At 54.6% G+C, this 115,343-nt stretch carries 100 protein-coding genes and 1 riboswitch; of the genes, 47 read left to right on the top strand and 53 right to left on the bottom strand.

Features of this window, described 5'->3' with window-relative positions; translation table 11 throughout:
- Window positions 1-28 precede the first annotated feature (28 nt).
- From trxA to tsaE, 6 genes are all read right to left on the bottom strand, one after another.
- The gene (trxA, locus tag TH19_RS18185; protein ID WP_101246499.1) at window positions 29-349 is read right to left on the bottom strand and encodes a thioredoxin TrxA; all 321 of its coding nucleotides are present in this window, start codon (window positions 347-349) and stop codon (window positions 29-31) included.
- Window positions 350-511: 162 nt separating this feature from the next.
- Window positions 512-3,976, bottom strand: coding sequence for a double-strand break repair helicase AddA (gene addA, locus TH19_RS18180; RefSeq protein ID WP_114103778.1), 3,465 nt, complete (start codon window positions 3,974-3,976; stop codon window positions 512-514).
- Window positions 3,973-7,173 carry a double-strand break repair protein AddB gene (gene addB, locus TH19_RS18175; protein ID WP_114103777.1) on the bottom strand — a complete coding sequence of 1,067 codons (3,201 nt, stop codon included), beginning with the start codon at window positions 7,171-7,173 and terminating at the stop codon, window positions 3,973-3,975. The genes addA and addB overlap by 4 nt, the downstream gene beginning before the upstream one ends.
- Window positions 7,173-7,934: a nucleotidyltransferase family protein gene (locus TH19_RS18170; RefSeq protein ID WP_114103776.1), complete on the bottom strand. Its 762-nt coding sequence runs from the start codon at window positions 7,932-7,934 to the stop codon at window positions 7,173-7,175. The genes addB and TH19_RS18170 overlap by 1 nt, the downstream gene beginning before the upstream one ends.
- Window positions 7,931-9,055 (bottom strand): aminoglycoside phosphotransferase family protein, encoded by a 1,125-nt coding sequence (locus TH19_RS18165; RefSeq protein ID WP_114103775.1) that lies wholly within the window; start codon window positions 9,053-9,055, stop codon window positions 7,931-7,933. The genes TH19_RS18170 and TH19_RS18165 overlap by 4 nt, the downstream gene beginning before the upstream one ends.
- The gene (gene tsaE / locus TH19_RS18160) at window positions 9,052-9,528 is read right to left on the bottom strand and encodes a tRNA (adenosine(37)-N6)-threonylcarbamoyltransferase complex ATPase subunit type 1 TsaE (protein ID WP_114103774.1); all 477 of its coding nucleotides are present in this window, start codon (window positions 9,526-9,528) and stop codon (window positions 9,052-9,054) included. The genes TH19_RS18165 and tsaE overlap by 4 nt, the downstream gene beginning before the upstream one ends.
- A 242-nt stretch (window positions 9,529-9,770) precedes the next feature.
- Here tsaE and TH19_RS18155 point away from each other — a divergent pair, with 242 nt between their 5' ends.
- Both TH19_RS18155 and TH19_RS18150 read left to right on the top strand, forming a co-directional pair.
- A complete protein-coding gene (locus TH19_RS18155; protein WP_181846470.1) occupies window positions 9,771-10,793 on the top strand; it encodes an NAD(P)/FAD-dependent oxidoreductase in 1,023 nt (340 codons plus the stop codon).
- 39 nt (window positions 10,794-10,832) lie between these two features.
- Complete coding sequence (locus tag TH19_RS18150) at window positions 10,833-11,231, top strand: GFA family protein (RefSeq protein WP_114103772.1); 399 nt, start codon at window positions 10,833-10,835, stop codon at window positions 11,229-11,231.
- 6 nt (window positions 11,232-11,237) lie between these two features.
- Here TH19_RS18150 and TH19_RS18145 read toward each other — a convergent pair whose 3' ends face one another.
- Together TH19_RS18145 and lepA are read right to left on the bottom strand one after the other, a co-directional pair.
- Window positions 11,238-11,696: a heme-degrading domain-containing protein gene (locus TH19_RS18145; protein WP_114103771.1), complete on the bottom strand. Its 459-nt coding sequence runs from the start codon at window positions 11,694-11,696 to the stop codon at window positions 11,238-11,240.
- 131 nt (window positions 11,697-11,827) lie between these two features.
- The gene (gene lepA, locus TH19_RS18140) at window positions 11,828-13,633 is read right to left on the bottom strand and encodes a translation elongation factor 4 (RefSeq protein WP_114103770.1); all 1,806 of its coding nucleotides are present in this window, start codon (window positions 13,631-13,633) and stop codon (window positions 11,828-11,830) included.
- A gap of 507 nt (window positions 13,634-14,140) precedes the next feature.
- Between lepA and TH19_RS18135 the strand changes: the two genes are divergently transcribed.
- Both TH19_RS18135 and TH19_RS18130 read left to right on the top strand, forming a co-directional pair.
- Window positions 14,141-16,189, top strand: a complete 2,049-nt coding sequence (locus tag TH19_RS18135; RefSeq protein WP_114103769.1) for a sensor histidine kinase — start codon at window positions 14,141-14,143, stop codon at window positions 16,187-16,189.
- 132 nt (window positions 16,190-16,321) lie between these two features.
- Window positions 16,322-16,795 (top strand): hypothetical protein, encoded by a 474-nt coding sequence (locus tag TH19_RS18130; protein WP_114103768.1) that lies wholly within the window; start codon window positions 16,322-16,324, stop codon window positions 16,793-16,795.
- A 105-nt stretch (window positions 16,796-16,900) separates the two neighbouring features.
- Here TH19_RS18130 and pheT read toward each other — a convergent pair whose 3' ends face one another.
- From pheT to rpmI, 4 genes are all read right to left on the bottom strand, one after another.
- A complete protein-coding gene (pheT, locus tag TH19_RS18125) occupies window positions 16,901-19,309 on the bottom strand; it encodes a phenylalanine--tRNA ligase subunit beta (protein WP_114103767.1) in 2,409 nt (802 codons plus the stop codon).
- Between the two features lie 4 nt (window positions 19,310-19,313).
- On the bottom strand, window positions 19,314-20,384 hold the full coding sequence (gene pheS, locus TH19_RS18120) for a phenylalanine--tRNA ligase subunit alpha (RefSeq protein ID WP_114103766.1): 1,071 nt from the start codon (window positions 20,382-20,384) through the stop codon (window positions 19,314-19,316).
- A gap of 121 nt (window positions 20,385-20,505) precedes the next feature.
- Window positions 20,506-20,862 (bottom strand): 50S ribosomal protein L20, encoded by a 357-nt coding sequence (gene rplT / locus TH19_RS18115; protein ID WP_114103765.1) that lies wholly within the window; start codon window positions 20,860-20,862, stop codon window positions 20,506-20,508.
- 17 nt (window positions 20,863-20,879) lie between these two features.
- Complete coding sequence (gene rpmI / locus TH19_RS18110) at window positions 20,880-21,077, bottom strand: 50S ribosomal protein L35 (protein ID WP_044829755.1); 198 nt, start codon at window positions 21,075-21,077, stop codon at window positions 20,880-20,882.
- A 253-nt stretch (window positions 21,078-21,330) separates the two neighbouring features.
- On the opposite strand from rpmI, the gene TH19_RS18105 reads away from it, so the two are divergent.
- The gene (locus TH19_RS18105) at window positions 21,331-22,278 is read left to right on the top strand and encodes an AEC family transporter (RefSeq protein ID WP_114103764.1); all 948 of its coding nucleotides are present in this window, start codon (window positions 21,331-21,333) and stop codon (window positions 22,276-22,278) included.
- Window positions 22,279-22,388: 110 nt separating this feature from the next.
- On the opposite strand, the gene TH19_RS18100 is transcribed toward TH19_RS18105, so the two are convergent.
- From TH19_RS18100 to TH19_RS18085, 4 genes are all read right to left on the bottom strand, one after another.
- Window positions 22,389-22,793 (bottom strand): response regulator, encoded by a 405-nt coding sequence (locus TH19_RS18100; RefSeq protein WP_114103763.1) that lies wholly within the window; start codon window positions 22,791-22,793, stop codon window positions 22,389-22,391.
- A gap of 52 nt (window positions 22,794-22,845) precedes the next feature.
- Window positions 22,846-23,361: a translation initiation factor IF-3 gene (infC, locus tag TH19_RS18095; RefSeq protein ID WP_114103762.1), complete on the bottom strand. Its 516-nt coding sequence runs from the start codon at window positions 23,359-23,361 to the stop codon at window positions 22,846-22,848.
- A gap of 230 nt (window positions 23,362-23,591) precedes the next feature.
- Complete coding sequence (locus tag TH19_RS18090) at window positions 23,592-24,623, bottom strand: glycosyltransferase family 9 protein (RefSeq protein WP_114103761.1); 1,032 nt, start codon at window positions 24,621-24,623, stop codon at window positions 23,592-23,594.
- Window positions 24,620-25,852 carry a glycosyltransferase family 4 protein gene (locus TH19_RS18085; protein ID WP_258548033.1) on the bottom strand — a complete coding sequence of 411 codons (1,233 nt, stop codon included), beginning with the start codon at window positions 25,850-25,852 and terminating at the stop codon, window positions 24,620-24,622. Before TH19_RS18085 ends, TH19_RS18090 begins: the two co-directional genes overlap by 4 nt.
- Window positions 25,853-26,036: 184 nt before the next feature.
- Here TH19_RS18085 and TH19_RS18080 point away from each other — a divergent pair, with 184 nt between their 5' ends.
- Complete coding sequence (locus TH19_RS18080; protein WP_278006997.1) at window positions 26,037-26,696, top strand: alpha/beta hydrolase; 660 nt, start codon at window positions 26,037-26,039, stop codon at window positions 26,694-26,696.
- A gap of 48 nt (window positions 26,697-26,744) precedes the next feature.
- On the opposite strand, the gene TH19_RS18075 is transcribed toward TH19_RS18080, so the two are convergent.
- The 5 genes from TH19_RS18075 to tsaD all read right to left on the bottom strand — a co-directional run bounded on the left by TH19_RS18075 (window position 26,745) and on the right by tsaD (window position 30,010).
- On the bottom strand, window positions 26,745-27,080 hold the full coding sequence (locus TH19_RS18075; RefSeq protein WP_114103759.1) for a Rieske (2Fe-2S) protein: 336 nt from the start codon (window positions 27,078-27,080) through the stop codon (window positions 26,745-26,747).
- The gene (locus tag TH19_RS18070; protein ID WP_114103758.1) at window positions 27,077-27,490 is read right to left on the bottom strand and encodes an EVE domain-containing protein; all 414 of its coding nucleotides are present in this window, start codon (window positions 27,488-27,490) and stop codon (window positions 27,077-27,079) included. The genes TH19_RS18075 and TH19_RS18070 overlap by 4 nt, the downstream gene beginning before the upstream one ends.
- Before the next feature lie 3 nt (window positions 27,491-27,493).
- On the bottom strand, window positions 27,494-27,772 hold the full coding sequence (locus TH19_RS18065) for a YciI family protein (protein ID WP_114096548.1): 279 nt from the start codon (window positions 27,770-27,772) through the stop codon (window positions 27,494-27,496).
- Between the two features lie 114 nt (window positions 27,773-27,886).
- Window positions 27,887-28,891 carry an NAD(P)H-dependent glycerol-3-phosphate dehydrogenase gene (locus TH19_RS18060; protein ID WP_114103800.1) on the bottom strand — a complete coding sequence of 335 codons (1,005 nt, stop codon included), beginning with the start codon at window positions 28,889-28,891 and terminating at the stop codon, window positions 27,887-27,889.
- Between the two features lie 60 nt (window positions 28,892-28,951).
- On the bottom strand, window positions 28,952-30,010 hold the full coding sequence (tsaD, locus tag TH19_RS18055) for a tRNA (adenosine(37)-N6)-threonylcarbamoyltransferase complex transferase subunit TsaD (RefSeq protein ID WP_114103799.1): 1,059 nt from the start codon (window positions 30,008-30,010) through the stop codon (window positions 28,952-28,954).
- Between the two features lie 312 nt (window positions 30,011-30,322).
- Between tsaD and hemC the strand changes: the two genes are divergently transcribed.
- The 4 genes from hemC to TH19_RS18035 are packed head-to-tail and all read left to right on the top strand — an operon-like array spanning window position 30,323 to window position 34,940.
- Window positions 30,323-31,267 carry a hydroxymethylbilane synthase gene (hemC, locus tag TH19_RS18050; RefSeq protein ID WP_114103757.1) on the top strand — a complete coding sequence of 315 codons (945 nt, stop codon included), beginning with the start codon at window positions 30,323-30,325 and terminating at the stop codon, window positions 31,265-31,267.
- Window positions 31,268-31,274: 7 nt separating this feature from the next.
- Window positions 31,275-32,024: a uroporphyrinogen-III synthase gene (locus tag TH19_RS18045; protein ID WP_258548032.1), complete on the top strand. Its 750-nt coding sequence runs from the start codon at window positions 31,275-31,277 to the stop codon at window positions 32,022-32,024.
- Between the two features lie 40 nt (window positions 32,025-32,064).
- On the top strand, window positions 32,065-33,507 hold the full coding sequence (locus TH19_RS18040) for a COG4223 family protein (RefSeq protein ID WP_114103756.1): 1,443 nt from the start codon (window positions 32,065-32,067) through the stop codon (window positions 33,505-33,507).
- On the top strand, window positions 33,504-34,940 hold the full coding sequence (locus TH19_RS18035) for a heme biosynthesis protein HemY (protein ID WP_114103755.1): 1,437 nt from the start codon (window positions 33,504-33,506) through the stop codon (window positions 34,938-34,940). The genes TH19_RS18040 and TH19_RS18035 overlap by 4 nt, the downstream gene beginning before the upstream one ends.
- 66 nt (window positions 34,941-35,006) lie before the next feature.
- On the opposite strand, the gene TH19_RS18030 is transcribed toward TH19_RS18035, so the two are convergent.
- The 4 genes from TH19_RS18030 to TH19_RS18015 are packed head-to-tail and all read right to left on the bottom strand — an operon-like array spanning window position 35,007 to window position 38,864.
- A complete protein-coding gene (locus tag TH19_RS18030) occupies window positions 35,007-35,981 on the bottom strand; it encodes an ABC transporter substrate-binding protein (protein WP_114103754.1) in 975 nt (324 codons plus the stop codon).
- A gap of 20 nt (window positions 35,982-36,001) precedes the next feature.
- Window positions 36,002-37,063 (bottom strand): FecCD family ABC transporter permease, encoded by a 1,062-nt coding sequence (locus TH19_RS18025; protein WP_114103753.1) that lies wholly within the window; start codon window positions 37,061-37,063, stop codon window positions 36,002-36,004.
- The gene (locus TH19_RS18020; protein ID WP_114103752.1) at window positions 37,063-38,076 is read right to left on the bottom strand and encodes a FecCD family ABC transporter permease; all 1,014 of its coding nucleotides are present in this window, start codon (window positions 38,074-38,076) and stop codon (window positions 37,063-37,065) included. Before TH19_RS18020 ends, TH19_RS18025 begins: the two co-directional genes overlap by 1 nt.
- Entirely contained in the window at window positions 38,073-38,864 is a 792-nt protein-coding gene (locus TH19_RS18015) for an ABC transporter ATP-binding protein (protein ID WP_114103751.1), read from the bottom strand. The genes TH19_RS18020 and TH19_RS18015 overlap by 4 nt, the downstream gene beginning before the upstream one ends.
- Before the next feature lie 122 nt (window positions 38,865-38,986).
- On the opposite strand from TH19_RS18015, the gene TH19_RS18010 reads away from it, so the two are divergent.
- A complete protein-coding gene (locus TH19_RS18010) occupies window positions 38,987-40,294 on the top strand; it encodes an NtaA/DmoA family FMN-dependent monooxygenase (RefSeq protein WP_114103750.1) in 1,308 nt (435 codons plus the stop codon).
- Between the two features lie 56 nt (window positions 40,295-40,350).
- Here the strand turns inward: TH19_RS18010 and purH are convergent, their stop codons facing one another.
- The 4 genes from purH to TH19_RS17990 all read right to left on the bottom strand — a co-directional run bounded on the left by purH (window position 40,351) and on the right by TH19_RS17990 (window position 46,985).
- Complete coding sequence (gene purH, locus TH19_RS18005) at window positions 40,351-41,928, bottom strand: bifunctional phosphoribosylaminoimidazolecarboxamide formyltransferase/IMP cyclohydrolase (protein WP_114103797.1); 1,578 nt, start codon at window positions 41,926-41,928, stop codon at window positions 40,351-40,353.
- Between the two features lie 347 nt (window positions 41,929-42,275).
- A complete protein-coding gene (hglS, locus tag TH19_RS18000; protein WP_114103749.1) occupies window positions 42,276-43,682 on the bottom strand; it encodes a 2-oxoadipate dioxygenase/decarboxylase HglS in 1,407 nt (468 codons plus the stop codon).
- A 201-nt stretch (window positions 43,683-43,883) separates the two neighbouring features.
- Complete coding sequence (locus tag TH19_RS17995) at window positions 43,884-45,845, bottom strand: polysaccharide biosynthesis protein (protein WP_114103748.1); 1,962 nt, start codon at window positions 45,843-45,845, stop codon at window positions 43,884-43,886.
- Window positions 45,846-45,971: 126 nt separating this feature from the next.
- The gene (locus TH19_RS17990) at window positions 45,972-46,985 is read right to left on the bottom strand and encodes an MraY family glycosyltransferase (protein WP_114103747.1); all 1,014 of its coding nucleotides are present in this window, start codon (window positions 46,983-46,985) and stop codon (window positions 45,972-45,974) included.
- 220 nt (window positions 46,986-47,205) lie between these two features.
- Between TH19_RS17990 and TH19_RS17985 the strand changes: the two genes are divergently transcribed.
- From TH19_RS17985 to TH19_RS17970, 4 genes are all read left to right on the top strand, one after another.
- Entirely contained in the window at window positions 47,206-48,552 is a 1,347-nt protein-coding gene (locus tag TH19_RS17985) for an RsmB/NOP family class I SAM-dependent RNA methyltransferase (RefSeq protein WP_114103746.1), read from the top strand.
- A 132-nt stretch (window positions 48,553-48,684) separates the two neighbouring features.
- Window positions 48,685-49,350, top strand: coding sequence for a ribulose-phosphate 3-epimerase (gene rpe / locus TH19_RS17980; protein WP_114103745.1), 666 nt, complete (start codon window positions 48,685-48,687; stop codon window positions 49,348-49,350).
- 177 nt (window positions 49,351-49,527) lie between these two features.
- Entirely contained in the window at window positions 49,528-51,840 is a 2,313-nt protein-coding gene (locus TH19_RS17975) for an FdhF/YdeP family oxidoreductase (RefSeq protein ID WP_114103744.1), read from the top strand.
- Complete coding sequence (locus TH19_RS17970; protein WP_220151756.1) at window positions 51,837-52,148, top strand: hypothetical protein; 312 nt, start codon at window positions 51,837-51,839, stop codon at window positions 52,146-52,148. The genes TH19_RS17975 and TH19_RS17970 overlap by 4 nt, the downstream gene beginning before the upstream one ends.
- Before the next feature lie 8 nt (window positions 52,149-52,156).
- Here TH19_RS17970 and TH19_RS23270 read toward each other — a convergent pair whose 3' ends face one another.
- Window positions 52,157-52,429 (bottom strand): DUF1674 domain-containing protein, encoded by a 273-nt coding sequence (locus tag TH19_RS23270; protein ID WP_114103743.1) that lies wholly within the window; start codon window positions 52,427-52,429, stop codon window positions 52,157-52,159.
- Window positions 52,430-52,675: 246 nt separating this feature from the next.
- Here TH19_RS23270 and TH19_RS17960 point away from each other — a divergent pair, with 246 nt between their 5' ends.
- The 8 genes from TH19_RS17960 to TH19_RS17930 all read left to right on the top strand — a co-directional run bounded on the left by TH19_RS17960 (window position 52,676) and on the right by TH19_RS17930 (window position 60,311).
- Complete coding sequence (locus TH19_RS17960) at window positions 52,676-55,036, top strand: Tex family protein (protein WP_114103742.1); 2,361 nt, start codon at window positions 52,676-52,678, stop codon at window positions 55,034-55,036.
- Window positions 55,037-55,165: 129 nt separating this feature from the next.
- Window positions 55,166-55,282, top strand: a riboswitch (TPP riboswitch).
- 75 nt (window positions 55,283-55,357) lie between these two features.
- A complete protein-coding gene (gene thiM, locus TH19_RS17955) occupies window positions 55,358-56,167 on the top strand; it encodes a hydroxyethylthiazole kinase (protein ID WP_114103741.1) in 810 nt (269 codons plus the stop codon).
- On the top strand, window positions 56,164-56,796 hold the full coding sequence (gene thiE / locus TH19_RS17950) for a thiamine phosphate synthase (protein ID WP_114103740.1): 633 nt from the start codon (window positions 56,164-56,166) through the stop codon (window positions 56,794-56,796). Before thiM ends, thiE begins: the two co-directional genes overlap by 4 nt.
- 212 nt (window positions 56,797-57,008) lie before the next feature.
- Window positions 57,009-57,314, top strand: coding sequence for a hypothetical protein (locus TH19_RS17945; protein ID WP_114103739.1), 306 nt, complete (start codon window positions 57,009-57,011; stop codon window positions 57,312-57,314).
- Between the two features lie 278 nt (window positions 57,315-57,592).
- Entirely contained in the window at window positions 57,593-58,198 is a 606-nt protein-coding gene (locus TH19_RS17940) for a superoxide dismutase (RefSeq protein ID WP_114103738.1), read from the top strand.
- 90 nt (window positions 58,199-58,288) lie between these two features.
- A complete protein-coding gene (locus tag TH19_RS23130) occupies window positions 58,289-58,420 on the top strand; it encodes a VOC family protein (RefSeq protein ID WP_258548031.1) in 132 nt (43 codons plus the stop codon).
- The gene (locus TH19_RS23125; RefSeq protein ID WP_404969492.1) at window positions 58,421-58,696 is read left to right on the top strand and encodes a VOC family protein; all 276 of its coding nucleotides are present in this window, start codon (window positions 58,421-58,423) and stop codon (window positions 58,694-58,696) included.
- A 166-nt stretch (window positions 58,697-58,862) separates the two neighbouring features.
- Window positions 58,863-60,311, top strand: coding sequence for a P-loop ATPase, Sll1717 family (locus tag TH19_RS17930; RefSeq protein ID WP_114103737.1), 1,449 nt, complete (start codon window positions 58,863-58,865; stop codon window positions 60,309-60,311).
- 47 nt (window positions 60,312-60,358) lie between these two features.
- On the opposite strand, the gene amaB is transcribed toward TH19_RS17930, so the two are convergent.
- From amaB to TH19_RS17915, 3 genes are all read right to left on the bottom strand, one after another.
- Window positions 60,359-61,858: an L-piperidine-6-carboxylate dehydrogenase gene (gene amaB / locus TH19_RS17925; RefSeq protein ID WP_114103736.1), complete on the bottom strand. Its 1,500-nt coding sequence runs from the start codon at window positions 61,856-61,858 to the stop codon at window positions 60,359-60,361.
- A gap of 82 nt (window positions 61,859-61,940) precedes the next feature.
- A complete protein-coding gene (locus tag TH19_RS17920; RefSeq protein WP_114103735.1) occupies window positions 61,941-63,257 on the bottom strand; it encodes an aspartate aminotransferase family protein in 1,317 nt (438 codons plus the stop codon).
- 61 nt (window positions 63,258-63,318) lie between these two features.
- On the bottom strand, window positions 63,319-64,506 hold the full coding sequence (locus TH19_RS17915) for an NAD(P)/FAD-dependent oxidoreductase (RefSeq protein ID WP_114103734.1): 1,188 nt from the start codon (window positions 64,504-64,506) through the stop codon (window positions 63,319-63,321).
- Between the two features lie 281 nt (window positions 64,507-64,787).
- On the opposite strand from TH19_RS17915, the gene gcvA reads away from it, so the two are divergent.
- Together gcvA and TH19_RS17905 are read left to right on the top strand one after the other, a co-directional pair.
- Window positions 64,788-65,702: a transcriptional regulator GcvA gene (gene gcvA, locus TH19_RS17910; protein WP_114103733.1), complete on the top strand. Its 915-nt coding sequence runs from the start codon at window positions 64,788-64,790 to the stop codon at window positions 65,700-65,702.
- Window positions 65,703-65,906: 204 nt separating this feature from the next.
- Window positions 65,907-67,613: a methyl-accepting chemotaxis protein gene (locus tag TH19_RS17905; protein WP_181846469.1), complete on the top strand. Its 1,707-nt coding sequence runs from the start codon at window positions 65,907-65,909 to the stop codon at window positions 67,611-67,613.
- A gap of 19 nt (window positions 67,614-67,632) precedes the next feature.
- Here TH19_RS17905 and TH19_RS17900 read toward each other — a convergent pair whose 3' ends face one another.
- The 8 genes from TH19_RS17900 to TH19_RS17865 all read right to left on the bottom strand — a co-directional run bounded on the left by TH19_RS17900 (window position 67,633) and on the right by TH19_RS17865 (window position 76,060).
- On the bottom strand, window positions 67,633-68,457 hold the full coding sequence (locus TH19_RS17900) for a heme ABC transporter ATP-binding protein (RefSeq protein ID WP_114103731.1): 825 nt from the start codon (window positions 68,455-68,457) through the stop codon (window positions 67,633-67,635).
- A complete protein-coding gene (locus TH19_RS17895; protein ID WP_258548029.1) occupies window positions 68,454-69,530 on the bottom strand; it encodes a FecCD family ABC transporter permease in 1,077 nt (358 codons plus the stop codon). The genes TH19_RS17900 and TH19_RS17895 overlap by 4 nt, the downstream gene beginning before the upstream one ends.
- 5 nt (window positions 69,531-69,535) lie before the next feature.
- On the bottom strand, window positions 69,536-70,393 hold the full coding sequence (locus TH19_RS17890; protein WP_181846468.1) for a heme/hemin ABC transporter substrate-binding protein: 858 nt from the start codon (window positions 70,391-70,393) through the stop codon (window positions 69,536-69,538).
- A 3-nt stretch (window positions 70,394-70,396) separates the two neighbouring features.
- Complete coding sequence (locus tag TH19_RS17885; RefSeq protein ID WP_114103794.1) at window positions 70,397-71,470, bottom strand: hemin-degrading factor; 1,074 nt, start codon at window positions 71,468-71,470, stop codon at window positions 70,397-70,399.
- A 62-nt stretch (window positions 71,471-71,532) separates the two neighbouring features.
- Complete coding sequence (locus TH19_RS17880) at window positions 71,533-73,602, bottom strand: TonB-dependent hemoglobin/transferrin/lactoferrin family receptor (protein ID WP_114103729.1); 2,070 nt, start codon at window positions 73,600-73,602, stop codon at window positions 71,533-71,535.
- Window positions 73,603-73,723: 121 nt separating this feature from the next.
- Window positions 73,724-73,891 carry a hemin uptake protein HemP gene (gene hemP, locus TH19_RS17875; RefSeq protein WP_114103793.1) on the bottom strand — a complete coding sequence of 56 codons (168 nt, stop codon included), beginning with the start codon at window positions 73,889-73,891 and terminating at the stop codon, window positions 73,724-73,726.
- Between the two features lie 209 nt (window positions 73,892-74,100).
- The gene (locus TH19_RS17870) at window positions 74,101-75,330 is read right to left on the bottom strand and encodes a CynX/NimT family MFS transporter (RefSeq protein ID WP_114103728.1); all 1,230 of its coding nucleotides are present in this window, start codon (window positions 75,328-75,330) and stop codon (window positions 74,101-74,103) included.
- A 94-nt stretch (window positions 75,331-75,424) separates the two neighbouring features.
- On the bottom strand, window positions 75,425-76,060 hold the full coding sequence (locus TH19_RS17865) for a LysE family translocator (RefSeq protein ID WP_114103727.1): 636 nt from the start codon (window positions 76,058-76,060) through the stop codon (window positions 75,425-75,427).
- A 27-nt stretch (window positions 76,061-76,087) separates the two neighbouring features.
- Between TH19_RS17865 and TH19_RS22805 the strand changes: the two genes are divergently transcribed.
- The 15 genes from TH19_RS22805 (at window position 76,088) to TH19_RS17795 (ending at window position 90,993) form a co-directional block, all read left to right on the top strand.
- Entirely contained in the window at window positions 76,088-76,237 is a 150-nt protein-coding gene (locus TH19_RS22805) for a hypothetical protein (protein ID WP_181846467.1), read from the top strand.
- Window positions 76,221-77,390 carry a beta-aspartyl-peptidase gene (iadA, locus tag TH19_RS17860; RefSeq protein WP_114103726.1) on the top strand — a complete coding sequence of 390 codons (1,170 nt, stop codon included), beginning with the start codon at window positions 76,221-76,223 and terminating at the stop codon, window positions 77,388-77,390. Before TH19_RS22805 ends, iadA begins: the two co-directional genes overlap by 17 nt.
- 199 nt (window positions 77,391-77,589) lie before the next feature.
- Window positions 77,590-77,823 (top strand): hypothetical protein, encoded by a 234-nt coding sequence (locus TH19_RS17855; RefSeq protein WP_114103725.1) that lies wholly within the window; start codon window positions 77,590-77,592, stop codon window positions 77,821-77,823.
- A complete protein-coding gene (locus TH19_RS17850) occupies window positions 77,820-78,416 on the top strand; it encodes an RT0821/Lpp0805 family surface protein (protein WP_114103724.1) in 597 nt (198 codons plus the stop codon). The genes TH19_RS17855 and TH19_RS17850 overlap by 4 nt, the downstream gene beginning before the upstream one ends.
- Before the next feature lie 233 nt (window positions 78,417-78,649).
- The gene (locus TH19_RS17845) at window positions 78,650-78,946 is read left to right on the top strand and encodes an SCP2 sterol-binding domain-containing protein (RefSeq protein ID WP_114103723.1); all 297 of its coding nucleotides are present in this window, start codon (window positions 78,650-78,652) and stop codon (window positions 78,944-78,946) included.
- A 33-nt stretch (window positions 78,947-78,979) separates the two neighbouring features.
- Window positions 78,980-79,648: a DUF6134 family protein gene (locus TH19_RS17840; protein ID WP_114103722.1), complete on the top strand. Its 669-nt coding sequence runs from the start codon at window positions 78,980-78,982 to the stop codon at window positions 79,646-79,648.
- A gap of 53 nt (window positions 79,649-79,701) precedes the next feature.
- Window positions 79,702-81,012, top strand: coding sequence for an OmpP1/FadL family transporter (locus TH19_RS17835; RefSeq protein WP_114103721.1), 1,311 nt, complete (start codon window positions 79,702-79,704; stop codon window positions 81,010-81,012).
- A gap of 97 nt (window positions 81,013-81,109) precedes the next feature.
- Window positions 81,110-82,801, top strand: a complete 1,692-nt coding sequence (locus tag TH19_RS17830) for a long-chain-fatty-acid--CoA ligase (RefSeq protein ID WP_114103792.1) — start codon at window positions 81,110-81,112, stop codon at window positions 82,799-82,801.
- A gap of 105 nt (window positions 82,802-82,906) precedes the next feature.
- Window positions 82,907-83,311, top strand: coding sequence for a MerR family transcriptional regulator (locus TH19_RS17825; protein ID WP_114103720.1), 405 nt, complete (start codon window positions 82,907-82,909; stop codon window positions 83,309-83,311).
- A 45-nt stretch (window positions 83,312-83,356) separates the two neighbouring features.
- Complete coding sequence (locus TH19_RS17820) at window positions 83,357-84,493, top strand: thiolase family protein (protein WP_114103719.1); 1,137 nt, start codon at window positions 83,357-83,359, stop codon at window positions 84,491-84,493.
- Window positions 84,493-86,817 (top strand): 3-hydroxyacyl-CoA dehydrogenase/enoyl-CoA hydratase family protein, encoded by a 2,325-nt coding sequence (locus TH19_RS17815; RefSeq protein WP_114103718.1) that lies wholly within the window; start codon window positions 84,493-84,495, stop codon window positions 86,815-86,817. Before TH19_RS17820 ends, TH19_RS17815 begins: the two co-directional genes overlap by 1 nt.
- A 22-nt stretch (window positions 86,818-86,839) precedes the next feature.
- Window positions 86,840-88,624 carry an acyl-CoA dehydrogenase C-terminal domain-containing protein gene (locus TH19_RS17810; protein ID WP_114103717.1) on the top strand — a complete coding sequence of 595 codons (1,785 nt, stop codon included), beginning with the start codon at window positions 86,840-86,842 and terminating at the stop codon, window positions 88,622-88,624.
- Between the two features lie 55 nt (window positions 88,625-88,679).
- Window positions 88,680-89,225, top strand: coding sequence for a thioesterase family protein (locus tag TH19_RS17805; RefSeq protein ID WP_114103716.1), 546 nt, complete (start codon window positions 88,680-88,682; stop codon window positions 89,223-89,225).
- A 44-nt stretch (window positions 89,226-89,269) separates the two neighbouring features.
- The gene (locus TH19_RS17800) at window positions 89,270-90,076 is read left to right on the top strand and encodes an enoyl-CoA hydratase/isomerase family protein (protein ID WP_114103715.1); all 807 of its coding nucleotides are present in this window, start codon (window positions 89,270-89,272) and stop codon (window positions 90,074-90,076) included.
- A 23-nt stretch (window positions 90,077-90,099) separates the two neighbouring features.
- Window positions 90,100-90,993 (top strand): SDR family oxidoreductase, encoded by an 894-nt coding sequence (locus tag TH19_RS17795; RefSeq protein ID WP_114103714.1) that lies wholly within the window; start codon window positions 90,100-90,102, stop codon window positions 90,991-90,993.
- Window positions 90,994-91,246: 253 nt separating this feature from the next.
- Here the strand turns inward: TH19_RS17795 and TH19_RS17790 are convergent, their stop codons facing one another.
- The 7 genes from TH19_RS17790 to TH19_RS17760 all read right to left on the bottom strand — a co-directional run bounded on the left by TH19_RS17790 (window position 91,247) and on the right by TH19_RS17760 (window position 100,790).
- Entirely contained in the window at window positions 91,247-91,726 is a 480-nt protein-coding gene (locus tag TH19_RS17790; RefSeq protein ID WP_114103713.1) for a hypothetical protein, read from the bottom strand.
- A gap of 158 nt (window positions 91,727-91,884) precedes the next feature.
- Window positions 91,885-93,963, bottom strand: coding sequence for a glucans biosynthesis glucosyltransferase MdoH (gene mdoH, locus TH19_RS17785; protein ID WP_258548028.1), 2,079 nt, complete (start codon window positions 93,961-93,963; stop codon window positions 91,885-91,887).
- A gap of 57 nt (window positions 93,964-94,020) precedes the next feature.
- Window positions 94,021-95,760, bottom strand: a complete 1,740-nt coding sequence (locus tag TH19_RS17780) for a glucan biosynthesis protein (RefSeq protein ID WP_258548027.1) — start codon at window positions 95,758-95,760, stop codon at window positions 94,021-94,023.
- Between the two features lie 378 nt (window positions 95,761-96,138).
- On the bottom strand, window positions 96,139-97,737 hold the full coding sequence (locus TH19_RS17775) for a gamma-glutamyltransferase family protein (RefSeq protein WP_114103711.1): 1,599 nt from the start codon (window positions 97,735-97,737) through the stop codon (window positions 96,139-96,141).
- Window positions 97,738-97,758: 21 nt separating this feature from the next.
- Window positions 97,759-99,282 (bottom strand): tripartite tricarboxylate transporter permease, encoded by a 1,524-nt coding sequence (locus TH19_RS17770; RefSeq protein ID WP_114103791.1) that lies wholly within the window; start codon window positions 99,280-99,282, stop codon window positions 97,759-97,761.
- 15 nt (window positions 99,283-99,297) lie between these two features.
- Complete coding sequence (locus TH19_RS17765; RefSeq protein WP_114103710.1) at window positions 99,298-99,849, bottom strand: tripartite tricarboxylate transporter TctB family protein; 552 nt, start codon at window positions 99,847-99,849, stop codon at window positions 99,298-99,300.
- Window positions 99,846-100,790, bottom strand: coding sequence for a tripartite tricarboxylate transporter substrate binding protein (locus TH19_RS17760; protein WP_114103709.1), 945 nt, complete (start codon window positions 100,788-100,790; stop codon window positions 99,846-99,848). Before TH19_RS17760 ends, TH19_RS17765 begins: the two co-directional genes overlap by 4 nt.
- 236 nt (window positions 100,791-101,026) lie before the next feature.
- Between TH19_RS17760 and TH19_RS17755 the strand changes: the two genes are divergently transcribed.
- Together TH19_RS17755 and TH19_RS17750 are read left to right on the top strand one after the other, a co-directional pair.
- Window positions 101,027-101,860: a sulfite exporter TauE/SafE family protein gene (locus TH19_RS17755; RefSeq protein WP_114103790.1), complete on the top strand. Its 834-nt coding sequence runs from the start codon at window positions 101,027-101,029 to the stop codon at window positions 101,858-101,860.
- A gap of 111 nt (window positions 101,861-101,971) precedes the next feature.
- Complete coding sequence (locus tag TH19_RS17750) at window positions 101,972-102,643, top strand: FadR/GntR family transcriptional regulator (protein WP_114103789.1); 672 nt, start codon at window positions 101,972-101,974, stop codon at window positions 102,641-102,643.
- A 98-nt stretch (window positions 102,644-102,741) separates the two neighbouring features.
- Here TH19_RS17750 and TH19_RS17745 read toward each other — a convergent pair whose 3' ends face one another.
- The 5 genes from TH19_RS17745 to TH19_RS17725 form a co-directional block, all read right to left on the bottom strand.
- Window positions 102,742-103,500, bottom strand: coding sequence for an aspartate/glutamate racemase family protein (locus TH19_RS17745; RefSeq protein ID WP_114103708.1), 759 nt, complete (start codon window positions 103,498-103,500; stop codon window positions 102,742-102,744).
- A complete protein-coding gene (locus tag TH19_RS17740) occupies window positions 103,497-104,324 on the bottom strand; it encodes an ABC transporter permease (RefSeq protein ID WP_114103707.1) in 828 nt (275 codons plus the stop codon). The genes TH19_RS17745 and TH19_RS17740 overlap by 4 nt, the downstream gene beginning before the upstream one ends.
- Window positions 104,325-104,326: 2 nt before the next feature.
- Window positions 104,327-105,184, bottom strand: coding sequence for an ABC transporter permease (locus tag TH19_RS17735; protein WP_114103706.1), 858 nt, complete (start codon window positions 105,182-105,184; stop codon window positions 104,327-104,329).
- Window positions 105,185-105,341: 157 nt separating this feature from the next.
- Entirely contained in the window at window positions 105,342-106,658 is a 1,317-nt protein-coding gene (locus tag TH19_RS17730; protein WP_114103705.1) for an ABC transporter substrate-binding protein, read from the bottom strand.
- Window positions 106,659-106,699: 41 nt separating this feature from the next.
- Window positions 106,700-107,785 (bottom strand): ABC transporter ATP-binding protein, encoded by a 1,086-nt coding sequence (locus TH19_RS17725; RefSeq protein ID WP_114103704.1) that lies wholly within the window; start codon window positions 107,783-107,785, stop codon window positions 106,700-106,702.
- Window positions 107,786-108,101: 316 nt separating this feature from the next.
- Between TH19_RS17725 and TH19_RS17720 the strand changes: the two genes are divergently transcribed.
- The 5 genes from TH19_RS17720 (at window position 108,102) to TH19_RS17700 (ending at window position 115,297) form a co-directional block, all read left to right on the top strand.
- Window positions 108,102-108,833 (top strand): GntR family transcriptional regulator, encoded by a 732-nt coding sequence (locus TH19_RS17720; RefSeq protein ID WP_114103703.1) that lies wholly within the window; start codon window positions 108,102-108,104, stop codon window positions 108,831-108,833.
- 300 nt (window positions 108,834-109,133) lie between these two features.
- Window positions 109,134-109,646, top strand: a complete 513-nt coding sequence (locus TH19_RS17715) for an RNA polymerase sigma factor (protein WP_114103702.1) — start codon at window positions 109,134-109,136, stop codon at window positions 109,644-109,646.
- Between the two features lie 66 nt (window positions 109,647-109,712).
- Entirely contained in the window at window positions 109,713-110,741 is a 1,029-nt protein-coding gene (locus TH19_RS17710; protein ID WP_114103701.1) for a FecR family protein, read from the top strand.
- A gap of 160 nt (window positions 110,742-110,901) precedes the next feature.
- Window positions 110,902-113,358, top strand: a complete 2,457-nt coding sequence (locus tag TH19_RS17705; RefSeq protein WP_114103700.1) for a TonB-dependent siderophore receptor — start codon at window positions 110,902-110,904, stop codon at window positions 113,356-113,358.
- A 361-nt stretch (window positions 113,359-113,719) separates the two neighbouring features.
- Complete coding sequence (locus TH19_RS17700) at window positions 113,720-115,297, top strand: aldehyde dehydrogenase (NADP(+)) (protein ID WP_114103699.1); 1,578 nt, start codon at window positions 113,720-113,722, stop codon at window positions 115,295-115,297.
- Window positions 115,298-115,343: the final 46 nt, after the last annotated feature.

Raw genomic sequence — 115,343 nt, 5'->3', positions numbered from 1 at the left:
CGCCTTTTTGAATTTTCTGTCCTGAAGATCAGATCGACTGGTTGATCCAGTCAACAAGTGCGCTTTTCGGAAGTGCGCCGACTTTCATCGCTGCAACTTCGCCGCCCTTGAAGATCATCAGGGTCGGGATGCCACGAACACCGTATTTCGCCGGGGTGTTCGGGTTTTCGTCGATATTCACCTTGGCGATCTTGAGCTTGCCGCCCAGTTCACCGGCGATTTCATCGAGGTAAGGCGCAATCTGCTTACACGGACCGCACCATTCAGCCCAGAAATCGACCAGAACCGGGTCGTTGGAACCCAGAACGTCGGAATCGAACGAACCGTCGGAAACTTTAATCGTGGTCATACTTTCAGATCCTAGTTGTTACGAGGCAAGGGGTAGCACCCGCAAACCTCGATCCGCTGTATGACGCCAAGGTAGGCAGCACGGATGCAAACGTCAAGCGCATTGGGAGCTTCGCCGCCATGCAACACGCCATAACCCAAGCGTTTCGCAGAGTCGCGAGTATTAGCCAAATGTCAAAATATGGTCGGGAAGTTCGACCATCCACGGTCCATTTGTCCAAAGAATGAAACAACGCACCTTCTTGCCCGGATACATCTGCGCCAAAGCAGCCCGGTAAATCGACATCTGCCGACGGTATGCCTTGGGCGTTCCTTCGACATCGCGGGGCGGCGGACGGTTGGTCTTGTAATCAACGATCATGACATCATCATCACGCACCACAAGCCGGTCAATCTGTGCGGAAACCACATCCCCGCCAACAATACCAACCAGCGGCACTTCGGCCCGTGATCCCGGCGCAAACACCGGGGCGAAATCGGGATTGTCAAAGATTGCGATGGTTTCATCGGCAATCTCGACCTGCTGTTCGGGTTCAAGCGCATGGACAGGCTGTGCCAGGAAACGTTCTGCCGCGGCGCGACGCGCATCCATGGGCAAATCGGGCAACAATTCCAAAAGCTTGTGGATCAAAATCCCGCGCTTAAAGCTTTGTCCCTGATCCCCGCCCAAGGGCGACTGCACAGCAGGTTCTTCTTCAAGCGGCCGCGACGGTGCCAACGGTTTGGGCGGAAAGGCTTCTTCGGGGGCGATATTGCGGATCAGACTGCGCCCGATTTTTTGTTGCCGATCTGAAACGACATCGACTTTATCTGGTTTTGGTGCCTCTGATTGATCGGTTTCCCATATCCAGCCTTCGCCATCCCAACCGGAACCGGAATAGGTTTCAAGATTGATCCGGGCGGGTTTGGCATAGCCTTCCATCGCCTGTTGGCACAGATTGTACCAGCAGTGTTCAGGCGCCTTGCGTCGTCCCTGCCAGCCACAGATATAAAGCCGGTCTTCCGCACGGGTCAGGGCGACATAAAGCAGGCGGTTATATTCCTGATCGCGCTTAACGGCGATAGCATCGCGCAGGCGCGACACCACATCGGTTTCCAGTGCCACGCGGGGCAGCCAGAACATCAGATTTTTATCTTCCTGCCAGAACAGGTTGGGGGCCTGCGTTGGTACCTGCATGGTATCGGGCAGGAAAACAATCGGCGCCTGAAGCCCCTTTGCCCCGTGTACGGTCATGATGCGCACTTCATCACGTCCGCTTTGTTCAAGGTCACGCTTGATCTCGGCATCACCGGCCATCAGCCAGTGCAGAAAGCCTTGCAAGGTCGGGGCGTGATCGGCCTCGTAGCCCATGGCAAGGTTCAGGAATTCGTCAATCGGGTCATTTGCCTCGATCCCCAGACGCCCGACCAGACGGGCACGGGCCCCGCGCGCATCTTCACCCCGGCCGCCCAGCAATTCGGCATAAAGTTCAAACGGGCGTTCATAATCAACCCGCCCCAGCCATTTGAACAAAAACGCATAGGCACGGGCAAAGATCGACCCATCGCCAACCGTTCCAGCCTTTTCGCGTAAGGCAAGCCAAAGCGTTCCTCTGCGATTGTGGGCGATTTCAAACAACTGATCGTCATCAAGCCCGATCAGCGGGCTTTTAAGAAGTTCGGCAAGCGTCAGGTCATCTTCAGGCATCAACAGGAACCGCCCGAATGCCACCAAATCCATCACCGCAAGCTGATCGGTGATCTGCATACGGTCAACACCGGCAACCGGAACGTTACGTTCCTTGAGCGCCTTAACGACCTCGTCAACGAACGCGGTACGGCGGCGTACAAGGATCATGAAATCGCCTGCACGCACCGGACGTCCACGCGATGTCAGGATTTCCTGTTCATCAATCGCATGACGAATGCGCCCGGCAATCACCCGTGCCAGACGGATTTCCGGGTCTTCAAGACGCACAATCCGGGTTGGCGGCGTCCAGGGGTCCTCGGCAACACGTTCTTGCGGTTCCACCGCAGGCCAAAGTTCAATCCGGCCGGCCTGACCAACACGAAACGGACTATGGGCGACATCCGCGCCATCATCCCCAACACCCTGCTTTGCCACTGGCCCGGCAAAGACACGGTCCACCGTGCCCAATACCGCATCGGTGGACCGGAAGGAGATGTTCATCGGCACTTCGCGCCAGTCCGCAGCAATTTCCCTGGCACGTTCGCGGAAGTAACGGCGCATCTCGGCGAACTTTTCAGGATCGGCACGCTGGAAACTGTAAATCGATTGTTTCGCATCCCCAACGGCAAAGATGGTACGCGGCTTATCGGCGTGTCGACCGGCATCGATAAAGAATTCCTCGGCCAGAATACGCACCACTTCCCACTGTTCCGGGTTGGTATCCTGTGCCTCGTCAATCAGGACGTGATCAAGGCCTTCGTCAAGTTTGAACAACACCCATCCGGCAATCCCGGCCTGACGCTGCAACAGGTTCAAACTGGTCAGGATCAGGTCATCATAATCAAGGCGGGCATGCAGCGCCTTTTTGGTGGCATAACGATCAAGCATCGCATTGCCGATGGTAATAAGCGCCGATGTCGCCCCGGCCATCGCGGCGGCCTTGCGTTGACGGTCAATTTCGATCAGGCGCGCACATTCCTGTTCAAGGGCATCGGCCCCCATCGGATGGTTTTCAGCCGCGGCCTTTGTGATCAGTTTGGCACGCGGTTCACCGGCGGTCGTAAAGAACACGCTGCGATAATCGTTAAACACCGCCAAACGGTCTTCGACCGATGTTTTTTCAAGAAACTGGGCGAGCGCGGGCACACGGGCCTGATCGGTTTTGGTGCCTGCCTCTAGGGCGGCAAGACCGCGCATCAATCCGTCACGGTCAAAGCCATCATCGGATAATGCCTTGGCCAGAATGGCCTCCTCGCTCAGTCCGACTGGCACGCCAAGCGCCTTGTAGACCGCATCGCGCATGCGACTGGCCCCGCCGAGATTGGCCAATATCCGTTTAAGACGGCCACGTTCCCGGGCCAGTTCGCCCATGACTTCGCCAAATGCGCCTTCGCGAACCTGTCCGGTGACGACCGAAAGTGCCTTGGCCAAATCTTCGTCGCGGCCGGTGCGGGCAAAGGCCAGAACTTCTTCCTGCACATCGGCCATGGTTTCGGCCGCCGTGCGGTCATCCATGATCTCGAAATGCGGGGCAAGACCGGCTTCAAGCGGGAAACGACGCAGAAGGGATTGGCAGAATGCGTGAATGGTCTGGATTTTCATCCCGCCCGGCGCATCAAGAACGCGGGCAAAAAGCTGACGCGCACGGATGGTTTCATCGGCATTGGGTGACACCCCGCCCAGATTGGCAAGATCGTCATGCAGTTCACGATCTTCCATCGTCGCCCAACGGCCCAGCCGTTCATTGACACGGTTGGCCATCTCGGCCGCGGCGGCCTTGGTAAAGGTCAGACACAGGATGCGATGGGGTTCGGTGCCCGACAGCATCAAACGCAATACCCGGTCTGAAAGAACCTTGGTCTTGCCCGCCCCGGCCGATGCCGACACCCAAACCGATGCAGTTGGATCGGACGCATTGCGTTGCAGGATATTGGGATCAGTACCGCGCATTTCGGTCATGGCTTTTCCCCTTGGCCCGCATCAGGATTTCCGTCGATGTTAGCGCTAACATCTCCGTTTTCCGAACCCTCTGAACCCGTATCTGTATCCTCACTGCCCATCCATTCGCGCAGGCGTGACAGATGCACGTAATCGGAATATTTCGGTGCGTGATCCGGGTGCGGGACACTTAGATACGGCGTTTGAGGATCAGCAAATGCAGCAGCCAAACCATTCACACCATCCACCGCCTCGTGCGCCAGAGCGGCGGGCGTGGTTTTCATGCGGGCTGTATTGATCTCGACAATCTCACCGGCAGGATCACCGCCCGAAAGTTTCCAGAATGCCATACTGGCCGGTGGTCCGGCAGGCACATCGCCAAATCCGCCCTTTTCGGCAATCGCGGCTTCAAGCGGCAATTGCGGTGCAAAGCCATTGGCAACATCACCCTGACTGGGCGGGGCACCGGTTTTGTAATCAATGATCGCAATACCGCCGTCGCGCAGTTCATCAATACGGTCGGCCCGGGCATAAACCTGAAAACCGCTGCTGGTATCAAGGGTTCCGGCCTGTTCGGTATAGGATCGACGTACCGCATCACGCCGGGTGGCTTCGGTTTGAATGAACCATTTGGCAATCCGTTCAAAACGCGGCCACCAAAAGGCCCAAAGCCCCGGGCGTGCTGCCAGTGGTTTGAACACTTCGCGCCCGATCATCAGCAATTCATGTTCCCCGTCGGGCGGCAAATGATCAGGATGACGGGCAATGAACTGATCCAGGGCATCATGGATCAGATTGCCGTAATCCGCCGCACCGGGATCTTCATCAACCCCGTCGAGTTTGCGCAAACCCAGCACATGACGGGCATAAATCGCATAGGGATCACGCATCCATGTTTCGATCTGGGTTACCGACAAACGTTGCGGACGGGCAGATACCGGCGGCTTGGGCGCAGGTCGCCCGATTCTGATGCGCATATCATCGGTCGGCTCATCCAGGGTTTCAGCCAAGGCACGCCAGTCGCTGGCATCGGATTTTTCCATGGAAACGCCCGATTTACGCAGAATGTTTTCAATCCGTAACAACCAGCGCGATGGCACGGTCGGCGTGCCTTCGATACGCAGTGCCCTTGTCATCACCACATCGGGCGAACAAAATAACTGCTGGAAATCATGGGCCGATTGTCCGACCCGGTGTTCGGGGGCCGGAAGACCGAATTTGGTCCGCATCGGGCGGCTCATCCACGGGTCGGCGCCGGCTTCGGGCGGCCAGACGCCTTCGTTCAGCCCGCCCAGAATGGTCAGATCAGCCTGTTGCATCTGGGCTTCGACAGTCCCCCAAATAAACAAACGCGGATGTTTGCCATAGCGCGGGCGCACCGCACGATCGGCCATCAATGCATCAAGAAACGCACCATATCGATTGCCAGGCATCGGCACAAACTCGCCCAAGGCATTCAGCAATTCATGGACAAAATCCGCCAATGCCTCGCCCGCCTCGCCGCGCCACAGGCGATCTGCACCCGACTGCGTATCGCTTGCCGCCAATGCCTCGGCCGCGGTGACATGACAGCGCAGGGCATGAACCGGCGACAGGGCCTTATCGGCATTAAAGTCCGACAGACTTTCAAGACAGGCCGCACAGCGTGCCACCAGATCAGAAAGCCGATCATGATCGTCGCGGATGCGTTCAATCCGGGCCGGGGCACTTTCAGAACCGCTTGCCGTCAGGCGTTCGATCCCCTCGTCACGCCAACCATCAAGGGCGGTTTGCAAACCATCCAGTCCGGGGCCGGGACGGGCCCCGCGCAAGATTTCCTTTTCGAGAAGCCGGGTCAGAACACGGAAAGTTTCCGGCGACAAACCGGCAGCCGACAATGGATGTTTCAGAAGTTCAAGCAACGGAACCGGCGCAAATTCTTCCTGAACGGCACGCACAACAAGGCGCAGGTAAATGGCAGGCGCTGTGTCATGCAGTGGAATACCCGCCGAATCATCAATTTCAACTTCCCAACGCCGAAGCTCGGTCGCCACACGGCGCGCCAGGCCACGATCCGGCGTCACCAGCGCACAGGTCTTTCCGGGATGTTCAAGCGCCTCGCGCATCATAAGGGCGATTGTGGTTGCCTCTTCACGCGCGCCAGAACAATCAACACGCAACACACCGTCCAGCACGCCGGGGGCAAAGCCCCTGATGTGCCGCCAGTGATGGGTGGTCTTGGCCGGGCGCAGCGCTTCGCGGGCCAGACGGCGGCGTTCGATGGTCGCATCCGTATCTTCGATCAGGGCCGGCCAAGGCAGAACGCTGTCGGCATGGCGTCCGATATGACGCAATGTCTTGCCCAGTAAATGCTGGGGATGGGTGGCATCTTCGTGGATCGCCGCCCAGTCTTCGTGATTAAGCCCCTTCATCAGGCCGGGCAGAACCACCCGCCCCTTGGGCATCCCGAGAACCGCACGCATCAAATCGCGCAAGGCTGGAAACGGCCCGGTCGACCCAACAATCAAAACCGGCGTTTGTGGCGGATTGGCATCCCAAAGTTCAATTTGCGCCCTGATCAAAGCATTACGGCGCATCGCCCGATCACTGACATCCTGGGAGGCCAGAATACCCGGCCAATGCAAGGTCAGGATTTGCAGGAATTCAAGCGTCAGTTGCCAATGCTCGGCAAATTCTTCGGGCACCAGGCCTTCAAGATCATCAAAGGCACAGTTTTCGGTCTGTACCTGATCCAGAAACCGGGCGAGTTCACCCGCAAGGCGGGCGGCCTGATCGGCGGTCGGCTTTTCACCACGATGATCGGGGCGGTTCATGATCAACCGGGTCAAAAGCAACTTTCGTTGCAAATCCGGAATGGATGGCGGAAGATCAAGGGCGGCCTGTTCCCCACCGGCACCGTATATCGCCAGTTCATCTTCATCGGCCTCGCCCAGTGGCCGGATGGTCGGAAGCAATGTCACCGCGCCATTGGACTGGCGCAAAAAGGCATCGCGCATCACCTTGGCCGACCGGCGGTTGGGCACCATCAAAACATAATCGGGCAATGCCACCGGCTGATCGGCAGTTTCAGCCATCAGTTGCCTGGCAATCAGATCGGCAAAAGCTTCGCCCGGCGGAATGAAGAACAGGTTTTGCGCAAGTGCATCTTCACCGCCGAACGGGTCTGCGCCATAGTCGGGATAGTCCGGTGCGTCCATGTAATCAAACAGGTCCGCCATTACTTGCCCCCGGATGCGGCTTGTTTGCTGCGTTCGATTTCAAGTGCCTTGGCAATGACCGGTTCGGAGTCCGAAAGTGCTTCTGGTGTTCCGATATGAAAATGCCCGCCATCATGAACAAGCCCGTAACACCGGCCTGCTGCCAATGCCTTGTCATAAACGACATTCAGCGAAAAGGCCCCGTCCGGCGTATTTTCAAACAGGCGCGGTGACAGGACCTGAACCCCGGTAAAGAAGTATGGCGCGCTTGGCGCATCGCCACGACGTTTTAACCGCCCGTCCACCTGCCAAAAGAAATCCCCTGCCCCGTCATATCCATATCCGTCCGCCACCGGATAGATCGCCAGAAGTGCATCCATATGATCAGGATCAAAGGCACTGATAAGGCGATCAAACAAGGCGTCCCGTCCCTCGGTCCAGAACACATCGGCATTGGCAATCAAGATTGCCTCGCGATCCAGTAATGGCAGGGCCTTTTTCACCCCGCCCCCGGTTTCCAGAAGGTCATTTTCGGGCGATGTCACAACCTTTGGTCTGGACCGAGCGGCGACATGGTCAACAATCATCTGGCCAAGGTAATGGCAATTGACCACCGCCTGATCGAACCCGGCCGCCGCCAACTTATCAAGTACATGATCAAGCATCGGCTTGCCTGCCACCGGCACCAGCGGTTTGGGCATCGTATCGGTAATCGGACGCATCCGTTTGCCAAGACCAGCGGCCAGTACCATTGCCTGTGCGCTGTGTGGATTGCCGGTCATAAGCGGGCCTCGCTGGTTGATGCGGATTTGGTTTGGGCAAGTGCCGGTGCCTTGCGTGCCTGTTCGGGGATATGAGTTTGAACCCACTGATCAAGGGCAGGCAAATGATCGGCTGCCCCGCGCAGGATCAATTCCCAGCAACGCGGGATGAAATCGAAATAGCGCGTCTTGCCCGCCTTGACCGCGAGCCAGCCAAACCGGCCCAGAATGCGGAAATTGCGCACCATTGACGTGGCGATATAGGATGTTTCGAAATCGGAACGATCAACATTCGGGAAAGCTGCCAGGTAAAACTGCTTCATCCGGTTTTCAAGATCGGGGCCGATATCATGGCGCACATCGCGCAAAAGCGATGCCAGATCATAAGGTCGCGTGGCAATCGCAGCGTCCTGAAAATCAATGATGCCGCAATCATCACCGCCATCGCCATTTTCGACCAGCATCAGGTTATCGACATGATAGTCGCGGTGAATAATCACTTCCCCCGCCTGCCAGCACATTGGCAACACGTCATCAAGAAGCTGGTCAAATGCCATAATCGCCGCAGCACGCTTTGCGTCATCATCAATGATCAGCGGCAGGTAATCATTTTTAAAACTGGCCAGCATCTTGCGGAAATTATCCGGGCCATATTGCACCAGCCCGCAATCCACCATTCCGCCGCCATCACAGAAGCGATGCAAAATGATCAATTGTTCGACCGCACGAAGATATAAACCGTCTTTGCCGGTGCCATCCATGATGCCACCCGCCTGAAGCGCACGGGTAAATGTGATATCCCCGAAATCCTCGATCAGGACCAGACCGCGCTTTTCATCCGAAGCCTGAATTTCCGGCACCCGCCAGCCCGCACGCTCAAACAGGGTCGTCGTATGAAGGACCGGGGCAACCGAAGCCGGGCGTTCGGGATCATCATAAATGCCGTGCGGATCAACATGGATCTCGTAGGGCGGAAAATCCATCAAAAGGGCCGTGTCATGGCGACGTTCAAGACGGAAATATTTACGCGCCGATGCATCATCAACCAACGGCGAAACTTGTGCATTCTGCCAGCCGCAAGCCACCAGAAAATCCTGGCGTTCGAAATTGCGACGTTCCTGATCGGGGGTGGTGCGGCTCATACCGGGTCCCCTGCAAACTGGTCAATGCGTTTAACCCAGTCTTCCCCGCTTGGCTCCAGGACAAATACCCGGCCATCGGCGGTTGGTCCGGGTTCGATATGAATATCCAGCCGGTTTTCAGGGGTCAGATATTCAAGCCGGTCGGGCCATTCAATCAGGCTGACAGCATCGGCAAAGGCATCCTCGATATCAAGCTCGTCGATTTCTTCGGGATCAGACAGGCGATAAAGATCAAAGTGCCAAACCGGCAGACGATCAAGTTCGTAAATCTGGACCAGCGTAAAGGTCGGGCTTGGGACTTCTTCGTGCGGGTTATCGGCAACCGCACGGATGAAGGCCCGGCAAAACGCGCTTTTGCCCATGCCCAATGTCCCGTGCATCAGAATGACATCGCCCGGCTTGGCGATGGCGGCAAGCTGGGCGGCAAGGGCTTCGGTCCCGGTTTGATTGCTGACAGTGACTGTCTTGGTCATGATGTCCGTCGATATATGGCCTGTGTTTGTTCTGTTGTAGGGTGACTGAGCGTCCCTTCGCAATGATTTTACGAAATCAGGATCAAGGTCACAGCAAAACAAACCAAACAGGTCAAATTTGCCCGGTTTACATTGCGATAAATGCCCCTAAATGCTATTTCGCAGCTAACAGTTTTCCCGCAGATCGCCGGGCCAAAGGTCAGGACCTGGTCCAACTTTGATACTATTTGGATGGAATGAGTATGTCAGACGCATCAAACAGCACCGATATTGCCATTATTGGCGCAGGCCCGGTCGGGCTTTTTGCGGTTTTCGAAGCCGGTATGCTGGGGCTTAAATCCCATGTGATTGATGCACTTGATATGGTTGGCGGCCAGTGCAGCGCGCTGTACCCGGAAAAACCGATCTTTGATATTCCCGCCCATCCGCAGATTGCCGGTCAGGACCTTATTGATCAGTTGGCCAAACAGGCCGAACCGTTCGAGCCGACCTATCACCTTGGTCAGCAGGTTATCAAACTTGAAAAACGTGATGATGGCCGTTTCACCCTTGAAACCAATACCGGCACGGTGATTGATGCGGGTGCGGTTGTCATTGCGGCGGGTTGCGGTGCCTTTGGCCCGAACAAACCGCCGATGGATGGCCTTGAAGATTACGAAGGTTCGGGTGGCGTTCAGTATTACGTCAAACGCCGTGCCGATTTTGCTGGCAAAAAAGTCGTGATTGCAGGCGGTGGTGATTCGGCCGTTGACTGGGCCCTTTCACTTCATGATGTCGCCGAAAAGGTGATGGTTGTCCACCGTCGTCCGAAATTCCGCGCCGCCCCGGATAGCAGCGCAAAGCTTCAGGCACTGGCCGAAGCTGGCAAGATCGAAATGGTCATCCCCTATCAGCTTAAAGGCCTTAAGGGCGAAAACGGCAAGCTTTCCCATGTTGTGGTCGCAACGCTCAAGGGCGAAGAACTTGATCTTGAAGCCGATCACCTGCTGCCGTTCTTTGGCCTTGCCATGGAACTGGGCCCGATTGCCGATTGGGGACTTAACCTTGAAAAGAACCATATCGGCGTAACCCAAGGCACCATGCAGACCTCGGTCCCGGGCATCTTCGCCATTGGCGATATCGCGACCTATGAACATAAACTGAAACTGATCCTGTCGGGCTTTGCCGAGGGTGCCAGCGCAATCCATGCCGCACGCTCCTATCTGTTCCCGGACAAGGAATTCCACTTCGAATATTCGACCACCACGGGCGTTCCCAACGAATAATCGAAGCAACCAACAGCCGCTATTGCAGGAAAGCGCACCATGACCACACATATCCCGACCCATTCCGGCGGATGTCTTTGTGGCGCGGTGCGCTTTGTTGCTTCTGGTGATCCGATTGGCGGCAATCATTGCCATTGTGGCATGTGCCGCAAGGATAGTGGTTCGGGCGTATCAAGCTTTGTTTGTTTTCCAACCAGTGCTGTGACCTGGGATGGCAAACCGACCGATTATGAAAGCTCGCCGGGGAAGTTTCGCGGATTTTGCCCGAAATGTGGTTCCAGCCTGACCTGGCGCAATGGCGCCAAGGACAGCGAGATTGATTTCCGCCTTGGCAGTTTTGATGACCCGCGCCCGTTCAAAGCCCGCAAACATCTGTGGATGAGCACCGCCCTTGAAAGCTTTGCCGGGATTGATCCCGACATCGAACATCTCGACTAAGCTTGATCAGACCGAAATGCCAAGATATTCGGCCAGAACACCAACAATCATGCCGTGATCTTCGTGGGACGCCAGACCTGATACGGTAATCGCACCAATCACCCCGACCCCGGCAACCCGGATCGGGAAGCTGCCACCATGATCGGCAAAATCGGCAAAATCAATCCCGTGATCGGCCAGCGTCTTGCCCTTGGCCTTTAACGCCAATCCAAACCGCATCGAGCTTTCATGTTCGCGCAAAGTCAGATTGCTTTTGCGTCGCGCCCAAGAATCATTGGCCGGCTTTGCGCCCGGCAAGGATGCATGAAACAGCGTGCGATCAGATGTACGGATATCCACCACCACCGGGGCGTTTTGCGCACGTGCCACGGCAACGAGTTTGGAGCCAACAGCCCACGCCGTGTCCTCGTCAAAGCGATCAAAGACCAGTTTTTCTTCCTGTCTGATCAGAAGGTCTAGATCCATGGAACGGCTCCTTGCGCAAAAATCGGTTCAATCCATCCATACCCCAGCCGAAGGGATACTGGAAACAGCAAAGAAAAAAGGCTGCATCCTTTGGCGGGATACAGCCTTTGTTTCGAAATCGTAATTTCAGCTTACTTCTCGTCGCCCATCTTGAGCGCGTTGATAAAGGCCGATTGCGGAATTTCGACCTTGCCGAACTGACGCATCTTTTTCTTACCGGCCTTCTGTTTTTCCAGAAGTTTACGTTTACGCGAAACGTCACCGCCGTAACATTTTGCCGTCACGTCCTTACGCAGCGCCGAAACGGTTTCACGGGCAATCACCTTGCCACCAATGGCGGCCTGAATGGCGATGCGGAACATCTGGCGCGGGATCAGGTCTTTAAGACGCTTACAAATCTCGCGGCCACGATATTCGGCAGCCGAACGGTGCACCATCAGGGCCAGCGCATCGACCGGTTCCTCGTTCACAAGGATGGAAACCTTGACCAGATCGCTTTCGTCGTAACCGGCAATCTCGTAATCGAAGCTTGCATAGCCGCGCGAGATTGATTTCAGACGGTCATAGAAATCAAACACCACTTCGTTGAGCGGCAGCTTGTAAACCGCCATTGCACGGTTACCGACATAGGTCAGGTCAAGCTGAACACCACGGCGTTCGGTGCAAAGGGTCAGAATACCGCCAAGATATTCGTCCGGCACCATGATCGATGCCTTGATCCAGGGTTCTTCAATCGCCTTGATCTTTGTGACGTCAGGGAAATCTGCCGGGTTGTGCAGCAGGATATCTTCGCCCTTGGTCATAGAGATCTTGTAGGAAACCGACGGTGCCGTCGTGATCAGATCAAGCTCGAACTCGCGTTCGAGACGTTCCTGAATGATTTCCAGATGCAGAAGACCCAGGAAGCCACAGCGGAAGCCAAGACCCAGTGCGGTCGAGTTTTCCGGTTCGAACTGGAAGGATGCGTCGTTAAGATGCAGCTTTTCCAGCGCATCACGCAGCACTTCATATTCGCTGGTATCAACCGGGAAAATACCACAGAACACAACCGGGATGGACGGTTTGAAACCGGCCAGCGGCTTAGCACACGGGCGTTTTTCTTCGGTAATGGTGTCACCGACTTCGCATTCGGCAACGGTTTTCATACCGCAGTTGATAAAACCGACTTCACCCGGGCCCAATTCGTCAAGTGCAACCGGTTTGGGCGTAAACACGCCAACACGTTCAATCGTGTGGTTGACCTTGGCGTTCATGAAGCGGACTTTCTGACCCTTTTTCAGGGTGCCTTCCTTCACGCGCACCAGAATCATCACACCGAGATAAGTGTCATACCAGCTATCGACCAGCAGAACTTCGAGCGGAGCACTCGCATCACCGGTCGGTGCCGGCAGACGATGCACCAGTGCTTCAAGCACATCAGGCACACCAAGGCCGGTTTTGGCCGAAATCATCACCGCGTCGGATGCATCGATCCCGATGACTTCTTCGATCTGTTCCTTGACCTGATCAGGCTCGGCCGCCGGAAGATCGACCTTGTTCAGAACCGGGACGATTTCATGGTTGTTGTCGATTGCCTGATACACGTTGGCAAGGGTCTGTGCTTCCACACCCTGCGCGGCATCAACAACAAGAAGCGATCCTTCGCAGGCTGCAAGCGAGCGCGATACTTCATAGGCAAAGTCGACGTGACCGGGCGTATCCATCAGGTTGAGCGTATATTCCTGCCCATCCTTGGCGGTATATTTCAGGCGCACGGCCTGTGACTTGATCGTGATGCCGCGTTCGCGTTCGATATCCATCGAATCGAGAACCTGATCGGCCATTTCACGTTCGGTCAGGCCACCGGTCAACTGGATCAGGCGATCCGCCAGGGTCGATTTACCGTGGTCGATATGCGCGATGATCGAAAAGTTACGAATATTCTTAAGGTCAGTCATTTTTGGCTGCTTCTGGCACTAAAATTGGCTGGCATTTCGCCGGGTGGCACATTTGTTTCGAAACGTGTGATCATCCGAACCGGACCGATATCTGTCCCGCAATTCACATGTTTCCCCTGCACCTCACCCGGTCTGCAAACCAGTCTGGTTGCGACTCAAGAGTACTATCACGTCCGTTTACCGGACAGAGATGAACAGGAAAACCCGTCTTGCGTGATCGTCGGATCAATCACCAGCGGGTTTATAGGGGTTTTTGCCCGTAATTAGAAGCGTTGTGTTGTGTTTGCTGCCCAACGAATTCACATGTCTGGCACGCAACCGGTCAGACAAAATCACCTGTGGTGATCAAAGCCCGTCCATCGTCCCCGTCAAACAGATGTCGACAAAGGCTTTTTCCAAGCTCTGACCTTCAAATTCATCTGTTTGCATTCTTTTCAACCAGACGAAAAGAACATAGGTTTCATGAGTGGAAACCGAAAACAATCCTGACAGGGATAAACCCAAAACATGTTCATGACATCAATCGAGCCATCCCTGTCCAGGCGCAGTCTGGTGACTTTGCGCAAAAGGCTTGCGGCCATGACCCTGACCGGGGTTGTGGTTCTGATGTTTTCATTCTTCTTCATTCAGAAAACGCTTTATGACAGCGCCGTTCATCATGCCAGTGCCGAGTTGGAGGCAACCGCCTACCGGCTGGGTTCGATGTTGCTGCAACATGAAGATATTGACCTGCAACGGATTGTTGATGCCAATTCGGCCATCACAATTGGCGTGCTTGATGAACAGCTTAATCAGGTTCAGGGCTTTATACCGCCGCATCTGGTGGATGATCTTGCCGAATATATTGCCGAGCAAGGCAAAGAAAGCGATTCACTTCAGTGCGTTCATGCCCAGCAAGTGATGATACTTGCCTATAGCAAGCTTGATCAGCTTGACCGGATTGTGGTTGCCTTCACACCGCGCAGTGTTCTGCTTGAAAGCTGGCGCGAAGCAATCATTTTGCACGCATTGATGTTTGTAATGGCCATGACCATCATGTGCGGATTGGCGATCTGGTTGTGGCAACGCCTTAAACGCCAGCATCTTCGTGCCATCAATCTGACCGAACATTTCAGCGAAACAGAAAACACCCTGTCGGAATGCGGATGCGCGGTACTTGGCTGGCCGGTCAACAGCACGGACGGCAAACTGACAACCCAGTTGAACTGGCCGGAAATTCTTGGCCCGACGGACAAAACCATTGGACCGCTGATGACGGACTTCCTTGACTGTCTTTCGCCCGGCTCACGTGCGAAGCTTCTTGATCCGCTGGTCAACAATATCTGGGCCGATGAACGGATTGGCGCGATGGTCGATCTTCGGGTTTCCGCCAACACGTCGCAGCGCTTTTATCTGATGGCGCAACGCCTGACAGAAAATGATCCTGAAACCATTTCTGTTCTGCTTCTGGAAACATCGGCCGAGCAGGAACTTTGCCACCCGTTTGAAACCTATCTTCACCACACCCCGGAACCGTCGATTGCTGTTGATCAGGACGGTCTTTTGCGCGGTTTCAGTCCGGCATTGGAGAAACTGATGGGGCCCGGCGTTCAGGGCATTATTGGCAAAAACGTTTTCAATCTTTTCGAACCTGAAGACCAGCAGATTGCGATGAGCGTCTTTGACGAGTCCAGTCGGTCGCAAATCACCGGCGACGGAAAGTCCATCTTGCGCATTCGTGATCACAGCGGGGCAGTCCGGTGGCTTTCATGGCACGGCATCGGTCCGTTTAACGGCATGATTTTCGCCAGCGCCCGTGACGTGACGGAATTTGTCGAAAATGCCAACAAGCTGCGCACAACCCTTGATCAGCTTAAGCGCAGCAACGAAGACCTTGAACAGTTTGCCTATGTCGCATCCCATGACTTGCAACAGCCGCTTCGCATGGTTGCCAGCTATACCCAGCTTTTGAAACGGCGTTATGGCGGAACCCTTGATCAGGAAGCAGATGAATATATCGACTATGCCGTCGATGGTGCCAAACGGATGCACAAGCTGATCAGTCATCTTCTGGAATATGCCAAGGCCGGGACCAATGACGAGTTTAGCGAGATTGATTGCAATCTTGTCCTGAACGAAGCACAGGCAGACCTTAAGGCCGTGATCAGCCAGGAACATGCGACCATTACCCATGATGATTTGCCGACAATCATGGGCGACAGGATTGCCCTTTCCCGTCTGTTCCAGAACCTTCTATCCAATGCGATCAAGTATCGTCGCCCGGGCGTCCCGCCGCATATTGCCATCACGGTCGAACCCGATCCTGTCATAGGCGATTTCTGGCGGTTTTCGATCCGCGATAACGGCATCGGCATCCACCCCGAACATGCCCAGCGTATTTTCCGCCTGTTCCAACGCCTGCATAAGGATGAATTTTCCGGCACCGGCCTTGGATTGTCACTTTGCCGCAAGATTGTCGAACAGCATGGCGGACGTATCTGGCTTGATACCAGTCGCCCGATCAGCGATCCGGGTACGACAATCATCTTTACCCTGCGCGTCCATCGTCCGGACTGACGTACTTTGCCACGCCCATCCGATTGCCTGCCGCCTATACCCACCTTCGGGGATGGCAAGCATATTGCTTCTCTTTCCCCATGTATCGAGGCAGCCGGGTAAAAGCTGCCTGTCGTGGTAAGGGAAAAACGCATGTTAAATCGCTCTGACGTAACGCGCCCGCGGATTGGCATCCTGTTGGCAATGATGGGCCTGATGGCTTTGGCTGCCTGTGGCTCGGACATGCGGACCATGAATGACAGCCATATGCAAAATCTGGCCTCTTTCTTTGCCCAACATGAACCCGGCGAACCGTTGCCGCGTGGTTGGCGGCGGCTGGATGGCTCGGAAATCAATTACCGTTTTGCAAACGAAACATATGCGGTCTATTCAATTGACGAAGATGAACAGCTTCTGGTCATGCATCTATACGACAATGGCGAAGGTCGGCTTGAGGCCGATGATGATCGCGAACGTTGCGTGTGGAACACCATGATGGATCAATTGGCGATCGAGTGCGACGACACCGATATGGAATGGCATGTCTTTACCAATGGCCCTGATCTGATCGCGCTTGATCTGGACGAGGAAGAATATGCCATCTTGCGCAAACGTCCGGGTCGGTAAATTTGATCCAGCAGGCGTATTTCCACGCCTTGACAGTTCCCAAAAGAAAACGGGCCACGCATTTTCCAATGCGTGGCCCGTTTTGATTTCGTATGGTTCGCAGGCTTAGGCGCGCAGCGATCCACCGGTTGCCTTTTGCACGGCCTCGACAACCTTTTTGCTGACCGCATCAATCTCTTCTTCGGTCAGGGTTGCCTTGGTCGGTTGCAAGGTGATCGAGAAGGCGAGTGATTTCTTGCCGTCCTCAATGCCCTTGCCCGCATAAAGGTCAAAGATCGTTACATCCGTGATCAAGGCGCGGTCGGCACTCCGCGCTGCCTTGATGATCGCTTCTGCTTTCACGTCATCATCCAGCAGGAAGGCAAAGTCACGCTCGACCGACTGGAAGCTCGATGCATTGAGTGCCGGACGTGCTGTACCTTTTTTCTTGGGCATCGGAATGTTTTCAACAAACAGTTCGAACGCCACAACGCGACCTTTGACACCCAGCGCCTTAAGCACTTTGGGGTGCAGTTCGCCGAAATAGCCAAGCACGTTTTTCGGACCAAGCTGCAAGGCAGCAGAACGACCCGGATGATACCAAGCCGGTGCACCTTCGGTATTGACCTGAAGGTTGGCAGCAGTGGTGCCAAGTGCGTCAACCAGTGCTTCGACATCGGCTTTGACGTCAAAGACATCAACTTCGCGACGCAAACCGGTCCAGCTGCGCGGTGTGGTCGAACCGGCACGCAGGCCTGCTGCGACCAAGCGCTGATCACCCGGCTGATCACCGAAGAATTCCGGTCCAACTTCGAACAGTGCCAGATCAGAAAAACCGCGTGCCTGGTTACGACCGGCTGCTGCAATCATGTTGATCAATGCGTTCGGACGCATGACATCAAGATCAGAGCTGATCGGGTTTGCCAGGAACAGACCTTCCTTGAGTTCACCAAACAGTTTTGCCCAGCGGGAATCAGTGAAGGACCAGGTCACAGTTTCATACAGACCGCGCGACGCAAGAATGCGACGGGTCAGTCCGACGCGTTTCTGCATCGGCGACAGGGCGGGAACCGGAAGACTGGTTTCACGTTCCAACGGAACGGTCGGGATTTTGTCGTAACCAACGATGCGCAGGACTTCTTCGACAAGATCGGCTTCACCGATAATGTCGGGACGCCAGGTCGGTGCAACCGCGGTGATAACCGGGGCCGAACCGCTGACTTCAAAGCCAAGCGAGGTCAGAATTTCAATCGCACGATCGGCTTCAACCGTAACGCCGCCAAGCTCGAGGATGCGGTCGATACGCAGATCAAAAGCATTGCGCGGGTTGGGAACTTCGCCCGCCTTAACGACATGGGAAACTTCACCACCACAAATCTCGGTGATCAGGTGGGTGGCAACTTCCATGCCCCAGGCAATCGACTGCGGATCAACACCGCGCTCAAAACGATAGCGGGCATCGGAATTGATCTGAAGCTTGCGGCCGGTCTTGGCGATGCTGATCGGATCAAACAGCGCGCATTCGACAAATACATTGACGGTTTCGTCAAGGCAGCCGGTTTCATCACCACCGATGATGCCACCAATGCCAAGTGCCTTTGCCTGATCGGCAATGACAACCATGGCGTCAGACAGCTCGTATTCCTTGTTATCAAGGGCAGCAAGCTTTTCACCATTGGTCGCATAACGAACATTGATGTCACCCGACAGTTTGTCGGCATCAAAGACGTGCAGCGGACGACCAAGATCGTGGGTCACAAGGTTGGTGATATCGACCAGTGCCGAAATCGGACGCAGACCAATGGCTTCCAGACGGGCTTTAAGCCAATCCGGGCTTTCACCGTTTTTCACGCCGCGGATATAACGGCCATAGAATGCCGGAACCGCATTGTTTGCGGCGATCTCGGCAGAAATGGCAACGCCAATCGGGCTGTCAAACGAACCGGCAACGGCTTGCGCGCGCGGATCAGCCTTAAGCGTACCGATACCGGCTGCTGCCAGATCACGCGCAATACCGCGTACACCCGTGCAATCCGGACGGTTCGGGGTCAGGCCGATTTCAATGATCGGATCATCAGCACCCAGAACAGATGCAACCGGTGCGCCGATTTCTGCATCTGCGGGCAGTTCGATAATGCCGTCATGGTCTTCGCCCAGGCACAGCTCGCGGGTGGAGCACATCATGCCCTGGCTTTCGATGCCACGGATTTTGCCCGGCTTCAGCTTGGAGCCGTCAATCGGAATGATCGCACCCGGCTGTGCCAAGGCAACCTTAAGCCCGGTACGGGCATTCGGCGCACCACAGACGACCTGGATCATCTTGTCACCGGTATTGACCCGGCACAATTTCAGGCGGTCGGCATCGGGATGCTGACCGGCTTCTTCGATATAGGCGACACGAATATCAGCAAGGGCTGCTGCGCGGTCGGTGACATCTTCAATTTCCAGACCGATATCGGTCAGTTTTTCTGCAACCACCTCGATCGACGCATCGGTATCAAGGTGCTGCTTCAGCCAATTCAGTGTGAATTTCATAATCTCAGCCCCTTACCATGTTCGGTACATCCAGCGGCACGAAACCATAATGTTTCAGCCAGCGCAGATCGGTATCGAAGAAGGTACGAAGATCGGGAATGCCGTATTTCAGCATGGCGATACGTTCGATCCCCATACCAAAGGCAAAGCCCTGATATTCATTCGGGTCAAGACCACAAGCTGCCAGAACACGCGGATGAACCATGCCGCAGCCGAGAATTTCCAGCCAGTCATCGCCTTCCCCAATTTTCAGCTCGCCGCCTTTGCGCGAACAACCGATATCCATCTCGGCACTCGGTTCGGTGAACGGGAAGAAGCTTGGACGGTAACGGACCGGCACATCATCAAGTTCGAAATAGGTTTTCACGAACTCAAGCAGGCAGCCTTTAAGGTGACCCATATGGGTTTTCTTGTCGATCACCAGACCCTCGACCTGGTGGAACATCGGCGTATGGGTCATATCGCTATCGGAACGATAAGTGCGGCCCGGTGCAATGATGCGGATCGGCGGGGTTTTGCTCTGCATGGTTCTGATCTGCACCGGCGAAGTGTGGGTACGCAGCACAAGGCGCGAACCGTCTTCCTGTTCGGGCAGATAGAAGGTGTCCTGCATTTCACGCGCCGGATGTTCCGGCGGGATGTTCAGCGCAGTAAAGTTATGGAAGTCGTCTTCAACATCCGGACCTTCGGCCAGGGCAAAGCCCATTTCGCCAAAGATCGATACGATTTCGTCAATCGTCTGACTGATCGGGTGGATGCGGCCCGCGGTTTCATCCGGGCGCGATGACAGGGTGACGTCGATCCGTTCGCCGACAAGACGGGCCTCAAGGGCGGCATCTTCGAGGGCGGTTTTGCGGGTGTCGATTGCGCCTGCTACCTGGTCTTTGACAAGGTTCAGTGTCTGACCAAATTCACGACGCTGATCCGGGTCCATCTTGCCAAGGTTTTTCATAAGGCCGGTAATGCGGCCTTTCTTGCCAAGGGCGCTGATGCGGACTTCTTCAAGAGCAGCAAGATCAACTGCTTTTTCGACTTCCGCCAGAACCTCTTCGCGCAATGCTTCGATGTTTTCCATAACTTCCGACGCTTTGGCTTGGGTTTAAAAAAGTACATAAAGAAAAAGAAAGGGGACGGCCAATATGGCCGCCCCCGATCAAATCAGGCAAGTGCCGATTAAACCTTTTAACAAAGGTTTATTAGCCGAGTGCAGCCTGCGCCTGGGTTACCAGAGCTTTGAAAGCTTCCGGTTCACGCACTGCGATGTCGGCAAGCACCTTGCGGTCCAGTTCAACGCCAGCCTTCTTCAGACCGTTCATGAACTGCGAATAGCTCAGACCGTTTTCGCGTGCACCAGCGTTGATACGCTGAATCCAGAGCGAGCGGAACTGGCGTTTCTTAACGCGACGATCGCGGTATGCATACTGCAGACCTTTTTCCACAGCCTGAACGGCGGTGCGGAAAGTGTTGTTGCGGCGACCGCGGTAACCTTTGGCAGCCTTAATAACCTTGCGGTGACGAGCGTGAGAAGTCACGCCCCCTTTTACACGAGCCATTTAACTCTCCTTCAACCTTAACCGTACGGCAGGAATTTTTTGACGATGCGGGCATCTGCGTCACAGAGAATCTCCGTGCCACGAGCCTGGCGCTTCATCTTGGTCGGTTTCGCAGTCAGAAGGTGGCGCTTGTTTGCCACGTTGTGACGGACCTTCCCGCTTGCAGTCAGGCGAAAGCGTTTTTTCGCACTCGATTTAGTCTTCATCTTGGGCATTTTACTATCCTTGCATAAGCAATGAAAACGAAATCCCCTTCGGCGGCTGGGCATGCCCTGAAGGACCATTACAGACCTTCCAGCCTCACCACCTGTTTTGGGGACGGGTGGTTATAGACTCCGGGATTGCCTTTTTCAAGGGCCAATTCGCCCCTTTCCCCTTGCTTTTTGCGGCTCTGACCCGCCATTGTGCCCTTGCCTGACAAATTGGCCACAGCTCAACCAATCCGTTCCCGGTTATCTGACTGATCACATGTCACAAATTACATCTATTATTTTGCCGTTCTTTGCCCTGATCGGTCTGGGCTGGATTGGTGGCAAAACCCGGATCGTAACCCCGGAAGGGATGCGTGGCATCAACGGTTTTGTCTTTTACTTTGCCCTGCCCGCCCTTTTGTTCCGTGCCCTTGCGACACGAACACCTGACGAGATTTGGCAACCCGACATCCTTATCGCCTATGGCGGTGGAACCCTTGTGGTTTATGGACTGACCCGCGTGATCGCCGCCAGGGTCTTCGACCTTGATCCGACAAGTCAGACCCTGTTTTCCTTTGCCGGAACTATGTCCAATGTCGGCTTCATGGGTCTTCCTCTGATCATCGGGTTACTGGGACAAGAAGCAACAGTGCCGCTGATTGTGGCCCTTGCCTTTGACCTGATCGTCATGTTGTCCCTGTCGCTGCTTTTGCTTGAAGGGGCCAAGCATGCAAACGGCGGAAATTCGGCCGGCAAAATTATCCGTGGCACCCTGACCAATCCGGTTGTTCTGGCAATTATTGCTGGCGTTATTGCCAGCATTCTTGATCTCAGCTGGCCCAAAGGCGTCGATTATCTGCTGGAACTTCTTGGCGGCAGTGCCGGTCCCGCCGCCCTGTTTGCCATTGGCGTGGCCCTGGTCGGACGGCCAATTGCCGAGAAACGCGCCGAGCTTGTCGCCATGTCGCTGGCCAAACTGGTGATCCATCCAGTGATGGTGTTTGCCGGATTCTATATGGTGGGTTCTGTTACCGGGCTCGAGGCAAAGGCAGTGTTTCTGTTGGCGGCCCTGCCGACCGCGGGCAATGTCTTTGTCGTAGCGACAACCTATGATCGCTACATCGTACGCAGTTCGTCGATTGTGTTGGTGACGACTGCCCTTGGCGTGATCACCTTTTCAATCTTTTCACTCTATATCGATCCGATCATTACCCTGCTGGATTAAGCTGATCTTTGGCAGGTTAAAATCGGGCGCAGGATTATAGATGCTGGCACTCTGGTACGAATCCGACATTGCACGTGTACCGGAATCCAGACTTTTAATGGAAAGAACCGTCAAACAGCGGTTTTGATGGTATGCGCCCGGCCGATCCACTTTTCGATTCGGCTCATCAGTTTTTCGCGGTTCACCGGCTTAAGAACAAAGTCATTGCCCCCGGCCGCAACACCGCCGCGCAAGTCTTCTTCGCCTTGGCGGGCCGTGACATAAATGATCGCACAAGCAAGATCGGGGAAATGGGTCCGCACGTTCAGTGCAGTTTCAAAACCGTTCATGTCAGGCATCATGATATCCATCAGGATGATGCGTGGACGTTTGGTTTTAAGGAGTTTCAAAAGATCCTTGCCAGAGGAAACGCCCTGAAACGAAAACCCGCCGCTTTCGACGATTCGTTTAAGCAGCACCAGACTTTTGGGGTCATCATCGACACCAACGATCAGAAGATCATTTCCAGCTGGCATGGCATTCCCTCTTTGGCTTGGACCTTGGGGCAGAACGGCAAAACGCCGCGTCTTAACGCGGCGCCAGCACCATAATCATAACACGGCCTTCCATCTTTGGCATCATTTCAGCTTTGGAGAGATCTTCGAGATCCCCCGAAAAACGCTGCAACATGCCAAGACCGAGATCCTGGTGAGCCATTTCACGTCCGCGGAAGCGCAACGTGACTTTCACCTTATCTCCACCGCCGAGAAACTTCTGCGCGGCGCGCAGTTTGACATTGTAGTCATGGGTATCGATGTTCGGACGGAGTTTGATCTCCTTGACCTCGATAACCTTCTGTTTCTTTTTGGCCTCGTTCTGCTTCTTGCTCTGTTCGTATTTGAACTTGCCGTAGTCGATCAGCTTACACACAGGCGGTTCAGCATTCGGCGCGACTTCGACGAGGTCGAGTCCAGCTTCCGCTGCCATTTCAATGCCTTCACGCACCGTCATTGGATCCGACATATTGCCTTCGGCGTCGACAACACAGATGGAACGGGCTTTGATATCCTCATTGACGCGCGGACCTTCCTTGGTCGGCTGCATCGGTTTGCGTGGTCGTGCTATGGAGAATCTCCTATGGTAATCAAACAAATCGGTCAGAAACAGAAACGACGAAAACACTGCTTGTTCAAACAGTGTTTTCGCTTCGACCTCACCTAGCATATCCGCGTACGTTCAGAAAGCAATGTTTTTAGGCAATTACAAAGGTCTCAAAGCGCCATTTTCCGCGCTTTTCATTCCGGCGTGTTTTTATTGCCACGGCTATGGAATTTCTAATCCGTCAGATCAAGGCGACGGCGGACTTCATCCATTACGCGATTAACCGTCAATTGCCGCAAATCGTTTTCGCGAATAATGCTGACCGCGTCTTTGCCTGTCCCGCGCGGCGCGCTCAGTTTCGGATCAGATTCCTTTGAAAACAGCACGATCGACGGCGCCCCGGCAGCAGCCGCAATGTGCATTGGCCCGGTATCATTCCCGATGGCAAGGACCGACCGCGCGGCAAGCGATGCAATATCAAGAAAACCGGTCCGCCCGACCAGATTGCGCGCCTTGGGGCACATCTGGTCAATCTTGCTCATAACCTCGCCTTCCTTGTCGGTTCCGATCAGAACCGGCGTCAGACGATAATCAGCCAGCTTTTTGGCCAACAGACCGAACCGCTCCGCTGGCCAGCGCTTTGCCGGACGATGCGGCGCGCCGCCCGGGCAAATCAGAACAAACGGACTTCTGATCCCGAACCGTTCCAGTTCAATATCCGGCCCTGTAATTTGGGACGTCGGCACATTGGGAATACCGGCATCAAGAAGCTGTTCCGCCATGCGGTCGATGGAATGCAGCGAATCCCGTTGCGGATTGCTGTGCGGATGGGAACATCCGCGGGCAATGCCAGACCATTCCGGCCGCGGGCCCGGCCAAAACAGCTTGAAGTAAAAGGCACTGCGATCAGATGTCTGCAGATCATATACCCGGTCAAAGCCGCCATTGCGCAAGAACCGGCGCAGTGCAAGTACCTCGCGCACCTGGCTCATTTTGGGGCGGCGGTCGATGGCGATAGAATCGAAATACCCGCTCGCCTTCATAAGATCGACATAAGGCCGCGTGGTCAGAACCGTAATATGCGCCTTCGGATGGGCGGCCCGAATGGCGGCAAACGGCCCCATAGCCAACACAACATCGCCAAGTGCTGAAAGCTTGATGACCAGAATGCGTTCCTGATGTTGCCCGGAAACCGGCATAACTTTTTCATCTGCTGCGATTGCGATCGCAGCTTCCTGTTCAGTTGCCAAATTCTGGTCGGTCATACTGCATTCCTGATAACGCGCTTAAGCGCCTTGGCGTAAACACGCAGGGTCCGTTCAGCCATCTGTTCAAGCGAGAATTCGGCAATCACGTGATTGCGCCCCTTGATCGCCAAAGCAGCGCGTTTTTCCGGCGTCAGATTAAGCACCTGAATCAAAGCCCGTGACAGCTGATCGACTTCGTTGGGACTAACCAGCCACCCGGTTTCGCCTGGCAGCACTGTTTCCAGAGCCCCGCCGTGGGCGGTCGACACAACCGGTCGCCCCATTGCCTGTGCTTCGGATGGTATCCGGCCAAAAGCTTCCGGGGCCAAAGATGGACAAGCCACCACATCAGCCAACATATAAGCCGCCGGCATATCAGCGCAGTGGTCTACGATATGAACAACATCATCAACCCCAAGCTTACGACTTAACTGCAACAACTCTTCGCGATACGCAGTCCGACCCTGATCCGATCCAACGATCAGGCAGCGCAACTGACGATGTCCCAGAGCTTCCAGCACTGCTGGCAGTGCTTGGATCAAGAAAGTCTGACCTTTCCAGCGCGTCAACCGCCCTGGCAGCATAATGACATATTCTTCGCCATTCAGACGCCACTGGGTCGACAACGCAATCAGGCGTTCCTGACTTACATTTTCAGGATTGAACAGATCAACATTCGTACCGCGCGGCACAATGTTCAGGCGATCGGGTTCAACCTTGTAAAATTTGTTGATGTGATTGGCGATATGCTTGGAAATCGCAATCACCTGGTCACCCATGGTCATGATCGCGTTATAGCGACGCTTGAACGGGTTGGTGTGCCCCGAATAGGTGCCATGGAATGTCGTGACAAACGGAATTCCGGCTTTGCGCGCCGCGAAGTAGGCGCTCCAAGCTGGTGCGCGCGAGCGGGCATGAATGATATCCACACCCTGTTCGCGAATCAGTTTTACCAGCGCATCCACATTGCGGCGCATCACCAGAATATTTTTGGATTTCAGTGGCAGATTGATGTGGGTTGCGCCAAACCGGGCAAGTTCACGTTCCAGACGTCCACCCTGGGATGCAACAATTGCCTTGCCGCCGCCCTCGACGATGGCGCGCGCAATATCGACAGTACCCCGTTCAACCCCGCCGGCATCAAGTTCCGGCAGCACCTGCAAAATCACCGCAGGACGATAGTCCCCGTCTTGCGCTTGGGGCTCGGTTCGATAGACTGTTTCTGTCATTACTTCTGACGCGCTCATGCAACTCCACCATCAACACCCAAGGATTCCGCCCCGGATGACACATGACATGCCGACGCCACAGCTTGAAAAGCCTCAATATCTTAACCGGCCTGACGGTTTAAAAATTGCATACCATCACGTGCCGGGCAAGCGATCTGACGTACAGGCAGTCACTCCCGGGGTGATGTTCCTTGGCGGATTCATGTCAGACATGACCGGAACCAAGGCGACCCATCTTGAAGCACACTGCATTCGGCAGGGGGTGGCTTATACCCGCTTTGATTATTCCGGTCACGGACAATCGTCGGGTAAATTCGCAGATGGAACAATCGGTAAATGGGCCAGTGATGCCATTGCCGTTCTTGATGAAATTACGGCAGGCCCGCAGATACTTGTTGGTTCGTCCATGGGCGGCTGGATCATGCTTTTGACAGCACTTGCCCGCAAGGATCGGGTCGCCGGACTGGTTGGCATTGCCGCCGCCCCGGACTTTACCGAAGACCTGATGTGGACCCAGTTTAGCGATGAACAGAAAAAGACACTCATGGATCAGGGGGCATTGATCGAGCCAACCGAATATGGCGATGATCCCTATACCATCACGCGTGCCCTGATCGAGGATGGCCGTAATCAGCTTTTGCTGCGCAATCCCATCGAACTTGCCTGCCCGGTTCGTCTGGTACAGGGGATGAAAGACCCCGATGTGCCATGGCAAACCGCTATTCGCCTGACCGAGGCACTGGTAACCGATGACGTACGTGTTGACCTGATCAAGACCGGCGACCATCGCCTGTCCGAGCCAGATCAGCTGGATGTCATCACCAAGCATATTGATGAAATGATTGCAAAAACGGCGGCCTGACAGGATCAGGGCCGCCGCCATTGGCATTTGAAATTGCCGATACCCGGTTCAGGCGAGAACGACATTCTCGCCTGTTACCTTTACCGCAACGGATTCCAGTGCATCACCTGTGCAAGGACCCGACACACATTCCCCGTCTTCAATGCGGAACCGCGCGCCATGGGTGGAACAGATGATTTCCGCGCCAAAATCGCTGATGAATTCATCGGGTTCCATGTCAAGCGGCACGCCGATATGCGGGCAGCTATTTACATAACCAAACACATCATCACCGCTTCGCACGACGAAAATACCGGTTCCACCAAGATTGATGCCCTTGGCACCGGTAGCATCAAGATCACTGAGCGTACATAAAACCGTGCCCGATTGCGGAAGACTGGTCACGGTGCAACCCCGCCCATCTCGCAGATCGCCGCCCAGGATGCATCATCAATTGGCATCACAGAAAGACGCGACTGTTTAAGCAATGACAGCTCGGCAAAGCGCGGATCAGCTTTGATATCGGCAAGGGTTACCGGCGTTTTCAGCGGTTTGACCGTCTTGAAATCAACCTGCACAAACTTGCCCGTGGCATCGCTTGCGTCGGGATAGAATTCGCGCACCACTTCAACAATCCCGACGATGCGTTTTTCATTTACCGAATGATAAAAGAACGCCTTGTCGCCGGTTTTCATGGTGCGCAAATTCTTGGCGGCCTGATGGTTACGCACCCCATCCCAGCCTTCGATGTCTTTCTTGACCTGGTCGTCCCACGACCAGCTTCCCGGTTCGGTTTTGACCAGCCAATATGCCATGGATCAGAACACCTTCTTGAACGGACGGATCACGACCGATTCAAACAGACCGGCCTTGGCATAGGGGTCATTGGCGGCAAATTCGCGGGCATCTTCGATTTTATCGAACTCGATGATAAAGACCGAACCGTTCATGCCTTCCATATCGGGATCAAGGGTCGGACCCGCCGCAACAATGCGCTCTGCAAAGCCGCCTTTGATATAGGCAAGATGGTCTTCGCGATTGGCTTTGCGGACATCAAGGTGACCGGGTTTATCAACGCAACGGATATAGAAATGCATGGACTGTTTCCTGCTTCTTTATGGGATCAATGACCATAAAGTGACAGAACCACCCGACATTCTCAAGCCGAACCCATCGGCAATAACCCGCTTGTGATCAAGGGGCTGAAGAAATCAGTCCGCACTTTCCAGTTCATCGCGGAACGGACGCTGTAACAGAGCATTAATCGTGCTGCGCAGATCGGCATTATGATTTGCGACCTGATTGACTGCGGCACAGATCGGCATTTCAACACCGTATTTTGCGGCAACTGCCGTGATCGAAGCAGCGGTATGAACGCCTTCGGTCACCGAACGGCGTTCGGCAAGAATATCCTTGGCCTTACGGCCTTCGCCAAGGGCAACACCAAAAGTGTAGTTCCGCGAAAGCGTACCGGTACAAGTCAGGGTCAAATCCCCCAGCCCCGCCAAACCCAACATGGTCTCAACCCGTCCGCCCATCGCAACAGCAAGGCGCGACATTTCGGCAATGCCCCGGGTAATCAGAGCCGCACGCGCATTGTCACCAAGCTTGAGCCCCGCAACCACGCCACTTGCAATCGCAAGGACGTTTTTAATTGCGCCAGCAACTTCAACACCGGCAACATCCGTACTGAAATAGGGCCGAAATTCCGGCGTTCCGATCAGATCGACCAGACGTTTACCCAAGACCCGATCCTCGCAGGCAAGGGTAATTGCCGCAGGCAGACCAGCCGCCACTTCCTGTGCAAATGTCGGGCCCGACAGAACAGCAACCGGCACATTACCAAGGGTCTCATTGACCACCTGCGCCATCAGGGCACCGGTTTCCTTTTCGATCCCCTTGCAGCAAATCACAGCTGGAAGATCATCCGTCCAGTGCGCGGCAAACCGTGTCAGGGTTTCGCGCAAATGCTGTGCCGGTGTCACCAGAAGAACCGCATCGGAGTCGCGAATGCCGTCATAATTCGTCGTGGCGCGCAGCGCACCGGGCAACGAAACACCGGGCAGATAAAGATCATTCTCGCCTTTGGTGTTGATCCGGTCGGCAAGATCGGGATTGCGCAAAATCAGTTCAACATCTTCGCCAGCACGTACCGCCTGCACGGCAAGGGCCGTTCCCCAGGCACCGCCACCAACAACTGTAATGCGCTTTTTCATGATCATCGTTCCGGCAAAAATGAAATCACTGTGGATCGTCGCAACCCGGCCAAAGGATTGCTAAGCCTTGACCCCGGCACCAGGGCGCTTGGGGGCTTCGGGATCAAGCGGCCAGCGCGGGCGCGGCTTGAAATCAAGATCATCACGTTCGCCAAGGCGGAAACGTTCCAGCCCGGCCCATGCAATCATCGCAGCATTATCCGTACAAAGATCAAGTGGCGGTGCGACCAGCTTCATTCCCGCCTGATCGGTCAGTTCGGTCAAACGCGCGCGCAGATATTTGTTCGCCGCAACCCCGCCCGCAAGAACCAGTGTCTTGCCTGTCGGGTAATCGCGCATAAACTCAAAGACCGCATTGCGCGCACGATCAATCAGGGTATCGCCCACTGCACGCTGGAATGACGCTGCAAGATCGGCTTTGACCTCGTCCGTTTGCTGGGGAACCGGGAAACCGTCGAGATAGTTGCGCACAGCCGTTTTAAGGCCCGAGAACGAAAAATCACATCCGGGTCGCCCGCGCAGCGGACGCGGCAAACCAAAGCGTTCCGGATTGCCTTTGGCGGCGATCTTTTCAAGGGCCGGCCCGCCGGGATAGCCCAATCCCATCATTTTGGCGGTTTTATCAAACGCCTCGCCAACAGCATCATCAATGGTGGTGCCAATCCGCTTATATTGGCCAACACCCTCGACAATCAGAACCTGGCAATGGCCGCCGGACACCAGCAACAACAGATAGGGAAAGGCAACGTCATCGGTCAGGCGAACAGTAAGTGCGTGGCCTTCCAGATGATTGACCGCCAGAAACGGCTTGTTGGCGGCAAAGGCAATCGCCTTGGCAGTCATGGTTCCCACCATCACGCCACCAATCAGCCCCGGTCCGCCGGTGCAGGCCACGGCATCAAGATCGGCGAAATCCACACCGGCATCGTCCATTGCCTCGGCCACCAGCCGGTCCAGATGTTCCAGATGGGCGCGTGCGGCAATTTCGGGGACAACCCCGCCATAAGGACGATGATCGTCAAGCTGGGACAAAACACGGTTTGCCAGAATCTCGCGCTTGTCATTCACGACAGCAGCGGCCGTTTCGTCACAGCTTGTTTCGATACCAAGTACGATCATGTTTTTGATCCGCTTATGCAGGTCTGCCGAAGGTTTCGACAATCGGAATCCGTCATATATCTGGCGATGATGTAGCGGAAACTTTGTGTTCTTTCCACCCCCGTGCAACGCAATTGCCATATGCAGTTATCGCGCTTCACCGGTTTTCGGCCATTTCAACGTCTGATCATACCCCGTTACGGCGGTTGGACATAAGTCAATGAAACCATCCTGCCAGACGTTAAAATCATTAAAGTTAAGACCGCGAATTTTAAGGGCGTCAATCACCCGCAACCCTTGTTTTCAAACAGCTTTAAGACTAAGACTTCACCCATGACAGATACAGCAAAACTTCGCATCGGCACCCGTGGTTCCCCCTTGGCAATGGCCCAGGCACATGAGGTCCGTGACAAACTGGCCCGTGCCCATCCTGAACTTTCGGGTGAAGGTGCGATTGCCATTACCGTGATCACCACAACCGGCGACCAGATTCTGGATCGTCCTCTGGCCGAAATCGGCGGCAAGGGGCTGTTCACCAAGGAAATCGACGATGCCCTTATGGGTGGCGAGATCGACCTTGCCGTGCACAGCATGAAGGATGTCCCGACCATCCTGCCAGAAGGCATGATCCTGCCGACCATTCTGCCGCGTGAGGATGTTCGCGATGCGTTTATTTCGCTGAAATATAAAAGCTTTGCCGAAATGCCTGCGGGTTCCGTCATCGGATCGGCGTCGCTGCGCCGTCAAGCCATGATCCTGAACAAATATCCTGACCTGAAGGTTGTGACATTCCGCGGGAATGTTCAAACCCGCCTGCGCAAGTTGGGCGAAGAACAGGTTGATGCCACCCTGCTTGCCATGGCGGGCCTGAACCGCCTGGGCCAGCCGGAAATCGCCACGGCCCCGATTGCCGAAGACGATATGCTGCCCGCCGTTGCACAGGGTGCCATCGGTGTCACCATCCGCGAAGACGACACCCAGACCAAGAACTGGCTGGCCGCACTGCATTGTGAAAAGTCCGCCATCCGCGTTACAGCCGAACGCGCCGCCCTTAGGGCACTTGACGGTTCTTGCCGCACGCCGATTGCAGCACTGGCAGAATTTAACGAAAATGGCAGCATGCGTTTGCGTGTCACCATTGTTCGCCCGGATGGCAGCGAACGCCTTGATACTGAACGCCTGATTGCCAAGCCCGATATGGACACAGCCGCGCAGGCCGGTACAGATGCAGGTGAAGAGCTGAAACAACGCGGCGGGCCAGACTTTATTTCGGCCTGAGCCCAAGATGACGGAAACGCAGATGGGACCCTTGGTGTTAAATACCCGGCCCGAAACCGATTCTGCCGAATTATTGGCCGCGCTTGATACGCGCGGCTACCGTCATCTGTCCGCGCCGATGCTCGCCATCAGCTTTCCTGCACCCGAAAAGCCTTTTGATATCAGCCCCTATCAGGCGCTGATCTTTACATCGGCCAATGGTGTTCGTGCTTTTGACCAGTTATCGCGTGACCGCACCTTGCCCGCCCTTTGCGTTGGTGATGCTACCGCACGTATGTGCAGGGAAATGGGATTTGCAAATGTCCTGTCGGCCAATGGCGACATTCATGATCTTGCAACCCTGATCCGGCAAAAGATTGATCCCGCATCGGGGCCGCTTTTCCATCCTGCTGCGCGCAAAACGGCTGGTGATCTGGGCGGGATGTTGCGGGTTGATGGTTTTACCATAGACCGTCAGACGGTCTATGAAGCCATCGCCTGCGATACGCTTCCGCAAAATGTGATTGATGCATTGCATCGTCATCACATTGATGCGGTTTTATTTTTCTCTCCCCGCACTGCGGAAACCTTTGTTAAGCTTGTTCACAGCTATAAGCTTGAAGGTGCGTTGGCCGGGGTAGATGCAATTTGCCTCAGTCCGGCGGTGCAATCGCGGATCTCAGACCTTACATGGCATAGAACGCACGTTGCATCACAACCGACACAAGAATACCTTCTTTCCTTATTAGGGTCCGTCGTAACGGCTTGCCGTACCTGACGCCGTTTTGGGAATAACCGCAAACTGCAATGGTCCGATCGTGAAAACACCAGAAACGCCAAAAACCAACGCTTCCGCCAAGTCGACCGATACGGAAAAACCGTCCGCAACCATTTCCGTTGATAGCAAGGGCAATGCAAGCCCGGATCCCAAGAAAGCTGACGCATCTTCTGGCGTGAAACCCGGCGTTTCAGATGCCGGGTCGAAAAAGGTAGATGACGGCAATAAGCCCGATACTGCCCCCAAGACGGACACGGCGAAAACCGGTGCAAAACCGACAGATGGCAAACCCGCAACACCCGCCAAACGCAAAAGCGGCGGCGGCAAAGCAATGGTTCTGTTTGTTTTGATCATTGTCGGGGCATTGGCCGCAGGATGGCTGACCCGCGCGATCTGGTGGCGCGACGCCGAGCCGCATCTGGCCCAGTATGTTCCCAATGAAATTCTGGCCGAAATTGCCCCGGACGGATTTGATACCGACACCGCGTCAAACGATACCGTCACGGCAACCAACAGCCCGAATACCGGATCAAGCACGATCCCGGCCCCCAGTGAAGACGCGACCATGGCCGAAAATGGCGATGCCGCGGTCAAGGCCGAGAATGATCTTCCTGCTGCCAATGACAGCGGTACGATTGCAGCTGATAGTTCTGCGCTTCCGGATGGATCCGTTGTTGTTGACCCTGGTCTGACCGAGCGTCTGTCACGTCTTGAAGGCACGATCAATGCCCTGCGCGAACGTCTGAACAATGAACGCGGAGATACCCTTAACAACACCGTTGCCCGCCGCATGGCCGAGATCGAGACCCGCACCGCCCCGATCGAAGAGCTTGCACGTGTGGAAAGCGAACTTGCCGGTGTTGCCAATGAAATGCGCGAACTTTCGGCCCGTCTTTCAACGATGGAAGAAGAAGTCCGCGCAACCACCGGCCTTCGTGTTGAAAGCCGTGGCCAAGCAATCGCCATGGCTGTGACGATCCTGCGCGATGCGCTTCAACGCGGCGGTCCGTTCATGATTGCCCTGAACCAGCTTGAACGCAGTGCCGGTGACGATGCGGTTATCCTTGAACAGATCGAAACTCTGAAACCGCTCGCAGAGTTGGGCGCGCCAACCCTTGAAAAACTGCGCCAGTCCTTCCCGATCATGGCACAGGATGCCGTTGCGGCGGCGACCGACGATCATTCGGGCAGTGTTCTGGATGCCACCTGGGCCAATATCAAAAAACTGATTCCGATCCGTCGTGTTGATGCCGCGGGCGAAGAATCCCTTGAAGGTCGCTTGGTCCTTGCAGAAAACGCACTGGCACAGGATGACCTGGATGGTGCTGTTACCGCCCTTGAAGGTGTCGAAGGTGATCATGCCAAGGCAGCGGTTCGTGACTGGCTAAGTGCCGCTGAACATCGTCAGACCCTGAATGCTGCCATCGCAACACTCAGCGCCCACGCCATCGGCCTTCTGACCGGGGCGGAGGGCAGCCAATGATCCGTCTTCTGACTTTTATTCTGATTACGGCTGTTCTGGTTTTCTGCACCGTCTGGTTTGCTGATAATCCCGGCAATATGACCATTGTCTGGCTGGGTTATCGCTTTGACGGATCGATTGGCATGGTTGCCCTTGGCTTGCTTGCCCTGACTGTTGTGTTGGTGCTTGCATGGCGCGGCTGGACAATCATTGCCAATTCGCCGGGCTGGGTCGGCCGCCTTTTGGGCAGTCGCCGTCGCAAAAAGGGTCAACAGGCCCTGACCATGGGGTTACTTGAACTGGCATCTGGTGATGTCCGTCAGGCCCTTAAACATACCCGCGCAGTTGACCGTTATCTTGAAGATGACACCCTGACCCGTCTTTTGACTGCACAGGCTGCCGAACTTGATGGCAATAACGATGCCGCCAAGCGTCAGTTCGAAGCCATGCTTGAAAAACCGGATTCGGCATTTTTCGGTCTGCGCGGTCTGTTGCAGCTGGCCCTTAAGGCCGATGATCGGGAAGCTGCCCTTGATTACGCCGAACGCGCCCATCGTCTGCGTCCGCGCAATCCGGCGGTAATTGTTACCTTGTTTGATCTGTTGCTGACGTCGCGACGCTGGGACCGGGCATTGACCTTGTTGGTGGATGCGCAAAAGGCATCGGTGTTTGGCGAACAGGAACTGACACGCCGTCGTGCTCTTTTGATTACGGCCAAGGCAGAAGATGCGATTGCAGCCGGTGAAAATGCCGAGGCCATCAAGCTTCTGCGCAAGGCACTGAATGCGTCGGCCGGGTTTACCGGGGCGGCTGTATTGCTTGCGGGTCTTTATCGTGACATCAAACAGGATGCCAAGGCCCGTGACGTTATCTTGCAAAGCTGGCAAGTTGCGCCGTCTGCGGCACTAGGTGCGATTTACCGCGACACCCTGACAGGTGATCCGCTGGCAAAGGTCAAATCGGTTGAAAAACTGGCGGCCACCAACCCGACCCATATCGAAAGCCAGCTTGTATTGGCCGAAGCAGCCCTTGAAGCCGATCTTTGGGGTGTTGCGCGCAGCAACCTTGAAAAGGCCATGGCATCGAAGGCCGAGGCACGGCATTACCGCCTTCTGGCCGATCTTGAATTGCGTGAAAATCAGGATGGTGCCAAGGCCCGTGATCTTTTGATCAAGGCCAGCCACGCCAACCCCGATCCGGATTGGCGTTGCGGGGCATGTGGTGCGGAAACAGATCGCTGGGTCGTATCCTGCCCGTCCTGCCATTCATTTGGCAGTGTCGACTGGCGTGCGCCGCTGCGTGTGCATCACACCCCGGCGGCCAAAGCATCACAGCAAACCACCGATCCAAAGGCAACGGTCGCGATTGAGCAAGACGGCACCGTCATTGATCACAGCAATGATGATGACGCCACGGCTGGCCAACCTTCAAAAGGCAACCAGCCTGCTGGTTGAGTATCGCCATAATGCATTTAACAAACCCCGCAACATCGATTGCGGGGTTTGTTTTTTGGCAGTCGGTTAACGGGATGCCGCCCAGTCAGAAATCGCATCCAGAGTATGACGGGCGCTGGCGATTGTCGGAGTCGATACCTTTACCGAATCAACAAAGACAATCCGCCCTTCCTTTTCCGGGCGCAGGAAGCGGTTCCATCCAGGTACGATCACATCAAGCCGCTTGCGAATGGTTTCTTCACTGCGATCTGCACTGACATAGCTGTTCATGACAATCAAAAGATCGGGGTTAAGGCGCGCGAACTGCTCCGAACTTAGTGGCACCGAGAATCCCTGACCATATCCCGACGCCTTGCCGGTCCCGTCAATTTCAAGGCGGTGATACCCAAGATCCTCAATCGCCTGTACCGCACCGGATTTGTTCGTGACCATATTGATGGTGTCGTGAATGATCACCGCCATATAGGTCTTGCCATCCGGGTTTCCGGGCAAATGGGCCCGAACATCTTCAATCTGTTTCTGATAACCGTCCCAAAGGGCTTGGTACTGTTGTTGCGCGCCCAAGAGATCCGCCAGTTTCTGCTGCGTGATGAAGCCCGTGATATCCGGGGTCCGGATATTCTGCAGATAAACTGGTGCAACAGACGATAACAGGTCTGCTTTGTCCTCGTCACTTTCGCCGCCAATGATGAGGTCCGGCTTCAAGGCACGGAGCTTTTCAAGGTCAAGGTTGCCAATCGGACCGATCCCGCCAATGCCCAGTGCCTTGCCATCCTTGCCCAGCACCGATTGAATGAAATCAACCCGCAACATTGAACTGCCATCATCGTTTCGGCCGTATGAGCCGACAATATCACGGCCAAGCTCCAAAATCGGCACACCCAGAATGGGTTCCTGCAACACCACAATACGCTTTGGGTTTTCAGGGATCGAAACGGTGCGGCCGCGATCATCCTGTAATGTACGCATGTCGTTACCAGACTGGGCATGGGCCAGACCACCGGCACATATCAGGGCGAAAGCGATAATCAGTTTACGCATGGAAACTCCGCATAAATATTTCAAGATCGGGCCTGACGCATGGTTCGAATGCGCAGCGAAATGATAAAAAGCGGCGCGCCAATCATCATGATGGCAAGCCCGGTCGGCAGTGCGACCTGATCTGGTCCAAGCCGTGTCAATCCGTCGGCTGCCACCACCAAAACGCCGCCCATCATTGCGGATAACAACAGACGCGCCCGCCCTTTGGCCGGCGAAATGAAACCGGCAAGATGTGGCGCCATAACCCCCAAAAAGACCAGCGGACCAACAGCCGCCGTTGCCGCCGCACTGAGCAGAACCGCAATAATCAGGATGATCGGCTTGGTGACATGAACGGGTTCGCCAAGAGCAAGGGCCATATGATCACCCAGATCAAGACTGCGCAATTTGCGCCCGACAACAAGAACCGCCGGGATTGAGAAGAAAAACCAGACCGAAAATCCGCCCACTGCCGGCCAGTCGGAATGGAATAATGACCCGGCAAGCCAGCTTGCAATCGCATGGGACTGTTCGGGCGGTGCATACAAAATCAAGACCGAGGTCACCGATGAAAGCGTGGTTTCAACCGCAATCCCCATCAGCAAAATGCCAAGCCCGCCGGAATGATGCCGCCCGACCAACACCATCAACAACACCGCCACGGCCAGTCCGCCGACAAAACCGGCAAGCGGCGTGTATATTAAAGGCAGACCGGGAAACAGAACCAAAACAAGCATGATGGCCACAAGCGATCCCTGGCTGAGGCCAAGCAATCCGGGATCGGCCAGCGGGTTCTGCGCCAGTGATTGCAACATCGCCCCGGTCAACGCGACACACCATCCGGCCATAAACCCCATCAGGATGCGCGGCATACGAACATCGGCAATGGCAAAGCTGAGATCTTCGGACATTGCGGAACCGCGGAGCAAATCCACCAGATCCGAAAATGTGCTGTCAGTTGATCCCATGGTCAACAGAACCACGCCCCCGATCACAACCAGCAAGGCCATGGCAATGGCTGTCAAAAGATTATGCAGACGGATTTCCAAGCCACTGCCCAGCCGCAAGACGGCATATCCGTGAAGCCCCTTTGTCAGCCGCATTACAGAGACCTCCGCAAGCCCGGTGTCAGGTAATAGCGCCGAACAATAATGGCAAAGACCACGCCGCCAACCATGTCCATCATCAATCCGGTATGCAGAACAAACGGTGCAAATGCCATGCGTGCAATCATGTCAGCGATCAGGCAAACCGTCGCCCCGACAAGGATACAACCGGGAATGACGGCAGTTTGGTTGGCACCAACCAACGGACGGACAATATGGGGAACAACCAGGCCAACAAACCCAACCGGCCCGCAAATGGCAACAGCCGCACTGCATGACAGGACCACAGCCCCGACCGCAAGACGCGATACCAAAGTAACATTCACCCCGGCCGATGACGCCTTTTCCGAACCCAACGCAATCAGTGACAGGGCGCGTGACAGCACAAGAAGCACACCCATTCCGATCACGCCAACGGGCCAAAGCAGTTCGAGGCGATCAAAATAGACATGATTGATATTGCCACTCATCCAGCCAAGGAACTCGTTTCGGAGCTCGGGACTGGAAAGCAAAAACGCGTTGGCAATACCGATCAGCAACATCGAAACCACCGCCCCGGACAGGATCAGTGACAGCCCCTTCGGGTTCCCGTCCATGCCCGACATTCGGGCAACCACCAAACAGATGGCGAAGCCCACAGCACCGCCGATCAGCGCAACAAGTCCCTGCGACGCCGATGAAATGCCAAAAAAGATCACGCCGCCAACCACAAACAAGGTCGCACCGGCATTGACGCCAAGCAGCGTGGGGGACGCCAGTGGATTGCGCATCAATCCCTGAAGCACAGCACCACCACATGCCATCACCGAGCCGGTGAAAACAGCGATCAAAACACGTGGCAGACGCTGATAAACAACGATGAAATGATCATAGTTATCTGCATCAAACTGAAAAAATGCGGCCCGGATATCGTTTGGCGCGATGATGCTGGCACCCAATGACAAATTGGCCACAAAGGCAATTGTCAGGGCCAGAACAAAGACCAGAAATGCAGAACCACGCCGTGTCATTGCGCTTCTGCCTGTAGCGCACCACCCCTGCTGGGCAGACAGACAATCTGGCCGTTGCGGGCAAAAACATCCGCCTCAAAGTCAAATACCGTCCGGATGTTTTCCGGTGTGATGACTTCTTGTGTCGGGCCGGAAAATGTTGCTTGGCCATTGCTGACCATCACCACCTTGTCGGCAAAGGCCGATGCCAAGTTAAGATCATGCAGAACAGCGATAACCGTTTTGCCCTGGTCCCGGCCCAACGTGCGGACCAGATCAAGCACCGCGTACTGATATTTCATATCAAGATGGTTGACCGGTTCATCCATCAGGATGATATCGGCGTCCTGGGCCAGAACCATCGCAATCCAGGCACGTTGGCGTTGCCCACCGGACAACGAATTGACCGGAACATGGGCCATATCCGCCAAGCCGACCGTTTGCAGCACATCCCTAAAAAGGGCGCGATCCTTGGCTCTTGGCCCACCAAACAGTGAATAGCGCGCGTAACCGGCAAGTTCGATCAACTCGCCCAGCACAATATAGTCCGGACAATGATTTTCCTGCGGCAAATAGGCGATGCGACTGGCAAGCTTGCGGCGCGGAATGCTTTCAATCGGCACATCATCAAGGGTGATTGATCCACCCGACTTTGGCATCAGACCAAGGATCGATTTCAGAAGGGTTGATTTTCCACACCCGTTCGGCCCGACCAGCGCCGTCACTCCGCCCGCATCAAAACGGACAGAAAGCCCGTTCAGAACGGGCAGTTTCCCATAAGAAACAACAAGGTCTTGAGCAGATAGCACGTGCAAAGGTCCGGTGGTTCAAATCTGACCGGAACATAGATCAATGCGTTTTGTGCTGCAAATGATATTCATTCATATTATCAGCAACCCGCCAGACGATGATCAAAGGATACGGACCCACCATGACCAGCAGCAAGCAAATCCATATCGGCCTATCTGTCGCCCCGACCTGGTTGATGAATGACGCATGGCGTCGTGCTGACAGCGATATCGAAAACGTCTTTTCCACAGGCTTTTTCGTCGATATCGCCAAGCGGGCGGAAAAGGCCAAGATCGACTTCCTGTTCCGGCCCGATACCCTGTTCATGAAACCCGACATGATTGCCGGTTCACCGGGCTTTTCGAGCATTGATCCAACCATTTTGCTGACTGCGCTGGCTGAACATACAAGCCATATCGGACTGGTCACGACCGCATCAACGACGTTTTATCCGCCCTACATCGTCGCCCGGCAAATCCAGTCGCTTAATATCGTGTCGCAAGGACGAGTTGGCTGGAACATCGTCACATCCCTTGATGGCAACGAGAATTTCGGAATTTCCGAAATGCCATCAAGCGAAGATCGTTATCGTCAGGCAGCCGAATTTACCGATGTGGTCCATAAACTTTGGGCAAGCTATCCGTCCGATGCCATCATTGCGGACCGCGAAAGCGGCACTTATGGCACCCCGGACGCCCTGACACAGATCGATCATCACGGGGAGTTTTACGACGTCGCAGGGCCGCTTAACACACCGGCCTTTGGCAATGGCAAAGTCCCGCTGTTTCAGGCCGGCGCGTCGCCAGCCGGGCGTGACTTTGCCGCATCCGTTGCCCATGCGATCTTTGCCGCCACCCCCGACCCGGAAGTTGCGCGCGAACTGCGTAGTGACCTGCGCCAACGGGCGGCAAGCAAAGGCCGCGATCCCGATGATATTCGCATCCTGCCCGGACTTAACATGTATCTGGCCCCGACCCGTGAAGAAGCCCGCGACATCTTTGCCCAAACTCACGCGCGCATGGACCCGCGCCGCATGATTGCCAAGATCAAGGAACTGATCGCGCTTGATCTGACAGATCACCCGATGGATGCACGCGTCACTGCCGACATGCTGCCTGCTGCGGATACGGTGGTGCGCAGCAAAACCCATGGTGACCTTGTCCGCCGCCTGATTGAGCGTGCTCAGCCAACGGTCAAAGACCTTCTGACCCGTCCGGAAGTCATGGGATCATCACACTGGATCGTGGTCGGCACGCCTGCGGATGCTGTGGATGAAATCGTCGCCTGGGCGGAAATCAATGCCGGTGATGGCATCATTGCTCTTCCCAACGGATCGCATCAATCGGTTGACCTGTTCCTTGATCAGGTTGTCCCGCGCTTGCAGGAACTGGGACTTTTTCGCACCGAATATTCCGGCAGTACGCTTTCCGATCATCTTGGCGTCAAGTAACCAACAAAAAACCCCGGGGATTTCCCCGGGGTTTTTCAATTTGATATCAACCGCGCTTAGTGGCGGAAGTGACGCATGCCGGTAAAGACCATGGCAATGTCATGTTCGTCAGCAGCGGCAATGACTTCTTCGTCACGCATGGAGCCACCCGGCTGGATCACAGCCGTTGCACCGGCCTTGACCGCGGCCAGAAGGCCATCTGCAAACGGGAAGAACGCATCAGAAGATACGACCGAACCCTTGGTACGCAGTTCAGCTTCACCGGCATTCTTGCCAGCTTCTTCTGCTTTCCAGGCGGCAATGCGCGAGCTGTCAACGCGGCTCATCTGACCGGCGCCAACACCAACGGTCTTGCCGTCTTTGACATAAACGATGGCGTTTGATTTCACATGCTTGCCAACGCGGAACGCAAACAGAAGATCGTCAAGTTCGGCATCAGACGGCTTGCGCTTGGTGACGACTTTCAGTTCTTCGCGTTTCACACGGCCCGCATCACGGTTCTGAAGCAGATAACCACCCGCCAGCGAACGAAGCGTCATGTCTTCGCCTTCCGGGTCGGCCATGCCGCCGGTTACCAGCAGACGCAGGTTTTTCTTGGCTGCCAGAACTTCCTTGGCGGCATCGTCTGCATCCGGGCAAATCACGACTTCGGCAAACAGCTTGGCGATTTCTTCGGCCGTTTCCTTATCAAGGGTACGGTTCACCGCAATGATGCCACCAAATGCCGAAACCGGATCACAAGACAACGCCTTGTTATAGGCTTCGATCAGGGTTGCACCCTCTGCAACGCCACACGGGTTGGCGTGCTTGATGATCGCAACAGCCGGCTTTTCGTCAAACTCGGACACCAGTTCAAACGCAGCATCGGTGTCATTCAGGTTGTTGAACGACAGTTCCTTGCCCTGAAGCTGGGTCGCGGTTGCCACACCCGGACGGTTTTTACCGTTGGTGTAGAACGCGGCCTGCTGATGCGGGTTTTCGCCATAACGCAGGGTCTGTTTCAGTTCGGCCGAAACATTCAGGCGCTGCGGGAAGGTTTCACCGAGCTGACCGGCAAACCAGCTTGAAATTGCCGAATCATATGCACCGGTACGGGCAAAGGCCTTGGCGGCCAGAACACGACGGGTTTCTGCGGTGGTGGCACCGGCATTGTCATTCATTTCGGCAACAACGCGGTCATAATCGGAAGGATCGACAACCACGGTAACCGATTCATGGTTTTTCGCCGCCGAACGGATCATGCTTGGACCGCCGATATCGATATTTTCGATGCAGGTGTCGAAATCGGCACCCTTGGCAACGGTTTCTTCGAACGGATACAGGTTCACACAAACCAGATCGATCGGGGAAATGTCGTTATCTTCCATCGCCTGCATGTGGCTGGAAAGAGAACGGCGGCCCAGAAGGCCGCCGTGAATCTTCGGATGAAGAGTCTTGACACGACCGTCCATGATTTCGGGAAAACCGGTGTGATCGGCAACTTCCTTGACAGGCACACCAGCGGCTTCGATCGCCTTGGCAGAGCCGCCAGTCGACAGAATTTCAACACCCTGGGCGTGAAGGGATTTGGCAAATTCGACCAGACCGGTCTTGTCGGAAACGGAAATAAGCGCGCGCGCAATACGAGCAGTCATTGGGTTCGCTTTCATGCATCAATGTGATGAAGGTTGCGGACCCATTGATGATATATCGGCCCACGATATCAAGATGCGCATGGCTGCTCGTGCATGCGAAAATGACAGTGTTGCGGGCAAGACCGGCCTTTTAACGCGACAGGAATAGTGCAATTTCTGTCCGGGCCGACACATGATCAATGAGTCCGAACCATGTTTCGCGCGGAGCTTTATCATGTGCAGCGCAAAATGTGGACCCCGAATTCTTGCATGGCGGCCTTTTACAAACCCGCCAACTGCCTTGGCATCCCGGAACAAAAACGGGGCGGCCCATTGGCCACCCCGCATCAATTTTGCCAACTATCAGATCAGGCGACGTTTTTCTGAATACCCAGCACCGCAAAGGCCTGATCCAAAGATGCCTGTTGATGGGCGGCATAAAGTGCCAATTCATCGGCAACCGCTGCGCCAAGGCATTTCTCGAACACGTCCTGATTGGACTGTTCGACATAGTTTTTCTGCTCGTCACTGCCAAGATTCGACTGGAAGATACCCGCCGCACTGACCGGCAGGAAATCTTCGTAAACAATCGGATCGGCACGAAGATAACCCTGATCAACCAGATCGTTCACTGACGCACCAAGATCAACATTCCCGGCGGCATTTTTGCCCGCCTTGGTGACGCTGTAGCGGAAGAAGGCCAGCTTCTCGACACGCAGGGTCTCGTAATCATCGGGGAATGCGGCAAAACGTTCGGCCAGTTCGGTTTCGTAATCGCGTGCATTTGATCCACCGGCACTGACCTGAACGGCATGGCGCACAGATGCCAGAAGCCCGTCATAAAGCTTGCGTCCCTCGGCAGTCAGGGCAATACCGCGCTGCTCGATCTCGCCAAACCGTGCGGTGTGAGTACCAGCCGTCCCCTTCGGGTGATCGCCAACGAAATAGACCTGTTCTTCAAGCGCCTTGAAGCTGGTCTGACGCAAAAGGATCGGGCAGTTGCGCGACGGCGGGCCTTCGACAATGGCCTTGGGCGAAATACCACGCTTGGGCATATCACGCTGAACCGCATCAATATCAAGAGTACGCGGAGTCAGATGGTTGATATGCGGTCCCTTAAAGCAGACAACATCGGCAATCAGACGATGCGCATCATGAAGCTTCTGATAGGTTTCAAGTGATACGGTCGCGTCACTGTGCCAGCGGAAGGTTTCAAGCGCCTCGGTGACAAACTGTTCGGCCTGTACACGATCCAGACCACCGTTCTTTTCGGCCAGATAGATTAGCTTAAGCGCATTTGGCGTAAAGATTTCGCGATTTGCCAGAATGGCTTCGGCCTCGGTGCGAAGATCTTCATCCTCAATCAGCTCAAGACGCAAAAGTGATGTGAAAACGCGAAACGGATTGCGGCGCAGGGCTTCGTCGTCAATCGGACGAAATGCCGTTGAATGTACCGGCACACCGGCAACCGACAGATCGTAATAGCCGACCGGATGCATGCCCATCACGGCAAACAGGCGTCGCATATTGAACAATTCTTCGGGTTTACCAAGGCGGATCGCACCGTGACGTTCAAGATCAATACGATCAAGTTCATCATTATGCACAAGCCCGTCGCGAAGGTCCGCGTCAGCCGCGAGCTTTTCCTGATTGATGTCAGAAACCAGCTCCATCAGGGTGCCATATTGCGGCACCTCGGCGCGGTACATGTCCGACATCGCACTGGAAAACATCGAACGAATTTCATCAGGATGGACAAATGCGTCTGCCGACATGTGGGACCTCCAAAAGACGGATCGTGCAAGAAATTCAGATGACCCGATGAAAAGGTCATTCCGATTTATCATTCTTTGCGCAAGATATGTCCCGTTTTTGGCAATGACAAACGACAATTCAGCACGAGTTCATTCACTGATGGAATGAACATCGCAGAATATTACAACCGATAGGAAAAAGGGAAACAGTCGCTATAAAGCCTAGGCCGAACCACCGACCTGTTTACTACCCGCTTCTGCCGGTGCATCGGAAAAGATTGATTTCACACCAATTTCCGGCGGCTGGAATTCCGGCACAAGCTGACTGATCAGCTCCAGCGTTTTGTGGGTATTGCGATTGGTGGCACTGTCTTCAAGCGCATCAAATACCTGCCGGATTTCGGCATAATCGACCACACGCGGACTTGCCAGCATCACGCCATCGGTTTCGGTCGGCACGGGCGGCTCGCTGTCATGGAACAATTCTTCATACAGCTTTTCACCCGGACGCAGGCCTGTCACCTTGATCTCGACATCCTTGCCCGGTCGCAGACCCGAAAGCAGGATCATCTGACGGGCAAGATCGACGATCTTGACCGGACGCCCCATGTCGAGAACAAAGATCTTACCCCCATCGGTCACACCATGACGACCAAGTTCAGCCGATTGCAGAACCAGTTCAACTGCCTCGGCAATGGTCATGAAATAACGGGTAATGCCTTCGTGGGTAACGGTCAGCGGCCCGCCGGCTTCAAGCTGACGCCGGAACAGTGGCACCACCGATCCGGTAGACCCCAGAACATTGCCAAACCGCACCGTGACGAAGCGGGTCTTGCCGCGCTGATCAGCAGGCAGGGTTTCAAGCGCCTGACAATAACATTCGGCCAGACGTTTCGACGCCCCCATCACATTGGCCGGGTTCACCGCCTTGTCGGTCGAAATCAAAACCATCGTCGAAACACCTGCCGCACGGCAGGCCTCAGCAACGTTTCGCGTGCCCAGTGTATTGGTCAGAATGCCTTCATTGGGATTGTGTTCCACCAAGGGCACATGCTTGTAGGCAGCAGCGTGGAACACAAGTTCGGGCATCGCATGATCAAACACCTGCCCGATCCGTTTACGATCCCGCACATCACCAAGAATACTTTGCCGTGCCAGATCCGGATGCTTTTCCGCCATCTCCATATCGATGGCATAAAGGTTATATTCACCGGCATCGACAAGGGTCAGCGAACTTGGGCCATAAGAGGCAATCTGGCGTACCAATTCCGATCCGATGGAGCCACCGGCCCCGGTCACCAAAACCCGTTTCCCACCGATCATTTCACGTACGCGATCACGATCAAGGCGGGCTTGCGGACGACCAAGAAGGTCTTCAATGGCCACCGGGCGGATTTGCAGCGGATCGGCAAGGCCTTCGCGCAAGTCACCCAGCTTCGGCAACCGGGCCAGTGTCATGCCATAACGATCAGCAATCTCGACCCATTTGACATTGTCTTCATGACGAAGCGCATCACCACTTAAAACCAGACGGCGCGGCAAACCATTCTTGCCCGCCTCGAGTTTCTTGACGATGTCTTCAAGCTTGTCGACGGTTGCCAAAACCTCGACCCCATGAATATTCCGCCCGACGCGCCCTTCCGTAAGGGAAACAATGCCGATCACCTTGAAAACAGTATCGGCTGAACGCTGGGTTTCGCGAATAAAGGTCTCGGCCTCGTCACCTGCGCCGATCAGCAAGACCGGAAGGCGGGTCGTCCCCTGACGAGCGAAAGCACGCGCCGTCGATTTGTCCTTGGCCACGCGATAGATCAGACGTGGCCCCCCCAACAGCGCCATCAACAAGAACCACTGGATCAGCGGTGCCGAACGCGGCAGCCAGTCAAGTCGGGTGGTCAGGAACAGCACGAGAAACAGAATGGCCACCGCCGCCGTGACCGCCTTGGCAATTGTCGACAGATCATTAAGCGACGCATACCGCCAAATCCCCCGATAAAGCCCGAAATACCAGAAGCTTGCCGCAGCAATCAGCATGAAGGCCAGCGAAGACAGCATGATGCTGTTGAGGTCATAAAACTGAATGCCTTCCCCGACACGCATATAAAGCGCAAGCGGGAAAGAAACCGCCGCCATGAAGATGTCATGGACAAAGGTGATATGGCTTCGCTGAATAAAACGCGACATGCGGTCCCTAAAAGGCAGTTTTCTGTTTTTACAAGGATATACCCGTCTGCCCGAGAGACGGACAGGTGTTTCTTTTCGCGCCCGCCCGGAAACAAGTCAAGCAATGCGCGTCGCCAATACGCCGGATCAGGCGTCCGGCTTTGCTTTGACCGGCATCCGAACCATCATGCCCACAAGGGATAAAACCACGATCAGGGCTGCAAAGACCCGCATCCAGTCAGGCGTTTCACTTTGCGCAAAACACACCCCGATCAGGATCAGATTGCTGATCGCAATCATGGTTGAAACCCGGGCATGGGAAAAGCCGCGCTGGGTTGCCAATTGATAGAAATGTTCGCGATGGGCTTGCCAGACTTTTTCGCGACGAAGGGCCCGCTTGATCAGGGTAAAGGTCGCATCAAACAGATAATAGGACGGCAAAATAAGTGCGATAGCCCATGCGCCTTCAGATGCCAGTTCCAGCAACATCCAACCCAGAACAAAACCAAGCGGCACCGATCCGACATCGCCCAGAAACAGTTTGGCCGGGTGCCAGTTCCAGATCAAAAAGCCGATCATGATGGCCAGAATACCAAGCCCGATATAGCCAAGCCCGATGAATTGCGGCAACGGCACCAGCAACGCCATGATGAAAACGCCAAGCCCGATTGATCCGGCCTCAACCCCGGAGATGCCATCGATCCCGTCCATGAAGTTGAACAGATTGATGAACCAGACCCAGGCAAACACCACCAGAACATGATCAATCCAGACCGGAACAAGCCCGCCCAAAACAGGCTTGTCCAATGCAAGAACACCAATAATCACGGCAACGAATTGCAGGGCAAAACGCACAGCAGCCGACAAATCATGACGATCATCCAGCCAACTGAGCAAACCAAGCCCGGCGGCCGCAGCCAGCATCAACCAATGACTGACCGCTGTAACCCCGGTATGGATGAACACAACTGCCACCAGCACAATCAAAAGCGGTGTCACAGCAAGTCCACCACCACGCGGTGTCGGCACCGCATGGCTGGACCGGTGATTGGGCATATCAAGAATTGCCTTGCGCCGCAGATAGTTCAAAACCACCCAAGTCAGCAACATCGAAGCAATCAGAAAGATGCTCGAAAAGGTCGCAAGTCCGGCGAACGTCATGGTTTGGGCATTCCTGTCACTATCGGCATAAGATGATCCGTCTGGATTAGCCGGACCGCACATCCATCGCAAGGCTTTTCAAACCTAGATCAGGGTGATCCGGCCCCTCATTTTCCTGATAACACAAGGCAGCCATGCCACCTATTCGGGTGCTTGGTGCTTTACACTTTGCCACGCGACGCTTAACTAACCTTCATAACACGAAACCGGAGATATCCCTTTGACAGAACGCCGTTCCCGTCCAGCACATCGCAACGCACCGCGCAAACAACCGGTCGGGGCACCCGATCCGCGGATGCTTGCACTGAAAACCTTGCAAGAACTGCGTGGCGGCGAAGTGACTCTGGACGAACTTCTGTCAAAGCACGGCTATGGCCTGCCATCGCTTGATCGCAATTTCCTGCGTCAGTTGCTGGGCACCACATTACGCCATCTTGGCGAAATCGATGCGGTTCTGGCACCGCGCTATCAACCACCGCAAGACCGTGTTGCCGCACGCCTGACCAATATCCTGCGTCTTGGCGTCGCACAGTTGTTCTTTATGGATACGTCTGATTACGGTGCAGTCGATAGTACGGTCAATCTGGCCCGCGATGCCGGTTTGCACAAATATACCAAGCTGATCAACGCCGTTCTGCGCGGATTGCAACGTGACGGCTTTGAATGGCCCGAAGGCGTCGAGGACTGGCAGCTTAATATTCCAGCATGGCTGCGCGGGTCCTGGAAAAAAGCCTATGGCGCGGAAATCAGCCAGGCCATTGCCGAGGCAAGCCTTGGTCATGCGATGCTCGACCTTTCGATCAAGGACCGGACCACATCAGCCGACTGGGCCGAAAAGATGGATGGCCTTGTTCTGCCGACCGGATCGGTGCGCCTTGAAAGCGGTCGCCGGATTCGTGACCTTCCGGGCTATCGCGATGGTGACTGGTGGGTTCAGGATGCCGCCGCTGCCATTCCGGCAACCCTGTTTTCAGCCTATCAGGGCAAGACGATCTATGATCTTTGCGCAGCCCCCGGCGGCAAAACCATGCAACTGGCATCACTTGGTGCCAGTGCAATCGCGGTTGATAAATCCGAAGGCCGCCTGAAACGCGTGTTTGAAAACCTTGAACGTGTCTCGCTTGGTGCGGCGGTTGTGACCGGTGATGCCACCGATCTTGCGCCAGATACTCCGCGTGCAGATGCGGTTCTTCTGGATGCACCCTGTTCGGCAACCGGCACCATTCGTCGTCATCCCGACATTCTGCTGCGTCAGAATGATAAACTGATGAAGTCATTGCTGCCGATCCAGACCAAGCTGCTTAATCAGGCTGACAAGCTTTTGAATGTTGGTGGCGAGTTGATCTATTGCACCTGTTCTTTGCAGCCCGAAGAAGGCGAGCATCAGATCAAATCATTCCTTGCCGATCATCCGAATTACGAACGCAAACCGATCACTGCAACCGAACTTGGCGGCTGGGACGAGGCGATCAACGAAGCCGGTGAATTGCGCGTTCTGCCGATCCACATGCAGGATTTTGGCGGTATGGATGGCTTTTTCTGTGCCCGACTCGTCAAAAAGTCCTGATTTCGCGTCAAAATCCCATTTCAACCCACAGACAAGGCAGCCATGAGCCCCATTCGGGTGACAGGCCGCCTGTTTTGGGGTATGAGATGCCCGAATTTCCCATATCCCGCATTGCTTCAGGACCCGTGACGCATGACCACGTCGAACATTAAAATTGCACCTTCGATCCTTTCGGCCGATTTCGCCCAGTTGGGCGTTGATGTCCGCGCTGTTGACGCAGCAGGCGCCGACTATATCCACATTGATGTGATGGATGGCCATTACGTGCCCAACATCACCATTGGCCCGGATGTGGTCAAGGCACTGCGCCCGCATTCCGACAAGGTGTTTGACGTGCATCTGATGATCGCACCGGTCGATCCGTATATCGAGGCATTTGCCAATGCCGGTTCCGACATCATCACCATTCATGCCGAAGCAGGCCCGCACCTGCACCGTTCGCTTCAGCTGATCAAGTCGCTGGGCAAAAAAGCCGGTGTGTCACTTAACCCGTCGACCCCGGAAAGCGTCATTGAATATGTCATGGATCTGGTTGATCTGGTTCTGGTCATGACCGTGAACCCGGGCTTTGGCGGCCAGAAATTCATTCCGAGCCAGCTTGAGAAAATCAAACGTATCCGCAAAATGATCGATGCAACCGGCCGCGATATCGACCTTGAAGTCGATGGTGGCGTAAACCCGGAAATCGCCCCGCAGGTCATCGCGGCAGGTGCGAACGTTCTGGTCGCAGGATCGGCAACCTTCAAAGGCGGCCCGTCGGAATATGCCAACAATATCAAGGCAATCCGCGGCGCATAATCTGCCTTCAAGACATTATTAAAAACATTTCGGAGTCGGAACAATCACAGGGTTCCGACCCCGATTGCGTTTTGAATACATTCAAATCATTGCCGGAACTGTTTGATAAATTTTTTCTATCACCCCATTAGGTCTGCATACTTGACCTAATTTCCGATCTGGCAAATAGATGCCCGCATGAACGAGATATTTATCGGAAAAAAATCATCGGCCGCGGGTGGCTGGGGTGCGCTGAAAAGTTGCGGCAAGCAATTGTTGCAAAGCGGCAGCCCCCTGACCGGTGCGCGCACGATGCTTAAGGCCAATCAGCCTGACGGTTTTGATTGCCCTGGTTGTGCTTGGGGTGATCCCGAACACGGATCATCCTTTGAGTTCTGCGAAAACGGCGTCAAAGCCGTCTCCTGGGAAGCAACCGAGAAACGGGCGACACCGGCATTCTTTGCCAAGCATACCGTAACCGAACTAAGCAAGCTGAGTGATTACGAGCTGGAACTGAACGGTCGCATCACCCATCCGATGCGCTATGACCGCCAAAGTGACACCTATCAGCCGGTCGCATGGGAAGACGCCTTTGCCGAGATTGGGGACATCCTCAAAGGATTGGACACCCCCGATCAGGCCGAGTTTTACACATCCGGTCGCGCCAGCAACGAAGCAGCGTATCTTTATCAGCTTTTTGTTCGCATCTTTGGTACCAACAATTTCCCTGATTGTTCAAACATGTGCCACGAAGCAAGCGGCGTCGGCTTGCGGCAGGCCATCGGTGTGGGAAAAGGTACGGTCCTTCTAGAGGATTTTGAAAAGGCCGATGCCATTTTCGTCCTTGGACAAAATCCGGGCACCAATCATCCGCGCATGCTGGGCGATTTGCGCCGGGCGGCAATGCGTGGCGCCAAGATCGTGGTCTTTAACCCGATCAAAGAACGCGGGCTTGAACGCTTTTCCGACCCGCAGGACAAACTTGAAATGCTGCATGGCGGTTCAACCGAAATCGCCAGCCATTATTTCCAGCCCTGTCTGGGCGGAGATATGGCCGCCGTCCGGGGTATGAGCAAAGCAATATTTGCCGCAGATGACGCAGCCATCGCCAAGGGCGAACCATCCGTTCTTGATCACGCATTTCTAAATGAACATTGCGATGGTCTGAATGACTACCGGACCGCGGTTGATGCCACAAGCTGGTCTGAAATCGAAGACCAGTCAGGTCTGAGCCGCCCCGAAATCGAACAGGCGGCAGCAGTATATTTGTCTGCTGAACGCGTCATTTGCACCTGGGCGATGGGCATTACCCAGCATCTTCATTCGGTGCCGACCATTCGTGAAATAGCCAATTTCATGTTCCTGCGCGGCAATATTGGCAAACCGGGTGCCGGTTTGTGCCCGGTGCGCGGACATTCAAATGTGCAGGGTGACCGTACGGTCGGTATCAATGAAAAACCGTCCGATGCCTTCCTTGATGCCTTGGAAAAGGAATTCGGTTTCACGGTTCCCCGCAGGCACGGTCATAATGTTCTGGCCGCCATCGGTGCGATGCTGGATGGCAGTGCCAAGGCCTTTATCGGGTTGGGCGGGAATTTTGCCCGTGCAACCCCCGACAGCGCCCTTGTCGAGAAGGCGATGAAAAGCCTTCGTCTTACGGTCAATATCGCAACCAAGCCCAACCATTCGCATCTGATGCCCGGTGAGACTTCCTTTATCCTGCCCTGTCTGGGCCGGACCGAGATTGACCTTAATTCCCAGGGTCAGTCACAGGTGGTCAGTGTCGAAGATTCAATGAGCATGGTTCACGGATCGGCGGGTATTAACCGCCCGGCATCGCCGCATCTTCTGTCCGAGGTGGCGATTATCGCCGGCATTGCCGAGGCAACAGTTGGAAGCAATATCGTATCCTGGGCCAGCCTTGCCGATGATTACGAACGCATCCGCAGCCATATCGAAGCAACCATTCCGGGCTTTGCCGATTACAACACGCGCCTTCGCAAACCGCGGGGTTTCCACCTGCGCAATGATGCCGCCCACCGGGAATGGAACACGCCAAGCGGCAAGGCAACATTTGCCAATACCGCGCTGCCCCGTCTGACAGTTCATCAACAGGCCCGTCAGAACCAGAAAACCGATGGTGGCAAATCGCAATTTGCCTTGCAGACATTCCGGTCACACGATCAATACAACACCACCGTTTACGGCCTTGATGACCGTTATCGCGGGGTTTACGGCGAACGCAAGGTTATCTTCATTCATCCCGATGATCTGGCGATGCTTGATGCCAAATCAGGCGACCGTGTTGATGTGATGTGTGAATATGATGACGGGATCGAACGGATTGCCGATGATTTCCGGTTTGTGTCCTATGACATTCCGCGCGGCAGTGTGGCGGGCTATTACCCGGAACTGAACGTTCTGGTGCCGCTTGGCAGTGCCGGTGATCAAAGCGACACACCAACATCCAAATCAGTGATGGTGTCCTTTCGCACGGAAAAATCCGCGTGAGGAACCCGGCACAAAATCATTCGGGCAAAGATGACGCACCAGATGCAGAACATTTTCTGCATCTGGTCGAACGCACATTGGTCGGCAACCCGGAACTTAGTCCGGTTCAGGGTGCCATTCTGGTCGCCGCACGACAGGATATCGCCTGTGACAGTAAAACATTCGCCCGACTGTTCGGAATAGCGCACGCCATCGTTCTGCGCGAGCTTAATGCACTGATGCAGGCAACCGGACTTGTGACCCAGACAAAACGCGACACCCGCACATTACGCACGCATTATCAGCCAACACCGATAACCGACATATAAGGTCGATCTTAAAAATCGATACAGCGGCCCTTGTTTTCCCAATCGCCAAAACGGGTTGGTTCGGGGCCTTTGGGTCCGCCGATTTCGCGGGCCTTGGCAGCGGCTTCTTTAAATGCCTTTGCCTCGGCCAATGCATTGATCGCATCTTGCGACAATTGCGGCGCCGCATCGGCACCGGCAATTTCATCGGTTTCAGTTGGCGTTACCGCATCTGACTGCGGTTCGGCTTTTTCTTTGGGTTCGACATTATGAATGACGGTCTCGCGGAATTTTCCGGCCATCCGAATTCTCCTGCTTGGGCACGTTGCCCGCAAATTCACATTTGCCAAAGAAATAACGTCATCGGCCAGCGCCCGCAAGCTTTGCCCCGACACGGCCGAACCGCGCAAAACGCATGGGATTTCAGGCCTTTGGAATCAAACACTGAATCCCGATCCCGGCTTTGTCAAAAATTTGGGGAAAACAGACTCTTTCCGTGGGGGCCCAAAGCCGCTATTTCAGGCAGACGAGCAAAATAAGGAGAAACCATGCGTCCAATTCCCCAGCGTATCGCCGAAGAACTTTCGGTTCGTCCGGAACAGGTCATTGCCACCATCGAAATGCTTAATGAGGGCTCTACCGTTCCGTTTATCGCCCGTTACCGCAAAGAAAAGACCGGTGGGCTTGATGACACCCAATTGCGCACGCTGGAAGAACGCCTTCGCTACCTGACCGAGCTTGAAGAACGTCGGGCATCGGTGCTTGAAAGCATCCGCGAGCAGGAAAAACTTACGCCCGAGCTTGAAGCACAGATCAACGAAGCAGATACCAAGACCCGACTTGAAGACCTTTATCTGCCTTATAAGAAAAAGCGTCGCACCAAGGCCCAGATCGCCCGCGAAGCTGGTCTGGAACCACTCGCTGACAGCCTGTATAGCGATCCGACCCTTGACCCGGAAACCGAAGCCGCCAAATTCGTTGATGCCGAAAAGGGTGTCGAAGATACCAAAGCCGCCCTTGATGGCGCCCGTCAGATCCTGATGGAACGCTTTGCCGAGGATGCCGATCTGGTTGCCAAACTGCGTAACCATCTTTGGAACGAAGGCGAGATCACCGCATCCGTCGTCGACGGCAAACAGGCCGAGGGCGCAAAGTTCTCGGACTATTTCGAACATTCCGAAAAAATCAAAACCTGCCCGTCGCACCGCGCACTCGCCCTTTTCCGGGGTCGCAACGAGGATATCCTTCAGCTTAAGCTGACCCTTGGCAAAGAAGACGAAGACCGTCCGCGCAATCAGCAAGGCCGGGCGGAAATCATGATCGCTGCCCATGTCGGTATTGCAGATAAGGGCCGTGCAGCAGACAAGTGGCTGGTTGATACCGTGCGCTGGACCTGGCGCGTCAAACTGTCGCTGTCGATCGAGCTTGATCTGTTTGGCACCCTTCGCGACAGCGCCGAAGAAGGCGCGATCAAGGTCTTTGCCGATAACCTCAAGGACCTGTTGCTGGCCGCACCAGCCGGTCAAAAGGCCACCATGGGTCTTGATCCGGGGGTTCGTACCGGTGTTAAGGTCGCGGTTGTCGATGCCACCGGCAAGCTGGTCGATACCGCAACGGTTTACCCGTTCCAGCCGCGCAATGACGTTGAAGGGGCGCTTAATACCCTTGCAGCCCTTGCCGCCCGTCACAAGATCGAACTGATTGCGATTGGCAATGGCACCTTCTCGCGCGAGACCGATGATCTTGCCGGTCAGCTTTTGAAACGTTTCCCGGCCCTTAAGGCCACCAAGGTCATCGTCAACGAAGCCGGCGCATCGGTTTATTCGGCATCGCAATTCGCGGCTGAAGAATTCCCTGATCTTGATGTGTCGCTGCGTGGGGCAGCATCAATTGCCCGTCGATTACAGGACCCGCTAGCGGAACTGGTAAAGATCGAACCGAAATCCATCGGTGTTGGTCAGTATCAGCACGATGTTTCGGAAACCAAACTGGCCCGTTCTCTTGATGCCGTGGTCGAGGATTGCGTGAACGGCGTTGGTGTTGACCTGAATACCGCATCGATCCCGCTTTTGACCCGAGTTGCCGGTCTGACCGAAACACTGGCCCGCAATATTGTCGGCTATCGCGACTCAAACGGTGCGTTCCAGTCCCGTGCCGACCTTAAAAAGGTTGAACGTCTTGGACCAAAGGCGTTTGAGCAGTGCGCAGGCTTCTTGCGTATTCGCGGCGCCCAGAACCCGCTTGATGCATCGGCCGTTCACCCCGAAGCCTATCCGCTGGTTGAAAAGATCAGTGCCAAGGCTTCCAAACCACTGGCAAGCCTGATCGGCGACTCGGCCTTTATCAAAACGCTGCGTCCCGAAGATTTCGCCGACGAGACATTTGGTGTCCCGACCATCCGCGACATCATCGCCGAACTTGATAAACCCGGCCGTGACCCGCGCCCGGAATTCAAGACCGCGAAATTTGCCGAAGGCGTGAATGAAATCAAAGACCTTCGTACCGGCATGAAGCTTGAAGGCACGGTGACCAACGTCACCAATTTCGGGGCATTTGTCGATATCGGCGTCCATCAGGATGGCCTTGTCCATATCTCGCAACTGGCGGACAAATTCGTTGAAGACCCCCGTCAGGTGGTCAAGGCCGGTCAGATCGTTTCGGTCACGGTCATGGAAGTCGACGCACCGCGCAAACGTATCGGCCTGTCGATGAAATCGGCCCCCGATTATGAAGGCGTGCGTGAAAAACGTTCTGATAATCGCGGTACTTCAGCCCCGCGTGGCGGTCAGGGCGGGCGTCCGCAACATTCATCGGGCGGCGGCAATCGCGGCAATGCCGGGGGTAATTCCGGCGGTGATGGTGGCGCAATGGCAGCCGCCCTTAAGGCCGCGATGGAACGTCGCAAGTAATCGCGATTAACCAACACCATTTTCAAACGGCGGGACGGCGCAAGCTGCCCCGCCGTTTTTCATTCTGATCCCGATCACGCCATGACCAACAGGATGAATTGACAGGAAGCGGTTTAAAACCCATCTTGTGCCTTCACCAAGGGGAGCCCCGTCAGGGGGCTGAGAAACTGCCGAGGGCAACCGGCGCAGTGACCCGTTGAACCTGATCCAGTTCATACTGGCGTAGGGACGGTGTGAACGCGGTTCTGTTCGCGTTCTCCATCTTTCCGACTTCGAACTGGGTCTCCAAACGCACATGATACGATGCATTGGAGCCTCGATATGACGACCGACCTTTCCAAAACGGCCACGGACCTGTTTGAAACAATGCGCGCGACCAATCCCCTCGTGCATTGCATCACCAATTTTGTCGCGATGAATTATGCCGCCAATGTCCTTTTGGCGGCTGGTGCATCCCCGGCAATGGTCCATACCCCCGAAGAATCCGGTGAATTTGCCGCAATTGCCGGTGCCCTGACGGTCAATATCGGCACCCTGTCACCCCATTGGGTCGAAGGCATGATTGCCGCCGCCAAATCGGCAAATGATGCGAGCAAACCATGGGTTCTTGATCCGGTTGCCCATTTTGCCACCGGCTATCGCCGCGACGTGATCGCAAAATTGCTGGAACTGAACCCGACCGTTATTCGCGGCAACGCATCCGAGATCATCGCCCTTGCCGGGGGACAAAGTGCCGGTCAGGGCGTTGACAGTGGCGATCCCGTCGAACAGGCCGAAGAAGCCGCACGCAGCCTGGCTACCAGCCAGAAGGTGGTTGTTGCCGTCACAGGCGAAGTTGACTTTGTAACGGACGGAACGCGCAGTGTTCGCATTGCCGGTGGTTCACCCCTGATGCCGAAAATCACCGCCATGGGATGTGCCTTGACTGCCCTGGTCGGTGCTTATTGCGCGATCGCCAGGGATCAGGCGTTCGAGGCCACGGTGGCCGCACTGACCAACTTTGCGGTTGCAGGCGGAATTGCCGCAAATTCGGCCAACGGCCCTGCATCCTTTATGACCGCCTTTGTTGACGGGCTGCATAATCTCGATGCGGCAACCTTTCACCAGAATGCCCGTATCGAGGCCCTATGAAATCCTTTGATCTGTCGCTTTATCTGGTTCTTGATCCCGATCTTTGTCGCACCCATTCGATGGTTGAAACCGCAATGGCGGCAATTGCCGGCGGGGCAACCATCGTTCAATTGCGCGATAAACGCGCCGGGACAGAAGGCCTTATTCGTATCGGTCGTGAATTGATGGATACCATGGCCGGAACCGGAGTCCCGCTTATTGTAAATGATGACATCGACGCAGCGATTGCCATCGGCGCACATGGCCTGCATGTCGGGCAGGACGACCTACCCTCTGCCGCTGCCCGCGAACGATTGGGACGCGACAAGATCATCGGTCTTTCGATTGAGGATGAAACAGTTGCCCGCAAGGTCGACCCGGCCATCGTTGATTATGTCGGGATCGGCCCGGTCTTTGCCACAGAAACCAAACCCGGCCACAAACCTGCCATCGGATTTGATGGCCTTGCCCACCTTGTGCAAATCAACGATTTACCATCGGTTGCAATTGGCGGATTAAAAAAAGAACATGTGGCCCCGGTCTTTCATGCTGGTTCCAACGGACTTGCCGTTGTGTCGGCGATTTGTGGTCAACCCGACCCCGAAGCTGCCACCCGCAACATCGCAGATGCCATTTCCGCACTTAAATAGCCTAGCAATATCAGCGCATTACCTTTGATCTTGCCTTGCAGCCCCGCCTGATCTTCCCGGATTTGGCGGGGCTTGTTTTTGGGCTGTTGCATGGCTGCCCCCCGCCCCATGCAGGAAACCGCACGGAAATGCCTCAATTGCGCCGCTAATTCTCCGGCTTCGGGGTGCATCTTGTTTCCATGAGATCGATGCACAGAAGCGCGAGGGATATCATGTTGAAATCTATGCGCAGCAAACCGGTCGCCATCGCCCTGATCTGTATCCTGACCGGAACAACCGCGGCCGTGGCAGCCATCCGGATTGCCCCGAAACCAACGACTGACAGTGTAACTATCAGCTCCGAAAAGCCCGCTGGTGAGGTCATTCTGACCCATCAGGACGGCACCATTGCGCTTGACCGGGATTGTTATTCTTTCCCGTGCAAGCTTGATATCTCGGCCCTGCCCCGCGGGGATTACAATGTCATGATTCGTAATGGCACCGATATCGAACATCGCAGCGGGCTTTATAAGGAATAGCTGCCCAATTCCCGTTTTTTGGCGAGTCCCGGGAACGTTTTGAAGCCCAGAATGTTCAATCATCAGGGTCGGGCAAATGGATAATGCCCGACCGCGCATTGCATAAACGGCCCTTCAACCTAGATAAAGGCCCAGAGGCATCCGTCCTGCCCGGGAAAACCAGCCCTGCAACAAAGGTTTCCAACAGGTTGCACGGGATTTTCACTTTCACCCCGGGCCCAAAAAGGGATATGTTGCGTTACCGCACAGACCAATAATGAAAGTCGAGGAACTGTATCATGGCATTTGAACTCCCAGCACTTCCGTATGCATATGACGCGCTTGCGCCGGTCATGTCGTCTGAAACTCTTGAGTTTCACCATGACAAACACCACAACGCCTATGTTGTGAACGGCAACAAGCTGCTCGAAGGTTCGGGCCTTGAAGGCAAGTCGCTTGAAGAAATCGTTGTTGCTTCCTATGGCGACGCTTCCAAAGCCGGCCTGTTCAACAACGCTGCCCAGCACTGGAACCACATCGAGTTCTGGCAGATGATGAAAGGCAATGGCGGCGGTGCCATTCCGGGTGAACTGGAAAAGAAAATCGTCGAAGATTTCGGCTCTGTTGAAGCTTTCAAAGAAGCCTTCATTCAGGCTGGCGTCACCCAGTTCGGTTCGGGCTGGTGCTGGCTGGCACTCGACAAATCCGGCAAACTGGTTGTCACCAAGACCCCGAACGCGGAAAACCCGCTTGTTCACGGTCAGACCCCGCTGCTCGGTTGCGATGTTTGGGAACACTCCTACTACATCGATTACCGCAACGCGCGCCCGGACTATGTCAAAGCCTTCCTCGACAGCCTGGTTAACTGGGAATATGTCGCAGAGCGCTTCTCCAAAGCTGGCTAATCAGCCCTGCTTTGAGACGAAATTAAAGAAAAGCGGTCCAACAGGGCCGCTTTTTTTTGTTCGCCACCACCAAAGCCCGGAGCCCCAAAGATGTTCAGTCACGTTACCGTCGGCACATCCGACATTGCCCGTGCCCGGAAATTCTATAATGCCGTCCTGATACCCATCGGACTGGTCGAACGCCCTGTCACCGCAGATGGCGGCCCGAAAGCCCTTTGCTAGATTATCCCCAATCAGCAACTGCCGCGTTTTTATGTCTATGAGCCGTTCAACAAGCAGGCAGCATCCGCTGGCAACGGCAACATGGTAGCTTTCCTTGCACCGTCCACGGATGCGGTCGATTTAGCCTATCAGGCAGGTATGGAAAATGGCGGTCTTGATGAAGGGGAACCCGGTGAACGACCGCATTATGGCGACGGCTATTACGGCGCTTATTTGCGCGATCCCGATGGCAACAAGCTGCATATCGTTTATCGCGTTGATTTTTCATTGCAATGAAAAATTTCAGGAAACTGTATTTTTAAACCTTAAAATGTTTATCGAACTAATGAGCTTCCATATTTACCTTTTATCTCAAACCATAAAACTACTATTGATTGATTTTTACACAATGAACTAAGCTAAGAAATGCATGATGCTTATTTACGGCTGGAGATAATGTGAAATGGTTAGCAGCTTCAAACGAATTAAATTTGGCGCTAACAACGCAGAGAAAGAAGAGAGCTTTTATCCTGAACTTCTCGTGAGCGGCTACGTTGACATACGAAACATAGATTCCTTAGCCAAAGGATCTCCAGAGTTTTTAGTTCTTGGATACAAAGGATCAGGAAAATCTTCACTGGCATTTCGCCACGAGCTAATTTCCCGCGAAAAATACGATGAGTTTTCAACTATTATTAATCTTGGGAATTTTCCATACACTTTAATAAATCGCATTGTCAAAGGCGATATTGAACCAGAATCGAAGTTGCCAATTGCTTGGTCTATTATTATAGGAATAAAAATTCTTGACTCTTTAAATGAAAATGAATCAGTAAAAAATAAAGATGGAATATCATCTATACTGAATTATTTGAGCCAAAGCGGAATACCCTCAACAGCTACGATTGATCAGATAACCAAAAAACTTGCAAAGAAAACATTTAAGTTATCAAACAACAATATTGGTGGATACGAAACATCTTATGAACTAAACGAAATATCAGAAATACCATCTCTAAATGACTTTATATTAAAGACAATTAATGAAACTAAATTTGATGGAAGTCATACAATATTTATAGATGGGATGGACGATATTTTAACAAAAAGGGAAGCACAATATCAATCACTAGGAATGCTTGTTTATCAATGCGAGAAACTCAACCTATCATTCAAGAAAAACAATAAAAATATTAAGATTATTGTACTTTGTCGAACGGATTTATTTGAAAGATTTCACGGAGCCAATAAAAACAAAATAAAACAAGGTTTTTCTTATCAATTTGATTGGTATGTAGAACCCGGAGATTACGAGAACTCAAAACTAATTGAAGCTGCAAATTTAAGAGCCAAAATCAGTCTAGACAGAGAAGTTGATGTATTTAAAGAATTTTTCCCTACTTCTCTGGGAAGTGGACACAAAAGTCCCGAAGAATTTCTTCTCGACACTACGCGCCACACGCCAAGAGATTTCTTGACATTGCTAAACTATATTCAAGATCAAACCAAAGGGGACAACCCTACGCGAGATGAAATATACGATGCCATCAGACATTATTCCGAAGACTATTTCGTCCCTGAAATAAAAGACGAACTATTCGGATATGCTTCCAGCAACCAGATTGAAGAACTTATTGATGCATTGTCAAAGTTGGGACAGCGTGAATTCAAACTTGATGAACTCTTGGAAATTACACGATCGACCGGAATCATCTCAGACGATGAGTGCATAGACATACTTTACACACTGTATCAATGCAGTGCATTAGGGAATGTTGAAATTATAAATGGCAAATCTTTCTTCAAGTTCAAATACCGAAACAAATATTCTGCGTTCGAACGAAATAAAAAAATATTGCTCCACAGAGGACTTTGGCGGGCTCTACGACTTGCCGGAAGAGAATTAAGGTAGGCAGGAAGGGGAGCATACTCCCCCCCTTTTTTTCGCATCTCCACACCTCAGATATCAAACTTGATACCCTGAGCCAGCGGCAGCTCGCGGGAATAGTTGATCGTGTTGGTTGCACGACGCATGTAACCTTTCCAGGCGTCCGAACCGGATTCACGACCGCCGCCGGTTTCTTTCTCGCCGCCGAACGCGCCGCCGATTTCTGCACCCGACGGGCCGATATTGACGTTGGCAATACCGCAATCGGAACCGACAGCCGACAGGAACAGTTCGGTTTCACGCACATCGGTCGAGAAGATGCACGAAGACAACCCTTGCGGAACGCCGTTCTGAAGCGCGATGGCTTCTTCAAGGGTTTCATAGGTCATCACATACAAGATCGGTGCAAAGGTCTCGTTGCGCACGGTGTCGGTCTGACCCGGCATTTCAACAACCGACGGGGTAACATAGAAGGCGTTCGGATATTCGGATTCCAGCGCACGTTCGCCACCATGAACAACGCCACCATCTTTCTTGGCATTGGCAAGGGCGGTCTGCATGTTGTTGAAGCTGTCTTCATCAATCAGCGGACCAACAAGGGTGCCATCGGCAAGCGGATCACCGATTTTGACCGACTTGTAAGCTGCAATGATTTTCGGAAGGAGCTGATCCTTGACGTCTTTATGGACGATCAGGCGACGAAGCGAGGTGCAACGCTGACCACAGGTGCCAACAGCCGAGAACACAACCGCACGAACGGTCATATCAAGATCGGCCGACGGGGTCACGATCATGGCGTTGTTGCCACCAAGTTCCAGAATGGTGCGGCCAAAACGTTCGGCAACACGCGGGGCAACTTCGCGGCCCATACGGGTCGAACCGGTTGCCGAGACCAGTGCCACGTCATGGCTGTCGGTCATGGCTTCGCCGATCTTGCGATCACCGATCACGATCTGATGCAGACCTTCTGGCGCATCACCGAATTTCGCCAATGCCTTTTCAAAGATTTTCTGGCAGGCAAGAGCGGTCAGCGGGGTCTTTTCCGACGGTTTCCAGATCACGGAGTTACCGCAAACCAGGGCAAGGGCGGTGTTCCAGGACCAGACAGCAACCGGGAAGTTGAACGCGGAAATCACGCCAACAACACCCAGCGGATGCCAGGTTTCCATCATTTTGTGACCCGGACGTTCGGACGCGATGGTCAGACCATAAAGCTGGCGCGAAAGACCGACTGCGAAATCACAGATATCGATCATTTCCTGAACTTCGCCGAGACCTTCCTGATAGATCTTGCCGCATTCAAGCGATACCAGACGACCCAACGGTTCTTTGGCAGCGCGCAGTTCTTCGCCCAGAAGACGGGCCAGCTCACCGCGGCGCGGACCCGGAACCTGACGCCATTCACCGAATGCCTTTTTGGCATTGCTGATGATGTCGGTCATCTCGGCCGGATCGGTTTCGGCAACAACCGCAATTTCGGACCCGTCAACCGGGGTCTGAACTTTAAGCGTACCGTTGGTGATCTCTGCCTCGGTCAGACCGATTTCGGTCAGGATGGATTTGAAACTCACAGTAAAACTCCCTTCTTTTAAAACTTTCCGGTGCGTATCACCGGCCATTCCCCAGCCATTCCATGAATAACTGTTTCACGATCTATGCGACTTGCGCCACTTTGGGCAGAAGTTTGGCGATGATGGCAAAGGCCTCATCAACCTGATCAAACGGAATGGTCAAAGGTGCCAACAGGCGCACCACATTGGCGTGTTCACCACTTGGCATTAACAATAGCCCGTTTTCACGAGCCAGTTGCAACAGGCATTGCAGACGTGCCGGCGACGGTTTGCCGTCATCTGCAATCAGTTCAAAGGCGCGCATGGCGCCAATTCCACGCATATTGCCGATAACGTGCCCGCCGGGCAGATCACGCAACCATGCAATATGGGTCGCATATTTTTCGCCAAGCTGCTTGGCACGACCCAGAATGTTGTCTTTTTCCAGAACCTCGAACACACCGGTTGCCGCCGCACAGGCGACAGGATTGCCCGAATAGGTCCCGCCAAGGCCACCGGGTGCCAGCGCATGCATGACATCCTCGGCCCCGGTAATCGCACCAAGCGGAAAGCCACCGCCGATCCCCTTGCCCATGACAAGGATATCGGGCGACACACCGGCGTGTTCGACGGCAAACATCTTGCCGGTGCGTGCAAAGCCCGACTGGATTTCATCGGCAATCAGAACCATGCCGTTTTCATCACAAAGGCGACGCAACGCGACAAGGAATTCACCGTCGCAGGCACGGAAACCGCCCTCGCCCTGAACCGGCTCGATGACGATTGCACCGACCGATTTCGGATCGGCAGATACCGCAAACAGCTTGTCGATGGCTGCCATTGCATCTGCGACCGATACACCGGTTTCCGGGCAAGGATATGGCAAATGCCAAACCGGCCCCGGAAGCGGCCCAAGGCCGGTCTTATAGGGTTTGGTTTTCCCGGTCAGTGCCAGGGTCGCAAGGGTTCTGCCATGAAAGGCGCCTTCGAATGCAATCACCCCGGTACGGCCGGTAAAGGCACGGGCCAGTTTCAGGGCATTTTCCATCGCCTCGGCCCCGGAATTGGTCAGCATTGATTTTGCCGGACCTTCAATCGGGCAGTTTTCCGCCAACCAGTCAGTCACCGCGACATAGGGTTCATGGGGCAGCGCGTTAAAGCAGCTATGGGTAAAACGGTCACACTGGGCGATCACGCGATCCATCACAACCGGGTTGCGATGGCCGATCGTCAACACACCGATCCCGCCGACGAAATCGATATAGCGATTGCCTTCGCTATCCCATGCTTCGGCATTCAGTGCCCGGTCAAGATAGACCGGATGCACATTGCGCACCCCGTTCGAAACCGAGACGGTCTGACGGTCACGAATGGAAGCGCCGAGAGTTTCAGCAGTTTTGTTGGCATCATCACGGGGCATTGGGGCCTGCTCCGACAATTGGTTTAACATATTGATTTCGCTTTATCGTTACGAAATCGAATTAAATGACATTCAGTTCTAGGACCGGGGAATTGTCCCGGATGCGCTCGTAACCGAACACCGAAAGATCAAGGGTCTGATAGCCACCCGTGGTGACAAGTTCGGCGATCCCGCGCCCGACAGCCGGGCTTTGCTGCAATCCGTGGCCCGAGAAACCATTGGCAAAGACAAAGTTCTTCACATCGGTATGGCGGCCAAGGATCGCGTTCTGATCAAGCAGGTTATAGGAATAGTGACCCGCCCAGGCATTGACGACCTTGATTGCCTCGAACCGTTCGCACCGTTCGTAAAGTCCCGGCCAGATGATGTCGTCAAACAGGCTGTGATCCACTTCGAAGTCCCAGCATTCCGGGTCACGATCCTTGGGCGGGGCAATCCCGGTGATAAAGAATTCGCCTTCGGGACGGACATAAAGCCCGCTTGGATCGATCAGCATCGGGCAGCTTGCGGTAATATCGGCAGCATCGCGGCAATTGAAGACAAAGATGCAGCGTTTGCGCGGTTCGACCGGGATTTCAAGACCTGCCATTTTCGCAACCTTGGACCCGCCGGTCCCGGCCGCATTGATCAGGGTGCCACAACCAAACCGACGCCCGTCTTTGAGGACAACACCAGTAATCTGATCACCTTCGCGGGTAACCTCGACGACTTCGCCGTCGATATAGTCAGCACCGCGATTGCGCGCCTGTTTGCGGAAAGACTGCATCAGGGAATAGGCATCAAACCAGCCCTCGCCCGTGCGGCCCCAGCAACCCGCAGACAGATCAGATGTATTCATCCACGGATATTTGGCAGCCAGTTCATCAGGTTCCATCCAGACGATATCAGCACCAAACTCGGTCTGGGTTGCGTGGTTCTGTTTCAGGATATCGCGGCCCTGATCGGTGGCCAGAATCAGATAACCCTTTTCATGCAGGGCAATGTCGACTTCGGGATCAAGATCACGCTTCAGATTGCGCAGGAAATCGATGCCATAGGCCGACATTTCGATATTCACAGGTGTCGAGAATTGCTGACGGATCGATGCCGCCGAAAGGGCCGTCGAACAGAATTCGTAATTGGGATCTTTTTCAACCACCAGAACCCGGCCCTTGAAATCATCGCGGCCGGTCAAATGCCATGCGATGGAGCTACCAATAACCGCCCCACCCACAATGATCACATCATAATTTGCGTCAACAGAACCCATTCTCGCCTTCTACCCGATAAATTGTTGAAGCCTTTTGGCCGTCATTATCCCGGTCATTTTATGTTTTGTGCGCTGGATACGATCCCGGTCCGGAACGGGGAGACATCCTTCCGAAACAGTACAAACTGATCACATTCCAGCGCGATGGCTTTTGGCCTGAACGCTACATCTGGTGGCGCGAGGAGGCTTGGAACCGTTTAAAACGTTACGCCTTGGCTGCACAGCAAACAAACGATATATTCGCACCATATCATTCCATTTTGTTATGAACTGGATTCCCCATGCGTCGCTTCCTGCCGTCCCTGACGGCCTTGCAATTCTTTGAAAGTTCGGCCCGTCATCTGTCCTTTACCCGGGCGGCAGAGGAACTTAACGTCACGCAAAGCGCAATCAGCCGCCAGATCAGAACGCTGGAGGAATATCTGGGGCGCGATCTGTTTCGCCGGGTGAAAAAGCGGTTGAAACTGACCGCCGCAGGCGAAGCCTATGCCGCGCAGGTTCGCGATCTTCTGGATCGGGCAGAGGCCGCCACCCTACAGGTCATGGCCTATTCCGATGCGGGCGGGATGTTGAATGTCGGGACTTTGCCGACATTCGGTGCGCGCTGGCTTGTGCCGCGCCTTGGGGATTTCAAGGCAACCTGGCCAGATATCCAGCTTAATCTGATCACCCAGACCCGCGAGTTCAATTTCGACCGCGAAGGCATCGATATCGCCATCCATTTCGGGGACGACAATCTGCCCGGCTGTGTGTTTCACCGCCTGATGGGGGAAACCCTGATTGCGGTCTGTGCACCGAAATTGCTGAAGGAAAATGACGATCTGCCGATTGCGCGCGAAAGGGTGCGCAACTGCACGCTTTTGCAACATTCCACCCGTCCGCGTGCCTGGCAAGACTGGCTGGCCGCAACCGGCGTTGCCGTGGTCGACGAACTTGCCGGACCACGGTTTGAGCATTTCCACATGGTAATCCAGGCTGCCGTTGCCGGGCTTGGCTTGGCCCTGTTGCCGGAATTTCTGGTGCGTGAAGAACTTGAAAGCGGACGTCTGGTCGCCCCCTTTGATGTGTCGATCCCCAATCAGCACGCCTATTACGTTGTTTATCCCAAGGAAAAGGAAAACAACTTTGCGGTCCGGGCATTTCGCGACTGGCTGATTGCGACCTGCAAAACCGAACAGGAAGAGCGTCCCGGCTGATCCCGGCACCTGAAACAGCAAAACCATAATACTATTCTTGAGATCAGAAAATTGATTGCCGATTGAACCACCGATCCCTAAAGTTTGCGCATTCGGGGCCAAAACCCACAAAGGGAAACACCTCGAAACAGAAAAATGCAGTCAACTGCATGTGCGGGAGTATCCCGGCAAACTGGCCGGGGATGGGAAAAGGGAATTCGACCTGTGTCGTTACTTGAAGACCGATTGGACCGGTATGATGTCTTGCCAGAAACCTTTGGCCATCTGCGCAAGGCATCAAAGGACATTCATGACGGATCGGCCAACCGCGCCAAAATCTTTTATGAAATCATCGCCGGGAAATCCGGTCCGGACCAGCCCGCCCTTTCCGACACCGCGCTTCGCGAACTGACGTCAGCCCTGCAAGCCCACTGGCAAAAGCTGTTTGACGGCAAGATTGATGACGATTTTGTCCGTCAGTCGATTGCCATCGGCAAACGGCACGATGAATTTGGCATCACGCCCAAACTTTATATCGCGGCCTATAACGCTGTTACCGACAAGCTGATTGAAACCATCATCACCAAATTCCGCTGGCGGGCCGGTGATGCTGCCAGGGTCGTCACCGCACTGACATCCGTCATGTTGCTTGATATCGAACTGACCCTGACCGCCTATTGCGATGCCAATGCGGAAACCCGCCACAAGGCGTCCGAAAACGCCTTTGCCGATCAGCAGCTTGATCGCACAATGGATTTGTCCGTCGCCATCAATGAAAGTGCGATTTCAAATGCCCGGATGATGAATGTGATTGGCGATGTCGACCGACAGGCCCAGTCCATTTCCGCCGCGGTCGATCAAATGGTATCGGGCATCAGTCACATTGCCGAAAATGGCCGAATTGCTGCCGATAATGCCGAAGATGCAATTAACGTCACCCGCAGCGGACAGGAAACCGTCAATGGTGCGGTCGACAGCATGAACGCCATCGCCCATGCGGTTGCGGATGCATCACGCCGGGTCGATGTTCTGGCCGAGGCATCAGCAAAGATCGGCGAGATTGTCCAATCCATCGAAGCCATTGCGTCTGAAACCAATCTTCTGGCGCTGAATGCCACGATTGAAGCCGCCCGTGCAGGCGAAGCTGGCAAAGGCTTTGCCGTTGTCGCCAACGAGGTCAAGGCGCTTAGTCAGCAAACCGCCCGTGCGACCGAGGAAATCCGCACCCGCATCGCCAATCTTCAGGATGAAACACAGGGCATTGTCGATGCCATGAATTCGGGAACAGAAGCAGTTTCACGCGGACAGGAAGTCATGGGTGAAGTCGCCCGCGACATCGGCGAAATCGGCATCAAAATGGAAGACACCACGCGCCGTATCGCCGATATTTCCAATATCCTTGATGAACAAAACCGGGCAACCGATGCGGTGCGTACCGGCATCACCGGCATTGCCAATCAGACCGGCGGACAAGTTAGTGCCATCAAATCGGCCATTGCCACAGTGGGTGAAGTCGAACAACTGATCGAACAGCAGGTTTCCGAACTGGTTCGTTATGACATCCCAAATCGCACCATCCGAAGTGCCCGGGCCGAACATGCGGTTTATTTCAAGGCAGTGGCCGAAACGCTTGCCGGTCTGTCCAATCCCGGACAAGTCGACATCGGAGCAGCCGATACCTGCCGGTTTGGCAAATGGTACAACAGTGATGCCAGCAAACCGTTCCGCCATCTGCCGGCATTTGAAGCCGTCCGCAGCCCCCATCAGGCCCAGCACAAAGCCGCCCATGCGGCCCTTGATGCCTGCGCACGCAAGGATAGCGCCGCCGCCGAAGCAGCCTTTTCCCAGATGGAAACTGCAACAATCGGTGTTCTGGCAGCCTTAAAGCAACTGGCAGATGAAGCCGCAAAGATGATGGCCAAACCCACCTGATTGCCGCCTTCTACGCCGATCAAACAGCCTGACTGACCAGAACGCTACCCCCATTCGGATCGGGGATGGCGCGGATCGGGCTTTTGAAAACGGTGGAAAGCAGATCAGGGCGCATGACGTCATCCACCGCCCCTTGCGCGACCGTTTCACCACTTTGCAAAATGATCACCCGGTCGGCATAAGCCGTTACCTGATTGAAATCATGCAAGATCATCAGGACGCCGACATTGTTTTGATGCGCTTCACGCCGGGCAACGGCAAGCAACGCATGTTGGTGGGAAACATCAAGACCCGCTGTCGGTTCATCAAGCAGCAAGAACCGTTCCTTGTCCTTCTCAGCCCCGACGGTCGTTGCGCGCCGTTCCCAACCATCCATGCCCCAGACCTGCACAAGCGCACGCGCCAGATGAACACGTTGCTTTTCCCCACCCGAAAGCGCGGGATAGGCCCGATCTGCAAGATGTTCGATATCGGCAAGCTTGATCGCCCGGGCGACCAGTTTCTGATCAAATTGTCTGGTTGAAACCTTGCGAAATGGCGCCCGCCCCAAGGCCACCACATCGCGCACTGCGAACGGAAAGGTCATGGATGCGGCTTGCGGCATAACCGCACGCGATCGCGCCAAATCCAGCGCCGCCATCCCCGAAATATCCTGTCCATTCTGGCGAATTGATCCGGTTGTCGCCCGATATTCACCGGCCAGAACCCGAAGCAGCGTCGATTTCCCCGCCCCGTTGGGACCCAGAACGGCAAGAACTTCGCCCGGCTTCAATGTCAGGGAAATACCCCGCAACAAATACCGGCCCCGCGCCTGAAACCCAACGTCCTGTGCCACCAAGCTCATAGGCGACGCCTTTTCTTTTCACGCATCAACAATCCTAGGAAAAACGGCCCGCCGACAATCCCGGTCACCAAGCCAATTGGCAGCTCGGCCGGAAGCACAATAATCCGCGCCACCGCGTCCGCCCCGGTCAGCATAATCGCCCCGCAAATTGCCGATGCCGGCAAGACATATCGATTGTCCGGGCCGGTCACCAGACGCACCAGATGCGGTGCAACCAGCCCGACAAACCCGATAATGCCTGAAACGGCCACCGCCGCCCCGACCACAAGGGCAACCGCCACTGTGGCCCGACGTTTAAGATGTTCGACCTCGACACCAAGATGACGTGCTTCGGCTTCGCCCAGTAAAAATAGATTAAGCGGCGTGCCAAGTGTCAGAAGATAGGCAATACCCAACGCCATAATGATCATCGCGGGCATATCGGTCGGCCCGTTTCCGGCAAGTACACCCATCTGCCAGAATGTCAGACTGCGCAGCTGGGCATCATCGGCCATATAGGTAAAGACCCCCACACCGGCAAAAGCCATGGCATTGATCGCAACCCCGATCAGCAACATGATGGCGGCATCGGTCTGCCCGTCCTGACGCGATAAAATGCGGATAAAGGCCGTTGCAATGACCGCGCCCGCAAATGCTGCGACCGGCACCCCATAAGGCCCGACTACCACATAGAAACTGCCCAGAATGACATGACCGGCAACAATCATTGCCACCGCCCCCAATGCCGCACTGGCCGAAACCCCGATAATACCGGGATCGGCAATCGGATTGCGAAACAGGCTTTGCATCACTGCCCCGGCAAGACCAAGGCCGCCACCAATCACAATGGCACGAACAATACGCGGCAAGCGCAGCGTATCCAGCACACGGGCATCAAATGTATCAATGCCCGTACCGGAAATGCCGATGCGATGGGCAAGATGTCCGATCACATCCCCCATCGCAATTTGTGCACCGCCGGTCCCAAGCGAGATGACAGTCACCACGACCAGCGCCAGCATCAAAAGAACAAGAACCGCCACCGGCCGGTTCAACACTGGGAACCGCGCACGCAATGTATCGAATTGCGTCACGGCCTTTATTGACCCTGTTCCTGCTGATGCAGGGACTGTGCGACTTCCCGAATTTCCGATGCCGATTGCGGACCAAAGCCAAGGATCGTTGATGCCGACACCGTCAGGACCTTGCCATTGGAAACGGCCTTGTTCAGTCCAAGAACCGGGTCGGTTTTCAAACCATCCAGACCACCGTAATGATCAACGGTCGATTGCGGCACCAAAACATAATCGGATTGATCGGCGGCAATGATTTCCGAAGAAACCGGCTTGAAGCCGTCAAATGTTGCCATCGGGTTATTGCCACCAATCAGATCAATGATCTCCGCCGCCGTTGTATGGCTTCCCGCCGAAAGCGGCTTGCCATGCCCGACCGCCATCAAAAACATGATGCTTGGACGTTCCTGTTCAGCCAGATGACGAAGTCCTTCGATGTCACCCCGAACTTTTTGCGTCAGGGCATCGGCCGCGTCATCACGGCCAAGGGCCGCACCAGCAATCGCGATGGCATCGGGCAGGTTTTTCATCGCATCCAGTGACGGCAAGCGGACAATCGGAATGCCAAGACTGCGCAGCTCTTCGAGAACATTATCAGGACCGGATTTCTCGACCGCGATAATCAGATCGGGCTTCAGGCTGATGATCCCCTCGGATGCCAGTTGGCGCATATAGCCAACTTTTGGCAGGGCTTCGACGCTTTCTGGCCGGGTGCTGGTGGTATCGGTCGCAATGACGCTGTCCCCGGCACCAAGGGCAAAGACAATCTCGGTCGCCGGCGCCCCGACCGTGATCACACGGCCGGGACGATCATTGGCATAGGCAGTTGCACCAAGAACAACAAAACTGAAAATGGCAAATAGCAGGACAAAAAGACCGCGCATCATTTACTCCGCAAGGACATGCTCTTTGGCGTCAAACCGCGGCAGACCTTCTGCCAGTTTTTGCCATTCGGGATTTTCGGCCTCCTTGGGTGCACGTTCACCACAGAAGATCGCAAAGTTGTTAAGCTCCGCGTCATAAAGCTCGACCGTGGTCACCACCCCTTCACGGATCGGTTTGCGGACAATCCATGCCTCGGCGATCATGTCCATACGCAGATGCAGGGTGAAACGCGGATCCATAACATTGATCCATTCGCCCATCTCACGGATGGTTTTGACCGGACCTGTATGGATCTGGATTGCACCGGCATTGCCGACAAACACCATAATCGGCAGACCGCTTTCCGATGCAGATTCCAGCATGGTTTTAAGGGAGTCGTTACTCAGTCGTTCGGCAAACTCGGTACCGACAAGGCGCATGCCCTGCTGACGTCCGACATTGAAATCTTTGAGCAATCCGTGGAACTGATGCACATCGGTCATCTTGCGCCAATGAGCACGAAGATTATCGACATCGACATCTTCATCCTTGCGCGTGACCGATTTCGGCAGCGGCGGCAATGTTTCGATACCCGGTTCCTGATTCTCTGCGCGGAACTCGGCAACCAGCGCGTCATAGCCGGTTTCGTTCGAATTGTCGGTCAGGAAGATTTTGTGGATTGCTTTGCCTTCATGATCGAAGAACTGCACGCTACGGCGGCGACCTGCGCGTGGAGTGTTGGTTTCGACCGCAAAGCCGTGGCCCCAGCGCCCCAAAAACAGGCGCAGGTCCACATCCCCGTTCAGAACAAGGCCCATCTCGCCATTGATGCTGACCTTGCCGAATGTGCCGATTTTTTCATGCACCACACTCGGGTTGCGGGTCAGAATTTTGACCTCGCCAAGTTCTTCAAGCCGTTTGATCAGGTCACCCCAATCCACATCAAGACGCACGACATTCTTGCCAATGCCTGCTGCGACAAGCTCGCCCTCGGTCAGGCCAAGCTCGGCTGCGATATCGACAGCATATCCTTTTGCATCACCGGCAGAAAAAGCCGCCCAGGCTTCTTGCGGTGTTTTGAAATTATTTTCACTCATGGCGTTTTGTACCTCCTGAAAGATCAGACGATGCAGAACCCGCATCGTCTGATCCCGGCGCGTTAGAATTTCATGCTTGCGGAAATTTTGAAGTTGCGACCCGGCTCATAAAGCGCGTTGTCTGCGGTCTGATAATTATGATCGAGGATGTTATCGATCCCGGCATTTACCCGCAGACCCGGCAGGGTTTCGCTGGCATCCCAGCTGGCAAACAGATCAAAGGTCGCATAGCCCGGCACTTCGCTGCCCGATGCGATACGGGTCAAACGATCAACCAGATTGGCACGACCACCAAGCTCGACACCGTAATCTTCAAATCGATATCCGCCCGATACCGAAACCTTGTCGGCCGGAATATCGGAAAGATTTGCGCCGGTTTTGGTATTTTCACCACGCAAACGCGATGCTGCCAATCCGGCAAAGACAATGCCGGTGTCGTAGCTCAGCTCTGCTTCGAAACCTTTGATTTCAGCTTCGGGCACGTTGACACTTTTGGTCTCTGAACTGCCGACGGTCGCGCCCTGCTGTTCGATGTAATCTTCGATTTCGTTTTGGAAATAGGCGACCTTGGCACGGAAGGCATCACCCGCTGTCAGAAGGTTATCGGACTTGAAGTTTGTGCCGAATTCCCATGTTTTGGCCTTTTCAGCTTCCAGATCGGGGTTGGCAACAAAGTTGTTCCCCGGGAAGTGATAGCCACTGGCATACATTTCAGTCATCGCCGGGGCACGGAAAGCCTCGGCATAGCTGACATAGGGCTGCATCCAGGACGTCACCCGATAACTTGCCGAGAAGCGCGGTGAAATTGCGCTGTCTTCACGCGATCGCTGTCCTTCGGCCGACAGGTCGTAGGAGTCAAACCGGACACCTGCGGTCACATCAAGCGCATCGGTAACGGCAAAGGCATTATCGACATAGACGCCATAAATGGTCATTTCCGCGTCAGGGAACAGGTTCGATACTGCAACGCCATTACGACGGCCTTCCTGTGAATCCTGATAGATTTCACCACCAATCGTCACCGCCAGTTCACGTCCCGCCAGATCAAACCGCGACGTGTTGTTGCCATCAAGCCCGATGGTATCAAGTGTGCGTTCGTCATGGCGGCCGTCGCTGACACGTTTTTCGTCAAGATCGGTGCGCATGCCATAGGCACTCACATTGGCATCAATCCAGTCATTGCCGCTGTCGTGATAGCTGTAACCCAGCACAAGTGAGGATTCCTCACTTTCGCGATTTACAAGGTAGTTACTGGTGCTGTTAACGGCCGAACCACTATCCGGGGCGGCCGGGAGCTGATGGTCGTCACTGTAACGCTGTACGGTCAGGGTCAGACGACTTGCATCATTGATATCAATCCCGCCTTTGACCATACCGCTGATGTAATCATCGTCGGTATATTGCTGCTTTATGCCATCACCGGATTCAAAATTGCCGGTACTTTCGCGGGTAACGCTGACCAAAATATCTGTGTTATCCGTCGGACGGCCATAGGCCATACCATTGGTGGTCAGTCCATGATCAACAGATGCATAACCAACCTTGACCCGTGCACCGATTTTCTGCCCCGGATCAAGCAGGTCATTGGCATCCTTGGTGGTTAGCGCAATGACGCCCCCCAGCGCCCCGGTGCCCTGCATGGTCGATGCCGCACCACGATAAACTTCGACCGATTTCAGAACTTCCGGATCAAAGAAGAAACGCCCCTTGTGGCCGACACTCATATTGGCGCGCGCACCGTCTACCCGCACGACCACGCGGTCCCCGGTCAAACCGCGAATGACCGGTTCCTGTACGGTGCTGCGCGGGCCGCCATAGATTTCGACACCGGGCATTCCGCGCAAGATGTCGCTCAGGTCCGAAGCCTGGCGGCGTTCGAGTTCTTCTTCGTCCACAACCGAAATGGATGCCGGCACATCAATCACCGAAGTTTGGCGCTTATCGGCAGTGATGGTGATGGCATCAAGGGCGATGCTGTTTTCGGCGATCAGGACCGGTTGATTGGATGTCGCTGAAACATCTTTCACGTCATTTGAAGATGCATTTGCAGCTTCCTGGGCATAGGCCGCAGTGCCAAGCGCAAATGTGGATACTGTCGCCAAAAGCAGGCGCGCAGAATTGCTGAGAGCCATAATTTTCCCCTGTAAGGCAGCTTTGGTACCGATTTCGGCTGGCTGGCTGGCTTGTGCGGGGCACTGGCGCGCTGGCTGGCAAATCTGGTCAGATTTGATTGTGCGGCGTTTATTTGACGCCTTATTTTGTCAGGATAAGCTTGTTGTTCGACGTCATGCGAAGACGGTATTCGTCGCCCTGATGGATAATGATGACCTCGCGGTCAGATCCCATCAGGTCTTCGACCTGAATATGCTTCGCTTGCGTCGCAACGCTTTGCTTTTCAGTCCTGGCTGCGATGTCAGGCATCGCAAACTCCTCGGTCGTAACACGGAATATATTGATAATGAGTTGCATTCCTATATTTAATTGCGAATGCAAGTCAACTGCGTAATTGTATCAGAACAGGAAAGCAGGCCATCAACAGCCGCTTTATGTGAAAAAGGCCACATTCCCGCAATGGAAACGTGGCCTTCTGCATAAGGATACTGACCTGATGGCGGGTCAGTGCATGCTACCTAGCTGCTGACACCGATCTTTTCCGATGAACCGGCGCGCATCGATGCCACCAGCTGAACCGCGACCACGACAAACAGGAAATAAAGCGCGACCTGCCAGTCGTTCAAAAGATCATGAAGGGCACCAAACAAAACCGGACCAATGGCGGCAAACAGATATCCGACCGATTGCGCCATCCCGGAAAGACGTGCCGAGGTTTGCGGATCCGCCCCGCGCATACCCACCAGTGTCAAGGCGATGCTGATCATGCTGCCCTGCCCCAGACCAAGGCACACAGCCCAAACATAGGGAAACTCGGTGGTGGCAAACACAAAGCCCGGAATGGCAATGATCAGCGGGATATGAAGCACCAACATTGCCAGTTTCTTATTGGCAATTTTTGAATAGATCAGTGGTGCCGCAAAGGCCGCCGGAATGCCAAACACGTTAAAGATCGACAGAAGTGTTGCGGCCTCGGCCTCGGTAATTCCGTGATCAATGAAGACCTTCGCAAGCCAGGCAACCCCTGTGTAAAACATCAGGGACTGACAGCCAAAGAACAGGGCAAGCCACCAGGCCTCGACGTTTTTCCAAAGCGAAATCTTGGCCGTCGTCGCCGGTGCAGGGGCCTTGTGGCGATATCGCAGCATCGGCAACCAGCAAACAAAGGCGACGGCGGCAAACACCGCCCAAACGCCCAGCGACCAGCGCCAATCGCCGTCTGCAGCATTTCGTATCGGAATAGAAATGAATGCCGCAATCGTCGCGCCACTGGACATGGTAAAGGTATAAAGGGCGGTAACAAAGGCCACATGGGTCGGGAAACTGCGCCGCACCAGCGATGGTGTCAGAACATTCATCACGGCAATGGCAGCCCCCAGAATGATGGTGCCGATCACCATGATGTCATAGGCACCACTTGCACGAAGCCCCTGACCAAGGGCGATAAACAGCAACATCGTCATCAGGGTCGCTTCAAGACCGAACTTCTGGCCCAGACGCGGGGCAAAGATCGACAGAACCCCAAAGCTCAGAACCGGCAAAGTGGTCAAAAGACCAAGCTGGGTTCCTGACAAGGACAAATCGGTGCCGATAATCTCGGCCAACGGGCCAAGTCCGACAATACTGCCACGCATATTCGCCGCCAAAAGCAGAATGGCCAGCAAAAACCCGATATGCGCACCAAGGCGATTAAATCCGCGTCCGGCATCATTGGCCGGATCGGTTTGGGGGGCAGTATTATCCGTCATCGGAAAACTCCGTCTGGATCAAACATGATCCGTGTTACGTCGTGATGGTGGCACGATCAGAAAGAAAGGAGGCACTTAACGTATCAAGGCCAGCTCAGGCAATGGCGGTTAAACCCCAAAGAACCCGAAGGGCAACAAGAACAAACAGCACGGCGATGATCCGCTCAATCCATGCGGAATGATCACGCAACCATGGCAAAACCGCCCCATGCGACAGACCAATTGCGACCAGGCAATACCAAGCGGCATCAATCGCGGCGGCCGTAAAGGCCAACAGGAACTTGCCGCTCCATTCAAATTCGGGCGACACAAACTGGCTGAACAAAGCAAGGAAGAACAAGGCAATCTTGGGGTTCAGGAAGGCAATCATAAAGCCGTCACGGGCCGCCTGCCCGAGAGACCCGGCCACCGCACCGCCTGCTTCCACATTGAATTTCGTTCCTGATCCCGCGGCTCGCCATGCCTTGATCGCAAGCCAGATCAGATAAACCGCACCCAGAATGCTAACCGCATTATGAAAGACCGGCACGGTCTGAAACAGAATGCCAAGACCCGTCATTGTGATCACGGCATAAAACCCGATGCCCAAACCATGGGCCAGTGCACAGGCAAACCCCGCCTGCCGGGAATGCCCGACAGAATAACGCAACACAACAGCCAGACTGGGGCCCGGCGTCATAGCGCCGAGTACGCAAATGGTTGCCACAGACAACCAGGCGGCAAAGCTCATGACGTTTCCTTTTGGTGGCGCGGGCTAATGTCCCGCCTTGTTTTGCTGCAAAGCTATCTGCTTGCCAGAACCGTTTCAACGGAAATGAAGTCCCGCTATGATAGCGGCCTGCGCCACCCCGCATTTAAAGATAACTTCCTGCAAGTGATGGTTTTCCAAGATGTTTCTGCTGCTTAAAAACGCCAACCTGTTCGCCCCGACCCCGCTTGGCATCAATGATATCCTGATCTGTGGCGAGAAAATTATCGCCATTGCCCCTGATCTGGTGGTTTCGGTTCCTGCCGAAATCAAAATTATTGATCTTCAGGGCAAGACCACCGTTCCGGGCTTTATTGATGGCCATGCGCATCTGATTGGTGGTGGCGGTGAAGGTGGATTTGCGACCCGCACCCCGGAAGTGGCAATTGGCAACCTGATTGAGGCAGGCATCACATCGATTTGCGGATTGCTTGGCACCGATGCTGCCACCCGCCATATCGCATCGCTTTATGCCAAAACCAAAGCCCTTCGCACCGAGGGCATTTCGGCATGGTTCTTTACAGGGGGCTACCGCGTTCCATCCCCGACCCTGACGGGCAATATCGGCGACGATGTAACGTTTCTTGATGCCTGTATCGGCCTTAAGACCGCCATTTCCGACCATCGCAGCAGCCAAAGCACGGTTGACGAACTTGCCCGCATCGCGTCCCAGTCGCGCATTGGTGGCATGACATCGGGCAAGGTCGGGTCGGTTGTTGTTCATCTTGGCGACGGCGACGGACATTTTGATCCGCTGATTGGCGTGATTGAAAACACCGAAATTCCGATTGGCCAGTTTATCCCGACCCATGTGAACCGCAAACGCGCCCTGCTTGATGCAGCCAAAGACTGGGCAAAACGCGGCGGCAATATCGATTTCACCACCGGCATTGATGCCGAAGACACCCCCGCCGGGTCGGTTAAAACATCAACCGGCATTGCCGAATGCCTGGCCGATGGTGTGCCGCTTGATCGCATTTCCATGACATCGGACGGCAATGGATCGCTTCCCGATTTTGATACCAAGGGCAATATGATCGGTTTGACCGTAGCCGGTTTTGACACCGTTCCCCGTGAATTTGCCGATCTTGTCGAACGCGAAAAGCTTGATATCGCCACTGCCTTGGCCCCGATCACGGTCAATCCGGCAAGAATGCTGGGACTTGGTGGTTTTAAGGGCAAACTTAAAGCCGGATATGATGCCGATATCGTTGTTCTTGACGATGTACTAACCCCTGAAACGGTCATTGCACGGGGAAAACCGGCAATGATTGGTAAGGAACGTCTGATCAAAGGCACATTTGAGGCATAAAAACCGACTTTTCAGCACCATAGACGCATTAAAGGCACCAAACCGGCTCTGGAACGAGGGATTTGGTGCCTTTTTATGGTCACAACTGCCCGAATTAATCCTAAATACGGCCCCACCTCTCTCGTAATTTGCCGTCAGACTTTCCGAAGACGCAGGCAGAAGAACGACCTGTGCCAAAATAATGGAAAGGACACGAGAGATGCGACAGACAGCCATAATCCTGGCCGTTGCAAGCGCATTAGGGCTTTCAGCTTGTAGCGGATTGAACGACCGTAATCAGAAAATGCTGAGCGGTGCTGCAATCGGCACCGGTGTTGGTGTCGTTGGCACCGTCATTACCGGTGGATGCGTTACCTGTGGCGCCGTGATTGGTGGTGCCATTGGCACAGGTGCCGGTTACATCATGCACGAAAACGAGCAGGCAAGAAAATGATGCGCAAATTGATCCTGTTTGCCGCAGCACTCAGTCTTGCGGCCCCAATCGGCATTGCCACACCGGCCAAAGCCGATCCACCGCCCTGGGCCCCGGCCCATGGATACCGCGCAAAGCAGCATGATCGCCATGGCGACAAGCACAGGTACAAAAAACAGTACCGCAATGACATGTTCGTCTCCAATGGCAGCTTTCTGCAATGTAACCGCGACATGATCGGCGCATTGGTTGGTGCCGGGTCAGGCGCGGCCCTGGGCTCTACCATTGGCAAAGGCGACGGCCGTACGGCTGCAATCATCGGTGGTGCCATTCTTGGGATGCTGGGCGGCTACAATATCGGTCAGAGCCTTGATCAAAGTGATCGGGCCTGCACCGGATATACGTTGCAAAACGTACCGGATGGACGTTCTGTGCGCTGGCTTAATCCCGATTCGGGCACCAGCTACAACGTTGTCCCGACACGTAGCTGGGAAAATGCCAACGGCACCTATTGCCGCGAATATAGTGCAACCGCAGATATTGGCGGAAAACAGGCGGAAACCTATGGCACGGCCTGCCGCCAACCTGACGGTTCATGGAAAATCGTCTCCTAGTCGGGACAAGCTTCACATTTGATCTTGCGGGAAATAGCCCCGTCCAAAAGCCCGGCATTGCCGGGCTTTTTCATGCGGGATTTCGACCTAAGTCCTTCCTTAATTACAGCCGAAATCAATAACTTAATTGCGCCTAATATACCCTATTCGTAATTTGATTTACGTTAACGTCACTTTGTATTACAGTCAGACAACAATCATAAAAAAATAACTTCTGAATGAGGGAGGCGTTCGTGGATGAAATCCTCGAAACCGTAAAACAAAAGCTGCCGCAGCTGCGCGGTCTTAATGCCATTGTCGCCTTTGATTGCGGCGATGACGGACATATCGTTGTTGATGCAACCGGTGACGAACCGGTCATCAGTGATGACGATCTTTCGGATGCGGATTGCGTTCTTAAGATCAAGAAAGCCAACCTCGAAAAACTGATCGCCGGAAAACTTGACCCGATGCTTGCCTTCACTTTGGGCAAACTGAAGATCAAGGGATCCATGGGAATTGCGGCAAAACTGTCCTCCATGCTGGACTGACAGTGCTGAAACGATCTGTTTTACGGGGGAAACATGCGGCAACGCACCTGGAAACGCACCATATCGGGCCTGATCACAGGCATTCTTGCCCTTTCTGCCGTCCCGTCTTTGGCGTCGGCGCAAGAAACCCTGAATTTCCGTGTTCTCAAGGACGGGGAACCGATCGGCTACGAGAAAGTCGTGATCACGCCAACCGCGACTGGTCGAACTGTCACGGTTGATACCCTGACCGATGTCAGGGTGCTGTTCCTGAAATTTCACTACGACCACCAGCGCACCGAACAATGGCACGGCAACAAGCTGGTGGCAGTTGAAACCACGACCAATGATGACGGCACACACTATAACTGGCAGGCAAGCTATGCTGCTGATTGCTATCAGCTTGCCGGCAAAGGTGTTGGCAAACGCGAAGCCTGTGATGGTGCATGGCCACTGACTTTGTGGCTTGAAGACATCACAACCAAGACCGACCTTTATAGCGTCATCAATGCCGAACCCTATGCGGTGAAAATCGAAAAGGTCGGCACGGAAAATGTAAGGATCGAAAACCGGGAAACACCGGCGACCCATTACATCATGTCGGGCGATGTCCAACGTGACCTTTGGTATGGCACCGACAATAAGCTGCTGAAAACAAGCTTCAAACGAAAGGGTTACGACATCGACTTCATCCGAGTTGATGCGATGACCCTTCAAAAATAAAGCGGGCGTTTCGAATTGCGAATTTGAAGCGTTTAAGATTAAGGGAGAAACAAATGTCTAAGCTCAATAAGAGCTGCCTCTGGGGGGCAGTATCGGGAAGTGCAATCCTCTGTGCCTTGGCCACAATGGGCACCGCACATGCATCCGGTTTCCAGGTCCGCGAGACCAGTGGCACGCTGCAAGGTTCAAGCTTTGCCGGCATGACCACCCTGTCAACTGATGCATCAACCATGTCCTATAACCCGGGCACGGTCGGCCAGTACAAAGAAACGACCTATAGCGCCGGTATCACCGTTATTCGCCCGGTCGCAAAAGCTACCAATACCCTTGCAACCGATGGCTCTCGGACGACCATTGCCCAGACCGGCGGTGGCTACAAAGACATGGCACAGGATGCGGCAGTACCGAATGCCCATGCCGTTTGGAAGCTGAACGAAAACATCAATCTCGGCGTATCGATCACCTCCCCCTGGGGCCTTGTTACCGATAACGATTCCGATTTTGGCGGCCGCTTCTTTGGAACGACATCCAAAATCCAGACGGTCAATATCAAGCCTGTCATCGCATACCGGTTTGACAACGGCCTGAGCATCGGCGCTGGTCCGCAGATCCAGCGTTTCGAAGCACGTCTGGACAAAGCAGTTGCTTCGCTTGCAGGCGCAAAGACAGAAGGCAATTCATCCCTGAAGGGCGATGATGTTGGCTTCGGCTGGACGGCTGGTCTGAATTGGGAACTGACCGATGCGACGCGCCTTGGTCTGTCCTATAACTCGGAAGTCGAGCACAAACTTGAAGGCACCATCAAGTTTGACAGCGCTGCCAAGGGCCTGTTGACGCCATATACGGATCGAAATGCCACCGCCAAAATCACCACACCAGAAGCCATCGCATTTGGTATGTCCCACGACCTTAATGATCAGTGGACATTGATGGGTGATGTTCAGTGGACCAACTGGAATTCAATCAGTGAACTTGTCTTTAACTATGACGGCCTGATCAACAGCAACCTCGCCACCAGCAGCAGTACCACGGAATATTATAACTGGGGCAGCTCATGGTTTGGCGCCTTGGGTGCACGTTATCAATATGATGAAAACCTGTCCTTCACCGGTGGCCTTGCCTATGACGAAACACCGATCAAAACCCGTAACCGGAACGTTCGCCTGCCGGACTCTGACCGTTACTGGGTATCACTCGGAACAAGTTACAAGGTTGCCGACTGGGTCGATGTAAGTCTTGGATATACTCACATCTTCGCGCAATCGGCACGTGTCGATCATACCTCGGCTGCACTGGGCAACTACGCCGCCGACTATGACGCGAAAGTCGACATCATCGCTCTGCAGGCGAATTTCAAGTTCTGATCTGCTATAATCATCGGTGCGGGGTGGTCATTGCCACCCCGACCGGGCCGCTTTTTTTTGCCCGCAAAGTGACGTTAACGTAATGGAGTTAACGCAAGTGAACAAAGTAAACGTTCAAGAAGTTCCTACACTGATCAACGGCGTGGATGTCAGCACCCCGATCCATGCCCGTCCGGTCCACGAAATTTTTGAAACCGCGGCTGCGCGCTTTCCGCTGCGGCCATGCCTGGATTTTCTGGGGCGGATTTTTGATTATAAAACCATTGCTGATCAGGTTGATCGCGCCGCCGAGGGATTCAAACAGCTTGGCGTGCGCAAGGGTGACAAGGTCGGGCTTTGCCTTCCAAATACGCCCTATTATGTCGTCTGTTATTACGCGATCCTGAAATGCGGCGGCGTGGTTGTGAATTTCAACCCGCTTTATGCCAAACGCGAAATTGCCTATCAGATCGAGGATTCCGGCTGTCGCCTGATGGTGACGCTGAACCTTAAACAGATCTATCCCAAGGTCGCGGCCTGTCTGGATGAAACCTGCCTGCGGCGGATTGTTGTTTGCGAAATGAGCGACATCCTACCCCCGGTCAAAAGCGTCCTGTTTTCCCTGTTCAAGCGCAGCGAACTGGCCGAGGTTCCGAGCGATTTGCGCCACATCCCCTATGACCGGGTGATTGAATGCAAGCCGATGGAAACAGTGGTTGATATCGACGTTACCGATTTGGCGGTTCTGCAATATACCGGTGGCACCACTGGCCGACCCAAGGGCGCGATGCTGACGCATGCCAATCTGAGCGCCAATGTCGATCAGTTGACCCGCTGGATGCCCGATGCCAATCCGGGTCATGAAGTCACCCTGTGCGTTTTGCCGTTTTTCCACGTTTTCGCGATGACCGTGGCACTGAACACCTCGATCAATCTCGGCGCGGAACTGGTGCTTCACCCCCGCTTTGAACTCGACGCGCTTTTGAAATCGCTTGAGAAAAAGAAAGCCACGATCTTCCCGGGTGTCCCGACCATTTACACGGCGATCAACAACTCGCCCGAGACCCCGAAACACGATCTGTCGCATATCCGGTGCTGTATTTCCGGGGGCGCGCCGCTTCCGGTTGAAGTCAAACACCGCTTTGAAGAAATCACCGGGTCAAAGGTAGTTGAAGGATACGGTTTGTCTGAAGCCAGTCCGGTTTGCACCTGCAACCCGGTCAAGGGCGTGAACAAGGAAGGTTCAATCGGGCTTCCGATGCCCGGGACCGAAATCGAAATCCGTTCCCTTGCCAACCCGGAACAGACCGTACCGCTTGGCGAGAAGGGCGAGGTCTGTATTCGCGGACCGCAAGTCATGCCCGGTTACTGGCAGAACGATACGGCCACTAGCGAGACTTTTATTGATGGTTGGCTGCGCACCGGGGATGTCGGCTATCAGGATGAACAGGGATATACTTTCCTTGTCGACCGCCTGAAGGATGTCATTCTATGCAGCGGATACAATGTCTATCCACGGGCCATTGAAGAAGCCCTTTATCTGCATGAACAGATTGCTGAAGTGACCTGCATCGGCGTGCCCGATCAATATCGCGGCCAGGCGCCCAAGGCCTTTGTACGCCTTAAAGATGGGATCACCGGCATTACCCCCGAAGATCTTCGGGCATTTCTGGACGACAAGATTTCAAGAATCGAGATGCCGCGCGAAATTGAAATTCGTGAAGAACTCCCCAAGACCATGGTCGGCAAGCTGTCGAAAAAGGAACTGGTCGAGGAAGAAAGACTGAAGAGAGAAGAAAAAGCGTCATAGATCCAATGCGTTAACGTCACATCACACACAACGGAAAAAATCCAAGTGACGTTAACGTAAACTAATTGACGTTAAGATAAAAATATATACGATAAGGGGCGAAAGATGACCAAACTTGACGACCGGTTTTATACCGTTCCCGAACTGGCGAAGGATTTGGGAATTACACCGCGCACCATCCGGTTTTACGAGCAAAAAGGCCTTGTGAATCCGCAGCGTGCAGGTGCCACCCGCATCTATACCCGCCAGGACCGCGCAAAACTGCTGATCATTCTGCGTGGCAAGCGTCTGGGGTTCAGCCTGAACGAGATTGCAGATTATCTGGATCTCTATGGTGCCGACCCGACACAGGCAGAACAGATCAAGATGCTGCTTGGGCGCGTCCGGGAACGGATTTCCGATCTGGAAGACCAACGCCAAGCACTGGACGTCACGCTGGATGAATTACGCGACATCGAACAACAATCGATTGATGCGCTTGAAGAAAAAGGAATCGACCCGGAATCGTAACGAAATTTCCGAAGTCGATGACAGCTCAGGAAGGAAGACATAGCCATGACCAACGCCGTTATTGCCGGATATGTCCGGTCGCCCTTTACCCCGGCCCGCAAAGGGGCCCTTGCCAAGGTTCGTCCCGATGACCTGGCGGCACAGGTCGTAAAAGGTCTGGTCGAAAAGACCGGTATTGATCCCAATGCCATTGAGGACCTTATTCTTGGCTGTGCCTTCCCCGAAGGCGAGCAGGGTTTCAACGTTGCCCGTCTGGTGACGTTTATCGCAGGTCTTCCGCGCTCGGTCGCCGGTGTTACGGTCAACCGTTTCTGCGGATCATCCATGCAGTCAATCCATCAGGCGGCTGGCGCAATTGCCATTGGTGCCGGTGAAGCATTCATCTGTGCTGGCGTTGAAAGCATGACCCGCGTCCCGATGATGGGCTTTAACCCGCTTCCGAACCCGGTACTTTATAAAGCCATGCCCGAAGCCTATATGGGCATGGGCGATACAGCGGAAAACGTTGCTGCCAAATACGGCCTTAGCCGCGCTGATCAGGAAGCTTTTGCAGTCGAAAGCCACAAGCGCGCGGCAAACGCGCAGGCCGCGGGCAAGTTTGTCGATGAAATCATTCCGATCCAGACCAAGGATGGCATTGTTTCCGAAGATGGCTGCATTCGTGGTGAAACCACTGCCGAAGGTCTGGCTGATCTGAAACCGGCCTTCAAGGCCGATGGCGTTGTCACTGCTGGCACTTCTTCGCCGCTGACCGATGGTGCGTCCGCGGTTCTGGTATGTTCCGAAGAATTTGCTGCCAAAAACGGCCTGACGCCGCTTGCCCGTATCAAATCGGTTGCGGTTGACGGTTGCCTTCCGGAAATCATGGGGATTGGCCCGGTGGGTGCATCGAAAAAGGCGCTGGCACGTGCGGGCCTTACTTCGGCAGATATCGACGTTACCGAACTGAACGAGGCCTTTTCGTCGCAAGCACTGGCAAGCATTTCCGATCTCGGCCTTGATGTTGCCAAGGTCAATATTGATGGCGGTGCACTGGCAATCGGCCACCCGCTGGGGGCGACCGGTGCGCGTATCGTCGGCAAGGCGGCAAGCATCCTGAAACGTGACGGCGGCAAATATGCGCTGGCTTCGCAATGCATCGGCGGGGGTCAGGGGATCGCGACCATTCTGGAGGCGATGTAATGACCACCATCAAACAGGTCGCCGTAATCGGCGCCGGTGTGATGGGCGCGGGGATCGCCGCCCATATCGCCAATTCCGGGACACCTGTCCTGTTGCTTGATATCGTTCCCGAAGGCGCGAAAAACCGCAATGCGGTTGCCGAGGGCGCAGTTGCGAAAATGCTGAAAACCGATCCGGCCCCGTTCATGTCCAAACGGGTCGCCAAGCTGATCACATGCGGTAATATCGAGGATGACCTTGATAAAATCGCCAAATGTGACTGGATCATCGAGGCCGTCATCGAACGCCTTGATATCAAGCAGGATCTGTATCGCAAGATTGATGCCGTCCGCGCCAAGGGCTCGGTCGTGTCATCCAACACCTCGACCATTCCGCTTGCCACCCTGATTGGCGGCATGGATGACAGTTTTGCCAAAGACTTTATCATCACCCACTTCTTTAACCCGCCGCGCTATATGCGTTTGCTGGAATTGGTCGGATCGGGTGCGACCCGTGATGGTGTGATCGACATGGTCGCCGATTTTGCTGACCGCAAACTCGGCAAGACCTGTGTCACCTGCCATGACGAGCCGGGCTTTATTGCCAACCGTCTGGGTGTCTACTGGATTCAGGTCGCCATGGTCGAAGCCATAGACCGCAAACTGACCGTCGAAGAAGCCGACAGTGTCATTGGCCGCCCGTTTGGTATTCCCAAAACCGGCGTCTTTGGCCTGATGGATCTGGTTGGTCTTGATCTGATGCCCCATGTGCAATCAAGCATGGCAGGACTTCTCGACAAATCCGATCCGTTCCATGCCATTTACCGCGAAAGCGAACTGGTTTCCAAACTGATCGCCGATGGCTATACCGGCCGCAAGGGCAAGGGCGGGTTCTATCGCCTGAACCGCGAAGGCGGTGAAAAGATCAAGGAATCTGTTGATCTGCAAACAGGTGAATTTTCCAAATCCGAAAAGGCCCGCCTAGGTAGCGTCAAGGCGGCTGGCAAAGACCCGCGCAAGATGATGGAGGCCTCTGACAAGGGTGGTCAATATGGCCGCGCTGTGATGGCCAAAACCCTTGCCTACGCTGCCTTCATTGCAGAGTCCGCGGCAAACTCCATCACCGATGTCGATGACGCGATGAAGCTTGGCTATGCATGGAAAACCGGTCCGTTTGAGCTGATTGATGCCATTGGCGTTGATGCCCTGATTTCGATGCTCGAAGAAGATGGCGTTGAAGTCCCGGCACTGCTGCAAAAGGCAGCCGGAAAGTCGTTCTACAAGGTCGAAGATGGCGATCTTTATTTCCTTGGCTTTGAAGGCAGCTACGCCAAGATCGCCCGTCCGGATGGCGTTCTGCTGCTTGAAGATATCAAGCGCAAATCCGAACCGGTTGCCGGCAACCGTGCCGCATCGCTTTGGGATATTGGCGATGGTGTTGCCTGTCTTGAATTCCATACCAAGATGAATGCTCTTGATGCGGACGTTCTTGGCGCGATCAAGACATCGATCCGGACTGTGAAAAAGCAGTTCAAGGCGATGGTGATCTATAACGAAGCCAGCAATTTCTCGGCGGGTGCGAACCTTGGTCTGGCACTGTTTGCTGCCAATATCGCCGCATGGCCGGAAATCGAGAACCTTGTTGAAACCGGTCAGGAAACCTACAAGGCGCTGAAATATTCGCCATTCCCGGTTGTTGGCGCACCAAGCGGCCTTGCCCTTGGTGGCGGCTGTGAAGTTCTGCTTCACTGCGATGCGGTTCAGGCCCATGGGGAAACCTATATCGGGCTTGTCGAACCCGGTGTTGGTCTGATCCCGGCCTGGGGCGGATGTAAGGAAATGATCCGTCGCTGGGCGGAAAATCCGAAATTCGTCAAAGGTCCGATGGCCCCGAGTGCCAAGGCGTTCGAGATCATCTCGGTCGCAACCGTTGCCAAATCGGCCATGGAAGCCAAGGAAAACCTGTTCTTCCGCGAAAGTGACGGCATCACCATGAACCGCAACCGTTTGCTGGCCGATGCCAAGGAACGAGCACTTTCGATGGTCGATGGCTACGAAGCGCCCGAGGAATTTACCTATCGCCTTCCGGGCGAAGCAGCCCGGGTTGCCTTTGAAATGGCCGTTGACGGGTTCCACCGTCTTGGCAAGGCAACCGACTATGACCGCGTTGTCGCCGGCGAGCTGGCCAAGGTTCTGGCCGGTGGTGACACCGACGTGACCGAGGAACTTTCCGAAGACGATATTCTCGAACTGGAACGCGAAGGCTTCATGCGTCTGGTCCGCAACGAAGGCACCATGGCCCGGGTTGAACATATGCTGTTCACCGGCAAGCCGTTGCGCAACTAACCGGTCCAGGAGGAAACATATAATGGCTGAATATAAAGCACCCCTGCGCGACATGCGCTTCGTCCTGACCGAGCTGTTTGATTACGACGATATCAACCAGTTGCCCGGTTGCGAGGATTTCACCCCGGACGTGGTTGACGCCGTTCTCGAAGAAGCCGCCAAGGTTTGCGAAGAAATCCTGTTCCCGATCAACCGTTCGGGCGACGAGGAAGGCTGCACCTGGGATGACGGGGTCGTTACGACACCGAAAGGTTTCAAGGAAGCCTACCAAACCTTCGCCGAAGGCGGCTGGACCGGCATTGCGTGTGATCCTGTCTATGGGGGTCAGGGCGCACCAAAATCGATCAATGCGCTGGTCGAGGAAATGATTTGTTCGACCAACCTGTCATTCGGGATGTATCCGGGCCTGTCGTTTGGCGCCTATGCTGCCATGCATGCCCATGCATCGGACGAACTTAAGGACAAATATCTTCCGAAAATGGTCGAAGGAACCTGGTCCGGGACCATGTGCCTGACCGAACCGCATTGCGGCACCGATCTTGGCATCATCAAGACCAAGGCTGATCCGCAAGGTGACGGGTCCTATGCCATCACCGGCACGAAAATCTTCATCTCGGCGGGTGAACATGACCTGACCGAAAACATCATCCATCTGGTTCTGGCCAAGCTTCCCGATGCGCCCAAGGGCACCAAGGGTATTTCCCTGTTCCTTGTTCCGAAATTCATGGTCGGTGACGATGGATCGCTGGGGGATCGCAATGCAGTCAAATGCGGTTCCATCGAACACAAGATGGGCATCAAGGCATCTGCCACCTGTGTCATGAACTTTGATGGCGCAATTGGCTATCTGGTCGGTGAACCCCATCAGGGCATGCCCGCCATGTTCACCATGATGAACCAGGAACGTCTGTCGGTCGGTATTCAGGGACTTGGTCTTGGCGAAGCCGCCTATCAGGGGGCCCGTGCCTATGCCAAGGATCGCCTTCAGGGTCGTGCCCTGACGGGTGCGAAATCCCCGGACAATGCCGCGGACTCCATCATCGTTCATCCCGATGTGCGCCGTATGCTTCTGACCGCCAAGGCCACCAATGAAGGTTGCCGGGCAATGGGCATGTGGGTTGCCCGCGCCCTTGATACGGCCAAGCATCATGCCGACCCGGTCAAACGCGAGGAAGCTGACGAATTCGTTCAGTTGATGACACCGATCGTCAAGGCACTGTTCACCGATTGGGGCTTTGATAACACCAACCTTGGTGTGCAGGTCTTTGGCGGTCACGGTTACATCCGTGAATGGGGCATGGAACAGTATGTCCGTGATGCCCGTATCGCCCAGATTTATGAAGGCACAAACGGCATTCAGGCCCTTGACCTTGTCGGTCGTAAAATGCCGACCAAGGCCGGTCGTTATCTTCGCCGTTTCTTCCACCCGGTTCAGGAATATATCGAAGCCAATGTCTCCAAAGACGGTCTTGGCGACTTTGTCCAACCGCTGGCAAAGGCGTTCATGCGTCTGCAACAGGCCACGGGTGAACTGGCCCAGCGCGGCATGAAGAACCCGGACGAAGCCGGTGCCGCCGCAACCGAATTCCTGCGTCTGTTCGGTCTGGTCGCTGTCGGTTTCATGTGGGCCCGCATGGCCGAGATTGCCCTGACCAAGCAGGATGACGATCCGGATGGCTTCTATAAGGCCAAGCTGATTACGGCAAAGTTCTATATGGAACGTATCCTGCCGCAATCAGGTGCCCTGTTCAGTCAGATGATGTCGGGTTCCTCGACGATGATGGCCCTGGACGAGGAGCTGTTCTGATCATGGCAACGGGCCGCACACATCATCAGATCGCCGCAAAAGACGGAGCAATGTCGTGAACCTGATTTTCCGGCTGATCCGCGTGGTGATCCTGTCATTGTTGCGGCCCCGCCTTTATCCGCTTGATCCATCAACCCTGCATTTTCGCGCCTGGCCACTGGATCTTGATATCAATGTCCATATGACCAATTCGCGCTATTTCGCCTTGATGGATTTGGGACGGACCGAACTGATTGTTCGAAACGGCATCGCCAAACAGGTGTTCAAACACAAATGGCAACCGGTCGTTTCGGGCACCACCATGCGGTTCAAACGCGCGATCAAGCCGTTTCAGAAATTCTCGCTCGAAACCCAGGCACTTTATTGGGACGAAAAGGGTTTCTATCTGGAACAACGATTTGTCGCCAGGGACAAGACACTTAAAGACAAGACATTGGCACTTGGCATCGTAAAGGCCGTCTTTGTCGGCCCCGACGGCATTATCCCGCCAGAGGAAGTCTGTCGCCGCGTGGGGGCTGATCAAAATTCGCCCTCCATGCCGGACTGGCTTTCGGGATGGCCGGATATGGAAAGTGCGATCGAGGCCCGACTTGCGATCTGACGCACGCGACCAATAAAGCGGAAAACCCCGCGGGAGGAACTCACATGACGTCACAAGACGCCGTATTGCTGCATATCACTGACGAGATCGCGACAATCACGCTGAACCGGCCAGACCGGATGAATGCGCTTGATAAATCCATGATCGCCGGGATGTCTGATGCCTTGGATAAGATCGAAGCCGACATTGCCAATATCGGTGCCGTGATCATCGAAGGATCGGGTGGCACTTTCATGGCCGGTGGCGATGTGAAGTTCTTTTATCAGATGACGCAATCCCCCGCCGACGAAGCCCGGCCGGTGATTGAAACCATGATCAACCGCGTACATGACATCATCACGCGACTGACCGCCCTTCCCTGCCCGGTCATTGCCAAGCTTGAAGGTGCGGTTGCCGGATTTGGCGTCAGCCTGATGAATGCCTGTGACCTTGCCATTGCCGCCGAAGAAACCGTTTTCACCCTGGCCTATATTCATATCGGAACGTCCCCCGACGGCGGATCGACCCATTCGCTAACCCGGTTGGTCGGCATGAAAAAGGCCAAGGAAATTGCCCTGTTCGGGGACCGTTTTGGTGCCGACGAGGCCCATGATTGCGGCCTGATCAACAAGGTCGTGCCCGCCGATCAACTGGCATCGGCCACCGCAAAATACGCAACCCGCCTGGCATCCGGCCCGCGCGGCGCAATTGCCCGGACCAAGGCATTGCTGAACGCCGCACCCGAGGCCGATCTGAACCAGCAACTTGCCGCCGAAGCACAATCATTTGCCGAATGTTCAGTCAGTGACGATTTCCGCGAAGGTGTGACGGCCTTTGTCGAAAAACGCAGCCCCCGCTTTGGCAAATCATAAAAAGAATTCAGGGAAGAACCGTTATGGCCACTCTTAAAGGCAAGACACTTTTCATCACCGGCGCATCGCGCGGCATCGGCAAGGAAATTGCCCTTCGCGCCGCACGCGATGGCGCCAATGTCGCCATCATCGCCAAGACCGATGAACCCCATCCCAAGCTTCCCGGCACGATCCATTCCGCGGCGGCCGAGATCGAGGAAGCCGGTGGCAAGGCACTCGCCCTTAAGACCGATATCCGCGAAGAAGACCAGATTGCCGAGGCCGTCGCCAAAACGGTCGAGACATTTGGCGGCATTGATATCCTGATCAACAATGCCAGTGCGATCAATCTGACACCAACTTTGCAAACACCGATGAAGCGGTTTGATCTGATGCATCAGGTCAATACACGCGCGACTTTTGTCTGTGCGCAGGCCTGTTTGCCGCATCTTTTGAAATCGGATAACCCGCATATCCTGACCATGTCGCCACCGCCCAACCTGTCTGCGCAATGGTTTGCCAATCACACGGCCTATACCATTTCGAAATACGGCATGAGTCTCGTAACCCTTGGTCTTGCGGCCGAATTTGCCGATGACGGGGTTGCTGTAAACTCGCTTTGGCCAGTCACGGTAATTGAAACCGCAGCCCTTAACATGATCCCCGGTCTGGAACAGGGTCGTGCACGTACCCCGCAAATTATTGCCGATGCCGCGCATGCCATTCTGACCGCGCCCGCGCGCGAGGTTACCGGCGGCTTCTTTACCGACGAGTCAGTCCTTGAAGCCATCGGCGTTACAGATTTCGAACCCTACAACCTGACACCGGGCAAGGCGCCCTATCCGGACTTCTTCCTTGAACTTGATCGCAATGGAAAGAACGACCCGCAGGTTGCAGGACTTCTGGAGAAACTGGGCCGCTTTCACACAGCAGCCTGACGATTTGGCGTCGGGGAAGTGTGTGCCCCGGCGTCTGGTAGGAGCCTGATTTATCGCACGTGGATGACCCACACGGCAAATCGGGCTCTCTCGCCCGCTGAACTCAACCCGCCCTTTGTGGCGGGTTCTTTTTTGGCAAAGTCGAAGCCACACACATAAAGACACCGCCAAATTTCTGGCGGTGCCTACCTTCGCAAAGACGCATTAACGTTGAGGGATAAGATGAAAAAGCGCGGGCGAAGGATTAACCGGGTTACGATGCCCGGCGTTCTAATGTTTGGCGCGGCATTTCACAGGCCTTAAGACCCGGTGTCGGCAACATCATCTGTACCGACAATGCGATGGCAAGATCACGGTGATCACCAGCCTGATCAAGGAAGCAGTTCGACCAGATACCGTCACGGTTGGCCGAAAGAAACGCACAACGCAACATCGAAAACGATGCCGAACCATAGCAATCATGCTGCCCGGTTACCTGTGCAAGCCAGCTGGCAATCGCGTCATGGGCGGCTTGATCCAGAATATCCTGCATATTGGCCCGGTCATGGGTCGCGATGCTGTCAGCTGCAAGCGCATCACGCAGGGCGTTGACCATGCGCTGATGGGCCTGTGCATCAGACATACCGAATGACCGCAGCCAGGCACGCGCCGTATCTTCGATCAGACGGGTCATCGCCGCCGATTCAAATGCGGCATAGGAAAAACCCTGTGATGCAACAGTCATATCAGTCATGTCTTCGGCCCTCCGGGCGGTAAACGATCATCGGCTATTAACGCTTCGTTAAGAATAAGCATCGCCGAAAAAACGCGGGATAATTTGCTTAAATCTGGGCGTTTTTGTGGCGCACAAGATTATTTTAAAACAACAAGTTAGATCGAAATCACCAAAAATTACGGCCCGCTGACATCGCGCCCCGCCATGATCTGATCAAGCGGTTTGACCGGCCATGACAGGATCAGGATCTTTTCATCCTTGGTCAGGCTTTCGATCCCCAGCCGGGCCAGTTTTTCATAGATGATACCGATCTCGATTGTCGTGCGTGCATCGGGCTTACGAACCGGAAGCAATGCCGAATGCAGGGCATTGGCAAAGGGGTCTTCGATCAAACGCATCAGCCCGTCCTTGACGTCCCCGTCGGCAAGCTCGGCATTAATGCGCGTCAATGCACGCAATTCTTCCGGGCTGTCATATTCCTCGGGTGTCAGGAAAAGCTTCATCCGGCGCGCAGCCTTGCCAATGGTCAGACTGCTTGAATAATGGGTCAGCCAGGGCGACAGAACCAAACCGGCCAGAATCGGCGACAGCCACCAGAAGAATGCCGTATCAACAAACACCGCAATCGCGCCCCAGATCAGACCAATCACAATAATCGTCCGGTGGGTTTTAAGCGCCGCCTTGAACGGAACACCCGCGTCATCACGTTCCTGTGCATCCCAGCCGACCTGATTACCGGTCAGAACCGAAAACACGAACTGCGAATGCAGCATCATCATGATCGGGGCCTGCAGGGCGGAATAAAGTGTTTCAAGCAACCCGCTGAAGAGGACCATGACCCCGCCATACTTCTTGCGGTCACGGCCCAGACAGACCATCAGGATCGAGATGATTTTCGGCAGAACCAGCATCCCGATGGTAAAGATCAGCAACACCAGCATCTCGAACGACCGGTCAACCGGCCATTGCGGAAACATGGTGAAGTGTCCGGGGAAGAAGCTATAGGTCAGCTGGGTATTCTGCAGGGTCGCAATCGTCGAACTCAGCAGCAAAAGCAACCAAAGCGGCGATGACACAAAGCTCATCACGCCCATAAAGAAATGCAGACGGCTTAGCGGCTTGAAACCCGGTGCGACCATCAGGCGTGCATGCTGCATATTGCCCTGACACCAGCGACGGTCACGGATGGCAAAATCAATCAGGTTCGGCGGCAATTCTTCCCAGCTGCCTTCAAGCTGCGGGATCAGCCAGCAACGCCAACCTGCCTTGCGCATAAAGGCGGCCTCGACGAAATCGTGGCTCAGGATATGGCCACCCATCGGCGGTTTGCCCGACAGGACCGGAAGTCCGCAACATTCAATAAAGGCCTTGGTGCGAATGATCGCGTTGTGACCCCAATAGTTCGAACTGCCCATGCACCAGAATGACAAACCGGCCGACATGGTCGGACCATGCACGCGCGAGATAAACTGCAAAATACGCGCAAACAGGGTCTGGCGGCCGGTTGGCTGCGGCGGACTTTGAATGATGCCCGCATCCGGGTTATTTTCCATCAGATAGGCCATATTCACCATGGCCTCGCCCGACATCACACTATCGGCATCAAAGACGATCATGTGATCGTAATTGGCGGCATAGGTTTCGCAGAATTCTTTCAGGTTACCCGATTTGCGCTCGGTATTTTCCGGACGACGGCGGAAGAAGATTTTCCCGCGTGCATTCAAATCCGTGCAGGCCTTGGCCCATGCCATTTCCTCGGCAATCCAGATATCGGGATCGCGGGTATCAGAAAGCACAAAGAAATCAAACGCATCAAGCTCGCCGGTTTGGGCAAGGCTTTCATAGCTGGCCCGAAGACCAGCAAAAACACGGTTGGGGTCTTCGTTATAGACCGGAATAACCACAACGTTTTTGGACCGAAGCGCCCCTTTGCGCACAATCGGCTTCAGGCGCTTTAACGTGATCGCGTCAAGTTTAAGCCCGCGCAGGATCAATCCGACGATGCCGGTAAAGAACGACAATGAAATCCAGGCAAAGTTGATGGTAAAGAACGCCACCACCACCATTTCCATGATGGTGAGTTGATCCGCACCCAGCACATCTGTCATCAACCAGGCAGCATATGCCGTCGCCGCAATCGACGCCCCGAACAAAAACAAACGACGCTGTCCGACACCCGGTCCGCGTAACCGGACGGTCGGGTCATACAGGGTTTCGTCATTGTATTGGTTGGTATGGTCAGAAATCTGACTCATCTGCATTTACCTGAATGTCGCGAATAGAAAAGTCGAAGTCGTGGATAAAGGCCGGGGTCAGAAGACCCACGGCATCGTCCAGGTCTCACTAAGCACTTTGTCCTTGTGCAGAAGGAACACCCGCAGATTGCTTGATGTCGCATCACTGTCACTGATCAGATCAAAGAACACACGCACGCCACCATTTTCCGGATCGGCCATCACGCGGATATTTTCGATCGTGCCATCCGACGCACTGACATCCGCCCGAAGGTTCTTGATGTCACGAATGAAGTAATCCAGATCGCCGCCTGCGAAATTCAGGACAAACCGGGTCCGCGCCGCATCATCACCCTGTGCCGCCATCCGCATCAAACGGGTATCGGTCGCCTGTGCCAGATCATGCAATCCACCCCCATCGCGGGTCGCGGTAATGCTGTATTCCAGTTCCATTTCACCGCCTGCAACCGGTTTGGTTTCAGGCACCCAATAGGCAACGATATTGTCATTGGTTTCAGACGGGCTTGGAATTTCCACAAGCTCGACATGGCCCTTGCCCCAGTTGCCCTTGGGCTTGACCCAATAGCCCGGCTGACGGTCAAACCGGCGATCCAGATCCTGATAATGATCGAAATCGCGATCCCGCTGCAAAAGACCGAAACCAATCGGGTTTTCATCAAGGAAAGAGCTCATTTGAAGATGAACCGGGTTATCAAGCGGACGCCACAGCCATTCGCCGCGCCCGTTATTGATCAGAAGCCCGTCACTTGAATGCACTTCGCCGCGATAATCGTCAAAGGAACGGCGACGCTGTTCACCAAACAGGAACATGCCATTAAGCGGCGCAATGCCGATCTTTTCCACACCGTCGCGGAAAAACAGATTGGCTTTGACATCGGCCTGACTGCGGTTGCCCGGCATGATTTCAAACTGGAAGGCACCGGTCACACGTTCGCTATCAAGCAAACCATAAACCGTGATCGTCTGATCGCCCTTTTGCGGCTCGACAATCCAGAATTCCTTGAAGACCGGAATTTCTTCACCCGTCGGTCCGGCAAGATCAATCGCCACACCGCGGGCCATCTGACCGATGGATTGTCCTTCGCCCTGAAGACGGAAATAGGATGCGCCAAGGAAACGGGTCAGCTCGTCACTGCTGCCGACATTCGACAGCGGATAGCGCAACCGGAAACCGGCATAGCCCTGTGTCGAGAAATCATTGGCCGACAGGCCGGTCTTGCCAAAATCAAACAGACCGGCGGAAAACGGAATAACCTGTATTTCGCCGTCGCGGACCAGATTGATCGCGACCGGAACGTCATACATGTTGCCCGGATGAAACAGTTCGAGCGAAAAGTCGGAATTATCCGGGTTAAAGAAGGCACGCTGGGATTTGAACCGGATCTGTTCGTATTCATCCGTGCCAAGATTTGCCAATGCTTCCGGCAGTTCACGATGCGGATTTTCAAACGGGGCCTGTGCCAGATTGCGCGCCCGATCAATCACCATCGCCGGATCAAACATCACAGGCGCACTCACAGCCGTTTTGGCTGCGTCTGCTGATTTTTCTTCGTCTGAGCTAACAGGTGCCACGTCGCCTGCATCAACATCCTCTTGGGTTTGGGGTGTTGTTGTCTCGGACGTTACGGCCGGTGTTGCCGGTTCAGATGGTGCTTGGGCTGCCGGATCGGTCGCAGTTTCAGTTGCGTCGGATTTTACTGCCGCAGGATCGCTGGTCTGTGCCATCGTTGCGATCGGCGCACCAAAAAGAATGGTTCCGGTCGCGATTGCGACCAGAAGAACATGCTTTACGGACATTGCTGAATGCCGGGAATTATGTTGCGTCATACCTGTATACGCTACCAACCATTGGATTTTTTCGGATTGTTGATTGTGCTTGTGCACAAAAAACAGGGCAGGAATGTGTCGCCATCAGGGAAAGAATCCGCAAAACCCGATCACGCCATGTGCCTTGATAACATGCTCTATACCCGGTCATGCGCATGACGAAGCGCCATTTTTGCATGGGCTATCCCCCTGAAATGCGGTGATTTCCATCTTGACACTTGCCGGAAATCCAAAGGCATCCTTTGGCCTGACTCCGTAACAGGGCCGCAAAGAAAAAGGCCGGCCCATTTCTGGGCCGACCCTGTTTTCAGATGACTGCGAATGCCGATCCGAAAATCTGTTCTGTAATCAGTAGCCGACGGCACAACCATCTTTGCGCGGATCGGACCCGGCAACATATCCGGCATCCGTTTTGGCAATAAGCTGCGCACCACCGAAACCGAAATTGGTGCTGTCCGGTGCTTCAACCTTGATGGCATGGCCCTTGGCTTTCAGCGCGTCAATCACATCGCTCCCGACCGAGGATTCCACGGCAACCTCAAGCCCGGAAAGGGCCTGCCAGCGCGGCGCATCAACCGCGGTTTGCGGGTCCTGGCCCCAAAGCTGGGTCCGCAGGGTCATTTGCAAATGCCCCTGTGCCTGCATTGGGCCGCCCATGACGCCAAAGCTCATGATCGGGTTGCCGGTATCGCTCATCAAAAAGGCCGGAATGATGGTCTGGAATGGACGTTTGCCACCTTTGACAAGGTTCGGATGCCCTTCTTTAAGACTGAAACCGTGACCACGGTTTTGCAGACTGATCGAGGTCCCCGGCACAACAACACCAGACCCAAAGCCCATATAGTTCGACTGGATGAAGGACACCATCATGCCGCTTTCATCGGCCGCGGTCACATAAACCGTCCCGCCATGTTTGGGCGCACCTGCCTTGAAATCCTGTGCCTTGTTGGCATCAATCAGTGCCGCACGGGATTTCAGATAGTCGTCGGACAACAGATGTTCGACCGTAACATCGGTCATGTAATCCAGATCGGCGACATAGGCCCGCATATCGGCAAAGGCCAGTTTCATCGCTTCGATTTCAAGATGAAGGGCCTCGGCTGAGTCCGGCTCATAATCGGTGATATTGGTATGGCGCAAAATGCCAAGCGCGATCAGCGCCGAAATCCCCTGCCCGTTTGGCGGAATTTCATGCAGCTTCACCTTGCCAAAGGCCTGTGAAATCGTACCGACCCAATCGGCCTTGTGATTGCCAAGGTCCTCTTCGGATAGGACCGCACCGTTTTCGCGGGCAAAGGCCGCAATTTTGGATGCAAGCTTACCACGATAGAAGCTTTCACCCTTGGTCTCGGCAATGTCGATCAGGCTTTCGGCAGCAGCCTTGTTCACAAACAGCTCGCCCGCCTTGGGTGCCTTTCCGCCGGGCAAGAATGCCTCGGCAAAGCCCGGTTGCTTGCACAACAGATCACCGCCCTTTTCCCAAAGGGTCGCGATGATCGGCGAAACAGCAAATCCGCGCGTTGCATATTCGATGGCCGGTTCAAACAGCTTCTCGAATGGCAGTTTGCCGAACTTGGTGGAAATTTCCTGCCATGCGGAAACCGCGCCCGGCGTGGTCACGGATTCCCAGCCACGCTGTGGCATTTTGTCCGAACCGGCGAAACGTTCCGGGTTCCAGGCGGCTGGCGCACGCCCGGATGCATTCAGACCATGCAGTTCCTTGCCATCCCAGATGATGGCATAGGCATCCGAACCAAGACCGTTGCCGGTCGGTTCAACCACGGTAAGGGCAATCGCCGAAGCCAGTGCCGCATCGGCGGCATTGCCGCCCGCCAGCAACATGCGCAAGCCCGCCTGTGCCGCAAGCGGCTGGGACGTGGACACCATGTTACGCGCCAGCACCGGCGAACGGCGTGAGGCATAAAGCGCGTCGTGACGAAGTTTCATTGGAGTCTCCTCAGCTTGGGCTTAGTCGCCGTCTTGTTCATCGGTGGCAGGACGGTCTTTTCTTCGCATCTTCAGAACCGAACGGACGCTGAAGATAACAGACAACAGGGCAGCAGCCAGCAACACGGCAGAGATCGGACGGGTAAAGAATACAGTCCAGTCACCATCACTCATCAGCGCGCGACGCAGGTTGGTCTCGGCAATCGGGCCAAGGATCACACCCAGAACCAGCGGTGCCAGCGGATAATCGAGTGACTTCAACCCGTACCCGACAAGGCCAATCGCCCCGAGCAGGTAAAGGTCCGACACACGGTTATTCAGCGCAAAGGCCCCGATCACACAGCAAATCATCACCGTCGGCACAATGAACTGCTTGGGAATATCGGTCACGCGCAGGAACAAGCGCATCGACAGAACACACACCACCAGCATCATCAGCGACGCGACAATCATGGCAACGAACATGCCATAGGCAAGATCGGCGTGATCCATGATCAGACGTGGGCCAACCGAAATACCATGCACCATAAGGGCCGCCATCAGGATCGCATCAACGGCCGATCCCGGAATGCCCAATGCAATCATCGGGATCAGACCACCGCCCGCCGTCGCAGAGTTCCCGGCTTCGGATGCAATCACACCGTCCGGATTGCCCTTGCCAAATTTCTCGGGCGTTTTGGAGCTGCGCTTGGCCTGGTCATAGGCCAGCAGGTTGGCAATTGATCCGCCAGCGCCCGGCAGGGCACCGATGAACACACCAATCAATGATGAACGCACCAGATTGACCGGATGCATCAGAACTTCGCGCATCACAGCCCAGGTCTTGAATTCGATCACATCGGGGATCAGTGCGCCCTTGTTGTCATTCTTGCCGTGGTCTTCAACCTCGCCCATCAGCTGACTGATCGCAAAGATACCAATCAGAACAATCAGGAACGGCAGACCCGGCATCAGGATGTCGGATTCAAATGTCAGACGCGGGCGCCCCATCATCGGATCAGGCCCGATGGTCGCAAGACCAAGACCGATGACACCGGCAATCAGACCGCGCATCAACGAGTTACCCACAAGGCTTGCAACAATCGTCAGGGCAAACACGATCAGCGAGAAATATTCCCAGGGTCCAAGTTTGACCGCAATCAGCGCCAGCGGCGGGGCCGCAACAATCAGGATGATGGTCGAAATCACCGTTCCGAAAAATGACGCCCAGACACCAAGCGAAAGTGCACGTCCCGGTTCCCCGCCACGCGCCATCGGAAAGGCATCAAAGGTGGTGGCAACCGAACTTGGCGTTCCGGGAATACCCAAAAGTGCCGCACTGATCAGACCGCCAGTATAACCACCGACATAAACCGACAACATCACCGAAACCCCCTGAAGCGGGTCCATGGTAAAGGTCAGCGGCAATGTCAGAATGATCGCCATGGTCACGGTAAAGCCGGGAATGGCGGCTGCAACGATCCCGGCGACGGAACCGATCAGCATGTAAATCAGGGTATCGAATGCGAAAACCTGATGGGCACCGGCAAGAAATGCATCCAACATGATCATAAACTTCTGTTAGCCCGCGAACAGCACGCCGCGCGGGAGAAACACGTTAAAGACTTCAGCAAACAGCAGATTCAAGCCAACCGAGAAAATCAGGGCGGCGATCACGGACTGAATGATGGTCTTTTTCGAAATGCCCGCGATCATCAACTGGGTGATCAGCAGGAAGATAAATGTCGCAAGCGAGAAGCCGGCAACCGGCAAAACGCCAAGGTAAACAACCAGCAACCCGAACAGGGCAAAGGAAATCCGGCGAACCTTGATCCAGCTGCAAAGTCCTTCGGCCAACCCGACAAGCTGACCCGCCTTGCGAATGTCGATAACCGCACGAATAGCTGCAATCAGGCACAGCCCGGCCAGAACGGCAAAGACCAGCTGCGGGAAAGACCCGGCACCAAGCGGTTCCCAGCGCGATGTTGGCAACTCGCCAGCACGCATCGACAGATAAACCGATCCAAGGCCGAAAACGACATAGGAAATCAGCCGTGCGAACTCTGTTCTTGCACGAGAAGCAGCGGGTGCAAGTGCACCCGCTGCTGCTGATTTCTCAGACCCGTTCGTCATCCTGCGAGCTTGCCGACAAGACGATCAACGGTGTCAGACAGCTTGCCGAGATAGGCTTTGTAAGCATCCTGACCAAGGAAGACTGCCTCGGAGCCGACATTCTTGATTTTGGTGCGAACGTCTTCGTTCTGCATAACTTTTTCAAGATGCGCTTCAAGGGCATCCGCAACATCCTGCGGCGTACCTTTCGGCAGAACAACACCACGGGTCACGGCCAGATCAAGATCATGACCCAGTTCCTTGAAGGTGCGAACATTCGGCTCGTCTGCGGTACGTTCCGGCATGCCAACCGCAGCAAAGATCAGATCGCCATTTTCAACAAACTGACCAGCCGAGGATACGTCACCGATAGCAACATCAATGTTACCGCCCACCAGCGCACGGATACGCTGACCGGTACCTTCATAACCGACATAGGAGAACTGGATACCAAACGCATCTTCGATCATCGCCATGTGAAGATGCGGCACACCGGCAAGGGTCACACCAGCGCGAACCGCACCCGGATGATCCTTGGCGAAGGCAACCATTTCTTCAAAGGTCGAGAAGTTCTCGTTCTTGGAGAAGGTCAGATACTGCGGCGATGACGTCACCAGCGCGATCGGCATGAAGCTGTCCCAGTTCAGGTCGGTAATGCCCGTACCATTGGAAATCAGCAGACCTTCATGGATCTGGGAAATGGTGTAACCATCGGCCGGGCGCTTGGCGAATTCGGCCAGACCGATATTGCCGCCAACACCGGGCATATTGATGACAGGTACAGCCTGACCGGTTTCTTCGGCAAGACCCTGGGCAACAAGACGCATCAGCGTGTCACTACCACCACCCGGGCCCCACGGAACAATGAATTCGATCGGTTTTTCTGGATAGTCCTGTGCCTGCGCTGGGCCTGCAATGGCAGCTGCCATCAGACCGGCGGCAACAGCAATCTTGCGGAACATCTCAGTGCCTCCTGATAAATAAACTGAATCAATATGAAACCAATTATTTTTTGGTTCCTTCATTTTGTCGACATATTGTTGTCATTTGAAGTTTCTCTCTGCAAGCCCAAAAACGCAAAACTACGTATTTTTCGCCATATTTAGGACTTGTTGGCGCAAAATCATTGCCAAACGGGTGCGTCTGGCGTTAGTACCAATAGCAAATACCCGCACAAATTGGTTTGGATTGGTTCAAGATGATTGAAATAGAAGGCAGCATGAGCCTCTATCTGGTCTGGGGCGCTGCAATGCTGTTTGCCGGCGTCCTTGGCGGCATTATGGCAGGCTTACTGGGTGTCGGCGGCGGGATTGTAATTGTCCCGGTGCTCTATCACTTTTTGACAACCATGGGCGTTGACGAATCGTTGCGCATGCAGGTCGCTGTTGCCACCTCGCTCACAACAATCATCGCGACTGCGATCTCATCCACCCGAAGCCATTATAAAAAGGGTTCGGTTGACATCGCACTTCTGAAACATTGGGGCCCGGCAATCGTTGTTGGTGTCATCATTGGAACCGCCATTGGCGGGCTTGCCGATGGACGGGTTCTGACCATTGTCTTTGCCGTTGTCGCCCTTTTGGTCGCGATCAATATGGTTCTGGTCAAGGACCGCGAAACCGACGAGGCCAAAAACCCGCCGAAATCGGTCTGGGCCGTCCTTGGCATTCTTGCCGGCAGCCTTTCGGCCATGATGGGCATTGGTGGTGGCACCATTTGCGTGCCGGTCCTGAACTTCCTTGGCTATGACATCCGTCGCGCGGTTGGGACGGCGGCTGCGATCGGCCTGATCATCGCCCTGCCCGGCACAATCGGCTATGCGATGTCGGGTGTCGGTGTTGATGGACGCCCGCCATTTTCAATCGGTTATGTCAATGTCCTGGCTGCGGCCCTTCTGATCCCGATGACGGTTCTGTGCGCACCGATTGGTGCACGCATTGCCCACACCATCCCCAGACGGGCACTGCGCATGTGTTTCGGCCTGTTTCTGGCGGTAACCTCTTTGCGGATGTTCTACGATCTGCTTAACTGATATCAGAGATCAAGACTTTCGATCCGAACCAGTCCTCTGGGAATGGCACCTCGCTAGAATGGGTGCGGATTGGTTCGGAGATAGGGAACGCCATCAAAAAGAATAATGACCATGAATGACCTTGCGACCCACGGATTGGCCGAAAAGCTTAAATCCGGTTTTTCCCGCGGTGAATTTGTCAAAGACGGCCGGGTGATCGCCGAACGCAACCTTGCCGAACAGCTTGATGTCGGTCGCCGGGCGCTGCGCAAGGCGCTTGACCTTCTCGAAGCAGAAGGCCTGATCTGGCGTCGCCAGGGACAAGGCACCTTTGTCGGCACCCCTCCCACGCCGCGCCTGCGCAAGCTTGAAGGCATCGCCACCAAAACCAGCCCGTTTGAAATCATGGAAGTCCGCCAGGAGATCGAACCTTCCATGGCACGTTTTGCCGCCCTTCGCGCATCGCAAGGCGATATTGATGCCATGCGAACCATGGTGGAAAACGCCGCCCGCGCCACAACGCAGGGCGAATATGAAAAATGGGATGCTGCCTTTCACCAGAAACTCGCGGAATCGGTCAAAAACACCCTGTTTCTGGCGGTGTTTGAGGCTGTTAACGCCGTGCGTCGCGATGCTGCCTGGGCACGATTACGTGAAAGCAGTCATTCCGACAGCCTGATCAATGATCTAAGCGCGCAACATCGCGATATTGTCGATGCCATCGAACAACGCGACCCCAAACGCGCCGAAGCGGCCATGCGCCGCCACCTTTCGCAGGTCGAACAAGCCCTGAAACAAGGCTAGGGTATCACCCAGACAAATGAAAAGCGGGCCTGACATCACTGTCGGCCCGCTTTTTCTTTATCCCGCACAGTCGCGCTATAAACGTGCAATATTCCCGATCATGCCTGTGGAGCAAAATCGGCAAACATTCCGTGATAGGCCTTTGATGGCGGTGCGGCATAAGCTCCGGCCTTGCTGGTGCGAATACCCAGCATTGCCAATGCCTCGATCATCTTAACGGCAGCACTGACACCATCTATCACCGGCACACCAAGTTCATCCTGAAGGCGCTGCGCTATATCGGTCATGCCCGCACAGCCCAGAACAATCGCCTCGGCATAATCATTGGCAAGGCAAAGATCTGCCTGCTTTTTAAGCGCGTCATAGGCCATCGCAGCGTTTTCGCCTTCGAAATCAAGGGTCCGAACCCCGGCGGCACGCACCACACATTGCGATGACACCCCGTATTTCGACACCAGATGTTCAAGCGGACGCACCGAAACCGGCATTGGCGTCACAATCGCAAAGCGCGACGCCACCACCGCGGCCATGCGAAGGGCTGCTTCGCACAGCCCCATGACCGGTGCCGTGGTCAGACAACGTGCTGCATCAACACCTGTATCATCAAAGCAGGCCACCACATATCCGGCAACCGGATCGCCGAGCTGTTCCGGGGCGGCTTCAAGATCACGTATGACCGAAAGCAGTCCGACACTGGCAAAGGCCTCGTCGTAATAGCCTTCGATACTGTCAGGACCAAATTGCGGATTAAGCGCAAGAACAGTGGTATGCGGGGCCACAATCCGCTTTGCCTGATCGCCAACCTTTTTGGTGAATCCCGTCGACAGATTGGGATTGATAACGGCGATCCGGCTCATGCTTTTTGACCTTTGCGACGGCGCATCAACAATACTGATCCCAACGCAATCCCGATCACCAGGAACGAGAACCCGGTCGTCACCGTGCCCAGCGCATAAAGCACCGGCGTGGTCACGTTGGTTGTCATGCCATAAATCTCAAGCGGCAGGGTATTTAACGACCCGGCCGTCATCAGGGTACGGGCAAATTCATCGTAAGACAGCGTGAACGAGAACATCGCAACCCCGATCAGGCTTGGCCCCACCATCGGCAGAACCACATACTGGATGGTTTGCCAGTTGCTTGCGCCCAGATCACGGGCGGCCTCCTCGTAAGACGGATCAAACCGGTTAAATACCGCAAACATGATCAGAAGTCCGAACGGGAAGGTCCATGTCAGATGCGCACCAAGGGCGGATGTGAACCATTGTGGCTGCCATTCGATAATATTGAACAGCAACCCGATGCCCAGTGAAATCAGGATCGACGGCACAATCAGGCTGGCAATTGCCAGATAGAAAATCACACTGTCGCCGCGGAACCGGCGACGGAATGCCAGACCCGCCATAAAGGACACAACAACTGTCACCACCATGACAATCAGGCCAAGTTTTAGTGACCGGGTAAAGGATCCGCCAAAATCCCCCACCGCCTGTTGCTCAAACAGGTTCCCGAACCAGTGGAATGAAAAACCGTTCATCGGGAAGGTCAGACCACCATTTTCCCCCTGAAATGACAGGATAAAGATGGTCAGCATCGGCCCGTAAAGAAACAGAACAAACAGGGTGAAAAAAGCCGCCAGAAAATAGAAGCTTGTCGGACGCCGTTCACGGGTTTTGGCCATGATCAAAGCTCCTTCCGGATATCAACAAGGCGCAGAAGCCCGGTCACAATCAGCAACACCGTAACCAGCAGAACCACCGCACTGGCCGCCGCTGCGGGATATTGCAAAAGCCCGATCTCGTTGGAAATCTGCAAACCGACCGACGCACTTTGCCCGCCACTCATCAAACGCACCGTAATGAAGTCACCCATCACCACGGTAATGACAAAGATCGATCCGATGGCGATACCCGGCTTTGACAGCGGCACGATAACCGATTTCAGCGTTTCAAACCCGCTGGCACCGGCATCGCGCGCTGCCTCAATCAGGGAACGATCAATACGCATCATGGAATTGAAAATCGGCACGACCATGAAAAGCGTATAGAGATGCACATCTGCCAGCACGACTGCGAAATCGGAAAACAGAAGGAACTCAAGCGGTTGATCGACAATCCCCAGATTGATCAGTGCCGAATTCAAAAGACCATTGCGGCCAAGGAACGGAATCCACGAAATCATGCGGATGATGTTTGACGTCCAGAACGGGATCGTACACAGCATGAAAAGCACGATCTGCCAGGTCAGACTGCGCACATGGAACGCCAGGAAATAGGCAACCGTAAATCCGATCAACAGGGTAAAGACCCAGGTCAATGCGGCATATTTCAATGTATTGAGATAAATTTTCCAGGTCACCGACGACCCGAGCAAATAGCTGTAATTTTCAAGAATAAAATCAGGCAGGATCCGATATTCGTCATAGTCCCAGAAACTGACAATGACGATGGTCAGCAGCGGAATGACAAGAAAGATCGCAAAGATCGCCGCCATTGGCGTGATCAGAAAATAGGACGATCGTTTGGACGTATCAAAAGCCATTATCTGTCCCTAAAAGCTCTGTCTCTGATGCTTTGGCCCCAAATGCTCTGGCCCTGAAACCTGCTGCATTCTCGGATCAATCGGACAACTGAAATTCTTAAACCGGGGTGCCGGGCGCGGCATGAACCGCGCCCGATCAAAATCTTTGAAAACACGCTTAGGCAGCGATGAATTCGTTCCACTTGCGGACCATGTGCTTGTTCTCGTCCATGACAGAGTTCCAGCACGCGACTGAGCCCATACGCTCTTCGTAGGAACCGCCATCGCGAACCGCACCGGCCTTTTCCATGACTTTGCCTTCCGGGCTAAGGATATCGCCCTGGGCCGCTTTGCCTTCCATCCAGAAGCCCCATTCGTCTTCAGACATGAACTTCTTGGCGGTTGCCGGTGCCGCGCTGTAGTAACCCTGACGGTTAAGATATGCACCAACCCAGCCCGACAGATACCAGTCGATATATTCATAAGCCGCTTCAAGCTCGAGACCCGAAAGATGCTTGGCAAGGCCAATGCCGCCGCCCCATGCACGATAGCCTTCCTTAAGAGGCTGATAGGTGCAGGCAATGCCTTTGGAACGAACGGCTGCAACTGCCGGCGACCACATGGACTGAATGACAACTTCGCCCGATGCCATAAGGTTGACCGACTCATCGAAGCTCTTCCAGAAGGCACGGAACTGACCGGCTTTCTTGGCATCGATCATGACCGCGATGGTCTTGTCGATTTCTTCCTGGGTCATGTTGCCCTTGTCGCCATAGGTGACTTCACCCATCGCTTCGCAAACCATTGCCGCATCCATGATACCGATCGACGGAATGTTAAGGATCGATGCCTTGCCCTTGAATGCCGGATCAAGCAGATCGGCCCAGCTGGTGATCGGACGATCAATCAGGTCAGGGCGGATACCAAGGGTATCAGCGTTGTAAATGGTCGGGATCAGGGTCATCCACTGGGTCGGAGCAGATGCAAATTCAACGCTGTCCGCGCCTTCAACGAAGCCAACGGTGTGCGGTGCCGTACCCTGTGCAATTTCGGAATCCGGGGTCAGCTTGCCCGTGATGAACAGCTTGGAGATCGCGTCATAGTTCTTAAGCTTGGTAGTATCCATCGGCTGCATGGTGCCAGCCGGGAAGACTTTCTTACAAATCCAGTATTCGATATCGGCAATATCGAACGAGTTCGGCTGGGTCACAGCGCGCTGTGCAACCGCATCGGAATCAAGGGCGGTCATCTGAAGGGTAAAACCAAGGTCTTCCTTAACCTTGTCGGCAACCGCATTGATGTTCGAAACACCCGTACCGAACTGGCGCAGCGTCACATTTTTGATGTTCTGCGCCCAGATGGTCGGGAAGCCGGTAATCGCACCAGAACCGATGGCCGCACCGGTAACAGCGGCAGCACCTTTAACAAATCCACGGCGCGAAATGCCGGTTTCACTCAGCAAATTCTTCTTCGATGTCTTGGTCTCGATCGTCATGTGAAGCACTCCTGATAGGTGTTTGATTTGATTTGTTTTCGTTAGGCCAGAACATGTGCATGTTCAGGCTTCCAATAGGCGATGAACTTGTCCTGTCGCCTTACCGGCGCTTGCCGAAATTCGCTTTCGGTCTTCATCAGGGTTATTTCCTTACCGTCGCTTGTGGTCGCGACGATCCTTACCCACAGGCCGAGATACTCGACCGTGGTAATTTCGACAGGGATCTGGCCGTTTTTGGTTTCTGTGGGCGGGGTTTCATCCAGACCGATCAGATCAGTACGAATGGTGAATTCAAGTTCTTCACCCGCTGTCCCGTTGGCAAAGCCCGGCAGCAAGAAGCTGTCAGGCCCCCGCGCAAGCAACGTGCCCGCCGGACCTGATTCCGTAACCTTGCCCTTGAAGATGTTCTGACCGCCCATGAAGTTGGCGATAAAGCGTGACCGCGGCTGATTGAAGATTTCCTGCGGTGTGCCTTTCTGACGGATGATGCCGTCTTCCATCACCACCACCATATCCGAAAGCGCAAGCGCCTCATCCTGGGCGTGGGTTACATGGACAAAGGTAATCCCCAGTTCCTGCTGAAGACGGCGCAATTCATCGCGCATTCGGGCTCGCAAGAACGGATCAAGTGCGGAAAGCGGTTCATCAAGCAACAGAACCGATGGTTCGGTAATCAGTGAACGTGCCAGCGCAATACGCTGTTGCTGACCACCAGAGAGCTGGTCGGGCTTGCGATCTGCAAATTGCTCCATCTGGACCCGGGCCAGCATCTCTTTGGCCCGATCTTTACGATCCGATGGGGAGACACCTTGCATCTTGAGGCCAAAGGCCACGTTCTCCGCACAGGTCATGTGCGGGAAAAGTGCGTAATTCTGGAACATCATGGCGGTGCCGCGCTTGACCGGCGGCAGTTCGGTCACATTGCGATCCCCGATCAGAAGATCACCTTCGCTGATCACTTCATGACCGGCAATCATCCGCAATGTCGTCGATTTTCCGCAACCCGACGGACCAATGAGACAGCAATACGCCCCGGCCGGAATTTGCAGGTCAATGGATTTGACCGCCTGCGTGCTGCCATAGAATTTACTGACAGCAATTAGTTCGATGGCTCCGTTGCCCTTCATCCGCTCACCCGTCACTGCATGCAAAATTGTTAACAATCCTGTTGTCGATTGCAGGCAAAATGCGTGCCAATTGTTTTTATTGGCAGTTTTGCGGGAGAATCACACAAATAAGCGAGGAAACCTTGAGACGCCTGCTTGTTTTATACCCATCTTCTGTGCATTTTTTGCGCATAATGGTTTCATTGTTCATTTTTGACGCAATCAAAAGCTACGTCATGAATTTGGCAGCAGCGATTTTTTCTTGTCCAAATCGTCAACAATTTTGTAGAAGGAATTTGATCGCGCGATAACGCAAACGACGGAAAGCATCGTCAAGATGGCCAAAGCCGACGAAACCGGCAGCTATAAGGGCAGCGGAAAGCTGCGCCCGGAGGAAATGATCTATCAGGAAATGCTCGACGCGATCCTTGATCGCCGTCTCGAACCGGGCATGAAGCTGATCGAAGAAGACCTGGCCCAGACATTTGGCGTCAGCCGCGCACGTATCCGCGCTACTTTCCTGCAACTGGCACATGACAAGCTGATCAACCTTGTCCCCAATCGCGGCGCATTCGTTTCCGAGCCAACCATTGACGAAGCCATCGAAGTTTTTGCCGCCCGCCGGATGATCGAAGACGGTGTTGCCCGCAAGGTTGCGGTCTCCATGACCGACGAACGCGCAGCCCAGATCAGGAACCATCTGGACCGTGAACACGATGCCCATCATCGTGGCGACCATCGCGCCGCCATCATCCTTTCGGGCGAATTTCACCTGTTGCTTGCACGTCTGACCGGAAATCTGGTGATCGAAGAATTTCTCGAACGCCTGATCCTGCGATCATCCCTGATCATTGCCATGTATGAAAGCCCGCAGCCGGTTGATTGTTCGCACACCGAACATGACGACCTTCTCAAGGCACTTACAAGTGGTGATCCGGATGTTGCGGCAGCTGAAATGTCGCGCCATCTCGATGCCATTCGGGATCGCCTGCAACTTCAGCGCCCCAAACCCGGCAAGACCGATTTCGCCAGCATCTTTGGTCGAAACCCGAAATCGGTTGCCAGCTGACCTTTTTATAAACAGCCCACTCCACCGCGAATGCCAGGCCTTTTTTTTTCAACAGCGGCGCATGACGCCAGCCTGTTGCTGAATTGCGACCTTAATCTGCCCCAAAGCGCTTGTGGATAGTGAACATACCCCCGAGGACTTTGGCCGGTCTGGCATCATATCATTCCCGCCGCACGTGACGGCGGTGCGACGCAAATGCCGACCGCCAGCGCCTCATAGGGTTTGGTTCTTCTAATCAAATTAGTTGCGATTGATTATCAAAACGATTATCATGCTGCATCCTGAACAGCTATTGATCCCATGGCGACCAAGCCTGATACCCAACAATTATTCCGGCAATATGGTGACGAAGTCAGACGCTTCCTCGCCCGGAAATTGTCATGCCTGGACACTGCCGAAGATCTCACCCAGGAAACCTTTGCCCGACTTTTGCGCATCGACAGCGACATCATCATCGAAGATGGCCGCGCCTTTATCTACAAAACCGCCAATAACCTGGCGATTGATCACATCCGCGCGCAGCGGCGTCGCCGAACCGACGCCACCGATCACGACACAATGGCGCTGATCGCCGATGATCGACCCGATGCCGAAACCCAGACCGGTGACCGTCACAGGCTCGGCCTGCTGCAACGTGCCATTGGCGAACTGCCACCCCGCACGCGCGAGATTTTCATTCTCGGCCGGATCGAAGGGCTTAGTTACGGTGATATCGCCCGAAAACTCTCGGTCTCGGAAAGCACGGTCCAAAAACATCTGGCCACCGCGCTGGCCCATGCGATGAGCCAACTTAAAAAACATCAGGCCGAATGACAAAAAACTGTACGTTTTTCCAAATCTGAAACGTCATAATAAACAGACCGATATCAGGAAGCAGTCGTGGCACAGGGCAACAACAGACATAATATCAATGAGATGGACCGGGACGCCGCGGCGTGGGTAATCCATGATCATGCTGTTGATCGGGAAAACATCCGGTCAGGAAATGCCCGCACGACACCAACCGACCATACATCAAGCACCGATTGGGCCCAGACTTCTTCTGATCACCGTGACGCCTATGATAGCGCCAGCAAGCTTTGGGACGAGCTTGCATTGCTTGACCCAAACCAACTGCGCCAGTCACCAACAGCTGCCAATGATACCGGTCTCGGTTTCTTTCATTATGGCGTTCGCATTGCTGCCTTTGCTGCAATTGTTCTGATTGCTGTAATCGGGGGCCTCAAGGCGCCGGACCTTCTTCTGCGATCCTTTGCCGACCACAGCACCGGACGCGGCGAGATTACCACCATCACCCTCGCCGATGGCAGCCGGGTCATGCTGGACGCTGCATCGGCAATTGACGTCCAGTTCTCTGAAACTGCACGGACAGTTAAATTGATTTCAGGTCGCGCAAGCTTCGATGTCGCCTCGGCAAGTGACACTGTACCGCCCTTTGTTGTGCGCGCAGGTCAAAGCGCCACCCGTGCCTTGGGCACAAAATTTGATGTCGAATATATGCCTGATGACGATGGCGACGTGCTGAGCATCACGGCAATTGAACATCAAATCGAATTGACCCCGAATGTTGAACACCGCCAAGAGACGCTGATCCTGTCACCGGGAGAGCAGGTCACGCTTGGCAAACACGAGGTCGACAGTACCGTACGTCAAGTTAACCTGGCGACCAGCACTAGCTGGCAAAGCGGTTTCCTGGTCTTCGACCATGCCAAACTGTCGGATGTCACCAGAACACTTAGCCGCTATGCCGAAGGACCGATTGTTGTTGCCAGCGCAGATCTTGCCAATCGCGAAGTCAGCGGCATGTTCCGAATTGATAAAATTGATCAGGCTGTCGATTTCATCAGTGAAGGATTGAAAGCATCAAGCTATTCCATCCCACATGTTGCAACCTTCCTGATCGATTAGCCCTTTGATTTCTGCCGGTTTTCGCGGAATTCAAATTTTTCAAAAAAAGTTTCAGATATTTTTACCGGATCAAAAAGCCCGCACGTCTTCTCCTGTAGGACATCGATAATGCGACCTACTTGCATTATCATTTAACTGAAGACCTAGGGGAGATGGCTAAATGGCCTCCAAACGGGGAAACTCGGCAACCGGTGTTGCCGACCACAGAAACGTGCGCGCCTCACATCGCAGTATCGCCAAACAACTTCTGGCCGGAACTGCCATGTCTCTTGGCGCGATCATGCTGTTTGCACCGATCAATGCACAGGCCGCACAGAACGCAGCCAAGACCGAAATCGCACAGGCCAATGCCAGCTTTGATTTCAACATTGCCGCCCAGAACCTGAATGATGCCCTTCTGGCTTTTGCCCAGCAAACCGGCATTCAGATTTTTTACGATACCGCACAGGTCGAAAATCTGACCAGCACCGCAGTTACCGGCACGATGACCGCCGCAGAGGCCCTTGCCAAACTGCTTGATGGCAATGACGTAAAATTCAGCTTCACCGATGACAGTTCTGTCACCCTTGTTGCGGGCGATGATACCGTGATGGACCCGGTCGTTGTCGAGGCACAGGCATCCTCGAACCCCGGCGATGCCGCGGCAACCGAAGGCACGGGCAGTTTCACCACCACCGTGGCTGGCGTTGGTTCGAAAAGCAACGAGACCATTCGCGAATTGCCGCAATCGGTCAGCGTCATCACCTCCGCCCGCATGGAAGAACAGAACTTCCAGTATCTTGATGATGCCATGCGTTACACGACTGGCGTACAGGTGCTTGCCAACACGTCGGGCCGTTCATCGATCGCATCGCGCGGTTACGAAACCACAACCGCACAGACCAACGGCCTTTCGGTTCCGATTTCCAGCCGCGAAGGCACCGTACCGAACCTTGCAATGTATGACCGTATCGAGGTCCTGCGCGGTGCAGCCGGTCTTTATGGCGGCTCCGGCTTCCCGGGTGCGACGATCAATATGATCCGTAAACAGGCCAAGGATGAATTTACCGGCTCTGCCACCGTTGGCTATGGTTCCTGGAACCATTACAGCGCACTGGGTGATGTTTCGACTCCGCTGACCGAGGATGGCAGCGTACGCGTACGCGGTGTTGTTTCCACCGAATATCGCGACAGCTTTGTTGATGTTGAAGAAAACAACAACGAACTTGGTTACGTCACGCTTGATGCAGATATCAGCGACGATACCTTTATCTCGCTTGGCCTGTCCCATGAACGCAAGGATCAGGTGCCGCATAACGGCCTGCCGGCCAATTCGGATGGTACGCAGCTTGACGTTTCACGATCAACCTTTGCCGGTGCCAGCTGGAACACCTTCGAAAACACGTCAAGCGATCTGTACTTTGATCTGAAACATCAGTTCAGCTCGCGCACCGACGGCGCAGTCGGTTTCCGCTTCAGCGATCGCGACGTGGATGCGAACTATGCCTACACCAACTCTGCGGTCGATGCGGCAGGCACCGCGACCTATACCGGTTATGAAATGCATACCGACCAGCAGGCATTCGCGGTTGATGCCCACGTAAACCACAACTTCGATCTGCTCGGGTATGAGCAAACCCTTACCATCGGTGCGGACGCAAACCGTTTTGTGACAGACTCCCAACAATATCGCGGGACGACCTACGCTGGCAGATACAGCATCTCCAGCCCGGACCTGCCTTATGTTCAACAGCCACTGAACTCCGATACCAAGGTCACTGCCACCCAGTCCGGTGTTTACACCAAGCTCAAGCTGCAGACATTTGACGACATCACCTTCTCATTCGGTGGTCGCACCAGCTGGTACAACTCGGTTACCGAAAACCGTCGCACCAGTTCTGAAAGCGATCTGACGGAAGACGCTGTTTTCACGCCGTTTGCCGGCATCGTTTATGACGTCAGCAACGATTTCTCGACCTATTTCAGCTATACCTCGATCTTCGAACCGCAGGACGCGCAGGACTCGACCGGTTCCCAGCTTAAACCGCGTACGGGTGACCAGTTTGAAATCGGCTTGAAGGGCGAGCATTTCGGTGGTCTTCTGAACAGCCATTTGGCACTGTTCCAGATTGACGACGTCAACCGCGCTGCCGACGACCCCGATGACGCCGGGACGGCAAAAATCGCATCAGGCGAACAGCGTTCGCGCGGTATCGAAGCCGAGCTGAGCGGCGCCATCACCCCGAACCTTCAGGCATTTGTTGGCTATACCCTTCTTTATGTCACCGACCAGACCAAGGACGATGATGCAACGATCCGCGTAAATTATGCGCCGCGCCATCGTGTGACCTCGTGGTTGGATTACGGCTTTGATCAGGGTGTCCTTGACGGGCTGAGCGTCGGCGGCGGCGTCACCTGGTCTGATGATTACTGGGTCAGTGCCCGTAATGTCGAAGCCGACGCCTATTACCTTGTTGATGGTCGCATCGGATACGAGGTGAATGAAAACCTCGAAGTGGCTCTGAACATCAACAACATTCTGGACGAGGAATATTATGAACGTCCGGGCACAACGAGCACCTTCAACTATTACGGCGCACCGCGGAACTTCTTCCTCAGCGTCACGGGCAAATTCTAAGCCCCTCGAAATAGTATGATGATTGAAAAAGGCGGGGTTTTCCCCGCCTTTTTCCATTAATATACTGATATAATTGCCTTTTGAAAATATTGTATAAAATATTCGACGCATCCGGCCTGCTTTGTTAAGGTCGCGCCAAGCAGCCTTCAACGCTTCGCCGTTAAATTATCATATTGTATGATGTTTACATCGGCAGGCCGAGAATCTAAGCTGCGCCAAGTTTTTCAGGGCTGCGTCATTTGGCATGTCTGATCGGGGTGATTGCGCATGGAATATGCGGAACATCCATTCGGGACCGGATCGGCCGGAATGTAATGCGCACGCCTGTCACGCATAGGACATAACCCCACAGGAGACCCACATGCTTAGTGGACAGCATTACATCGCCGGAAGCTGGATCAATGGCCCGGATGTGTTTCAGGCCGACAATCCGTCAACTGGTGACAAGCTCCCGACCAAGTTCCAGCACGGGACCGAGGAAATCGTCAATCAGGCCGTCGAAGCAACCCAGGCCTGTGCCGAAGAATTTGCATCCATGCTGCCGGCCAAGCGTGCCGAATTCCTGCGTGCCATTGCCGACGAAATCGATGCCCGGGGCGATGAAATCACCGAGATCGGCCATCTTGAATCTGCCCTGCCTGCTGCACGCCTGACTGGCGAGCGCGGCCGTACAGTTGGTCAACTGCGCTTCTTTGCTGACTGGATCGAAGAAGGATCCTGGTTTGAAGCCCGCATTGAAACCGCACAGCCAGATCGTCAGCCGCTGCCAAAACCCGACATCCGTGTCATGAACAAGGCACTGGGTCCGGTTGGTGTGTTTGGGGCTTCGAACTTCCCGCTGGCATTTTCAACCGCGGGCGGTGACACCGCATCGGCACTTGCCGCGGGTTGCCCGGTTGTCTTCAAGGGCCATGCGGCCCATCCGGGCACGTCCGAACTGGTCGCCAAGGCCATCGAAGCTGCCATCATCAAAACCGGCATGCCCAAAGGCGTCTTCAGCCTGATCCATGGCGGCACGCGCAAGGTTGGTCAGGCACTGGTTGCCCATCCGCTGATCAAGGCGGTTGGCTTTACCGGTTCGACCGGCGGGGGTCGTGCGCTGTTTGACATTGCAGTTTCCCGTCCGGAACCGATCCCGTTCTATGGCGAACTTGGTTCAAACAACCCGGTCTTCCTGCTGCCCAAAGCTATGGGCGAAAAGGCCGCAGATATTGCCAAGGGCTGGGTCGGGTCCCTGACCATGGGCGTGGGCCAGTTCTGCACCAATCCGGGTCTTCTGATCGCCCTTAAGGGTGCTGACCTTGAAACCTTTGTCGCAACGGCTGCTGCCGAACTTGGCCAGGTTGGCGGGACGGCGATGCTGACCGATCGCGTTTCAAGCGCCTATCACGAAGTCACCGACGCCATGAGCAAACATGCCAGCGTCACCTGCCCGCTGAAACGTCGCGACACCGATGGCAAGTTTGAAGGCAGCCCGGCAATCTTCCGCACCACCGCAGCCGAATGGAAAGCCAACCCGGAACTGGCCGAGGAAATGTTTGGTCCGGCCGGGATCATTGTTGAATGTGACTCGGTCGAGGAAATGTTAGCGCTGTCATCGACCCTGATCGGGCAGTTGACCGCAACCATCCATATGGTTGACGGCGATTCCAATCTGGCAAATGCCCTGCGCCCAGCCCTTGAAAAATGTGCAGGCCGTATTCTGATCAACGGGTGGCCAACCGGGGTTGAGGTCTGCCATTCCATGGTTCATGGCGGTCCGTACCCGGCAAGCACCGACTCGCGTTCGACCTCGGTCGGGTCACTGGCGATCAAACGCTTTGTCCGCCCTGTATCCTATCAGGCCTTCCCCGATGCGTTGCTTCCGGCAGCGATCAAGGATGCCAATCCGCTGAACATCCCGCGTCTGGTCAATGGCAAGTGGCAGATGCCGAACTAGGCTTTGCCACATCAGAATGTGCCGTCCTAAAATAGGTTGACGGTTT

The organism is Thalassospira profundimaris (assembly GCF_003326675.1).
In the GTDB taxonomy this organism is placed as follows: Bacteria; Pseudomonadota; Alphaproteobacteria; order Rhodospirillales; family Thalassospiraceae; genus Thalassospira; species Thalassospira aquimaris.
Note: the sequence above shows the minus strand (reverse complement) of the source record. Positions and strands in the feature narration are given on the sequence as shown.

What these genes read in the sequence shown, in the direction of transcription:
- trxA (WP_101246499.1), bottom strand. Translation starts at nt 349, where the DNA reads ATGACCACGATTAAAGTTTCCGACGGTTCGTTCGATTCCGACGTTCTG.
- addA (WP_114103778.1), bottom strand. Translation starts at nt 3,976, where the DNA reads ATGACCGAAATGCGCGGTACTGATCCCAATATCCTGCAACGCAATGCG.
- addB (WP_114103777.1), bottom strand. Translation starts at nt 7,173, where the DNA reads ATGGCGGACCTGTTTGATTACATGGACGCACCGGACTATCCCGACTAT.
- TH19_RS18170 (WP_114103776.1), bottom strand. Translation starts at nt 7,934, where the DNA reads ATGACCGGCAATCCACACAGCGCACAGGCAATGGTACTGGCCGCTGGT.
- TH19_RS18165 (WP_114103775.1), bottom strand. Translation starts at nt 9,055, where the DNA reads ATGAGCCGCACCACCCCCGATCAGGAACGTCGCAATTTCGAACGCCAG.
- tsaE (WP_114103774.1), bottom strand. Translation starts at nt 9,528, where the DNA reads ATGACCAAGACAGTCACTGTCAGCAATCAAACCGGGACCGAAGCCCTT.
- TH19_RS18155 (WP_181846470.1), top strand. Translation starts at nt 9,771, where the DNA reads ATGTCAGACGCATCAAACAGCACCGATATTGCCATTATTGGCGCAGGC.
- TH19_RS18150 (WP_114103772.1), top strand. Translation starts at nt 10,833, where the DNA reads ATGACCACACATATCCCGACCCATTCCGGCGGATGTCTTTGTGGCGCG.
- TH19_RS18145 (WP_114103771.1), bottom strand. Translation starts at nt 11,696, where the DNA reads ATGGATCTAGACCTTCTGATCAGACAGGAAGAAAAACTGGTCTTTGAT.
- lepA (WP_114103770.1), bottom strand. Translation starts at nt 13,633, where the DNA reads ATGACTGACCTTAAGAATATTCGTAACTTTTCGATCATCGCGCATATC.
- TH19_RS18135 (WP_114103769.1), top strand. Translation starts at nt 14,141, where the DNA reads ATGTTCATGACATCAATCGAGCCATCCCTGTCCAGGCGCAGTCTGGTG.
- TH19_RS18130 (WP_114103768.1), top strand. Translation starts at nt 16,322, where the DNA reads ATGTTAAATCGCTCTGACGTAACGCGCCCGCGGATTGGCATCCTGTTG.
- pheT (WP_114103767.1), bottom strand. Translation starts at nt 19,309, where the DNA reads ATGAAATTCACACTGAATTGGCTGAAGCAGCACCTTGATACCGATGCG.
- pheS (WP_114103766.1), bottom strand. Translation starts at nt 20,384, where the DNA reads ATGGAAAACATCGAAGCATTGCGCGAAGAGGTTCTGGCGGAAGTCGAA.
- rplT (WP_114103765.1), bottom strand. Translation starts at nt 20,862, where the DNA reads ATGGCTCGTGTAAAAGGGGGCGTGACTTCTCACGCTCGTCACCGCAAG.
- rpmI (WP_044829755.1), bottom strand. Translation starts at nt 21,077, where the DNA reads ATGCCCAAGATGAAGACTAAATCGAGTGCGAAAAAACGCTTTCGCCTG.
- TH19_RS18105 (WP_114103764.1), top strand. Translation starts at nt 21,331, where the DNA reads ATGTCACAAATTACATCTATTATTTTGCCGTTCTTTGCCCTGATCGGT.
- TH19_RS18100 (WP_114103763.1), bottom strand. Translation starts at nt 22,793, where the DNA reads ATGCCAGCTGGAAATGATCTTCTGATCGTTGGTGTCGATGATGACCCC.
- infC (WP_114103762.1), bottom strand. Translation starts at nt 23,361, where the DNA reads ATGCAGCCGACCAAGGAAGGTCCGCGCGTCAATGAGGATATCAAAGCC.
- TH19_RS18090 (WP_114103761.1), bottom strand. Translation starts at nt 24,623, where the DNA reads ATGACCGACCAGAATTTGGCAACTGAACAGGAAGCTGCGATCGCAATC.
- TH19_RS18085 (WP_258548033.1), bottom strand. Translation starts at nt 25,852, where the DNA reads ATGAGCGCGTCAGAAGTAATGACAGAAACAGTCTATCGAACCGAGCCC.
- TH19_RS18080 (WP_278006997.1), top strand. Translation starts at nt 26,037, where the DNA reads ATGTCAGACATGACCGGAACCAAGGCGACCCATCTTGAAGCACACTGC.
- TH19_RS18070 (WP_114103758.1), bottom strand. Translation starts at nt 27,490, where the DNA reads ATGGCATATTGGCTGGTCAAAACCGAACCGGGAAGCTGGTCGTGGGAC.
- TH19_RS18065 (WP_114096548.1), bottom strand. Translation starts at nt 27,772, where the DNA reads ATGCATTTCTATATCCGTTGCGTTGATAAACCCGGTCACCTTGATGTC.
- TH19_RS18060 (WP_114103800.1), bottom strand. Translation starts at nt 28,891, where the DNA reads ATGAAAAAGCGCATTACAGTTGTTGGTGGCGGTGCCTGGGGAACGGCC.
- tsaD (WP_114103799.1), bottom strand. Translation starts at nt 30,010, where the DNA reads ATGATCGTACTTGGTATCGAAACAAGCTGTGACGAAACGGCCGCTGCT.
- hemC (WP_114103757.1), top strand. Translation starts at nt 30,323, where the DNA reads ATGACAGATACAGCAAAACTTCGCATCGGCACCCGTGGTTCCCCCTTG.
- TH19_RS18045 (WP_258548032.1), top strand. Translation starts at nt 31,275, where the DNA reads ATGACGGAAACGCAGATGGGACCCTTGGTGTTAAATACCCGGCCCGAA.
- TH19_RS18035 (WP_114103755.1), top strand. Translation starts at nt 33,504, where the DNA reads ATGATCCGTCTTCTGACTTTTATTCTGATTACGGCTGTTCTGGTTTTC.
- TH19_RS18030 (WP_114103754.1), bottom strand. Translation starts at nt 35,981, where the DNA reads ATGCGTAAACTGATTATCGCTTTCGCCCTGATATGTGCCGGTGGTCTG.
- TH19_RS18025 (WP_114103753.1), bottom strand. Translation starts at nt 37,063, where the DNA reads ATGCGGCTGACAAAGGGGCTTCACGGATATGCCGTCTTGCGGCTGGGC.
- TH19_RS18020 (WP_114103752.1), bottom strand. Translation starts at nt 38,076, where the DNA reads ATGACACGGCGTGGTTCTGCATTTCTGGTCTTTGTTCTGGCCCTGACA.
- TH19_RS18010 (WP_114103750.1), top strand. Translation starts at nt 38,987, where the DNA reads ATGACCAGCAGCAAGCAAATCCATATCGGCCTATCTGTCGCCCCGACC.
- purH (WP_114103797.1), bottom strand. Translation starts at nt 41,928, where the DNA reads ATGACTGCTCGTATTGCGCGCGCGCTTATTTCCGTTTCCGACAAGACC.
- hglS (WP_114103749.1), bottom strand. Translation starts at nt 43,682, where the DNA reads ATGTCGGCAGACGCATTTGTCCATCCTGATGAAATTCGTTCGATGTTT.
- TH19_RS17995 (WP_114103748.1), bottom strand. Translation starts at nt 45,845, where the DNA reads ATGTCGCGTTTTATTCAGCGAAGCCATATCACCTTTGTCCATGACATC.
- TH19_RS17990 (WP_114103747.1), bottom strand. Translation starts at nt 46,985, where the DNA reads ATGACGTTCGCCGGACTTGCGACCTTTTCGAGCATCTTTCTGATTGCT.
- rpe (WP_114103745.1), top strand. Translation starts at nt 48,685, where the DNA reads ATGACCACGTCGAACATTAAAATTGCACCTTCGATCCTTTCGGCCGAT.
- TH19_RS17975 (WP_114103744.1), top strand. Translation starts at nt 49,528, where the DNA reads ATGAACGAGATATTTATCGGAAAAAAATCATCGGCCGCGGGTGGCTGG.
- TH19_RS23270 (WP_114103743.1), bottom strand. Translation starts at nt 52,429, where the DNA reads ATGGCCGGAAAATTCCGCGAGACCGTCATTCATAATGTCGAACCCAAA.
- TH19_RS17960 (WP_114103742.1), top strand. Translation starts at nt 52,676, where the DNA reads ATGCGTCCAATTCCCCAGCGTATCGCCGAAGAACTTTCGGTTCGTCCG.
- thiM (WP_114103741.1), top strand. Translation starts at nt 55,358, where the DNA reads ATGACGACCGACCTTTCCAAAACGGCCACGGACCTGTTTGAAACAATG.
- thiE (WP_114103740.1), top strand. Translation starts at nt 56,164, where the DNA reads ATGAAATCCTTTGATCTGTCGCTTTATCTGGTTCTTGATCCCGATCTT.
- TH19_RS17945 (WP_114103739.1), top strand. Translation starts at nt 57,009, where the DNA reads ATGTTGAAATCTATGCGCAGCAAACCGGTCGCCATCGCCCTGATCTGT.
- TH19_RS17940 (WP_114103738.1), top strand. Translation starts at nt 57,593, where the DNA reads ATGGCATTTGAACTCCCAGCACTTCCGTATGCATATGACGCGCTTGCG.
- TH19_RS23130 (WP_258548031.1), top strand. Translation starts at nt 58,289, where the DNA reads ATGTTCAGTCACGTTACCGTCGGCACATCCGACATTGCCCGTGCCCGG.
- TH19_RS17930 (WP_114103737.1), top strand. Translation starts at nt 58,863, where the DNA reads ATGGTTAGCAGCTTCAAACGAATTAAATTTGGCGCTAACAACGCAGAG.
- TH19_RS17920 (WP_114103735.1), bottom strand. Translation starts at nt 63,257, where the DNA reads ATGCCCCGTGATGATGCCAACAAAACTGCTGAAACTCTCGGCGCTTCC.
- TH19_RS17915 (WP_114103734.1), bottom strand. Translation starts at nt 64,506, where the DNA reads ATGGGTTCTGTTGACGCAAATTATGATGTGATCATTGTGGGTGGGGCG.
- gcvA (WP_114103733.1), top strand. Translation starts at nt 64,788, where the DNA reads ATGCGTCGCTTCCTGCCGTCCCTGACGGCCTTGCAATTCTTTGAAAGT.
- TH19_RS17900 (WP_114103731.1), bottom strand. Translation starts at nt 68,457, where the DNA reads ATGAGCTTGGTGGCACAGGACGTTGGGTTTCAGGCGCGGGGCCGGTAT.
- TH19_RS17890 (WP_181846468.1), bottom strand. Translation starts at nt 70,393, where the DNA reads ATGCGCGGTCTTTTTGTCCTGCTATTTGCCATTTTCAGTTTTGTTGTT.
- TH19_RS17885 (WP_114103794.1), bottom strand. Translation starts at nt 71,470, where the DNA reads ATGAGTGAAAATAATTTCAAAACACCGCAAGAAGCCTGGGCGGCTTTT.
- TH19_RS17880 (WP_114103729.1), bottom strand. Translation starts at nt 73,602, where the DNA reads ATGGCTCTCAGCAATTCTGCGCGCCTGCTTTTGGCGACAGTATCCACA.
- hemP (WP_114103793.1), bottom strand. Translation starts at nt 73,891, where the DNA reads ATGCCTGACATCGCAGCCAGGACTGAAAAGCAAAGCGTTGCGACGCAA.
- TH19_RS17870 (WP_114103728.1), bottom strand. Translation starts at nt 75,330, where the DNA reads ATGACGGATAATACTGCCCCCCAAACCGATCCGGCCAATGATGCCGGA.
- TH19_RS17865 (WP_114103727.1), bottom strand. Translation starts at nt 76,060, where the DNA reads ATGAGCTTTGCCGCCTGGTTGTCTGTGGCAACCATTTGCGTACTCGGC.
- TH19_RS22805 (WP_181846467.1), top strand. Translation starts at nt 76,088, where the DNA reads ATGTCCCGCCTTGTTTTGCTGCAAAGCTATCTGCTTGCCAGAACCGTT.
- iadA (WP_114103726.1), top strand. Translation starts at nt 76,221, where the DNA reads ATGTTTCTGCTGCTTAAAAACGCCAACCTGTTCGCCCCGACCCCGCTT.
- TH19_RS17855 (WP_114103725.1), top strand. Translation starts at nt 77,590, where the DNA reads ATGCGACAGACAGCCATAATCCTGGCCGTTGCAAGCGCATTAGGGCTT.
- TH19_RS17850 (WP_114103724.1), top strand. Translation starts at nt 77,820, where the DNA reads ATGATGCGCAAATTGATCCTGTTTGCCGCAGCACTCAGTCTTGCGGCC.
- TH19_RS17840 (WP_114103722.1), top strand. Translation starts at nt 78,980, where the DNA reads ATGCGGCAACGCACCTGGAAACGCACCATATCGGGCCTGATCACAGGC.
- TH19_RS17835 (WP_114103721.1), top strand. Translation starts at nt 79,702, where the DNA reads ATGTCTAAGCTCAATAAGAGCTGCCTCTGGGGGGCAGTATCGGGAAGT.
- TH19_RS17825 (WP_114103720.1), top strand. Translation starts at nt 82,907, where the DNA reads ATGACCAAACTTGACGACCGGTTTTATACCGTTCCCGAACTGGCGAAG.
- TH19_RS17820 (WP_114103719.1), top strand. Translation starts at nt 83,357, where the DNA reads ATGACCAACGCCGTTATTGCCGGATATGTCCGGTCGCCCTTTACCCCG.
- TH19_RS17815 (WP_114103718.1), top strand. Translation starts at nt 84,493, where the DNA reads ATGACCACCATCAAACAGGTCGCCGTAATCGGCGCCGGTGTGATGGGC.
- TH19_RS17810 (WP_114103717.1), top strand. Translation starts at nt 86,840, where the DNA reads ATGGCTGAATATAAAGCACCCCTGCGCGACATGCGCTTCGTCCTGACC.
- TH19_RS17800 (WP_114103715.1), top strand. Translation starts at nt 89,270, where the DNA reads ATGACGTCACAAGACGCCGTATTGCTGCATATCACTGACGAGATCGCG.
- TH19_RS17795 (WP_114103714.1), top strand. Translation starts at nt 90,100, where the DNA reads ATGGCCACTCTTAAAGGCAAGACACTTTTCATCACCGGCGCATCGCGC.
- TH19_RS17790 (WP_114103713.1), bottom strand. Translation starts at nt 91,726, where the DNA reads ATGACTGATATGACTGTTGCATCACAGGGTTTTTCCTATGCCGCATTT.
- mdoH (WP_258548028.1), bottom strand. Translation starts at nt 93,963, where the DNA reads ATGAGTCAGATTTCTGACCATACCAACCAATACAATGACGAAACCCTG.
- TH19_RS17780 (WP_258548027.1), bottom strand. Translation starts at nt 95,760, where the DNA reads ATGTCCGTAAAGCATGTTCTTCTGGTCGCAATCGCGACCGGAACCATT.
- TH19_RS17775 (WP_114103711.1), bottom strand. Translation starts at nt 97,737, where the DNA reads ATGAAACTTCGTCACGACGCGCTTTATGCCTCACGCCGTTCGCCGGTG.
- TH19_RS17770 (WP_114103791.1), bottom strand. Translation starts at nt 99,282, where the DNA reads ATGTTGGATGCATTTCTTGCCGGTGCCCATCAGGTTTTCGCATTCGAT.
- TH19_RS17765 (WP_114103710.1), bottom strand. Translation starts at nt 99,849, where the DNA reads ATGACGAACGGGTCTGAGAAATCAGCAGCAGCGGGTGCACTTGCACCC.
- TH19_RS17760 (WP_114103709.1), bottom strand. Translation starts at nt 100,790, where the DNA reads ATGTTCCGCAAGATTGCTGTTGCCGCCGGTCTGATGGCAGCTGCCATT.
- TH19_RS17755 (WP_114103790.1), top strand. Translation starts at nt 101,027, where the DNA reads ATGATTGAAATAGAAGGCAGCATGAGCCTCTATCTGGTCTGGGGCGCT.
- TH19_RS17750 (WP_114103789.1), top strand. Translation starts at nt 101,972, where the DNA reads ATGAATGACCTTGCGACCCACGGATTGGCCGAAAAGCTTAAATCCGGT.
- TH19_RS17745 (WP_114103708.1), bottom strand. Translation starts at nt 103,500, where the DNA reads ATGAGCCGGATCGCCGTTATCAATCCCAATCTGTCGACGGGATTCACC.
- TH19_RS17740 (WP_114103707.1), bottom strand. Translation starts at nt 104,324, where the DNA reads ATGGCCAAAACCCGTGAACGGCGTCCGACAAGCTTCTATTTTCTGGCG.
- TH19_RS17735 (WP_114103706.1), bottom strand. Translation starts at nt 105,184, where the DNA reads ATGGCTTTTGATACGTCCAAACGATCGTCCTATTTTCTGATCACGCCA.
- TH19_RS17730 (WP_114103705.1), bottom strand. Translation starts at nt 106,658, where the DNA reads ATGACGATCGAGACCAAGACATCGAAGAAGAATTTGCTGAGTGAAACC.
- TH19_RS17725 (WP_114103704.1), bottom strand. Translation starts at nt 107,785, where the DNA reads ATGAAGGGCAACGGAGCCATCGAACTAATTGCTGTCAGTAAATTCTAT.
- TH19_RS17720 (WP_114103703.1), top strand. Translation starts at nt 108,102, where the DNA reads ATGGCCAAAGCCGACGAAACCGGCAGCTATAAGGGCAGCGGAAAGCTG.
- TH19_RS17715 (WP_114103702.1), top strand. Translation starts at nt 109,134, where the DNA reads ATGGCGACCAAGCCTGATACCCAACAATTATTCCGGCAATATGGTGAC.
- TH19_RS17705 (WP_114103700.1), top strand. Translation starts at nt 110,902, where the DNA reads ATGGCCTCCAAACGGGGAAACTCGGCAACCGGTGTTGCCGACCACAGA.
- TH19_RS17700 (WP_114103699.1), top strand. Translation starts at nt 113,720, where the DNA reads ATGCTTAGTGGACAGCATTACATCGCCGGAAGCTGGATCAATGGCCCG.